General features: G+C 72.4%; 107 protein-coding genes, 5 tRNA genes, 1 other RNA gene and 2 pseudogenes (1 of these 115 running past the window's edge). 64 read left to right on the top strand and 51 right to left on the bottom strand.

Annotation, left to right across the window (positions count from 1 at the left end; all coding sequences use genetic code 11):
• Nucleotides 1-442: 442 nt before the first annotated feature.
• The 7 genes from AB0K80_RS14835 to AB0K80_RS14805 all read left to right on the top strand — a co-directional run bounded on the left by AB0K80_RS14835 (nt 443) and on the right by AB0K80_RS14805 (nt 8,161).
• The gene (locus AB0K80_RS14835; RefSeq protein ID WP_365669424.1) at nt 443-1,591 is read left to right on the top strand and encodes a transposase; all 1,149 of its coding nucleotides are present in this window, start codon (nt 443-445) and stop codon (nt 1,589-1,591) included.
• A gap of 122 nt (nt 1,592-1,713) precedes the next feature.
• Complete coding sequence (locus tag AB0K80_RS14830; RefSeq protein ID WP_365669422.1) at nt 1,714-3,435, top strand: acyl-CoA dehydrogenase family protein; 1,722 nt, start codon at nt 1,714-1,716, stop codon at nt 3,433-3,435.
• A 2-nt stretch (nt 3,436-3,437) separates the two neighbouring features.
• Entirely contained in the window at nt 3,438-4,364 is a 927-nt protein-coding gene (locus tag AB0K80_RS14825) for a 4'-phosphopantetheinyl transferase superfamily protein (protein WP_365669420.1), read from the top strand.
• Entirely contained in the window at nt 4,361-5,278 is a 918-nt protein-coding gene (locus AB0K80_RS14820) for an MBL fold metallo-hydrolase (protein ID WP_365669418.1), read from the top strand. Before AB0K80_RS14825 ends, AB0K80_RS14820 begins: the two co-directional genes overlap by 4 nt.
• A gap of 19 nt (nt 5,279-5,297) precedes the next feature.
• Nucleotides 5,298-6,893: an acyl-CoA carboxylase subunit beta gene (locus AB0K80_RS14815; RefSeq protein WP_365669416.1), complete on the top strand. Its 1,596-nt coding sequence runs from the start codon at nt 5,298-5,300 to the stop codon at nt 6,891-6,893.
• Between the two features lie 29 nt (nt 6,894-6,922).
• A complete protein-coding gene (locus AB0K80_RS14810; RefSeq protein ID WP_365669414.1) occupies nt 6,923-7,150 on the top strand; it encodes an acyl-CoA carboxylase epsilon subunit in 228 nt (75 codons plus the stop codon).
• A gap of 171 nt (nt 7,151-7,321) precedes the next feature.
• Nucleotides 7,322-8,161, top strand: coding sequence for an AfsR/SARP family transcriptional regulator (locus tag AB0K80_RS14805; protein ID WP_365669412.1), 840 nt, complete (start codon nt 7,322-7,324; stop codon nt 8,159-8,161).
• Nucleotides 8,162-8,222: 61 nt separating this feature from the next.
• On the opposite strand, the gene rfbH is transcribed toward AB0K80_RS14805, so the two are convergent.
• The 8 genes from rfbH to AB0K80_RS14765 form a co-directional block, all read right to left on the bottom strand.
• On the bottom strand, nt 8,223-9,584 hold the full coding sequence (gene rfbH, locus AB0K80_RS14800; protein WP_365669410.1) for a lipopolysaccharide biosynthesis protein RfbH: 1,362 nt from the start codon (nt 9,582-9,584) through the stop codon (nt 8,223-8,225).
• Entirely contained in the window at nt 9,581-10,591 is a 1,011-nt protein-coding gene (locus tag AB0K80_RS14795; RefSeq protein WP_365669408.1) for a Gfo/Idh/MocA family oxidoreductase, read from the bottom strand. Before AB0K80_RS14795 ends, rfbH begins: the two co-directional genes overlap by 4 nt.
• Nucleotides 10,588-11,934 carry an NDP-hexose 2,3-dehydratase family protein gene (locus tag AB0K80_RS14790; protein ID WP_365669407.1) on the bottom strand — a complete coding sequence of 449 codons (1,347 nt, stop codon included), beginning with the start codon at nt 11,932-11,934 and terminating at the stop codon, nt 10,588-10,590. Before AB0K80_RS14790 ends, AB0K80_RS14795 begins: the two co-directional genes overlap by 4 nt.
• A gap of 859 nt (nt 11,935-12,793) precedes the next feature.
• The gene (locus tag AB0K80_RS14785) at nt 12,794-13,741 is read right to left on the bottom strand and encodes a 3-hydroxyacyl-CoA dehydrogenase NAD-binding domain-containing protein (RefSeq protein WP_365669405.1); all 948 of its coding nucleotides are present in this window, start codon (nt 13,739-13,741) and stop codon (nt 12,794-12,796) included.
• A 37-nt stretch (nt 13,742-13,778) separates the two neighbouring features.
• Nucleotides 13,779-14,846, bottom strand: coding sequence for an LLM class flavin-dependent oxidoreductase (locus AB0K80_RS14780; RefSeq protein ID WP_365669403.1), 1,068 nt, complete (start codon nt 14,844-14,846; stop codon nt 13,779-13,781).
• A gap of 10 nt (nt 14,847-14,856) precedes the next feature.
• A complete protein-coding gene (locus AB0K80_RS14775; protein WP_365669401.1) occupies nt 14,857-15,324 on the bottom strand; it encodes a nuclear transport factor 2 family protein in 468 nt (155 codons plus the stop codon).
• A 64-nt stretch (nt 15,325-15,388) separates the two neighbouring features.
• Entirely contained in the window at nt 15,389-16,510 is a 1,122-nt protein-coding gene (locus AB0K80_RS14770; RefSeq protein ID WP_365669399.1) for an acyl-CoA dehydrogenase family protein, read from the bottom strand.
• 499 nt (nt 16,511-17,009) lie between these two features.
• Nucleotides 17,010-17,468, bottom strand: coding sequence for a nuclear transport factor 2 family protein (locus tag AB0K80_RS14765; RefSeq protein ID WP_365669398.1), 459 nt, complete (start codon nt 17,466-17,468; stop codon nt 17,010-17,012).
• A gap of 137 nt (nt 17,469-17,605) precedes the next feature.
• On the opposite strand from AB0K80_RS14765, the gene AB0K80_RS14760 reads away from it, so the two are divergent.
• The 5 genes from AB0K80_RS14760 (at nt 17,606) to rfbA (ending at nt 22,980) form a co-directional block, all read left to right on the top strand.
• Nucleotides 17,606-18,763, top strand: coding sequence for a nucleotide disphospho-sugar-binding domain-containing protein (locus tag AB0K80_RS14760; protein ID WP_365669396.1), 1,158 nt, complete (start codon nt 17,606-17,608; stop codon nt 18,761-18,763).
• A gap of 104 nt (nt 18,764-18,867) precedes the next feature.
• On the top strand, nt 18,868-19,923 hold the full coding sequence (locus tag AB0K80_RS14755) for a hypothetical protein (protein ID WP_365669394.1): 1,056 nt from the start codon (nt 18,868-18,870) through the stop codon (nt 19,921-19,923).
• A 25-nt stretch (nt 19,924-19,948) separates the two neighbouring features.
• The gene (locus AB0K80_RS14750; RefSeq protein WP_365669393.1) at nt 19,949-20,950 is read left to right on the top strand and encodes an SRPBCC family protein; all 1,002 of its coding nucleotides are present in this window, start codon (nt 19,949-19,951) and stop codon (nt 20,948-20,950) included.
• A complete protein-coding gene (locus tag AB0K80_RS14745) occupies nt 20,947-21,864 on the top strand; it encodes an NADP-dependent oxidoreductase (RefSeq protein WP_365669391.1) in 918 nt (305 codons plus the stop codon). The genes AB0K80_RS14750 and AB0K80_RS14745 overlap by 4 nt, the downstream gene beginning before the upstream one ends.
• A 180-nt stretch (nt 21,865-22,044) precedes the next feature.
• Nucleotides 22,045-22,980, top strand: coding sequence for a glucose-1-phosphate thymidylyltransferase RfbA (gene rfbA, locus AB0K80_RS14740; protein WP_365669389.1), 936 nt, complete (start codon nt 22,045-22,047; stop codon nt 22,978-22,980).
• A gap of 88 nt (nt 22,981-23,068) precedes the next feature.
• Here rfbA and AB0K80_RS14735 read toward each other — a convergent pair whose 3' ends face one another.
• The 6 genes from AB0K80_RS14735 to AB0K80_RS14710 all read right to left on the bottom strand — a co-directional run bounded on the left by AB0K80_RS14735 (nt 23,069) and on the right by AB0K80_RS14710 (nt 29,446).
• Complete coding sequence (locus AB0K80_RS14735; RefSeq protein ID WP_365669387.1) at nt 23,069-24,544, bottom strand: MDR family MFS transporter; 1,476 nt, start codon at nt 24,542-24,544, stop codon at nt 23,069-23,071.
• 147 nt (nt 24,545-24,691) lie between these two features.
• The gene (locus tag AB0K80_RS14730) at nt 24,692-26,131 is read right to left on the bottom strand and encodes a multicopper oxidase domain-containing protein (protein ID WP_365669385.1); all 1,440 of its coding nucleotides are present in this window, start codon (nt 26,129-26,131) and stop codon (nt 24,692-24,694) included.
• Between the two features lie 2 nt (nt 26,132-26,133).
• Entirely contained in the window at nt 26,134-26,829 is a 696-nt protein-coding gene (locus AB0K80_RS14725) for a hypothetical protein (RefSeq protein ID WP_365669383.1), read from the bottom strand.
• Nucleotides 26,826-27,686, bottom strand: coding sequence for an oxidoreductase (locus AB0K80_RS14720; RefSeq protein WP_365669382.1), 861 nt, complete (start codon nt 27,684-27,686; stop codon nt 26,826-26,828). The genes AB0K80_RS14725 and AB0K80_RS14720 overlap by 4 nt, the downstream gene beginning before the upstream one ends.
• Nucleotides 27,683-28,633, bottom strand: coding sequence for an aromatase/cyclase (locus tag AB0K80_RS14715; protein WP_365669380.1), 951 nt, complete (start codon nt 28,631-28,633; stop codon nt 27,683-27,685). Before AB0K80_RS14715 ends, AB0K80_RS14720 begins: the two co-directional genes overlap by 4 nt.
• A 27-nt stretch (nt 28,634-28,660) precedes the next feature.
• Nucleotides 28,661-29,446, bottom strand: a complete 786-nt coding sequence (locus AB0K80_RS14710; RefSeq protein ID WP_365669378.1) for a 3-oxoacyl-ACP reductase — start codon at nt 29,444-29,446, stop codon at nt 28,661-28,663.
• Nucleotides 29,447-29,727: 281 nt separating this feature from the next.
• Between AB0K80_RS14710 and AB0K80_RS14705 the strand changes: the two genes are divergently transcribed.
• The 14 genes from AB0K80_RS14705 to AB0K80_RS14640 all read left to right on the top strand — a co-directional run bounded on the left by AB0K80_RS14705 (nt 29,728) and on the right by AB0K80_RS14640 (nt 44,113).
• Nucleotides 29,728-30,900 (top strand): DegT/DnrJ/EryC1/StrS family aminotransferase, encoded by a 1,173-nt coding sequence (locus AB0K80_RS14705; RefSeq protein WP_365669376.1) that lies wholly within the window; start codon nt 29,728-29,730, stop codon nt 30,898-30,900.
• Nucleotides 30,897-31,886, top strand: a complete 990-nt coding sequence (gene rfbB, locus AB0K80_RS14700; RefSeq protein WP_365669374.1) for a dTDP-glucose 4,6-dehydratase — start codon at nt 30,897-30,899, stop codon at nt 31,884-31,886. Before AB0K80_RS14705 ends, rfbB begins: the two co-directional genes overlap by 4 nt.
• Nucleotides 31,883-32,680, top strand: a complete 798-nt coding sequence (locus tag AB0K80_RS14695; protein ID WP_365669372.1) for a thioesterase domain-containing protein — start codon at nt 31,883-31,885, stop codon at nt 32,678-32,680. The genes rfbB and AB0K80_RS14695 overlap by 4 nt, the downstream gene beginning before the upstream one ends.
• Nucleotides 32,677-33,948, top strand: a complete 1,272-nt coding sequence (locus AB0K80_RS14690; protein ID WP_365669370.1) for a beta-ketoacyl-[acyl-carrier-protein] synthase family protein — start codon at nt 32,677-32,679, stop codon at nt 33,946-33,948. The genes AB0K80_RS14695 and AB0K80_RS14690 overlap by 4 nt, the downstream gene beginning before the upstream one ends.
• A complete protein-coding gene (locus AB0K80_RS14685) occupies nt 33,945-35,207 on the top strand; it encodes a ketosynthase chain-length factor (protein ID WP_365669368.1) in 1,263 nt (420 codons plus the stop codon). Before AB0K80_RS14690 ends, AB0K80_RS14685 begins: the two co-directional genes overlap by 4 nt.
• Nucleotides 35,208-35,277: 70 nt before the next feature.
• A complete protein-coding gene (locus AB0K80_RS14680; protein WP_365669366.1) occupies nt 35,278-35,541 on the top strand; it encodes an acyl carrier protein in 264 nt (87 codons plus the stop codon).
• A 753-nt stretch (nt 35,542-36,294) separates the two neighbouring features.
• A complete protein-coding gene (locus AB0K80_RS14675) occupies nt 36,295-37,089 on the top strand; it encodes a cupin domain-containing protein (RefSeq protein ID WP_365669364.1) in 795 nt (264 codons plus the stop codon).
• A gap of 9 nt (nt 37,090-37,098) precedes the next feature.
• Nucleotides 37,099-38,913 carry an asparagine synthase (glutamine-hydrolyzing) gene (asnB, locus tag AB0K80_RS14670; RefSeq protein WP_365669362.1) on the top strand — a complete coding sequence of 605 codons (1,815 nt, stop codon included), beginning with the start codon at nt 37,099-37,101 and terminating at the stop codon, nt 38,911-38,913.
• A complete protein-coding gene (locus AB0K80_RS14665; RefSeq protein WP_365669360.1) occupies nt 38,910-39,959 on the top strand; it encodes a PrpF domain-containing protein in 1,050 nt (349 codons plus the stop codon). Before asnB ends, AB0K80_RS14665 begins: the two co-directional genes overlap by 4 nt.
• Entirely contained in the window at nt 39,938-41,104 is a 1,167-nt protein-coding gene (locus tag AB0K80_RS14660) for an acyl-CoA dehydrogenase family protein (protein ID WP_365669358.1), read from the top strand. The genes AB0K80_RS14665 and AB0K80_RS14660 overlap by 22 nt, the downstream gene beginning before the upstream one ends.
• Before the next feature lie 36 nt (nt 41,105-41,140).
• Nucleotides 41,141-42,559, top strand: coding sequence for a dihydroorotase family protein (locus AB0K80_RS14655; RefSeq protein WP_365669356.1), 1,419 nt, complete (start codon nt 41,141-41,143; stop codon nt 42,557-42,559).
• Nucleotides 42,560-42,660: 101 nt separating this feature from the next.
• Nucleotides 42,661-43,167, top strand: coding sequence for a flavin reductase family protein (locus AB0K80_RS14650; RefSeq protein WP_365669354.1), 507 nt, complete (start codon nt 42,661-42,663; stop codon nt 43,165-43,167).
• 11 nt (nt 43,168-43,178) lie between these two features.
• Entirely contained in the window at nt 43,179-43,892 is a 714-nt protein-coding gene (locus AB0K80_RS14645) for a dithiol-disulfide isomerase (protein ID WP_365669352.1), read from the top strand.
• A gap of 26 nt (nt 43,893-43,918) precedes the next feature.
• Entirely contained in the window at nt 43,919-44,113 is a 195-nt protein-coding gene (locus AB0K80_RS14640) for a hypothetical protein (protein WP_365669350.1), read from the top strand.
• 206 nt (nt 44,114-44,319) lie between these two features.
• On the opposite strand, the gene AB0K80_RS14635 is transcribed toward AB0K80_RS14640, so the two are convergent.
• The 4 genes from AB0K80_RS14635 to AB0K80_RS14620 all read right to left on the bottom strand — a co-directional run bounded on the left by AB0K80_RS14635 (nt 44,320) and on the right by AB0K80_RS14620 (nt 47,039).
• Entirely contained in the window at nt 44,320-45,246 is a 927-nt protein-coding gene (locus AB0K80_RS14635; RefSeq protein WP_365669348.1) for an RNA polymerase sigma factor SigF, read from the bottom strand.
• A 268-nt stretch (nt 45,247-45,514) separates the two neighbouring features.
• Nucleotides 45,515-46,399 (bottom strand): RNA polymerase sigma factor SigF, encoded by an 885-nt coding sequence (locus tag AB0K80_RS14630; RefSeq protein ID WP_365669347.1) that lies wholly within the window; start codon nt 46,397-46,399, stop codon nt 45,515-45,517.
• Nucleotides 46,400-46,569: 170 nt separating this feature from the next.
• Nucleotides 46,570-46,863, bottom strand: coding sequence for a Dabb family protein (locus AB0K80_RS14625; protein WP_365669345.1), 294 nt, complete (start codon nt 46,861-46,863; stop codon nt 46,570-46,572).
• Nucleotides 46,860-47,039 carry a hypothetical protein gene (locus AB0K80_RS14620; RefSeq protein ID WP_365669344.1) on the bottom strand — a complete coding sequence of 60 codons (180 nt, stop codon included), beginning with the start codon at nt 47,037-47,039 and terminating at the stop codon, nt 46,860-46,862. The genes AB0K80_RS14625 and AB0K80_RS14620 overlap by 4 nt, the downstream gene beginning before the upstream one ends.
• A gap of 341 nt (nt 47,040-47,380) precedes the next feature.
• Between AB0K80_RS14620 and AB0K80_RS14615 the strand changes: the two genes are divergently transcribed.
• From AB0K80_RS14615 to AB0K80_RS14605, 3 genes are all read left to right on the top strand, one after another.
• A complete protein-coding gene (locus AB0K80_RS14615; RefSeq protein WP_365669342.1) occupies nt 47,381-47,770 on the top strand; it encodes a hypothetical protein in 390 nt (129 codons plus the stop codon).
• 83 nt (nt 47,771-47,853) lie between these two features.
• Nucleotides 47,854-48,315, top strand: coding sequence for a GntR family transcriptional regulator (locus AB0K80_RS14610; RefSeq protein ID WP_365669340.1), 462 nt, complete (start codon nt 47,854-47,856; stop codon nt 48,313-48,315).
• A 1-nt stretch (nt 48,316) separates the two neighbouring features.
• On the top strand, nt 48,317-48,883 hold the full coding sequence (locus tag AB0K80_RS14605; RefSeq protein ID WP_365669338.1) for an HD domain-containing protein: 567 nt from the start codon (nt 48,317-48,319) through the stop codon (nt 48,881-48,883).
• On the opposite strand, the gene AB0K80_RS14600 is transcribed toward AB0K80_RS14605, so the two are convergent.
• Both AB0K80_RS14600 and AB0K80_RS14595 read right to left on the bottom strand, forming a co-directional pair.
• Nucleotides 48,871-49,344 carry an NUDIX domain-containing protein gene (locus AB0K80_RS14600; RefSeq protein ID WP_365669336.1) on the bottom strand — a complete coding sequence of 158 codons (474 nt, stop codon included), beginning with the start codon at nt 49,342-49,344 and terminating at the stop codon, nt 48,871-48,873. The genes AB0K80_RS14605 and AB0K80_RS14600 overlap by 13 nt on opposite strands.
• Before the next feature lie 2 nt (nt 49,345-49,346).
• Nucleotides 49,347-50,105, bottom strand: a complete 759-nt coding sequence (locus tag AB0K80_RS14595; RefSeq protein ID WP_365669335.1) for a helix-turn-helix transcriptional regulator — start codon at nt 50,103-50,105, stop codon at nt 49,347-49,349.
• 672 nt (nt 50,106-50,777) lie between these two features.
• Here AB0K80_RS14595 and AB0K80_RS14590 point away from each other — a divergent pair.
• The 14 genes from AB0K80_RS14590 to AB0K80_RS14525 all read left to right on the top strand — a co-directional run bounded on the left by AB0K80_RS14590 (nt 50,778) and on the right by AB0K80_RS14525 (nt 62,700).
• A complete protein-coding gene (locus AB0K80_RS14590; RefSeq protein WP_365669333.1) occupies nt 50,778-51,044 on the top strand; it encodes a DUF6284 family protein in 267 nt (88 codons plus the stop codon).
• The gene (locus AB0K80_RS14585) at nt 51,041-51,370 is read left to right on the top strand and encodes a hypothetical protein (RefSeq protein ID WP_365669332.1); all 330 of its coding nucleotides are present in this window, start codon (nt 51,041-51,043) and stop codon (nt 51,368-51,370) included. The genes AB0K80_RS14590 and AB0K80_RS14585 overlap by 4 nt, the downstream gene beginning before the upstream one ends.
• Nucleotides 51,367-51,960 carry a hypothetical protein gene (locus AB0K80_RS14580; protein WP_365669330.1) on the top strand — a complete coding sequence of 198 codons (594 nt, stop codon included), beginning with the start codon at nt 51,367-51,369 and terminating at the stop codon, nt 51,958-51,960. The genes AB0K80_RS14585 and AB0K80_RS14580 overlap by 4 nt, the downstream gene beginning before the upstream one ends.
• Entirely contained in the window at nt 51,957-52,964 is a 1,008-nt protein-coding gene (locus tag AB0K80_RS14575; protein WP_365669328.1) for a DUF2637 domain-containing protein, read from the top strand. Before AB0K80_RS14580 ends, AB0K80_RS14575 begins: the two co-directional genes overlap by 4 nt.
• Nucleotides 52,964-53,302 carry an RRQRL motif-containing zinc-binding protein gene (locus AB0K80_RS14570; RefSeq protein WP_365669327.1) on the top strand — a complete coding sequence of 113 codons (339 nt, stop codon included), beginning with the start codon at nt 52,964-52,966 and terminating at the stop codon, nt 53,300-53,302. The genes AB0K80_RS14575 and AB0K80_RS14570 overlap by 1 nt, the downstream gene beginning before the upstream one ends.
• 76 nt (nt 53,303-53,378) lie before the next feature.
• The gene (locus AB0K80_RS14565; protein WP_365669325.1) at nt 53,379-54,974 is read left to right on the top strand and encodes a hypothetical protein; all 1,596 of its coding nucleotides are present in this window, start codon (nt 53,379-53,381) and stop codon (nt 54,972-54,974) included.
• A 2-nt stretch (nt 54,975-54,976) separates the two neighbouring features.
• Entirely contained in the window at nt 54,977-57,100 is a 2,124-nt protein-coding gene (locus tag AB0K80_RS14560; RefSeq protein WP_365669323.1) for a hypothetical protein, read from the top strand.
• Between the two features lie 221 nt (nt 57,101-57,321).
• A complete protein-coding gene (locus AB0K80_RS14555) occupies nt 57,322-57,627 on the top strand; it encodes a hypothetical protein (RefSeq protein WP_365669321.1) in 306 nt (101 codons plus the stop codon).
• A gap of 15 nt (nt 57,628-57,642) precedes the next feature.
• Complete coding sequence (locus tag AB0K80_RS14550; RefSeq protein WP_365669319.1) at nt 57,643-57,897, top strand: hypothetical protein; 255 nt, start codon at nt 57,643-57,645, stop codon at nt 57,895-57,897.
• A gap of 24 nt (nt 57,898-57,921) precedes the next feature.
• Nucleotides 57,922-58,377, top strand: a complete 456-nt coding sequence (gene ssb / locus AB0K80_RS14545; RefSeq protein ID WP_365669316.1) for a single-stranded DNA-binding protein — start codon at nt 57,922-57,924, stop codon at nt 58,375-58,377.
• A gap of 88 nt (nt 58,378-58,465) precedes the next feature.
• Nucleotides 58,466-59,377 carry a bifunctional DNA primase/polymerase gene (locus AB0K80_RS14540; RefSeq protein WP_365669314.1) on the top strand — a complete coding sequence of 304 codons (912 nt, stop codon included), beginning with the start codon at nt 58,466-58,468 and terminating at the stop codon, nt 59,375-59,377.
• A gap of 366 nt (nt 59,378-59,743) precedes the next feature.
• The gene (locus tag AB0K80_RS14535; protein ID WP_365669313.1) at nt 59,744-61,000 is read left to right on the top strand and encodes a DUF3631 domain-containing protein; all 1,257 of its coding nucleotides are present in this window, start codon (nt 59,744-59,746) and stop codon (nt 60,998-61,000) included.
• A gap of 178 nt (nt 61,001-61,178) precedes the next feature.
• The gene (locus tag AB0K80_RS14530) at nt 61,179-61,427 is read left to right on the top strand and encodes an excisionase family DNA-binding protein (protein WP_365669311.1); all 249 of its coding nucleotides are present in this window, start codon (nt 61,179-61,181) and stop codon (nt 61,425-61,427) included.
• Nucleotides 61,428-61,437: 10 nt separating this feature from the next.
• The gene (locus AB0K80_RS14525; protein WP_365669309.1) at nt 61,438-62,700 is read left to right on the top strand and encodes a site-specific integrase; all 1,263 of its coding nucleotides are present in this window, start codon (nt 61,438-61,440) and stop codon (nt 62,698-62,700) included.
• Between the two features lie 31 nt (nt 62,701-62,731).
• Here AB0K80_RS14525 and AB0K80_RS14520 read toward each other — a convergent pair whose 3' ends face one another.
• From AB0K80_RS14520 to AB0K80_RS14500, 5 genes are all read right to left on the bottom strand, one after another.
• Nucleotides 62,732-63,478, bottom strand: a complete 747-nt coding sequence (locus tag AB0K80_RS14520; RefSeq protein WP_365669307.1) for a TIGR02391 family protein — start codon at nt 63,476-63,478, stop codon at nt 62,732-62,734.
• Between the two features lie 131 nt (nt 63,479-63,609).
• A tRNA-Ser gene (locus tag AB0K80_RS14515) sits at nt 63,610-63,694 on the bottom strand.
• Between the two features lie 72 nt (nt 63,695-63,766).
• Complete coding sequence (gene tadA / locus AB0K80_RS14510; RefSeq protein ID WP_365669305.1) at nt 63,767-64,255, bottom strand: tRNA adenosine(34) deaminase TadA; 489 nt, start codon at nt 64,253-64,255, stop codon at nt 63,767-63,769.
• Nucleotides 64,256-64,266: 11 nt separating this feature from the next.
• The gene (locus AB0K80_RS14505) at nt 64,267-64,803 is read right to left on the bottom strand and encodes a hypothetical protein (RefSeq protein WP_365669715.1); all 537 of its coding nucleotides are present in this window, start codon (nt 64,801-64,803) and stop codon (nt 64,267-64,269) included.
• Between the two features lie 509 nt (nt 64,804-65,312).
• Nucleotides 65,313-65,516 (bottom strand): hypothetical protein, encoded by a 204-nt coding sequence (locus tag AB0K80_RS14500; protein ID WP_365669303.1) that lies wholly within the window; start codon nt 65,514-65,516, stop codon nt 65,313-65,315.
• Nucleotides 65,517-65,670: 154 nt separating this feature from the next.
• Here AB0K80_RS14500 and upp point away from each other — a divergent pair, with 154 nt between their 5' ends.
• Entirely contained in the window at nt 65,671-66,306 is a 636-nt protein-coding gene (upp, locus tag AB0K80_RS14495) for a uracil phosphoribosyltransferase (protein WP_365669302.1), read from the top strand.
• Between the two features lie 27 nt (nt 66,307-66,333).
• Here upp and AB0K80_RS14490 read toward each other — a convergent pair whose 3' ends face one another.
• The 4 genes from AB0K80_RS14490 to AB0K80_RS14475 form a co-directional block, all read right to left on the bottom strand.
• Nucleotides 66,334-66,948: a LytR C-terminal domain-containing protein gene (locus tag AB0K80_RS14490; RefSeq protein ID WP_365669714.1), complete on the bottom strand. Its 615-nt coding sequence runs from the start codon at nt 66,946-66,948 to the stop codon at nt 66,334-66,336.
• A gap of 124 nt (nt 66,949-67,072) precedes the next feature.
• Complete coding sequence (locus AB0K80_RS14485) at nt 67,073-67,369, bottom strand: type II toxin-antitoxin system VapB family antitoxin (protein ID WP_004943146.1); 297 nt, start codon at nt 67,367-67,369, stop codon at nt 67,073-67,075.
• A 530-nt stretch (nt 67,370-67,899) separates the two neighbouring features.
• Nucleotides 67,900-68,496: an HhH-GPD-type base excision DNA repair protein gene (locus AB0K80_RS14480; protein ID WP_365669301.1), complete on the bottom strand. Its 597-nt coding sequence runs from the start codon at nt 68,494-68,496 to the stop codon at nt 67,900-67,902.
• Nucleotides 68,497-68,533: 37 nt separating this feature from the next.
• On the bottom strand, nt 68,534-69,247 hold the full coding sequence (locus tag AB0K80_RS14475) for a siderophore-interacting protein (protein WP_365669300.1): 714 nt from the start codon (nt 69,245-69,247) through the stop codon (nt 68,534-68,536).
• 76 nt (nt 69,248-69,323) lie between these two features.
• On the opposite strand from AB0K80_RS14475, the gene AB0K80_RS14470 reads away from it, so the two are divergent.
• The 5 genes from AB0K80_RS14470 to AB0K80_RS14450 all read left to right on the top strand — a co-directional run bounded on the left by AB0K80_RS14470 (nt 69,324) and on the right by AB0K80_RS14450 (nt 75,184).
• Entirely contained in the window at nt 69,324-71,408 is a 2,085-nt protein-coding gene (locus tag AB0K80_RS14470; protein WP_365669298.1) for a penicillin acylase family protein, read from the top strand.
• Nucleotides 71,401-72,027 (top strand): GNAT family N-acetyltransferase, encoded by a 627-nt coding sequence (locus tag AB0K80_RS14465; RefSeq protein WP_365669296.1) that lies wholly within the window; start codon nt 71,401-71,403, stop codon nt 72,025-72,027. Before AB0K80_RS14470 ends, AB0K80_RS14465 begins: the two co-directional genes overlap by 8 nt.
• The gene (locus AB0K80_RS14460; RefSeq protein WP_365669294.1) at nt 72,024-72,497 is read left to right on the top strand and encodes a cupin domain-containing protein; all 474 of its coding nucleotides are present in this window, start codon (nt 72,024-72,026) and stop codon (nt 72,495-72,497) included. The genes AB0K80_RS14465 and AB0K80_RS14460 overlap by 4 nt, the downstream gene beginning before the upstream one ends.
• A complete protein-coding gene (locus AB0K80_RS14455) occupies nt 72,494-73,267 on the top strand; it encodes an SDR family oxidoreductase (RefSeq protein WP_365669292.1) in 774 nt (257 codons plus the stop codon). The genes AB0K80_RS14460 and AB0K80_RS14455 overlap by 4 nt, the downstream gene beginning before the upstream one ends.
• 117 nt (nt 73,268-73,384) lie before the next feature.
• Complete coding sequence (locus AB0K80_RS14450) at nt 73,385-75,184, top strand: copper resistance protein CopC (protein WP_365669713.1); 1,800 nt, start codon at nt 73,385-73,387, stop codon at nt 75,182-75,184.
• On the opposite strand, the gene AB0K80_RS14445 is transcribed toward AB0K80_RS14450, so the two are convergent.
• Nucleotides 75,126-76,037 carry a DUF72 domain-containing protein gene (locus AB0K80_RS14445; RefSeq protein WP_365669290.1) on the bottom strand — a complete coding sequence of 304 codons (912 nt, stop codon included), beginning with the start codon at nt 76,035-76,037 and terminating at the stop codon, nt 75,126-75,128. The two genes, AB0K80_RS14450 and AB0K80_RS14445, sit on opposite strands and share 59 nt — an antisense overlap.
• Nucleotides 76,038-76,193: 156 nt before the next feature.
• Nucleotides 76,194-76,616, bottom strand: a complete 423-nt coding sequence (locus AB0K80_RS14440) for a hypothetical protein (protein WP_365669289.1) — start codon at nt 76,614-76,616, stop codon at nt 76,194-76,196.
• 166 nt (nt 76,617-76,782) lie between these two features.
• Here AB0K80_RS14440 and AB0K80_RS14435 point away from each other — a divergent pair, with 166 nt between their 5' ends.
• The 6 genes and pseudogenes from AB0K80_RS14435 (at nt 76,783) to AB0K80_RS14410 (ending at nt 85,088) form a co-directional block, all read left to right on the top strand.
• A complete protein-coding gene (locus tag AB0K80_RS14435) occupies nt 76,783-77,967 on the top strand; it encodes a sensor histidine kinase (protein ID WP_365669287.1) in 1,185 nt (394 codons plus the stop codon).
• A complete protein-coding gene (locus tag AB0K80_RS14430) occupies nt 77,964-78,632 on the top strand; it encodes a response regulator transcription factor (RefSeq protein ID WP_365669285.1) in 669 nt (222 codons plus the stop codon). Before AB0K80_RS14435 ends, AB0K80_RS14430 begins: the two co-directional genes overlap by 4 nt.
• Nucleotides 78,633-78,901: 269 nt before the next feature.
• Nucleotides 78,902-81,061 carry an MMPL family transporter gene (locus AB0K80_RS14425; RefSeq protein ID WP_365669283.1) on the top strand — a complete coding sequence of 720 codons (2,160 nt, stop codon included), beginning with the start codon at nt 78,902-78,904 and terminating at the stop codon, nt 81,059-81,061.
• A 1,255-nt stretch (nt 81,062-82,316) separates the two neighbouring features.
• Nucleotides 82,317-82,451, top strand: a pseudogene (locus AB0K80_RS14420) (replication initiation protein); the annotation flags it as partial.
• Nucleotides 82,449-83,055 (top strand): annotated as a pseudogene (locus tag AB0K80_RS14415) (site-specific integrase); the annotation flags it as partial. The pseudogenes AB0K80_RS14420 and AB0K80_RS14415, both read left to right, overlap by 3 nt.
• A 530-nt stretch (nt 83,056-83,585) precedes the next feature.
• On the top strand, nt 83,586-85,088 hold the full coding sequence (locus tag AB0K80_RS14410; RefSeq protein WP_365669282.1) for a hypothetical protein: 1,503 nt from the start codon (nt 83,586-83,588) through the stop codon (nt 85,086-85,088).
• A gap of 73 nt (nt 85,089-85,161) precedes the next feature.
• On the opposite strand, the gene AB0K80_RS14405 is transcribed toward AB0K80_RS14410, so the two are convergent.
• The 12 genes from AB0K80_RS14405 to AB0K80_RS14350 form a co-directional block, all read right to left on the bottom strand.
• The gene (locus AB0K80_RS14405; protein WP_365669280.1) at nt 85,162-85,590 is read right to left on the bottom strand and encodes a hypothetical protein; all 429 of its coding nucleotides are present in this window, start codon (nt 85,588-85,590) and stop codon (nt 85,162-85,164) included.
• A 317-nt stretch (nt 85,591-85,907) separates the two neighbouring features.
• Nucleotides 85,908-86,798 (bottom strand): HEXXH motif-containing putative peptide modification protein, encoded by an 891-nt coding sequence (locus AB0K80_RS14400; RefSeq protein WP_365669278.1) that lies wholly within the window; start codon nt 86,796-86,798, stop codon nt 85,908-85,910.
• 57 nt (nt 86,799-86,855) lie between these two features.
• Entirely contained in the window at nt 86,856-87,017 is a 162-nt protein-coding gene (locus tag AB0K80_RS14395; protein ID WP_365669277.1) for a hypothetical protein, read from the bottom strand.
• A 98-nt stretch (nt 87,018-87,115) separates the two neighbouring features.
• Nucleotides 87,116-87,463: a hypothetical protein gene (locus AB0K80_RS14390; RefSeq protein ID WP_365669711.1), complete on the bottom strand. Its 348-nt coding sequence runs from the start codon at nt 87,461-87,463 to the stop codon at nt 87,116-87,118.
• Nucleotides 87,464-87,838: 375 nt separating this feature from the next.
• A complete protein-coding gene (locus tag AB0K80_RS14385; protein ID WP_365669275.1) occupies nt 87,839-89,689 on the bottom strand; it encodes a radical SAM protein in 1,851 nt (616 codons plus the stop codon).
• A gap of 30 nt (nt 89,690-89,719) precedes the next feature.
• The gene (locus AB0K80_RS14380; protein ID WP_365669273.1) at nt 89,720-90,586 is read right to left on the bottom strand and encodes a hypothetical protein; all 867 of its coding nucleotides are present in this window, start codon (nt 90,584-90,586) and stop codon (nt 89,720-89,722) included.
• Nucleotides 90,583-90,801, bottom strand: a complete 219-nt coding sequence (locus AB0K80_RS14375) for a hypothetical protein (RefSeq protein ID WP_365669271.1) — start codon at nt 90,799-90,801, stop codon at nt 90,583-90,585. Before AB0K80_RS14375 ends, AB0K80_RS14380 begins: the two co-directional genes overlap by 4 nt.
• A 50-nt stretch (nt 90,802-90,851) precedes the next feature.
• Nucleotides 90,852-91,496, bottom strand: a complete 645-nt coding sequence (locus AB0K80_RS14370; protein ID WP_365669270.1) for an NAD(P)-dependent oxidoreductase — start codon at nt 91,494-91,496, stop codon at nt 90,852-90,854.
• Nucleotides 91,497-91,557: 61 nt separating this feature from the next.
• On the bottom strand, nt 91,558-92,007 hold the full coding sequence (locus AB0K80_RS14365; protein ID WP_365669269.1) for an NUDIX domain-containing protein: 450 nt from the start codon (nt 92,005-92,007) through the stop codon (nt 91,558-91,560).
• Nucleotides 92,008-92,264: 257 nt separating this feature from the next.
• A complete protein-coding gene (locus tag AB0K80_RS14360) occupies nt 92,265-93,617 on the bottom strand; it encodes a hypothetical protein (RefSeq protein WP_365669268.1) in 1,353 nt (450 codons plus the stop codon).
• Nucleotides 93,614-95,614: an N-6 DNA methylase gene (locus tag AB0K80_RS14355; RefSeq protein ID WP_365669267.1), complete on the bottom strand. Its 2,001-nt coding sequence runs from the start codon at nt 95,612-95,614 to the stop codon at nt 93,614-93,616. Before AB0K80_RS14355 ends, AB0K80_RS14360 begins: the two co-directional genes overlap by 4 nt.
• Nucleotides 95,615-96,105: 491 nt before the next feature.
• Nucleotides 96,106-96,193: transfer RNA gene (locus AB0K80_RS14350), tRNA-Ser, on the bottom strand.
• A 72-nt stretch (nt 96,194-96,265) separates the two neighbouring features.
• Between AB0K80_RS14350 and ffs the strand changes: the two genes are divergently transcribed.
• The 6 genes from ffs (at nt 96,266) to AB0K80_RS14320 (ending at nt 105,417) form a co-directional block, all read left to right on the top strand.
• An RNA gene (gene ffs, locus AB0K80_RS14345) (signal recognition particle sRNA small type) lies at nt 96,266-96,364 on the top strand.
• 81 nt (nt 96,365-96,445) lie between these two features.
• Nucleotides 96,446-98,869, top strand: a complete 2,424-nt coding sequence (locus AB0K80_RS14340) for a DNA polymerase III subunit gamma and tau (protein ID WP_365669265.1) — start codon at nt 96,446-96,448, stop codon at nt 98,867-98,869.
• Between the two features lie 134 nt (nt 98,870-99,003).
• Nucleotides 99,004-100,278, top strand: coding sequence for a phosphoribosylamine--glycine ligase (purD, locus tag AB0K80_RS14335; RefSeq protein WP_365669263.1), 1,275 nt, complete (start codon nt 99,004-99,006; stop codon nt 100,276-100,278).
• A 352-nt stretch (nt 100,279-100,630) separates the two neighbouring features.
• A complete protein-coding gene (locus tag AB0K80_RS14330; protein ID WP_365669710.1) occupies nt 100,631-102,715 on the top strand; it encodes a hypothetical protein in 2,085 nt (694 codons plus the stop codon).
• 213 nt (nt 102,716-102,928) lie between these two features.
• Nucleotides 102,929-104,449, top strand: coding sequence for a N,N-dimethylformamidase beta subunit family domain-containing protein (locus AB0K80_RS14325; RefSeq protein ID WP_365669261.1), 1,521 nt, complete (start codon nt 102,929-102,931; stop codon nt 104,447-104,449).
• Between the two features lie 68 nt (nt 104,450-104,517).
• Complete coding sequence (locus AB0K80_RS14320; protein WP_365669259.1) at nt 104,518-105,417, top strand: phosphoribosylaminoimidazolesuccinocarboxamide synthase; 900 nt, start codon at nt 104,518-104,520, stop codon at nt 105,415-105,417.
• Between the two features lie 71 nt (nt 105,418-105,488).
• On the opposite strand, the gene AB0K80_RS14315 is transcribed toward AB0K80_RS14320, so the two are convergent.
• The 8 genes from AB0K80_RS14315 to AB0K80_RS14280 all read right to left on the bottom strand — a co-directional run bounded on the left by AB0K80_RS14315 (nt 105,489) and on the right by AB0K80_RS14280 (nt 110,177).
• Nucleotides 105,489-105,564: transfer RNA gene (locus tag AB0K80_RS14315), tRNA-Gly, on the bottom strand.
• A 23-nt stretch (nt 105,565-105,587) separates the two neighbouring features.
• Nucleotides 105,588-106,208 carry a response regulator transcription factor gene (locus AB0K80_RS14310; RefSeq protein ID WP_365669257.1) on the bottom strand — a complete coding sequence of 207 codons (621 nt, stop codon included), beginning with the start codon at nt 106,206-106,208 and terminating at the stop codon, nt 105,588-105,590.
• Complete coding sequence (locus AB0K80_RS14305) at nt 106,205-107,614, bottom strand: histidine kinase (protein ID WP_365669255.1); 1,410 nt, start codon at nt 107,612-107,614, stop codon at nt 106,205-106,207. Before AB0K80_RS14305 ends, AB0K80_RS14310 begins: the two co-directional genes overlap by 4 nt.
• Before the next feature lie 21 nt (nt 107,615-107,635).
• The gene (locus AB0K80_RS14300; RefSeq protein ID WP_365669253.1) at nt 107,636-108,412 is read right to left on the bottom strand and encodes an ABC transporter permease; all 777 of its coding nucleotides are present in this window, start codon (nt 108,410-108,412) and stop codon (nt 107,636-107,638) included.
• Nucleotides 108,409-109,362 carry an ABC transporter ATP-binding protein gene (locus AB0K80_RS14295; RefSeq protein ID WP_365669251.1) on the bottom strand — a complete coding sequence of 318 codons (954 nt, stop codon included), beginning with the start codon at nt 109,360-109,362 and terminating at the stop codon, nt 108,409-108,411. The genes AB0K80_RS14300 and AB0K80_RS14295 overlap by 4 nt, the downstream gene beginning before the upstream one ends.
• Before the next feature lie 139 nt (nt 109,363-109,501).
• Nucleotides 109,502-109,574, bottom strand: a tRNA-Gly gene (locus AB0K80_RS14290).
• Between the two features lie 81 nt (nt 109,575-109,655).
• Nucleotides 109,656-109,727 (bottom strand) — tRNA-Gly (locus AB0K80_RS14285).
• A 132-nt stretch (nt 109,728-109,859) separates the two neighbouring features.
• Complete coding sequence (locus tag AB0K80_RS14280) at nt 109,860-110,177, bottom strand: Lsr2 family protein (RefSeq protein WP_365669250.1); 318 nt, start codon at nt 110,175-110,177, stop codon at nt 109,860-109,862.
• 311 nt (nt 110,178-110,488) lie between these two features.
• Here AB0K80_RS14280 and purS point away from each other — a divergent pair, with 311 nt between their 5' ends.
• The 3 genes in view from purS to purL are tightly spaced (each overlapping or abutting the next) and all read left to right on the top strand, a layout consistent with a single transcriptional unit that may run on beyond the window.
• Complete coding sequence (purS, locus tag AB0K80_RS14275) at nt 110,489-110,752, top strand: phosphoribosylformylglycinamidine synthase subunit PurS (RefSeq protein WP_010045045.1); 264 nt, start codon at nt 110,489-110,491, stop codon at nt 110,750-110,752.
• The gene (gene purQ, locus AB0K80_RS14270; RefSeq protein ID WP_365669248.1) at nt 110,749-111,429 is read left to right on the top strand and encodes a phosphoribosylformylglycinamidine synthase subunit PurQ; all 681 of its coding nucleotides are present in this window, start codon (nt 110,749-110,751) and stop codon (nt 111,427-111,429) included. The genes purS and purQ overlap by 4 nt, the downstream gene beginning before the upstream one ends.
• Nucleotides 111,426-112,627, top strand: partial view of a phosphoribosylformylglycinamidine synthase subunit PurL gene (gene purL / locus AB0K80_RS14265; protein ID WP_365669246.1) — the 5' portion only. The gene runs 1,057 nt beyond the window's last position; 1,202 of the gene's 2,259 nt are visible here — the first part of the coding sequence; it begins with the start codon at nt 111,426-111,428; its stop codon lies beyond the right edge, outside the window. Before purQ ends, purL begins: the two co-directional genes overlap by 4 nt.

Genomic DNA, 112,627 nt, shown 5'->3' with positions numbered 1-112,627 from the left:
ACCAGGGTGCGGGCCCGCAGTGTTCCGCCCAGTTTCAGGGGCGTGTCCCCGTACCAGCCTTCGAGTGCGCCAAGGATGCGAAATCTCGGGCCCCGAATGATTGCGGCACCATGTGCCATCCTCGTACAGCCCCCCGTCGACGATCATTTCAGGCCTGATCGAAACTGCCCGATTCTATGCGGGCCGGTCCGATCGCATCAATTGAAACCTGTACGTTCCGTGACCGCGTTCTCACGGTTCCAAGCCCTCTTCATAACGGCTCTCCACGTCACGTGGTGGGCCGTTTTCGGCCTTCCCGCGCTGATGACACGCCGTGCCCGCGCCCTGCCGCCGTGCGGGACCGAAGCGGAATCGAGCCGGGAAAGGCACGGGAGCGATCCCGGCCATGGTGCGCAGGGCCGGGCGTAGCCGCTCCGGCAGACCGTCCGGAGGGGGAAGGACGATGCGCGACGACCATGACGAGGTCTCAGCGTTCTGCGCGGACCTGTTCGCCTCACTGCCACGCCGCGGCCAGCGGCACAAGGCCGAGCAGTACGTACGCGCCCTGCTGGCCGTGCCCGGGCGCAAGACACTGCGGAACATCGCCGACTGGATGGGCGGCGGGCCCGGTGGGCGGGAGCCCGCGCGGACGGGGTCCGCCCAGCAGAGCGTCCACCACTTCATCAGCGACTCCTCGTGGGACTGGGCCCGGGTGCGGCGTGCGCTCGCGCGGCATGTCGAGGACGCCGTCGCCCCCCGCGCGTGGGTGGTCAGGCCGCTGGTCATCCCGAAGGCCGGACCGCACTCGGTGGGGGTCGACCAGCAGTTCGTACCGCACCTGGGCATGACCGTCCACGGTCAGCACGCCTACGGGGCCTGGCTCGCCTCCCCGCACACCGCCGTTCCCTGCGACTGGGCCCTGCTGCTGAGCCGTGCCTGGCTCGACGACCCCGGGCGGCGCAGCCGCGCGCAGATACCGCCCGGCGAGGTGCCCGCCGGGCCCGAGGAGGTCGCGGGCCGGCTGGCCCTCGGAGTGTGCCGGGAGACGATGTCCAGGCGGCCCGTGGTCATCGACGCCGAAGGCCTCGATCCGGCGCGTACGCTGCGGATTCTCGCCCCGGCGGGCGTCGCGGTCCTGGTGCGGGTGCCCGCGGCCACGCCGCTGCGGGCCGATCCCTCCGTGCTGCACGGCTACAGCGAACGGCCCGTCACCGCGGAGCAACTCCTCGCCGGGATGCGGCGCTTGCGCCGGCCGGCCGAAGGGCGCAGGGTGCGGGCGGCGGTGCCCGTGGTGCTGCCCGCCGACCCGCGACGGCCGCTGCTGCTCCTCGCCGAGTGGTCCGCCGGAACCAGGGGCCCCGACCGCTTCTGGCTGGCCGCCGCGCCCGCCCCGGCCGGGTCCTCGGCCACCGGCGAGGACCTGTTCGCACTCGCCGCGCTCGCCGACACCGTGGAGGTGACGTTCCGTCAGGTCTCCGAGCGGACGGGGCTACGGGACTTCGTCGGGCGCTCCTTCCAGGGCTGGCACCGCCACATGACCCTCGCCTCGGCGGCGCACGCGGTGGCGGTGCTCCACGACCGCCGTGCGGAGCGCGGGGTGCGCGCGGCCTAGCCGGTGGCACACCGGCCCCTTGATGCCGGAGGGCGGCGCCGCCCGTTCGAGCCCTGCGCGAGCAGCGCTCCAGCACCGTCCGCGACGGTTCGGTACGAACCGGACGCGAGGAGACCAGGACGATGAGGGCACCGGCACCGGCACCGGCATCGCGGAACGCGGCGGCCCGCCGGGCCGCGCTGGAGGCGGTGCTCGGTGACCCGCGCGAGGCGGGCAACCCGCTGGGGGACGCCGCCGTGCTCGCGGCGGACCACCGCGGGGAGCTCCCGCTCGGCGGCGAGCCGCTGCTGGCGTCGTTCGCCCTGCACGAGGACTTCGTGCCGCGGGAGTACGGCGGGCGGCTGGCGGGCCTGGACGAGGCCGCCGTCCTGCTGCGGGCGGTGTTCCGCAGGGACGCCGCGCTCGGACGCGGGTACGGCTCCGCCTCCCTGGCCGCCGCCCTGCACGTGTGGTGCTACGGCACCGAGGAGCAGCGCAAGCGGACGGCCCGGGCGCTGCTGGCCGGTGAGCGGATCGCCGGCGGCCGGGCGGCCGAGGACGGCCTGACCGCGACACCCGGCGGCCGGCTGGCCGCACTGCGCCTGACCGGCCGCACCGCGGCCCTGGTCAACGCCCCCCGCGCCACGGGTTTCGTCGTGGTGCCCCGGCACACCGGCCCGGACGGCGAGTCGGTGCTCCTGCTGCACCGCGACGACCTCCCGGCACGGGCGGTGGTGCAGCTGTCGCCGTACGACGTGACGGTCCCGCGCCGCATTCCCGCCGGGGAACTGGTGCTGCAGGACTGGCCGGTGCCCGCCGGAGCGGTGATCGGCGAGGCGGGCGACGGCCAGTGGGTGACCCGGCGGGTGTCCCAGGTCCGCCACGCCCTGGTTCCGTCGATGGCGGTCGGCTGCGCGGACAGCGCGCTGCGCACCGTGCTGACGGCGGTGCTGGCCGAGCGCGGCGGGGTGCGGGGGCTGCGCTCCCGCGTCACCCGCCGGCTGGTGGCGGGCGCGTTCGCGGACCTGCTGGCCGCGGACTGCCTGTCGCTGGTGGCGCTGCGTTCGCTGCACCTGATGCCGGAACGGTCGAGCATCTGGTCGGCCGCGGCCCGCTACCTGGGGCTGCGGCTGCTCCAGGAGGGCGTGGGCGACCTGCTGACGGTGCTGGGCACCGACTCGATGCGCGGCGACGACGGCCTGGGCGTCTTCCACAAACAGGTGCGGGACCTCGCGGCGCTGCCGCCGGGCCCCGCCGGGTCGGCCGCCGCCCTGGCCACCCTGCTGCCCCAGCTGCCGACCCTGGCCCGGCGGTCCTGGACCGCGCAGGGACGGGCGGCCGGGGAGGAGCTGTTCCTGCCGGACGGACCGGTGCCGCCCCTGAACAGCGCGCGGCTGAAGCTGGCGGCCGCCGACGACGGTGTGACCGTCCTGCTCGCGCAGGCCCGGGACGGCGTGCCGGGCCTCCCGGCGCAGGACTGGCCGGCCGCCCTGCCGGACGAGCTCGCCGTGCTGCGGGAGCAGTGCCGGCGACTGCCCGAACTGGACCCGGCCGCGCTCGCCAACCCGCGCGCGTTCGCCCTGGCCGAGCGGTACGCCCTGCTCGCCGCGGCCGCCGCCTGCCTCGGGGTGTTCCAAACGGCCCGGCACACCGGCCGGGGCGGATTCCTCGCCGAACCGGCCTGGCTGCTCACCGCCCTGGCACGGATCGGGGTGCGGCTCGGGCTGCCGGTGACGGCGCCCGGCGCCGCCGCGGGCGAGGACGTCCTGCTCGCCGAGGCGGTACGGCGCTGCCGTGCCGCCCGCACGTTCGACCTGTACGACACCGCGCTGGGCGCCCCGGCCCGGCCCCGCGAGAAGGGATGACCATGTCCGTACGCCGTGGTCTGGCAGGACCGCCTCCGTTGCGCCTCGCCTCCCCCGACGGCCCCTGGGAGGCGCTGCGCGGCGCACTCGGGGACGGCGGTTACGGGCTGGCGTACGGCACGGCGAGCACGTGGGCCGCCGCCGCGGACGACTCCGCGCTGTCCCGGATCCTCGGGCACGAGTACGGCCGCTACCAGGCGCTCAGCGGCACCGCCCGCGCCCGGTTCGCCGCCTCGCGGCTGCTGCTGAAGCACGCGGCCGCCGCCGTCCTCGGCGCGGAGCCCGCCGACCTGGAGCTGGCCCGCCGCCCGGGGGGCCGCCCCTATCTGCGCGGCTGCGGCCGGCTGGACGTGAGCCTCAGTCACACCGGGGACGTCGTCGCGGTGGGACTGAGCCGGCTCGGCCCCATCGGGGTGGACGTGGAGCCGGGGGACCGCACGGCCTACGGCACGGGCCTGGAGGAGGACGTCTGCACCGAGCACGAGCGGGCGGCGCTGGGCTGGCTGCCCCAGGAGGGCCGCAACGCGGCGGTGATCCGGCTGTGGACGCTGAAGGAGGCGTACACCAAGGCGCTGGGGCTGGGCACGCGGCTGTCCTTCCGCTCGTTCGGGTTCACCGTCCCGGCGACCGCGACGGCCGCGCCCCGGCTGCTGGGCACGGACGGGCTGCCGGCCGACGACGGAGGCTGGCACTTCGAGACCCACGCGCTGGACGACGGCTGCACGCTGAGCGCGGCCGTGGGCCCGGCCCCGCACGCCACGGACGGCACCCCGGACACGGCCGGGATGGTGGACCGGGGCCTGATGGGCGCGGTGGTCGGCTGCTTCCGCAAGGACGCCGCGGCAGCCCAGGGGGAGGACTTCGCCGAGGACTCGCGTGAGGAGTCCCGCCGCGCCTTCGGCGCCGGCCGCGTGGGGAGGGCCGTATGAGCCGGGGCTCGGTGCGGGACGCCCGTCTGGTCGAGGTCGATGACGGGGTGCACGCGTACGTGCAGCCGGACGGCGGCTGGTGCCTGAACAACGCGGGGCTGATCACCGCGGGCGGACGGCCCGCGCTGATCGACACGGCGGCGACCCAGGCGCGGGCGCTGGCGCTGAAGGAGGCCGTCAAGGCCGTCACCCCGCGTCCGCCGCGCTATGTGATCAACACGCACCCGCACGGGGACCACACGTTCGGCAACCGGTTCTTCGCGGACGAGGCGGTGGTGATCGCCCACGAGGGCACCCGCGCCGAGATGGACCTGGCCCAGCTGCACCTGACCGGGCTGTGGCCCGACGTGTGCTGGGGCGACCTGACCGTGGAACTGCCGACCCTGACGTTCCGTGAGCCGGTGACGCTGCATCTGGGCGACGTCCGCGCCGAGTTGTTCCATCCGGGCGTGGCGCACACCACCAACGACACCGTGGTGTGGCTGCCGGAGCAGCGCGTGCTGTTCGCCGGCGACCTGGTGATGAACGGGGCCACGCCCTTCTGCCTCACCGGGTCGGTCGCGGGCACGCTGGACGTCGTCGGAAAGCTGCGGGCGCTCGGCCCGCGCGTCATCGTGCCGGGGCACGGGCCCGTCGGCGGCCCGGAGCTGCTGGACACGGTCGAGCGGTACCTGCGCTGGGTACAGGAGCTGGCCGCGCAGGGCCTGGCGGCGGGGCTGAGCCCGCTGCAGACCGCACGGGAGGCCGACCTCGGCCCGTACGCGGAACTGCTCGACAGCGAACGGCTGGTGCCCAACCTGCACCGGGCGTTCGCGGAGGCCCGCGGCGCGGAGCGGGGCCATCCGCTCGACGTCGGGCTGCTGTTCTCGGACATGGTCGAGTTCCACGGCCGGCTCCCCGAATGCCACGCGTGAGAGAGCGAAAGGGGCAGAAGTGAGCGTCATCCAGGAGACCGACGGGCCGGCGCCGAGCGGCGGCTCGTCGACCCGCGCCCGGGTGGAGGAACTGGCCGCGCTGCGGGCGGCCGTGGTCGCCGGGCCGGGCGAGAAGGCCACCCGCGCCCAGAAGGCGAAGGGCAAGCTGACGGTACGGGAACGGCTGGACATCCTCTTCGACGAGGGCTCGTTCACCGAGATCGAGGCGCTGCGCCGGCACCGCGCCACCGGGTTCGGGCTGGAGGACCGCCGCCCGCACACGGACGGTGTCGTCACCGGCTGGGGCACGGTGGACGGCCGGCCGGTCTTCGCCTACGCCCATGACTTCCGCATCTTCGGCGGGGCGCTCGGCGAAGCGCACGCCCAGAAGATCCACAAGCTGATGGACCTGGCGGAGCGGGCCGGCGCACCCGTGGTGGGGCTGTGCGACGGAGCGGGCGCCCGGATCCAGGAGGGGGTGACGGCGCTCGCCGGATACGGCGGCATCTTCGTGCGCAACGTCCGCAACTCGGGCGTCATCCCGCAGATCAGCGTCATCATGGGGCCGTGTGCGGGCGGTGCCGCCTACTCCCCGGCGCTGACCGACTTCGTGTTCATGGTGCGCGGCACCTCGCAGATGTTCATCACGGGCCCCGACGTGGTGCAGGCCGTGACCGGCGAGCGGATCACCCACGAGGAGCTGGGCGGCGCCGACGTGCACGCCGAGCGGTCGGGGGTGGCCGGATTCGTGTACGACAACGAGGAGTGCTGCCTGAAGGACGTACGCCACCTGCTGTCGTACCTGCCCTCCAACAACCGGGAGATGCCGCCCGGCGCGCCCACCTGCGACCCCTCCGACCGCCGCACGGAGTCGCTGGTGGACCTGGTGCCGGCCGACCCGAACCAGGCCTACGACATGGCGAAGGTGATCGAGGAGATCGCCGACCACGGGGACTTCTTCGAGGTGCACGAGCGCTGGGCGCCGAACGTGATCTGCGCGCTGACCCGGCTGGGCGGCGAGGTGGTGGGCATCGTGGCCAACCAGCCGCAGCGGATGGCCGGGGTGCTGGACATCGAGGCCAGCGAGAAGGCGGCCCGCTTCGTGCAGATGTGCGACGCCTTCAACATCCCGCTGGTGACCCTGGTGGACGTGCCCGGGTTCCTGCCGGGCGTGGACCAGGAACACGGCGGCGTGATCCGGCACGGCGCGAAGCTGCTGTACGCCTACTGCAACGCCACCGTGCCGCGGGTGCAGCTCATCCTGCGCAAGGCCTACGGCGGGGCCTACATCGTCATGGACTCACGGTCCATCGGCACGGACGTGTCGCTGGCCTGGCCGATCAACGAGATCGCGGTGATGGGCGCCGAGGGCGCCGCGGGCGTCGTCTTCCGCCGGCAGATCGCGCAGGCCGACGACCCCGAGGCCATGCGCGCGCACCTGGTCAAGGAGTACAAGGAGGAGCTGATGCACCCCTACTACGCCGCTGAGCGCGGCCTGGTCGACGACGTCATCGACCCGGCCGAGACCCGCTCCGCGCTGATCCGCACGCTGGCGATGCTGCGCTCCAAGCACGCGGCGCTGCCCAGCCGCAAGCACGGGAACCAGCCCCAGTGAGCGCCGGGCAGCGGCCCACCGGGCCCGAGATGACGACTCTGCTCGGCGGCGTCTCCTGGCGCGTCACACGCGGCAACCCGACCCCGGAGGAACTGGCCGCGCTGGCCGTGGTCCTGGCGGCCCGGATGCGCGCGGCGGACCCCGGGGAGCAGGCCACGGCCCGGCTGCGCGCCGCGCACTGGGACGGCCCTGCGGCCCGCCGCCCGGCCCGCGCCTGGACGGCCCGCTCCCTGCCGGGCTGGCGCTCCGCGGCGTAGCTCCCGGGGCCGGGAAACGGCGCCGGGCGGGGCACTGCCCGGGGACGGGGCGAGAGTGACACTCTCGCCCCGTCGGCGTAGGGAGAGGCGGGGCGGGCGGCCTACCGTTTCGGTCAGCACCGCGGCAACGCGGCAGCGAGCAGTCTTCGCCCCCTACGACGAGGAGCTAGCGTGGTGCGGTTCAACCTCATCGGCCCGTTCGAGATCGTCGCGGAGGACGGCCGGTCCTACCTGCCGAGCACGCCGAAGGTGTGTCAGACCCTGGCACTCCTGCTGACCCGGGCGAACGAGATCGTCACGGCCGACGCTCTGGTCCATGAGCTGTGGGGGGAGAGCCCGCCCCGCAGCGCGATGACGACCCTGCAGACGTACGTCTACCACGCCCGGCGCATGTTCGTGGCCGAGCAACTGTTACCGGACGACCGGCCGCTGCTGGTCACCAGAGCGCCCGGCTACGCCGTCCAGGTCGAGGACGACGAGGTCGACATCAAGGTCTTCGAGCGGCTGGTCGCCGAGGCCCACGCCGACCTCGGCGCGGACCGCTGCGAGTCGGCCGTGCACAAGGTCGGCCGGGCGCTGGAACTGTGGCGCGGGCCCGCGCTGTCCAACGTGCCCGCGGGGGACCTGCTCACCGGGCACATCGTGCATCTGGAGGAGCTGCGCATCCGGGCGCTGGAGATCCGGATCGAGGCGGAGGGCCGGCTCAACCGGCACCGGGAGTCCATTCCGCAGCTGCGCAAGCTGGTCAACGACTACCCGCTCAACGAGTGGTTCCACAGCCGGCTCATCATGGCGCTCGGCTCCGCGGGCCGCCGCGCGGAGGCCCTGCAGGCCTACCAGAACCTGCGGCGCATCCTCGCCGAGGAACTGGGCCTGGAGCCCTCCCCGGACCTGCAGCGGCTCCAGCTGGAGCTGCTCGGCTCCCGCCCGCAGCGGACCACCCAGGGGCCCGGGCCCGCCGGTTCCGGCCCTGCCGCGCAGGGCCCCGCGCGGTTGCCCGTGTTCTCCTGACCCATGCGAGGGCCCCCGCCGGCCGCACGGCCGGCGGGGGCCCTCGCATGCCCCAGGCGCGTCAGGAGTGCTTGGCCGCGAAGTCCCGGACGGACTCGGCGATCCAGTCGACCCGCTGCTCGTCGAGCCCGGGGTAGACGCCCACCCAGAAGGTGTGCTCGGCGACCAGGTCGCTGTTCTCCAGGGAGCCCACGATGCGGTGCGGGCGGTCCTGGTAGGCCGGGTGCCGGGTGAGGTTGCCGGCGAAGAAGCGGCGGGTGCCGATCCTGCGGGACTCCAGGAAGTCCACCAGGCCCTTGCGGGTGAACCCGGCGTCGGGACGCACGGTGAGGGCGAAACCGAACCAGCTCGGGTCGCTGCCCGGCGTCGCCTCGGGCAGGATCAGCCCGGGCACGCCGTCCAGTCCCTCCCGCAGACGGCGCCAGTTGGCGCGCCGCGCGTCACCGAAGGCCGCCAGCCGGCGCAGCTGGCTCAGGCCCAGCGCGGCCTGCAGGTCGGTGGCCTTCAGGTTGTAACCGACGTGGGAGAAGATGTACTTGTGGTCGTAGCCGTGCGGCAGCGTGCCCATCTGGTAGTCGAACCGCTTGAAGCAGCGGTTGCTCTCCCCCGGCTCGCACCAGCAGTCCCGGCCCCAGTCCCGCAGCGACTCCACGATCCGGGCCAGCGCCAGGTTGTCGGTCAGGACGCAGCCGCCCTCGCCCATGGCGATGTGGTGCGCCGGGTAGAAGCTGGTGGTGGCGATGTCGCCGAAGGTGCCGGTGAGCCTGCCGCGGTAGGTCGAGCCGACCGCGTCGCAGTTGTCCTCGATCAGGAACAGGTCGTGCTCCTCGGCGAGCGCGGCGACCTCCTCGGCGGCGAAGGGGTTGCCGAGGGCGTGAGCGATCATGATGGCCCTGGTGCGCGGGCCGATGGCCTCGGCGATCCGCTCCGGGGTCGTGTTGTACGTCGGCACGTCCACGTCGACGAAGACCGGCACCAGACCGTTCTGGATGATCGGGTTGACGGTGGTCGGGAAGCCCGCCGCCACCGTGATGACCTCGTCGCCGGGCCGCAGCCGCCGGTCCTCCAGCAGGTGCGAGGTGAACGCGGACAGCGCCAGGAGGTTCGCGGAGGAGCCGGAGTTGGCCAGATGCGCCTTGCGCAGTTTGAAGAACCGGGCGAACTCCCGCTCGAAGCGCCGGGAACTGACACCCGAGGCGATCCGCATCTCCAGCGCCGCCTCCACCAGCGCCACCCGGTCCTCGGCGTCGAAGACCGCGCCGGAGGGCCAGACCTCGGTCTCGCCGGGGACGAACTCGCCCCCGCCGCCGCCGTGCTGGTCCCCGTGGGCGTGGTAGGCGCGTACCTGGTCCAGGATCGCGGCCTTGGCCGCCGCCCGCTCCTGCCCCGTCGCGGCGGTGTCCGTCTGCGGGCTGTCGGTCATGGTGCATCGCCTCCCACGGCGTACTGAGCCTGTCGATGGATGTCGGCGGTGAGCTCCGCCTGTCGTGTGCTGATCGGGCCGTACGGGTCGTCCCCGCCGCCGGCGCTCTCGCCGGTCCTGACCGCCCGGGCGAACGCCTGGAGGGCGCCGGCGCACTGGTCGTACGGCTCCAGCTCGTGCCGCCGGGTGCCGTCCGGGCCCTCCACCAGCAGCACCGGGCGGTGGTCGGCCGGTGGGGTGAAGGCGTGGTCGAGGCGGAGCCTGCCGGTGCTGCCGAGCACCTCGTAACGGGACGTGTAGCGGTGCTCCATGCCGAAGGTCAGCTGGGCGGTGACACCGTCCTCGTCCCGGCACAGCAGGGCGGCCCCCGCCACGTCCACGCCCCGGGCCGGATCGGTGCGCAACACCGCCCCCGCCACCCGCAGCGCCGGGCCGAGCAGCAGCAGCGCGGCGCGCAGCGGATAGCCGCCGACGTCGAGCAGGGCGCCTCCGCCGAGGTCGGCGCGGTAGCGGATGTCGGCCGGGGGCCGCGGGGGGATGGTGAACGCGGCCGACACCGCGCGGATCTCGCCCAGGGCGCCCCGGGCGATCAGGCCGGCCACCGCCCGGTGCTGCGGGTGGTGGACGAACAGGTAGTTCTCCCTGAGCACCAGCTTCGACTTGTGCGCCAGGGCGAGCAGTTCGGCGGTCGTGCGGGGGTCGGTGGTCAGCGGCTTCTCGGCCAGCACGTGCTTGCCGGCCTCCAGGGCGGCACGCACCCAGGGCGCGTGCAGGGCCGCCGGCAGGGGGACGTACACGGCGTCCACCCGCGGGTCGTCCAGCACGGCCCGGTAGTCGGGCAGCGCCTCGGCCCCGTACGCGGCGGCCACGGACCGGGCGCGCGCGGGGTCGCGGCTCGCCACGGCGGTGAGCGTGACACCGGGGGTGCGGGACACGGCGGGCAGGATCCGGCGGGTGGCGATGTCGGCGGTGCCCAGCAGGCCGAGCCGCACGGTGCCCGTGGTCATCGGGCCCTCTGCCGCAGGAAGCGCAGGCAGGTGAGCAGGTTGCGGGCCTCGACGTTGACGTGGTTGGAGTAGCGCAGCAGGGTGCCGAGCTGACCGGGCGTCATCCACATGTGGTCCTCGCCCGCGTCGAGCGGCACGCTGTCGCCGACCTCGACGACGAGGTAGCGGTTCTCGGCGTGGTGGAAGCGGCCGCCCTCCTCCGAGTGCACCACGTCGAAGAGGATCTGCGACGGCGACGCCGACAGCACGAGGTCGAGGAAGGCGGGCCGCTGCTCCTCGGGGCGGCCCGCGTAGTTGGCCGGGCAGCACTGCACGGTCGGCGCCATCTCGGCGATGTCCAGGGAGCCGGCCTCGGTGCGGGCGTTGACCAGGACATGGCGCCGGCCGTCGATCTCCCGGGTGAGGAAGGCGACCACGCCGCGGTCCGTCGGGGCCAGCATCGGCTGCGACCAGCGGGTCACCTCGCGGCCGTCGGCCTCGACGTCCACGCCGATCACCGAGAAGTAGCGGCCCTCCTCGTGGACGATGCGCTCCCCGGTGTGCGTCCAGCCCTTCACCTGCGCGAGCGGGATGCGGCGCCGGTGCAGGTCCTGCGGGGCCTTGATGTCGGTGAACCAGCTCAGCAGCTCGGTCATCGAGTGGCGGCCGCGGTTCTCGGCGCCGGGCCCCCCGCAGTCTCCGGGCCAGGGGTCCGGCAGGCCCGACAGGACGGTCCGGGTGTCCATGTTGACGACGTTGTCCAGGGCCAGCAGGTCCCCGATCTGCTCCATGGTCAGCCAGCAGAACCCGTCGCGCAGCGGCACGTCCTCGTCGGCGGGCAGCTCCACGATCATGTTGCGGTTGCGCTTGTGGTGGAACCAGGAGCCCTGCTCGGACTGGAGCGCGTCGAACAGGACCCGCCCCCGGGGCGGCGCCAGGAAGTACTCCAGGTACGGCACGGCGGCGCCCTGGTGGACCCGGGTGAAGTTGGACCGGGTGGCCTGCACGGTCGGGGACATCTGCAGCACGTTGATGTTCCCCGGCTCCATCTTGGCCTGCAGCAGGAAGTGCCGTACGCCGTCGAACTCCTTGACGAGGATGCCGAGGATGCCCGCCTCGGGCTGGACGATGATCGGCTGCATCCAGGACCGGGTCTCCCGGCGGCCGGTGGTGATCTCGACGCCCTCGACGGTGAAGAACTTCCCCGTGCGGTGCCGCAGGTTCCCGGTCTCCGGGTCGGTCGCCCAGCCGTCCAGGGCATCGAGGGGCACAGGCGTCACGCGGTGCCGGTGGGTGGCGTTGCGTTCGGCGAACCAGTCGAGGAACTCGGATGTCTGACGGAAGCGGAACACGGTGGAAATCACGGTGGGGCCCTCCCGGTCGGCTGATGTGCCGCCAGCATTCGGCACGGCGGTAGAAGGCAGCTCGAACTCTGGGCGCGCCCCCACGCCGGCCCGGCGGCCCACCGGCTCCGGCCGGCCGGCTCCGGCCGGCCGGTGTCCCGTGCGACCGGTGTCCCGTGCGACCGGTGTGGTGTGGGGCGGTGGCGGTTGCGGGGTGGGTCGGGTGGTGGGGCGCGGTGGCGGTGACGGGCTCGCTGGTTCGGTGCGGTGGTGGTCGGTTGTGCTTGCGTGGTTCGGTGCGGTGGCCTGGCGGTCAGGGGGTGCTCGGGTGCGGTGGTTACGGGGTGCTCGAGATGTTGCCGGCGCGGTGCGGGGTGCTGGGGTGGGGCGGGGACCGCGACGGTCCCGGGGGCCTGCGGTTCGGCCCCGCGCCCTCCCAGCTCCGCCCTACCGCCTGGGCCGGCCGAGCCGCGGGGGGCGCGCGGCCGGCGGGACCGCCGCCCGGCTGCGCGGCGGCCTCCTCGGCGGCCTGCTGCCGGCGCCGGTAGCGATCACGAGGGGGCAGACCCGTGGCGCAAGCCCGGTTGTGGTGTGGGGGCCGGTCCTGTGGCGCGGGCATCGTGGCGGTGACGGGGGCCGGATCCGTGCTGCGGGCACCGCGACGGGCACGGGCGTGTACCCGTGGTGCGGGCACGGTGGTGGTTACGGGGTGCTGGGGTGGTGCGGCACGGTCACGAGGCCCGTGGTTCGGACTCGGTGGCGGTCACGGGGGGCAGACCCGTGCTGTGGGCACGGGGGCGGACCCGCCGGTGCAGGGCGGGCGGGAGACGGGACCGGCGGGTGCCGTACGGGCACCCGCCGGTCGAGGTGGGGCCGGCGTTCAGGACGGGTGGGCGTCGGCCTGAGCCAGGGCGCGCAGGACGGCGGTCTGCCGGGTGTCCCGCGCGCGCACCAGCTCCTCGTAGGAGGAGCCGTACACCTGCTCCGCCTGCTCGATGAGCGACTGGATCGTCTCCTCGTCCAGGGTGGGGCGGCCGAGCTGCTCCCAGCCCTTCTCCAGGCCGGCTCCCAGCGTGCCCAGCCACTTGCGCAGGCCGCCGGTGCCGCCGCCCAGGTGGAAGGCGAGGAAGGGGCCCACGGTGGCCCAGCGCAGGCCGATGGAGTGGGTGACGACCCGGTCGAGCTCCTCCAGCGAGACCACGCCCTCCTTCACCAGGTGGATCGACTCGCGCAGCAGCGCGGACTGCAACCGGTTCGCCGCGAACGCCAGGATCGGCTTGCGCAGCACCACCGGGACACGGCTGACCGACTCGTAGAACTCGACGGCCTCGCGCACGGCCTGCGGGGAGGTGCGCTCACCGGCGACGACCTCCACCAGCGGGACGACGTGCGGCGGGTTGAAGGGGTGCCCCACCACGAGACGGCTGGAGTCCGCCATCCGCGCGCCCATGTCGTCCGGGTTCAGGGTGGAGGTGGAGGACAGGATCAGCGCGTCGGACCGCGCGGCCTTGCCGACGCGGGCGAAGAGCTCCTGCTTGAGCTCCAGGTTCTCCGGCGCGTTCTCGACGATCACGTCGGCGTCCGCGACGGCCCGCTCCAGGTCGGGCTCGAACTCCAGGCGCTCGCCGAACGTGGCCGGGTCCTCGGTCCCCTCGGGCAGGAACGGCGCGAACAGGCCGAGGGCGTCCTCGACGATGCGCGGCGCGTCGGGCCTGCGGCTGTTGACCCGGACCCGCAGTCCGTGGCCGAGGAACAGCGCGATCCAGCCGAGGCCGATGGTGCCGGCGCCGATGACGGTGACCGTCCGCCGCTGTGCTGGGGTCGTCATGGGTGCGTGCCTCGCTTCGTGGTCGACGGTGCGGTGCTCATCGGGCGGTGGGCAGCTTGGGGATGACCTGGTCGGCCATCAGCCGCAGGGTGGTGGCGGCGTCCTCGTAGGACAGGTGGCCGGAGTGGACGCCGAGGCTGATGGTGATGTCGTCGCCGAACCACTCGGCGATCTGCTCCAGTTGGGCACGGACCTGGTCGGGGGCGCCGATGAGCAGCTTCTGCTGGGCGAGCTTCCCCTCGAAGTGCGAGGTGCTGGTGGCCTCGACGAGCTTCTCGTAGCCGGGGTAGGCGGCGCTGCGGGTGTTCGCCCAGGAGGCGACCGCGGCGCGGATCGCGGCGGTGTTGCGGTCGTCGTCGTGACGGCCCTTGGCGCGGGCCTCGTCGCCGTTGTCGGACACCACGCACGGGTAGCTGAAGTGGATCCGCTCGGTGCCCGCGGCGCGGCCGGAGGCGGCCCACTCCTGCCGGTAGACGGCGAGCCGGCTCTGCAGCTCCTTGGTCGACATCACGTTGGGAACGGTCTGCAGGTGGTGGCCGGCCCGGCCCGCCTCGGCACAGGACTCGGCGCTGCGCGCGGTGGTGACGAACACCGGCGGGTGCGGGTCCTGCACCGGACGGGGCAGCAGCGTCACCGGGCCGAAGCGGTGGAAGCGGCCCTCGAAGACCACGTCCTGCTCGCTCCACAGCCGCTTGATCGCCTCGACGCCCTCGGTGAAGCGGTCCTTGGACTCGTCGATGGGGATGCCGAACGCCTTGAACTCGTCGGGCAGGAAGGCCCGTCCGAACGCGGCGTCCACCCGGCCGCCCGAGATGCTGTCGAGCATGGCGAGCTTGCCGGCCAGCTTCACCGGGTGCTGGAAGGCGGGGATGGTGGCGCTGGTGCCCAGCCGCACCCGCCGGGTGCGCCCCGCGGCGGCCGCCAGGAACGTCACGGGGTCGGGGCTGTAGCCGCCGTAGGCGAAGAAGTAGTGCTCGACCATCTTCACGTGGTCGAAGCCGAGTTCCTCGGCGAGGTCGACCAGGCGCAGCGCCTCGTCGAAGTACTGCGGGGCCGGCTTGTCGGCCGGGCCCACGGTGGGGAAGAAGACGATGCCGAACTTCATCGTGTGCTCCTCAGTCCAGGCCCGAGCCGTCGTGGGTCAGATCGCGCTGCCGCACCTTCCAGGAGCCGTCCACCCGGACCAGGTGGTCGCGGCACACGACACTGGCGAAGATCTCCAGCCGGCCGCCGCGCGGGGTGCGCATGGCCAGCGCGTACGCCCGGGTGCGCACCGAGCCGTCGTCCTGCGGACGGACGTCGAGCATGCCGAGCCAGTGCCGGAAGTCGATCTTCTCGGCGTCGAGCCGCTCCTGGCGCGCCCGGGACGAGGCCCGGATCGCCTCCCGGCCGCGCAGCGGCTCGTTCAGGCGGCTGGCCTCGGCGAAGACCGCGTCGGTGGTGAAGGTGTCGGCCCAGTCGTCGGGCCTGCCGTCGTCGAGCAGGCCCATCTGGCGGGCGTAGAACTGCTGGATCTGGGTGTACAGGTCGGCGGAGACGAAGCCGTCCGCCGTGCTCTGGCCGGTGGGGGTCGGGTGGCTCATGGCAACTGCCTTCCGTAAGTCGTGTCACCTGTGGTGCGGAGGTGGGTCCGGGGCGGCCGCCGGATCAGACGGCCGCGGGCTCCAGCAGCCGTGCGCCGTAGGCCCCGCCCGCGGTGTCGAAGCGCAGGGCGACATGGCTGGCCAGGCAGTGCACGTCACGCCAGATCCGCTGGAGGGGGTGGGCCGCGAGCTGGCCGGTGCTGCCGACCGTGCGGAACAGCCGCTCGACGACGTCGACGAGCTGGTCCACGGCGTGTGCGCAGTCGGCGGGATTGCGCACCTGCTCCAGCGGGGTCGCCGCGGGGGCGTCGGCGACCCGGGCCGCGCGTTCCAGCAGCAGGCCGGCCGCGTCCAGCGTGCTGGCGGCGCGGGCGGCGGTGAGCCGGGGGCCGGGGTTGTGCTCGTCGGCGTCCATCGCGGTGTGCTCGGACCAGACCCGCAGCGCGGCGCGGGCCGCGCCCAGCGCGGGGGCGGCGAACAGCAGCCCGCTGATCAGCCGCAGCGGCGCGGTGTGGCAGCGGGCGGTGGAGCCGACGGCCCGCCCGGCCAGCATGGCGTCCCGGGGGAACCCCCGGTGCCGCGGCACGAACACGTTGTCGACGGACAGGGTGTGGCTGCCCGTGCCGCGCATGCCGACCGCCGACCAGGTGTCCGCCACCTGGTAGTCGGCGCGGGGCAGCGCGAAGAACCAGGGCTCGTGCCGTTCGCCCTGGGGCACCAGGGCGCACACCAGCGCCCAGTGGGAGAAGCCGACCGCGCTGGTGAACTCCCACTCGCCGGTCACCCGCCAGCCGCCCGCGACCTCGGTGACCGCGCCCCGCGGCATCAGCGCGCCGACGACCACGGTGTCGGCGCCCCGCTGCCACAGCTCCCGCTGGCCCGCCTCGGGCAGGAAGGCGCACATCCGGGCGGCCCCCGCCGTCACCGACGCGCACCAGGCGGCCGAGGCGCAGCCCTCCGCCAGGGCCGCGACCGCCTCCAAGAGCTCCGTGGTGGTGCCCTGCGACCCGCCGAACCGCGCCGGCACGAAGTGCCGGGCGAAGCCGGCCTTGACGAGGCCGTCCACCACCGCCGGCGCCAGCTCACGGCTGGTGTCGGCGTCGGCGGCGTACTGGGCCGCGGTCCCGGCGACCTGGCGGGCCCGGTCAAGCAGACCGGTACGGCTGGTTGTCGACTGGCTCGGCATAGGACCCACTTCCCTCGCCCGGTGGTCTGGTCGCGCCACGCGGCCGGCGGTGCCGCGCGCCGACCACCGTGGCGGCCGGGGATCGAGGCGGTCTGGAGCCCAACTCGACGGGGACCACGCGGGCACCCGGCCCGCCGGTCAGACCCGCCGGCTCACGCTCCGGCACGGCGGTCGGGCCACGTTGCGGCGCGGCCGCCGGGTCGGGCTGCCCCGCGGCCGGCGCAGGAGGCGTACGGCTGGGAGCGGCGGGCGGGTCGGGCTGCGGTGCGGCGGTCGGGTCACGCGGCGGTGCGGCCGAGGACCACCCTGCGGCGCGGCCCTCGGGTCACGTTGCGGCGCGGCCCTTGGGCCACGTTCCGGCGCGGCCGCCGGGTCGGGCTGCCCCGCGGCCGGCGCAGGAGGCGTACGGCTGGGAGCGGCGGGCCGGGTCGGGCTGCGGTGCGGCGGTCGGGTCACGCGGCGGTGCGGCCGAGGACCACCCTGCGGCGCGGCCCTCGGGTCACGCTCCGGTGTGGCCGTCGGGGACGAGGGCGCGGTGGCGGACGAGCCAGCCCCGGCCGCCGGGGCCGCGGACCAGTTCGTCACGGCACAGCAGGGAGCCGCGGATCTCCAGCGCGCCGCCCCGCTCGGTGGCCATGGCGAGGGCGTAGTAGCGGGTGCGCAGCGACCCGTCGTGCTGCGGGCGGACGTCGAGCATGCCGAACCAGTGCCGGAAGTCCCAGCCCTGCGCGGCGATGTGGGCGACTCCGGCGCGCACCGAGGCGCGGATGGCCTCGCGGCCGACGTCGGGGCCCTCGTCCGCGGCGGACTCGACGACCGCGTCCTCGGTGAAGGTGTCCGCCCAGGCGTCCGGGTCGGCCCCCCGCCCCTCGATCAGGCTCATCTGCCGGGCGTAGAACTGCTGGACCTCGGTGTACAGCGAGGCGGGGGCGTACTCCTCGGCGGGTGTGCCGGGCATCGAAGGCTCCTTCCGTACGGCGGGCAGCTGCGCGGGAAGTGTCGAAGCCGTCTCTCGAGCACGGGTTGAGCCGCCCCCGGCATGGTCGCGGCAGGTGTCACGCAGGACCCGATGTCCACGGAAACGAGGTAATCGCCATGCGCGTGCTGTTCAACGTCTCTCCCGGCCTCGACCACCTCTACCCGGCACTGGGCCTGGCCTGGGCCTTCCGTACGGCCGGTCACGAGGTGGCCGTGGCGACCGCGGGCGTCTGTGTCGAGGCCGCGGTCCGGGCGGGCCTGACCGTGCGGGACGTCGCACCGGGGGCCGACTTCGCCTCGGTGTTCCCGAAGAAGGGCACGCCCGAGGAGCGGATCCGGGCGATGCGCGAACGCGGCGAGGAGATCACCAAGTCGCAGCGGACGCCCGAGATCATCCTCGAGAAGTTCGGCCTGATCAACGACATGATGGCCGACGGCACGCTGGAGTTCGCCCGCACCTGGCGGCCGGACCTGATCGTGTACTCGCGCCTGCAGGGCACCGCGCTGCTCGCCGCCCGCGACCTCGGCGTGCCGGCGGTGGAGAACGGCTACAGCTTCCTGCGCGAGGGCGACCTGCCGGCGCGGATGCTGCCCCACCTCGCGCCCACCTTCGAACGGCTCGGTGTGCCGGTGGAGCTGCCTTTCGTGCAGCCCGTGTACTTCGCGCCGCAGAAGCTGATGCGCGGCGAGGGCGAGGGCTGGTCGATGCGGTCCCTGCCGTACCAGGGCGGCGGGGTGCTGCCGGACTGGCTGGTGGCGCCGAAGGAGCGGGCGCGGATCGTGGTGACGCTCGGCACCGTGGTGCCGGGCGTGGCCGGTTCGGGCAGCCTGCGCAGTGTGCTGGACGCGGCGGCCGGCGCGGACCTGGAACTGATCCTCGCGCTGGGCGACAACGTCGACCTGGAGCCGCTGGGCACGCTCCCGGACAATGTGCGGCCGGTCGGCTGGACCCCGCTCAGCTCGCTGCTGCCGACCCTCGACGGAGTCGTCCACCACGGCGGCTGCGGCACGATGCTGGCCGCCGCGCAGGCCGGTGTGCCGCAGCTGGCCATGCCCTACGGGGCCGACAACTGGATCAACGCCTCGATCATCGAGAGCGAGGGCATCGGCTTCGACCGGCAGCCGGAGCAGGTCGACGGCGACCTGCTGCGCGCCCTGGTGGGCGACGAGACGCTGCGCAAGAACGCCGCCGTGCTGGCCGCGGAACTGGCCGCGGAGCCGGGTCCCGACCAGATGGTGACGCGCCTGGCCGAGCTGGCAGGCGCCCGGTCCTGACCCGGCGGGCGGGCGGTCGAGCCGGTCACGATCCGGGCTCGACCGGCCGTGGAGCGGGCGCCGAGAGCATCGGCCGCATCACGACAGAAAGGCAGGCAAGCACAGTGAGAACCCATCAGCCGTCCACGGCCGCGCGCGGCCTCGGTGTCGCCCTGGGCACGGCCGCCCTGACGGCCGTGGCCGCCTTCCCGGCCGGGGCGCAGACGGCCGTCACGGACCTGGGCACGCTGCCCGGGGGCACCACCAGCCTGGCGTACGCCGTCAACAACGGGGGAGCGGTCGTCGGTTCCTCCACCGACGCGGCCGGGGCCACCCGCCCGGTCCGCTGGAGCGCCGAGGGGCGGATATCCGACCTGGGGACGCTGCCCGGGGACGTGTCCGGCACGGCGTACAACATCAACGGCGATGGCGTGGTCGTCGGCCGCTCGGTCGGCCCCGACAAGGCCGAGCACGCGGTGCGCTGGACGCCCGACGGCCGGATCACCCAGCTGCAGGGGCTGCCCGGCTCCTCCCGCAGCAGGGCCTACGGCGTGAACACCCACGGGGTCGCGGTGGGCTTCTCGGCCACGCCGGAGCTGGTGTACAAGGCGCAGCGCTGGGACGTGGACGGCAAGGCCACCCACCTGCCGCCGCTGCCGGGCGACGTCGCCAGCGCCGCCGCGAAGATCAACGACAGCGGGGCGGCGGTCGGCTTCTCGGGCACCTCCGACGGCAAGCAGCGCGCGGTGCGCTGGAACGCCGACGGCACGACGGTGCCGCTCGGCGGCGTCCTGCCGGGCGACGACTCCAGCCAGGCCAGCTGGATCAACAACCGCGGAGCCATGGTCGGCAACTCCTACCGGGCGGGCAAGGGGTACGACGGTCCCTTCCACGCGGTCAGGTGGTCCCGGTCGGGCAAGGCCGTGCCGCTGTCCCCGCTGCCCGGCGACACGGGATCGGCGGTGTACGGCATCAACGACGCGGGGGTCGCGGTCGGCTTCTCGTACACCCCGGGCGGGGTGTTCCACGCGGTGCGCTGGTCCCCGGACGGGCAGGTCACCGACCTGGGCACGGCGGTGAACGGAGCGAGCGAGGCCTACCTGCTCAACAACCAGGGCGTCACGGTCGGCTATCTGACGACCGACCAGGGCGCCGTCCACGCGGCCCGCTGGAGCGGCTGAGCGGCCCCGACGCGAGGAGTGACAGATGGCATCGCCACAGGCGGTGAGCGACAGGCACGAGGTCACGGTGCGGGCGGCGGCCGGGGAGGTCTACCGGCTGCTGGCCGATCTGGACGCCTGGCCGTGGATGTTCCCGCCCTTCGTGCACCTGGAGCGGCTCGGCCGCGCCGGCGAGGACGAGCGCGTCGGCATGTGGGCACTGACCGGGGCGGGGGAGCCGGCCGGCAAGCGGATCGAGCACTGGGTGGCGCTGCGCCGCACCGACGACGCCGCCCTGCGCGTCGAGTTCCGGCCGGAAGCCGTCCAGCCACCGCTTCAGTCGCTGCGCCGCACCTGGTCCGTGACGGCGGCCGGGGACGACACGTGCGTGGTGCGGCTGCAGCACGACTACCGGCTGCAGGACGACGACCCGCAGGCCGCGGAGGCGGTGCGGCGCACCACCGGGGAGGTCGCCCGCAGCGAGCTGGCCGCGCTGCAGACGGCCGCCGAGATCGTCTCCCGCTTCCCCGAACTGCTGATGACGGTCGAGGACGCGGTGGACATCGACGGCCCGGCCGAGGAGGTGTACGACCTGCTCTTCGACGCGGCCCGCTGGCCGTCGGTGATGGCCCATGTGGTCCGGGCGGAGGTGCGCGAGAGCGGCCCCGGGGCGCATCTGCTGGAGCTGGAGACACTGGAGCGGCACGGCGGGCGGTTCACCACCCGCACCGCGCGGGTGGGCCTGCCTCATCACGGCATCGCGTACAAGCAGCTGCTGCTGCCGCCCCTGGGCAGCGCCCACCACGTGCGGTGGCGGATCACCCCCGGCCCGCACGGCGGTACGACGGTGACCTCCCGGCAGACCGTGGTGATCCGCGAGTCGGGCATCCCGGCCGTGCTCGGCGAGGGCACCGGCCTCGCGGAGGGCCGCGCGTTCGTGCGGTCCGAGCTCAGCGGCAAGGTCCGGCTGATTCTCGACGCCGTGAAGGAGCGCGTCGAGTACAAACGGCAGCACCAGCCAGGCGACCGCAGTGGAAAGGACGCATGATGCGAGCGGCGACGCTGTCCTCCTTCGGGCCTCCCGAGGTACTGGAAGAGACGACGCTGAAGGATCCGCAGGCGGCGCCCGGCGAGGTCCGGGTGCGGGTGAGGGCGGCCGGAGTGCTGCCGTTCGACGTGCGGGTGCGCGGCGGGTGGACCCCGCCGTTCATCAAGCGCGAGTTCCCGATGGTGCTCGGCAACGAGTTCGCCGGGGTGGTCGACCAGGTCGGCGAGGGCGTGAGCGCGTTCGCGCCCGGCGACGAGGTGCTCGGCTACTGCGTGCTCGGCGCCTACGCCGAGTACCTGACGGTGCCCGCCGACCAGATCGTGCGCAAGCCGCAGGACATGCCGTGGGAGGTCGCCGCCGGGTTCTCGGGCAACGGGCAGGGCGCGCACATGGCCCTGTCGACGGTGGGGGTGGAGCCGGGCGACACCGTGCTCATCAACGCCGCCGCCGGCGGCTTCGGCACGTTCGCCGTGCAGCTCGCCCTCGCCTGGGGCGCGGGCACGGTCATCGGGACCGCGAGCGAACGCAACCACGACCATCTGCGCGCCCTGGGCGCCGTTCCGGTGACCTACGGCGAGGGCCTGGAGGAGCGGGTGCGGGCCATCGCGCCCGACGGGGTGGACGCGGCCGTCGACGCCGCCGGGCCTGAGGCGCTGCGGGCGTCGGTGGCGGTGGCGAAGAACCGCGACCGGGTGGTCACCATGATCGCCACGGAGGAGGCCGAGCGCCTCGGCCTGCGCGATGTGACCGGTGCCCGGTCGGCGCAGCGGCTCGCCGAGCTGGTCGACCTCTCCACCCAGGGCAAGGTGACGATCCATCTGCGCGCCACCTACCCGCTGGCCCGGGCGGCGGACGCGCACCGGGACGTCGAGAGCGGGCACGGCCGCGGCAAGGTCGTGCTGACGCTCGACTGATCCGGACGCGGCGGTCATCGGCCGCGCCGGTCGCGGATCCAGCAGGGGGCGAGCCCGGACGGGGCTCGCCCTCTCGGCTTCGAGGCACCCGCGACCGGGCCTTGCGGCCGCTGGGCGCACGCTCGTCCCGACGACGGCACGAGCCGACGACGACAAGCCGACATCAGAGGTGAGCAGGACATGAAGGGAATCATCCTGGCCGGCGGGAACGGCACCCGGCTCCACCCGATCACCCTCGGGGTCTCCAAGCAACTGCTCCCGGTCTACGACAAGCCCATGGTCTACTACCCGCTCTCGGTGCTGATGCTGGCCGGCATCCGGGACATCCTCGTCATCTCCTCGCCGAGGGACCTGCCGCAGTTCCGCCGGGTGCTGGGCGACGGCAGCCGCCTGGGCCTGCGCCTGTCGTACGCCGAGCAGCCCGAACCGCGGGGACTGGCCGAGGCGTTCCTGATCGGCGCCGACCACATCGGCGACGATCCGGTGGCGCTGGTCCTCGGCGACAACGTCTTCCACGGCCCCGGCTTCGCCCGCCTGCTGTCCCGTCAGCTGCCGCACACCGAGGGCGCGTTGCTGTTCGGCTACCCGGTGCGCGACCCGGAGCGGTACGGCGTGGGGGAGGCCGACGCCGAGGGCCGGCTGCTGTCCATCGAGGAGAAGCCACGGCGGCCGCGGTCCAACCGGGCCATCACGGGCCTGTACTTCTACGACAACGACGTGGTCCGCATCGCCCGCGGGCTGAAGCCGTCGGCGCGCGGCGAGCTGGAGATCACGGACGTCAACAAGGAGTACCTGGCCCGGGGGCAGGCCCGCCTGGTGGACCTGGGGCGCGGTTTCGCGTGGCTGGACACCGGCACCCACGACTCGCTGCTCGACGCGTCCCTGTACGTGCAGATGCTGGAGCGGCGCCAGGGGCTGCGCATCGCGTGCGTGGAGGAGGTGGCGCTGCGGATGGGGTTCATCGACGCCGAGCAGTGCTACCGGCTGGGCGAGCAGCTCGGCAAGTCCGGGTACGGGGAGTACGTGATGGCGGTCGCCGAGTCCCTGCGCGCGGGCGACGCGGCCGCGCCGCAGGGCGGCACGGACGCCGGGGGCGGCATCCGGCGGGTGGCGTGAGGCAGCGGCTCGTATGACAGCACCGCCCGGCGCGTCCCCGCGGACGCGCCGGGCGGTCTGCTCGTGGCTGTCGTGCCCGGCGGCGAGATCACCGCCGGTCGGCCTCCCTGTCCTGCTTCTGGTCCTGCTCCTGGTCCTGGTCCTGCTCCTGGTCCTGAGGCTCCTCCGGTGGCCTGGGGGGCATCAGGAGCGCGGGCAGCAGCATCAGGGCGACCAGGGCGAGGATCCACCAGAACGTCTCCCCGTACGCCGTGGCCTCCCCCGCCGGCGCCGGACCGGCGGACGCGGCGGACAGTCCCACGGACAGCAGCAGCGCGACCACGGCCGTGCCGAAGGACGCGCCGAGGCGCTGCCCGACGGCGATGAGCACGGTGCCGCGGGCGATGCGGTCGGCGGGGATGTCCCGGTAGGCCGTGGTGATGACGGCCACGCCGATGATCCCCAGGCCGAGGCCCCGTACGCCCAGGGACAGACCGAGCAGCAGGTCGTCCGGCCGCTCGGCGAGCCGGGTGAAGGCGACGGTGCCCAGGGCGGCGACCACGGTGCTGCCCAGGACGAGGGTGCGCGGGTCGTACCGGTCGGTGAGCGCCCCGGCCAGCGAGATGCCGATGAGCATGCCGAGACCCTGCGGTGCCAGCAGCCAGCCCGTGGTGGAGCTGTCGTGCCCGAGGACGCGCGTGTAGTACAGCGGCAGCACGAACAGGGTGCCGTAGATGGCCACGCCGTGCAGGAGGATCAGCGCCGAGGAGGTGGAGAACACCCGGGACCGGAACAGCCGGACGTCCAGCAGGGGGTCGGCCGAGCGCGCCGAGTGCACGCAGAACCCGGCCACGAGACCCAGCCCGGCCGCCAGGACGCCGAGGGTGAACGGGTCGGTCAGCTGGGACACGTCGCGCACCCGGGAGAAGCCGTACACCAGGGCGACCATGCCGGGCGGCAACAGCAGCATGCCCACGCGGTCCACCCGGGTGTCGCGGCGCTCGCCCGAGGGCGGCAGCACCCTGAAGGCGAGGGCCAGCGCGACCAGGATGACGGGCACGTTGACGAAGAAGACCCAGCGCCAGCCCGCCGTGTCGATGATCAGGCCGCCGGCCACCGGCCCCATGATCGGGGCGAGCTGGCCCGGGATGCCCACCAGGCTCATCACCCGGCCGAAGCGCTTGGGCCCGGCCGCCTGCGCGAGGATCGCCTGCACCATCGGCAGCACCATGCCGCCGCCGACGCCCTTGAGCACCCGGAAGGCGATCAGGCTCTCCACCGACCAGGCGAGGCCGCACAGCACCGAGCCCGCCAGGAAGACCACCAGGGCGAACATCCACATGCGCTTGTCACCGAAGCGGTCCACCGCCCAGCCGACCAGCGGCGTGACCAGGGCCAGCGTCAGCAGGTAGGAGGTGTTGACCCAGGACAACGCGGTCTCGGAGGCGTGCAGTTCGCGGCCGATGTCGTTCAGGGCGACGCTGACGATGGTCGAGTCGAGCAGGGACGCGATGGCTCCGATGAGCAGGGTGCCCGCAAGGACGAGGAGCTTGCGGTCCAGCCGTTCGGGGGGCGATTTCTGCATGACGGCAACCTAAGAGTCCCCCGTCATGCCCTCCTCGAGCCCGGCTCGAGATCCGGCCACGCGCCGGGGCGTTGCGCGGCGGGTGCGGACAGCCCGAATGCCGGACCGCCCGGGGGGACGGTCCGGCAGGGGCCGGCGATGCCGCGCTCAGGCGGCCCGGACGTCGATGCGGCCCATCTGGCCGCCGGAGGAGTGGCCGAGCTGGTGGCAGTGGTACAGGTACTGACCGGCGTACGGGCCCCAGGTCATGGCGATCTTCACGGTCTCGCCGGGACCGAGGCACACGGTGTCCTTCAGACCCTGGTCCCGCGCGCCGGCGGGCCGGCCGTTGCGCTCCAGGACCCGGAAGTACACCAGATGGGTGTGGAAGCTGTGGTAGACGTGGAAGTCCGGCGGTGCGGCCAGCGGGGCCTCCACGTTGCGGATCGTCCAGATCTCGCTGGTCCCGACGGTGGTCTCGACGTCGACCCGGTCCGGGTCGTAGGTGAGGCCGTTGATGGTCATCGCGGGGAAGGTGCGCAGCTCGAACTCCCGCTCGACGGTGCCCTGGGGCACCGGCGGCAGGGTGGTCAGCCGCGCCGGCACCTGGCTGGGGTCGGCGCCGGCCCGGGTGATGTCGAAGCGGAGCACCTCGGGGCGCTCGGTGGGCAGGGCGCCGGCGTTCTCCAGCACCACCGACCGGCCCTCGCCCCACCGGGAGAAGTCCACGACGACCTCGATGCGCTCACCGCCCAGCATGAGCAACTCGTCGCGCTCCAGCGGCTGTTCCAGCAGACCGCCGTCCGAGGCGATCTGGGTGAACGGCGTGCCGTCGGCGAACCGCAGCCTGAGGTAGCGGTTGGCGCAGGCGTTGTACAGGCGCAGCCGGTACTTGCGCGCCGCGACCTTGGCGTACGGCCGCTCCTTGCCGTTGACCAGCATGTGCGGGCAGTCGGAGGGCCGGGTGTAGCGCAGCGTGCCGTCCGCCTCGATCCGCGCGTCCCGGATCACCAGCGGCACGTCGTAGGCGCCGCGGGGCAGCGGCAGCTTCCGCTCCTCGGGGTCGCTGATCAGGTACAGCCCGTGCAGGCCCATGTAGACGTTCTCGGCCTCCAGGTGGTGGGCGTGGTCGTGGTACCAGAGGGAGGCCGCGCGCTGCGCGTTCGGGTAGTGGTACGTACGGCTGGATCCGGGGGCGATGACGTCCATGGGCAGGCCGTCGTGCTCGGACAGCACATGGGCGCCGTGCAGGTGGACGGCGGTGTCCACGGTGAGGTCGTTGTACTGCCGCACCACCACCTCACGACCGCTGGACGCCTTGATGGTGGGGCCGGGGAACGCGCCGCCGTAGGTGCGGACCCGGGAGGTCAGCCCCTTGACGATCTCGACGTCGGCCTCCCGCATCCGCAGGTCGTACAGGTCGGCGGTGGCGGTGGTGGACGCCGGCGCGAGTGTCCTGGGCACCGGCATGGCGTGCGCGAACGGGGTGCTCTGCGCGAGTTCACCGCCGGCCGCCGCCACCCCGGTGCCGGACAGCCCCTCCCACGGGAAGAGGGCGGCGGCACCGCCCGCGACCGCGGCCTTGAGCAGATGGCGTCGGTTCAGCATGGTCAGGGTCTCTTCTCCACGAGTTCCAGTGAGTCGATCTTCCGTCGGTCCGCACGCGACGGCACGCCGCCCGCGACCGCGAGCACGAGGCCGACCAGGGCGCACAGGCGCAGCGTGGTCAGGGCGGCGGCGCCCGCCCCGGACCACAGCGGAGCTGTCCCGCCCGGCGTCAGGGCGGTCGCCAGCGCGGTCACGGGCACCGCGACGACCGCGCTCGCCACGCCGCTGAGCACGGCGAACGTCCAGGCCCCGCCGCCGTGGCGCCGCACGGCGTGCGCGGTGAGCGCCAGCAGGGGCATCAGCAGGTACACGGCGGCCGTGGCGAGCGCCAGGTACAGCACGGGCCCGTCCGCCGCCTCGGCGTGGGCGCCGCCGTGCCCGGCGTGCCCGCCACCGTGCCACCAGGCGTGGTCGCCGGGCTGGGGGGCGGGAGGCAGCGCCCGCCGGTAGGCCACCCAGGCGACGGCGGCGGCCTGGGCGAAGGCGAACATCCCCAGCGTCAGGGGACGCAGCGAGCAGACCCCGCTCCAGGCGGCGCGCCGGGCCCGCGACGCGGCCCCGCGGGCGGTGCGGCCCGGCCGCCGGGGCCGGTGCGCGCCGGGCGTGCCCGGGGCGCCGGGGGCCAGGGGAGAGGCGCCCCGGACTCCCCGGCCCTCCACCGGACTCCCGGCGGGCACACGGTGGGTGGTGACGCTCACGGCTGCGGGTCCGTCGCGTCGAAGTCCGTCGTGCGGGCCAGCGCGTCCCACTCCTGCCACCCGGCGAGACGGTCGCGCAGCACCCGCGGCGCGAGGTCGGCGGCGCCGTTGCCGAGCAGGACCCGCAGGGGTGGTTCGTCCGCGTCGAGCAGCTTCAGCAGGGCCTCGCCGGCCTTGCGCGGGTCGCCGGGCTGCAGATGGGCGTACGCCCCGGACAGCCCGTGCCGGCGCTTGGCGAGCACGTCGTCGTACTCGGGCATGGGCGTTGCGCGGACCAGGCTGCCGGCGCTCCACTCGGTGCGGAACTCGCCGGGCTCGACGATCGTGACCCGCACCCCGAATCCCGCGACCTCCTGCGCCAGCGTCTCGCTCATGGCCTCCAGGGCCCACTTGCCCGCGCAGTACAGACCGAGGTTCGGGTACGTGGTGACGCCCGCGATGCTGGACATCTGCAGGATGTGGCCGCCGCCCTGACGGCGCATCACCGGCAGCACGGCCTGGGTGACCCACAGCGCCCCGAAGAAGTTGACGTCGAACTGGTCCCGGACCTGACGCTCGTCGACCTCCTCGACGGCCCCGGCGAGGCCGTAGCCCGCGTTGTTGAGCAGGATGTCGATGCGGCCCGCGCGTTCGGCGGCCTCGGCGACGGTGGCGAGGACGGCGGCGCGGTCGGTGACGTCGAGCGCGAGCGGCAGGACCCGGTCGCCGTACCGCGCGGCCAGGTCGTCCAGGGTCTGCGGCCTGCGGGCCGTGGCGACGACGCTGTCGCCGGCCTCCAGGGCGACCTCGGTGATGGCCCGGCCCAGCCCACGGGAGGCACCCGTGACCAGCCAGGTGCGGGACGGCCGGCCGCTCACCGCGCCGCCGCCCTGCGCCGCTCGGCGTAGTCCTTGGCGTGCGCCAGCGTGGCGCGGCTGTTGGAGCCGAGGGCGCCCCGGATGAACTCGCGGGCCTCGGGCACCCCCGCGTCCGGGCCCAGGACCTTCGTGATGTTCTCGGTGTTGAGGACCACGGTGTGCTGGGAGGTGGCCGTGGTGACGCCGTTGTCGTCCTCGTCCAGCTGCCAGTAGCCGGTGTGCAGGGTCATCAGGGCCGGCAGGGTGGTCTGCTTGTAGGCGATGCGGTGGTGCGGGAAGCACACGCGGATCGACTCCGTGGTGTGCCGCGAGCCGTCCTTGGTCAGGGTGTCCATGCGCAGCACCTGCAGGCCCGGGGTGTCCTCGCGCAGCGACACCTCGGCGACGTGCGGGAGGCGCTCCTTCCACAGGTCGGCCTCGTTGATGAAGTCGTACACGTCCTTCGCGGAGCCGGCGATCTCGACGCTGTCCTCGAAGGAGAGGGTCAGCCCCACGGCGCCGACGGCGAGTTCGGCGTTGGTCTTCAGGGCGGCGAGCTCGGCGCGGCTGTTGCGGTCGACGGCCGCGTCGATCCACGCGAGCCGCTCCGGGTCGTCGCCGATCGCGCGGTAGTCGTGCAGCAGCCGCACCCGGGACTCCTCGTCGCCGAGCGGCTCGATGATCCAGCTGCCGCCCATGTCGGCCACCGGCGCGGCCGGGACCTCCTGGCGGAAGTCGATGCGCAGCTGCTCGGGGTGCAGCACGCGCCGCGACGTCCAGTTCTTCGGCTCGCCGTTGGCGGTGGCCCAGATGCGGATGCGCTCCTCGCGCTCGCCCTTTTCGACGTGGTCGACGTAGACGGACGGCGGGAAGATCCGCGGCCAGTTCTCGACCTCGGCGATCAGCCGGTACAGCTCCGCGGCCGGGGCGGCGACGGTGATCTCGTGCTCGACCTCGCGGGTGGTCATGTCCGTTGTCCCTTCGTCGCTCGGGGGTCAGAAGTTGCCGAGGCCGCCGCAGACGTTCAGGGCCTGCGAGGTGATGGAGGCGGCGGTGTCGGAGGCCAGGTAGCCGACGAGGCCGGCGACCTCCTCGGGGGTGGAGTAGCGGCCGAGCGGGATCTTCGCCTGGAACTTCTGGAGGATCTGCTCCTCGGTGGTGCCGTACGCGGCGGCGTAGCCCTGCCGGACGCGCTGCGCCATGGGCGTCTCGACGTAGCCGGGGCAGACGGCGTTGACGGTGATGCCGGTCGGGGCGAGTTCGTTGCCGAGGGCCTTGGTGAAGCCGACGACGCCGTGCTTGGAGGCGGAGTAGGGGGCGCCGAGGACCACGCCCTGCTTGCCGGCGGTGGAGGCGATGTTGATGATCCGGCCGCGGTCCTTGTGGCGCATGCCGCCGGTGTTGAGGACCTCGCGGGTCATCCGGAAGACGCTGTTGAGGTTGGTGTCGATGACGTCGAACCACAGCTCGTCGGCGAGGTCGGCGGTGACGCCGCCGCCGCTGCGGCCGGCGTTGTTCACCAGCACGTCCACGGTGCCGAAGCGGTCCACCGCGGCCTGCACGAACGCCTTGATGTCGTCGGCGGAGCGCACGTCGCAGGCGGCGCCGTCCACCTCCAGGCCCTCCTCGCGGAGTTCCTTGACCGTGCTGCGCACGGACTCCTCGCTGCGCGCGCAGATGAACACCCGGTGGCCCTGCTGCGCCAGCAGCCGGGTCACCGCGAGGCCGATTCCACTGGTCGCACCCGTGACCACGGCGACCCGTCGCTCCTGTTCCGACATGAGCACTCCTGGATAGTCCGGTCCTGTCGCCCCCGCAGGCTCCAGCCCACCCCTGGAGCGCCACTCGAACCCCCCTCGGGCCACCCCGGGCGGCCCCGCGGACGGCACCCGCTAGGACGACCTCCCGCGACGCCCCCCGACACCCCTGCGGACGGGCGTCTTCCCACACCCCCGACGCACCCCCGCCCATCCCCCACCCGGCAGCCCACCATCGCGGCTCGATCCCGTGTCGAGCGGATCCGGCCAGGGTCGGCCGTGACACGAGGACCTGAGAGGCGGCTATGATCAATCTCTTTCAGCCCCAGGTGGGCGCTGAGGAACTGAACGCGATCGCCGATGTGTTCGAGGACAGGTGGCTCGGGCACGGCCCGCGCACCAAGGCCTTCGAGGCGGCCTTCGCCGCCCACCTCGGGGTCGGCGCCGAGCACGTCGTCTTCCTCAACTCCGGCACGGCCGGACTGTTCCTGGCGCTGGAGTCGCTCGACCTCGCGCAGGGGGACGAGGTCGTCCTGCCCTCGCTCAGCTTCGTCGCCGCGGCCAACGCCGTCCTGACCACCGGCGCCACCCCGGTCTTCTGCGACGTGGACGGCCGTACGCTCAACCCCACCGCCGAGGACGTCGAACGCGCCCTGACGCCGCGCACCCGCGCGGTGGTCGTGCTGCACTACGGCGGCTACCCGGGCGAGGTGGCGCGGATCGCGCGGATGTGCCGCGAACGGGGCATCGCCCTGGTCGAGGACGCCGCCTGCTCGGTCGCCTCCCGGGTGGACGGCCGTGCCGTGGGCACCTTCGGGGACCTCGCCATGTGGAGCTTCGACGCCATGAAGGTGCTGGTCACCGGCGACGGCGGAATGATCTACGTCAAGGACGCCGAACGCGCCGCCCGGGTCCGGCGTCTGGCCTACCACGGCCTGGTCCAGCCCAGCGGCTTCGGCTACGCCAAGGTGTCGTCCCGCTGGTGGGAGCTCGACGTCCCCGAGCCGGGCCGGCGCGTCATCGGCAACGACCTGACCGCCGCCATCGGCGCCGTACAGCTGCGCCGGCTGCCCGAACTGGTCGGCCGCCGCCGTGAGATCGTCGGGCTGTACGACCGTGAACTGGCCGGTGTGGAGGGCCTGCTGCTGCCGCCGCCGCTGCCGGATGGCCACGAGTCGACGTACTACTTCTACTGGGTGCAGATGGACCCGCAGATCCGGGACACCGTGGCGAGCGACCTGCTGGCCGCGGGCATCTACACCACCTTCCGCTACGCCCCGCTGCACAAGGTCCCGGCGTACGCGCACCGGGCCAGGACCGCGCCCGCCCTGCCGGGCTCGGACTGGGCGGCCGGCCGCACCCTGTGCCTGCCGCTGCACCCCGGCCTGTCCGACGCCGACGTGCTCACCGTCGCCGCCGCGCTGCGCAAGGCCGTCGCCGACCGGTCGGGCCGTACGCAGGAGGGCAGGACGGCATGAGGATCCTCGTCACCGGCGGCGCCGGCTTCATCGGCTCCCACTACGTGCGCACCCTGCTGGCCGGCGGCTACCCCGGCTACGAGGACGCCCGCGTCACGGTCCTCGACAAGCTGTCCTACGCCGGGAACACCGCCAACCTGCCGATGGGCCACCCGCGCCTGGACTTCGTACGCGGCGACATCGGCAACTCCGAGCTGCTGCACCACCTGCTGCCCGGGCACGACGCGGTGGTGCACTTCGCCGCCGAGTCGCACGTCGACCGGTCGGTGGCCGGGGCCGCCGCCTTCGTCACCACCAACGTGCTCGGCACCCAGAGCCTGCTGGACGCCTGCCTGCGGCTCGGCGTCTCACCCGTGGTGCACGTGTCCACCGACGAGGTGTACGGCTCGATCGACAGCGGCGCCTGGACCGAGCAGGAGCCGCTGCTGCCCAACTCGCCGTACTCGGCCTCCAAGGCCGCCGCCGACCTGCTGGCCCGCGCCTACCACCGCACGCACGGCCTGGACGTGCGCGTCACCCGCTGCACCAACAACTACGGCACCCACCAGCACGTGGAGAAGCTGATCCCGAACTTCGTCACCCGGCTGCTGCGCGGCCTGACCGTCCCGCTGTACGGCGACGGCTCGAACGTCCGCGAGTGGCTGCACGTGGACGACCACTGCCGGGCGGTGCAGCTGGTCCTCACCGGCGGACGGCCCGGGGAGATCTACAACATCGGCGGGGCGACCGCTCTGACCAACCTGGAGATGACCCGGCGGCTGCTCGACCTGTGCGGGGCCGACTTCTCGTCCGTCGCCTACGTCGAGGACCGCAAGGGCCACGACCTGCGGTACGCCATCGACGACAGCAAGATCCGCGCCGAGCTCGGCTACGCGCCCCGCCGGACGCTGGACGAGGGCCTGCGCGAGGTCGTCGCCTGGTACCGGGACCACCCCGACTGGTGGAAGCCGCTGCTCGACGAGGCGTCCGCGGGCGGTGCGGCATGAGGCTGTACTGCTTCCCGCACGCCGGCGCCGGCGTCTCGGCGTTCGCCCGCTGGCCCGAGCTGCTGGGCCCCAAGACGGAGGTCGTCCCGGTGCTGCTGCCCGGCCGGGACGCCCGGCGCCGCGAGACCCGGATCACCGGCCGCCGCGCCCTCTTCGCCGACCTGCTGCGCCACCACGGCCCGGTGCCCGCGACCCCGTACGTGCTGTACGGCCACAGCCTCGGCGGCATGGTCGCCTACACGGTGGCCCGTGCCCTGGAGCAGGCCGGGCGCCCGGCCCCCTCGCTCGTCGTGGTGGGCGCCTGCCCGCCGCCGGACGCCCGGGTCCCGCTGGTCCAGGCCGCCGACCTGCCGGACTGCCGGCTGATGGAGATGCTGCGGGAGTTCGGCGCGGTGCCGCCGGAAACCCCGCGGGGCGGTGTCTGGCAGCGCGCGGCCCTGAAGGTCATCCGTGACGACCTGCGGCTCGCCCACGCCCTGCGGGAGGCCGCCGACGGTCCGCTGTCGGTGCCGCTGCTCGCCGTCTCCGGCGACCTCGACCCGCTCGCCGGGCGCGAGGTGATGGCCGGCTGGCGGCGCTGGACCACCGGCCCGGTCGTCGAACGCACCCTCCCCGGCGACCACTTCTTCCTGCGCGGGCCGGCGCTTCCCCGGCTGCTGGCCCGGGCCTGCCGCATCGTGCAGCGCGGCGACGCCGTACCGGTCCCCGCCCCGTCCGACCCGTCCGCCCGTACCCGCCCGACCGCCTGGACCGCACCCCAGCAGGAGGACACTCCCGTGAAGGACAGCCAATGAACCGACGTGTCGTCATCACCGGTATCGGGGTGGTCGCCCCCGGCGGCGTGGGAACGAAGGAGTTCTGGTCGCTGCTGACCGCCGGCCGGACCGCCACCCGCGGCATCACCCTGTTCGACGCCTCGCCGTTCCGGTCCCGCATCGCCGCCGAGGCCGACTTCGACCCGCTGCTGCACGGCTTCACCCCCGAGGAGGCCGAACGCCTCGACCGCGCCGCCCAGTTCGCCCTCGTCAGCGCCGACGAGGCACTGCGCGACAGCGGCCTCGAGCCCGGCGGCCTCGACCCGCTGCGCACCGGAGTGACACTGGGCAGCGCCGTCGGCTGCACGATGGGCCTCGACCGCGAGTACAACACCGTCAGCCGGGGCGGCTCCACCTGGCAGGTGGACCACACCCTCGCCGTGCCGCACCTGTTCGACTACTTCGTGCCCAGCTCCATGGCGGCCGAGGTGGCCTGGCGCACCGGCGCCCAGGGCCCGGTCTCCATGGTCTCCACCGGCTGCACCTCGGGCCTGGACTCCATCGGGTACGCCGTCGAACTGATCCGCGAGGGCAGCGCCGACGTCATGATCGCCGGGGCCACGGAGGCGCCCATCTCCCCGATCACGGTGGCCTGCTTCGACGCCATCAAGGCCACCTCGCCCCGCAACGACGAGCCGGAGACCGCCTCCCGCCCGTTCGACGCCTCCCGCAACGGCTTCGTGCTGGGCGAGGGCTCGGCGGTGCTGATCCTGGAGGAGTTCGAGGCCGCCCGCCGCCGCGGCGCCCACGTCTACGCCGAGATCGCGGGCTTCGCCACCCGCTGCAACGCGTACCACATGACCGGCCTGACGAAGGACGGCACCGAGATGGCCGAGGCGATCCGGGTCGCCCTCGACGAGGCCCGTCTCGACCCGACGGCCGTCGACTACATCAACGCGCACGGCTCCGGCACCAAGCAGAACGACCGCCACGAGACCGCGGCGTTCAAGCGCAGCCTCGGCAGCCACGCCTACGAGGTGCCGGTCAGCTCCATCAAGTCGATGATCGGGCACTCCCTGGGCGCCATCGGCTCCCTGGAGGTCGCCGCCAGCGCGCTGGCGATCGAGCACAACACCGTGCCGCCCACCGCCAACCTGCACCACCCCGACCCCGCCTGCGACCTGGACTACACCCCGCTGACCGCCCGCGAGCAGCGCACCGACACCGTGCTCAGCGTGGGCAGCGGCTTCGGCGGTTTCCAGAGCGCGATGATCCTGACCCGCCCGCGCACGGGAGACGCAGCATGACCACCCAGACCCTCGACCGCTCCCCCTCCGCCGCGGAGGACTCCGCCCCGGGCACGCCCCTGGTCACCGGCCTCGGCGTGGCCGCGCCCAACGGCCTGGGCACCGAGAGGTGGTGGGCGGCGACCCTGCGCGGCGAGAGCGGCATCCGGCCCGTTCAGCGGTTCGACGCCGCCCAGTACCCGGCGAAGCTGGCCGGCGAGGTGCCCGGCTTCGACCCGGCGGAGCACGTCTCCAGCCGGCTGCTGCCGCAGACCGACCACATGACCCGGCTGGCGCTCGCCGCCGCCGCGGAGGCGCTCACCGACGCGGGCATCGACGCCCGGGAGCTGCCCGACTTCTCCGCCGGTGTCGTCACCGCCGCCTCGGCGGGGGGCTTCGAGTTCGGCCAGCGGGAGCTGCAGGCCCTGTGGAGCAAGGGCGGCCAGCACGTCAGCGCGTACCAGTCGTTCGCCTGGTTCTACGCCGTCAACACCGGCCAGATCTCCATCCGGCACGGGCTGCGCGGTCCCAGCGGCGTGCTGGTCACCGAGCAGGCGGGCGGCCTCGACGCGGTCGCCCAGGCCCGCAGGCAGCTGCGCAAGGGCGTCCCGGTGCTGCTCGCCGGCGGCGTGGACTCCGCGCTGTGCCCGTGGGGCTGGGCGGCCCACCTGGCGGGCGGCGAGCTGAGCACCGTGGCGGACCCGGACCGCGCCTACCTGCCGTTCTCCGCCGACGCCGACGGCCATGTCGTCGGTGAGGGCGGCGCGCTGCTGGTGCTGGAGGACGCGGCCGGGGCCCGCGCGCGGGGCGCGAGCGGGTACGGCACGGTCGCCGGGTACGCGGCGACCTTCGACCCGCCGCCCGGCACCGGCGCCCCGCGGCTGCGCGCCGCCGCCGAACTGGCCCTGGCCGACGCCGGGCTGAGCGCCGCCGACGTGGACGTGGTGTTCGCGGACGCGGCGGGCCGCCGGGACGCCGACCGCGCCGAGGCCGAAGCGCTGGCCGGCCTGTTCGGCCCGCGCGGGGTGCCCGTCACCGCCCCGAAGACGATGACCGGCCGGCTCGCCGCGGGCGGCGCCTCCCTCGACCTGGCCGCGGCCCTCCTGGCGCTGCGCGACCAGGTGATCCCGCCCACGATCAACGTGACGCGGCCCGCGGACGACTGCCCGGTGGACCTGGTCACCGGTCAGGCGCGCCCCGCGTCCCTGCGCACCGCCCTGGTGCTGGCCCGCGGCCGCGGCGGCTTCAACGCGGCGATAGTGGTGCGCGCCGCCGGCTGACCCCGGGCGGCGGGTCCCCCTCGCCTTCCCACCGAATGTCCCGAACCCGTACGAGATTGAGAGGTCTTCCATGCCCGCACTCACCATCACCGAGCTGACCGCCCTGCTGCGCGAGTGCGCCGGTGAGGCGGAGTCGGTGAACCTGGACGGCGACGTGCTGGACGTCCCGTTCGAGGTCCTCGGGTACGACTCGCTGGCCGTCCTGCAGACCACGGGGCGCATCGAGCGCGACTACGACGTGACCCTGGACGAGGACGCCGTCACCGACGCCGAGACGCCCCGTCAGTACCTGGAGCTGGTCAACGAGGCCATCTCCGCCAAGGCAGCCGCCTGATCCCGCACCCCCTTCGGGCCCGTGTCCCGGCCGAGCGCCGGGGCACGGGCCTGCGTGCGTTTTGCCGCAAAACACCGGGAACTGGAAGGAATCGCACCGGGACGGACTCGGGACCGCGATCGGAGAACCTCGGTAGCGACCTCCCGCCTGCTGTTCGAGCAACTCCCCGAGCGGACCACGAGCACGCGTCGAAGGGCCTGGGGCTTGCTGAACTGGCAGGCGCTGGGGCCCCAGCCGGCTGGGCACCGCCCCACACGGCCCGGCCACCGACCCACAACCGCCCAACCCGCCGCCCACCGCGGCACCGGCAACACCCACCGCACCCGGCGGCGGACCTGCCGCACCAGCGAGACCCGCGGCGTCAGCCGCACCCGTGGCACCTGCCGCACCCGGCGGTGGACCTGCCGCACCAGCGAGACCCGCGGCAGTCGCCGCACTCCGCGGCGTCAGCCGCACCCGTGGCACCTGCCGCACCCGGCGGTGGACCTGCCGCACCAGCGAGACCCGCGGCGTCAGCCGCACCCGTGGCGCCCGCCGCACCCGGCGGCGGACCTGCCGCACCAGCGAAACCCGCGGCCTCCACCGCACTCCGCGGCGTCCGCACCCGCGGCACCCACCGCACCCGGCGGCGGACCTGCCGCACCCCGCGGTGGCCCCCGCACCCCGCCCCGGCCGGGATCCCCCCACCCGGCTCCTCCCCTCCGCACCGACCCCACCCCTCCAGCCCCAGCCCAGCCCAGCGAAAGGAAAGGCATGAGCACCGCAACCGCCCAGGGCGCCGTCATCAAGGCGGGCGACCTGGAGTTCCGTCAGCTCGACGGCTGCAGGGTCGCGACGGCGGTCGGCCCGCACCTCGGCGCGCGCATCGTGCGGCTCGACGTGGTCCGGCTGCCCGCCGGCGCCGTGTGGCGGCCGCAGTCCTCGGCGCACGAGGAGAACGTCGTGGTCGTCTTCGCGGGCTCCGGCTCCGCCGCCTCGGGGGCCGCCCGCAGGCGGGTCAGCCGGGCCGACACGGTGTACGCGCCGACCGGCGACCTGTACGAGCTGAGCGCCGACGCCGGCATGGACCTCACGGCCTACGTGTGGAACACCACGCTGCGTCCCGACCGCGCCCCCGGCACCGACCCCCGCCGTTTCTCCCGGCTGTGGAACGAGGAGACGCAGCTGAAGGGCTTCACCGGCACCGGCCAGGCCGAGCCCTCCGCCAAGACCGCCACCATGAACTTCCTCTTCTGGCCCGGCACCGGCTCCCCCCAGCTGTGCCTGCACTGCGGCTTCATGCAGCCCGGCGAGTACTTCAACGTCCACGTCCACCCCGAGAGCGAGGAGGCCTTCATCGCCTTCGAGGGCAAGGGCCAGCTCCACCTGGACGGCCAGTGGTACGACGCCGAGCCCGGCGACGTGCTCTACGCCCCGCCCGGTGTGCCGCACGGCACCCGGCACCCCGACGAAGACCCCGCCGCCCCCCGCTTCGCCACCTGCGGTGGCCCCACCCCGTTCGATCCGGTGCTCTACGAGCGTGCCGGTGTCTCCACAAAGGTCCGGTGATCTTCAGTCATGTGCAGAATATTCGGTCACTTCGACGCCCTGGCCACGCCGCACGAGCTGCGGTCCGTGGCGGCGGCCCAGCGGCACGGCGGCCCCGACGCGCAGACGCACACCTGCGGCGCGGGCTGGGCGCTGGGCAACAACCGGCTCGCCATCATGGACCTCGACGGCGGCGACCAGCCGTACACGCTGGGCGAGCACATCGTCGTCGTCTTCAACGGCGAGATCTACAACCACGAGGAGCTGCGGCAGAAGCTCTCCGCCCGCGGGTATACCTTCCGCGACACCTGTGACGGCTCGGTGCTCCCGGCGCTGTACGCGGAGTACGGCGCCGCCTTCCCCGAGCACCTCGACGGCATGTACTCGGTGGCCGTCGTCGACCTGCGCGGCGAGCCCACGCTCTACCTCGCCACCGACGAGGTCGGCATGAAGCCGCTGTACTACCACTGGGACGCCGCCCGGCGGCACCTGTACTTCGCCTCCGAGCTGCCCGCCCTGCTCTCCTTCCGCAACGTGCCCGTCAGGCCGACCGAGGCGGGCCTGGACGCCTACCTGACGACGAAGACGCCGTTCGGCGAGCAGACCATGTTCGAGGGCGTCCAGGTGCTCCCGCCCGCCGCGACCGTCCGCGTCACCCGCTCCGGCGGCATGCACGTCACCATCCGCCCCACCACCGGTGCCCGCGCCCCGCACTGCGACGAGGCGGAAGCCGCCGAGCACGTACGGTCGCTGCTGCGCACCGAGGTGCACCGGCTGACCGAGGCCGACGTCCCGGTCTCCGCGATCACGTCCGGCGGCCTGGACTCCAGCCTGGTCACCGTGCTGGCCGCCGAGAAGGTGCGCGACCTGCACTCCTTCAACATCGCCTACACCGGCACCTGGCCGTCCGACGAGCGGGCCTTCGCCCGTGAGGTCGCCGAGCGGGCGGGCACCACGCACCACCAGGTGGAGATCGACCCGGCCCGCTTCCCCGCGCTGCTGGCCGACGTCGTCTGGCACCTCGGGCAGCCCAACGCCGACCCCATCACCCTGTCCACGTACGCCCTGTTCGCCGCCGTGCGGGACGCCGGCTTCAAGGTGGCCCTCACCGGCGATGCCGCCGACGAGCTGTTCGGCGGCTACGACCGGCTGAAGAAGGCCATGGACGCCCCGTTCGGCACGGACTGGGTGCCGGACTACGTGGAGGCCCTCGCCGCCGTCCCCCGGCGCCTGCGCGAAAGCCTGTACTCCCCGGAGTACCTCGCGTTCGTCACCGACCACGGCTCGGCCGCCGAGGAGATCACGGAGCTGCTGCGGGCGTCCACCGCCGACCGTATGACCACGCTCACCGAGTTCGAGATCGGCAAGCGGCTCCCGGCGTACCACCTGCGCCGCGTCGACCACCTGTCGATGTCGGCCTCGGTGGAGGTGCGGCTGCCGTTCTGCCAGCCGAGCGTCGTGCGCTACGCCCGCTCCCTCAAGGCCGACCTGAAGATCGACGGCACGCGCCGCAAGAAGGTCCTGTACACCGCCGCCGGCGGTCTGCTGCCCGACTCGGTCCTCAACCGCCCGAAGCAGCCGTTCACCCTGCCCATCACCGCCATGATCCAGCCCGGCCAGGCCCTGTACGCCTACGCCCGCGACCTGCTGTCCGCCGACCGGCTGCGCCGGCACGGCCGGCTGAACCCGCAGCAGGTGGAGGAGCTGTTCCGCGTCCAGGCGGAGCGGCCCGACGACCGCGCCTCGCTGGCCATCTGGTCGCTGCTGGTGCACGAGCTGTGGCTGGACCAGTTCTGCGCGCGCGAGGACCGGCCCGCGCTCGGTGTCCCGGAGGTGGCGGTGTGATCGGATACATCGCCCGGGCCGTGGGCGCGCCGACCCCCACCCTGGTCCTGGACCAGCGGCAGCTGCCCCGCGACGAGGAGCGGCTGACGCCCGTGCTCACCCGCATCCGTGAGTGGCTGGAGGCCAACGGCCGCAGCGACATCCTGAAGTTCGCGCTGGTCGAGCCCTCCGCGCATCCCATGTTCGACCTGGACTACCGGTTCGTGCAGGGGCTGACGGGCGGTGTCGGCCGGTTCGACTTCAAGGGCAGTTGCGGGCACTCCATCCTCGCCGCGGTGGTGGCCGCCGACGGCCAGGCCTGGCTGCCCCGGCTCGCGCCCGGCGGCCGGGTGCGGGTCCGGGTCCTCAACAACGGCGACCACGTGGTGTGCGAGGTGGACGAGGCCCGCCGCCGCAGCGGCAGCTTCACCGTGCACTTCCTCCAGGACGCCGGGGCCCGGCTCGACGAACTGCTGCTCACCGGCAACCCCGTGGACCAGCTGATCACCGGCAGCGGGGTGCAGGAGGCGTCCCTGGTCTCCATGGGCAACCCGTACGTGTTCGTGGACGCCCAGGAACTGGGCCTGCGCGACGAGGCCGAGCTGTTCGAGGCCGGGGAGGACGTCTACGAGCGGATGCTGGACATCCGTACCGCCGCCTGCGAGCTGCTCAAGTGGCCCGCCGACGGCGTCTTCCCGAAGATCGCGGCCGTCGGCCAGTACACGGAGGGACGGCTCGCGGTGCGCGCCATCTCGGTCCCCAAGTGGCACCCCAGCATCGCGCTGACGGGCACCACCTGCCTGGCCGCGGCCTCCAGCATCCCCGGCACCGTCCCCGAGCGGCTGGCCCGCCGGGCCGGTCTGCAGCGCGGCGTCATCGAGATCGACACCCCCGGCGGCAGCACCGCCGCGGCGGCCTCCGTGGCCGGGCGCGGCGACGGCGCCGACACCCTGCACTGGGTCAGCGTCAGCCGCAAGCTCGCCCAGCTCGACGAGCCGGCCTGCATCGCCACGCTCAAGAACTACGACTACAAGGAGGAACCCGCATGGCTCCCGCTGGCGGTCTGACCCTCACCGAGGCGGGCACCCAGGTGCCCACCCGCGCCGAACTCGCCGAGCGGTACGCGGACCTGACCGAGGTGCTGCGCCGGCACGCGCAGGAGGCGGACGCCGCCGCGCGGCTGCCGGAGGAGGTCTTCACGGCCCTGCGCGCCTCCGGCATCCTCGGCGCGGCCGTCGCGGTGGAGTACGGCGGCCAGGGCGGCGACGCCCTGCTCACCAACCGGCTGATCGAACTGACCGCCGCCGCCGACCCGTCGGTCGCGATCATCCTGTTCCAGCACTACGCGGTGAGCTCCCGGATCAGCGAGTGGGGCAGCGAGGAGCAGCGCGGGCGCTACCTGCCGCGGCTGGCGAGCGGCGAGTGGATCGCCGCCTCCGCGTGGAGCGAGTCCGGTGCGGGCGCCGACAAGCGCAACCTCGCCACCACGGCGCGGCGCACCGCCGACGGCACCTGGCTGCTTCAGGGCGCCAAGGCGTTCACCACCGGGGCCGGCCTGGCGGACGTGTACCTGGTGCTCGCCCAGACCTCCGCGCCGGCCGACGGCCACGCCAGCACCTACGGCAGTGACGGCCAGACGTTCTTCCTCATCGAGGCCGGCAACCCGGGCCTGTTCGCCAACACCGGCATGGACCTGGTCGGCATGCGCTCCTCCGCGACCGGCTTCGTCGAGCTGACCGCCTGCACGGTGGACGACTCGGCGATGCTCGGCCCCGAGGGCGCCGCCGTCCGCATCATCGCCGGGGTCCGCGAGTCGGGCGCCACCCTGGGCGCCGTCTCGGCCGGCATCGCCGCCACCGCGTACCGCACGGTGCTCGCGCACGCCCGGCGCCGCGGCCTGAAGGACCAGCAGGCCGTCCGCCACCGGCTGGTGGACCTCGCGGCCAAGGTGGAGGCCGCCCGCGCCCTGGTCGACGCCTCCGCCCGCCGCGACTCGGCGGAGCCGGGCAGCACCACCCTCTACAGCAAGATCTTCTGCTCCCAGATCTCGGAGGAGGTCGTCCAGGAGTCGCTGCGGCTGCTGGGCAGCGCCGGCTACCTGCACGACCACCCGCTGAACAAGCTGGCCCGCGACGCCCGGGCGGTCGGCCTGATGGGCCCGACGAACGACCTGGCGCGGGAGCTGGCCGGCGCCTCGTGGGTCACCCCCTGACACCTCGCCCCCACCCATCCACCACTCGGAGGACCTGTGACGCAGACGTACGACCTCGTCGTCACCAACGCGCGCGTAGTCACCCCTGACGGAGTGCAGGACGGCGGCCTCGCCGTGTCCGGTGAGCGAATAACGGCCGTGCTGGCGCCCGGTGAGACGCCGCCGGCCAAGGAGACGATCGACGCGCGGGGCCGCTACCTGCTGCCCGGCGCCATCGATCCCCACGTCCACTTCCGCACGCCCGGCCTCACCCACAAGGAGGACTGGGCGCACGGCAGCCGGGCGGCGGCCGCGGGCGGTGTCACCACCGTCATCGACATGCCCAACACCCAGCCGCCTCTGACGGAACCGGAGCTGGCCGCCGAGAAGGCCGCCCTCGTCTCGGGCGACTCCCTGGTCGACTTCCGCTTCCACATGGGCGTCACCGTGGACAGCGTGGAGAACCTGCACCGCCTGCAGCCCCGCCAGGCGACGTCCGTCAAGGTGTTCATGACGGGCCATCACACGGCACCGAACATCATCCGCGACCCGGTCGTCCTCGACCGGATCTTCGAGATCGCCGCCGAGCGCGGCATCCGGCTGGTGCTGCACGCCGAGGACGACAGCGTCTTCTCGCTCCTGGACGAGACCCAGGCCCCGCCGGAGGGCTACGACGCCTACGAGTCCGCCCACCCGCGCACCGGCGGCATCGTCGCCTGCTCGCGGGTGATCGAACTGGTCCGCAAGCACGGCACCGCCGCGCACGTCCTGCACGTCTCCTCCTCGGAGGAGTCGGACCTGCTCAAGGCGGCCGCGAAGGCGGGCCTGCCGGTCACCTACGAGGTGACCTCGCACCACCTGTCCTTCACCGCCCCCGACACCCAGCGGCTCGGCGCCCGTATCCGGCTGCGCCCCGCGATCCGCTGCGAGAAGGACAAGGGCAGGCTGTGGGACGCGGTGATGGAGGGCAGCGTCGCGAGCCTCGGCAGCGACCACGCCCCGCACACCGTGGAGGAGAAACTCCTCGACGTCGCGGACGCCCCGCCCGGGCTGCCCGGTGTGCAGGAGCTCGTCATCGCCCTGTACACGGGCATGCGCCGGCGCTACCCGGAGATGTCCACCGACGAGGCCATGCGGCACGTGGCCCGGCTCACCTGTGAGGGCCCGGCCGACCTGTTCGGGCTGGGCGGGCGCAAGGGCCGGATCGCGGTCGGGCTGGACGCCGACTTCGTCCTGTTCGACCCGGACGTCAAGTGGATCATGGCGGCCAAGCACACCTACGCCAAGGTCGGCTGGTCGGCGTACGAGGGGTGGACCTTCACCGGCCGTCCCGACGTCACGGTCCGCCGCGGCGAGATCATCTGGGACGCGCGCGACCCCGAGCAGCCGCGCTTCGGCACCCCGTCCGGTATCTGGCTGGACGCCGAACCGGCGGTCCCGGGCGGCTTCGCCGCCCCGAGCACGGCCAGCGCCTGATGGTCCACGGGAGGGGCGAGGAGGCACCCGCCCCTCCCGCCCGCACCGCACATCCCTGTCCCGGCACCGCACTATCCGCTTCCGGCGCCCCTGGAGGACCGATGTCCGCCGTCGCTCCCTCGGACTTCACCCGAGCCATGGCCCAAGTGCCCAGCCCCGTCACCGTCGTGACCACCACCGACGCAACCGGCCGCCGCTGGGGGTTCACGGCGAGCTCGTTCAGCTCGCTGTCCCTGGACCCGCCCCTGGTGCTGGTCTGCCCGGCCAAGTCGGCCGGCTCCCACGACACGTTCGTCACCGCCGAACACTTCATGGTCAACGTCCTGTCCGCCGACCAGGCCGAGATCGCCAAGCGCTTCGCGCGCCCCGGTCACGACAAGTTCGCCTCCGGCGACATGGTCCCCTGCGAGCTGGACCTGCCCGGCCTGCCCAGCGCCGCGGCACGGCTGGCCTGCACCCTGCACGCGGTGCTGGACGGCGGTGACCACAGCATCCTGGTGGGCCGGGTCGCGGCCGTGTACGTCGGTGACCAGGAGCCGCTCGTCTACCACAACCGCACCTTCACCCGACCCGAAACGGCCAGTCCCGCCCTGGCCGCGGCCGGCTGAGGACGGGCACCATGACGAGCACCATGACGAACAACACCCTGATCGTGTACTCCGACATCGGCTGCCCGTGGGCCTCGCTGGCCCTGTTCAACCTGCGCCGGGCAGCCGCGCGCGAGGGCGTGGACCTCGCCGTCGACCACCGGGCGTTCCCGCTGGAACTGTTCAACTCCCGGCCCACACCGAAGTGGATCCTCGACCCCGAGGTCGCCGCGGTGGCCGACTGCGAGCCCGCGCTCGGCTGGACCGGCTGGCAGGGCCCGGAGTCCGGCTACCCGGTGACCATGCTGCCCGCCATGGAGGCCGTGCAGGCGGTCAAGACCCAGCCGGGGCCGCCCCGCGCGGCCCTGGCCGCCTCCGACCAGCTCGACGCGGCACTGCGGCACGCCTTCTACGCCGAGTCCCGCTGCATCAGCGTCCACACCGAGATCATGGCCGTCGCCGAGGACTGTCCCCTGGTGGACACCGCCCACCTCGACGGGGCGCTGCGCCGCGGCACCAGCCGCCAGGCGCTCTTCGACCAGTGGGAGGAGGCCAAGGCCCCCGAGGTGCGCGGCAGCCCGCACTTCTTCCTCCCCGACAGCACCGGCCTGCACAACCCGGGCATCACCTTCACCTGGCCGAAGGGCACGCCGCAGCCGTCGATCACCGACTACGCCCCCACCTTCTGGACGTCCCTGGTCCGCACCCTGAACGACCCCGCCCCGGGCCCCCGCTTGGGCCCCTGACCCGGGATTCGCTAGTGTCTCGGGCCATGGCTAACACGCAGGGCCCCCAGGGCAACCACGACCCCGCTGGCAGCACCCAGATGTTCCGCGCGTTCGTCGACGAGGGCGCCCCGCGGTCCCGCCAGGCCCCGGCCTCGTCGGGGCCCCGGATCGGTCTGATCGTGGGCATCGTCGCGGCGGTGGCGATCGTGGCGGCGGTGGCCTGGCTCGCGCTGGGCTGAGCGGAGAACCGGCCGGGGGCTGAACGGCACGCCGGCCGCTGCGGCTTCGGTCGCCCGCACGGAAGGGGACGTGCCGGGATGTCCGCCCGCAGCGGCTGCCGGAGCCGTAGGACACCGTCCGGCAGACCGAGGACGGACACCCCCCCCGGCCCCGGCCGGCGACGGACGTGCCACGCAACACTGCGGACGGTCCGCGGACGGGACGGTCAGTCCGAGATCAGACCGTCCCGCAGCTGCGCCAGCGTCCGCGTCAGGAGGCGTGAGACGTGCATCTGCGAGATGCCGACCTCCTCACCGATCTGCGACTGCGTCATGTTCGCGAAGAACCGCAGCATGATGATCCGCCGCTCGCGGGGCGGCAGCTTCGCCAGCAGCGGCTTCAGCGACTCCCGGTACTCCACGCCCTCCAGCGCCGAGTCCTCGTAGCCCAGCCGGTCCGCCAGCGACCCCTCGCCGCCGTCGTCCTCGGGAGCCGGCGAGTCCAGCGAGGACGCCGTGTACGCGTTGCCGACGGCCAGCCCGTCGACCACGTCCTCCTCGGACACCCCCAGCACCGCGGCGAGTTCGGCCACCGTCGGCGACCGGTCCAGCTTCTGGGACAGCTCGTCGCTGGCCTTGGTCAGCGCCAGCCGCAGCTCCTGCAGCCGCCGCGGCACCCGCACCGACCAGGACGTGTCGCGGAAGAACCGCTTGATCTCGCCGACGACGGTTGGCATCGCGAAGGTGGGGAACTCGACCCCCCGTTCGCAGTCGAACCGGTCGATCGCCTTGATCAGACCGATCGTGCCGACCTGGACGATGTCCTCCATCGGCTCGTTGCGGGAACGGAACCGGGCGGCGGCGTACCGCACGAGCGGAAGGTTGAGCTCGATCAGGGTGTCCCGGACGTAGGCACGCTCGGGGCTGTTCTCGTCGAGTGCGGCCAGCCGCAGGAACAGGGAGCGGGACAGGGTGCGGGTGTCGATGTCCTCCGTGGCCGGCATGACCGGCGCGGGGGCGGCGGCGAGGGCCGGGCCCGGCACGGCCTCGAGGTCCGTGACCTCGTCGATGGGGCCGAGTGCGTCGAGCGCATGCGGCGCTGTGTCGCTCTCCGCGAGCGTGAGCACCTTCGAGCTGCCCTGTTCTGCGGACATGCCACCCCCTTTGGGTCGCGGGACGGTCGCGGCGGACGCTCCCACATCAGGAACGCAGCCTTCACCTGAATACCGGAGCCGGAGCTCCGGCAAACGCACTTCCCGCAGAATGTCACATGTCGGCAACACGCTGTAGTGACATGTCGACATGCGAGACGCGAAACGGCCCTGGAAACAGGGGGTCTGACGGCTTTTCGGCACAGAACCCACCACAACCGCCCTGGTGAGCGATTCAGTCGCGCCGGTTACTCCTCGCTCGCTCTTTCGATTACGCGTCGATCCGGTTCGCCGACCGCAGCCGCTGGAAGCTCCGTGCGAGCAGCCGCGAGACATGCATCTGGGAGACGCCGAGTTCCGCGCTGATCTGCGACTGGGTGAGATTGCTGTAGTAGCGCAGGAGCAGAATCCGCTGTTCGCGTTCGGGGAGCTGGACGAGCAGGTGCCGGACGAGGTCCCGGTGCTCCACGCCTTCCAGGGCGGGGTCCTCGTAGCCGAGCCGGTCCAGCAGCCCCGGCAGCCCGTCGCCCTCCTGGGCGGCCTCCAGCGAGGTGGCGTGGTACGACCGCCCCGCCTCGATGCAGGACAGCACCTCCTCCTCGGTGATGCGCAGCCGTTCGGCGACCTCGGCGGTGGAGGGGGTGCGCCCGAGGGCGGTCGTCAGGTCCCCGGTCGCGCTGTTGACCTGCACCCACAGCTCGTGCAGCCGGCGCGGGACGTGGACCGTACGGACGTTGTCGCGGAAGTAGCGCTTGATCTCGCCGATCACCGTGGGCATCGCGAAGGTCGGGAACTGCACGCCCCGCTCCGGGTCGAAGCGGTCGATGGCGTTGATCAGCCCGATGGTGCCGACCTGGACGACGTCCTCCATGGGTTCGTTGCGGGAGCGGAAGCGGGCGGCCGCGTAGCGCACGAGGGGGAGGTTGGCCTCGATGAGCGCCCCGCGCACGCGGTCGTGCTCCGGCGTACCCGGCTGGAGCTCCTTGAGTTGCGCGAAGAGCACCTGGGTCAGCGCCCGGGTGTCGGCGCCGCGCCGGTTGGCGGGGGGCGTGGTCTCGGCCGGAGCCGGGGCCTGGGCGGGAACCTCGTCCTGGGGCGGCGCAGTACTGGCCGACACGGTCAACGCCACCTCTTCATCCGTCAACTCATCCGTCAATCCGTCCGTGAAAAGCGGTCATAGCATCACAAGACAGTCCACTGTGTTCAAGCACCGCATAACCCCGTGTTGAGGGATGAATCATCCAAAACGTACGAAAGCCCCCGCTGATCGGCGGAGGCTCGGGGAGCGGTGTGCGGTGAGGCGGTGGGCCGGGCGGCCGGGAAGATTCAGAACTCGTAGTCGGCGATCACCCAGGTGGCGAACTCGCGCCACAGCGCGACGCCCGCCTGGTGCGCGGGATGTTCCACGTAGCGGCGCAGCGCGTCGGCGTCGTCGAAGGCGGAGTTGATGGCGAAGTCGTGGGCGATGGGCCGGTCGCTGATGTTCCAGCCGAGCTCCCAGAAGCGGATCTCGGGGATCGTGCCCTGAAGCGCGCGGAACGCCTCGACGCCCTTGACCACCCGCGGGTCGTCGCGCTCGACGCCCTCGTTCAGCCGGAAGAGCACCAGGTGACGGATCATGACTTACCTCCGTTGGCGATCCACGTCATGAAGTCGCCGACCGCCTTGGCGGCGTCGGATATGCCCTCGAACCCTATCTGGACGTAGTCGGCGGCCTTGGCCGGGTCCGTGATGATCACGTAGAGCACGAAGACCACGAGGACGTAGACGGCGATCTTCTTGGCGTTCACCGCCATCGCGGCCTCCCCTGTCACACCTGTCACTGACGCGCGTCGAGCGGGGCCATGATCGCACGAAGGGCCCCGTCTTTCGACGGGGCCCTTCTCCAGCGGTAGCGGAGGGATTTGAACCCTCGGTGACTTGCGCCACACTCGCTTTCGAGGTCTGTTCCTGCTGGTCGGAGCATGATCCGACGCTGTTCGTGGCCGTTCACGGCCGTACGCCGGGCGGGGGAGGGGACGCCCGTGAACGGTGCCGGACGGGGGTGAATGAGACGGAAACTGAGACGGGCCGCCGTGCTGTGAGCAGGGGCATCGCTAGTCTTCGCGGCATTCAGTGCCGACATCGAGGGGGGCACGTGGGACACGTGGTGACGATCGTTGCGGCTCTCATAGGTGGGTTGAGTGGTGGGCTGCTGGCTCCCTGGGCCAAGGCGTACTTTGACCGCAACGCCACCAGGCATCAGGCGTTCGATCGAACGATCACTGCCGTCAAGGCCGTCCTGTACGCATCCACCGCACCTGTGCACGTGGATCCTGCGATGCTTGGGGGAGGGGAACAAGCTCGCGAGTTCAACGAACGGCTCCCTGTCCAGCGTGTCGAGCGGTTCCTCGACGCCACGCACGAGATGCGGAAGGCGATCGCGGAACTGGAGCCCCACTACAAAGTGCAATGGGACCCGGACCGCTATCAGCTCACCGAGGACGAGCTGACGCGTCTTGTCGATCAGCTTGAAAGGGCCCGCTGAGCTGCCCTGCGTCCCCTCTCCTCGGTGGTTGCCAGGCATGGGAGTCTTGAGGGAGACGACGGGCGAGCGGAGAGGGAGAGCGAGTGTCGCAGCAGGCCAACCCTCGGGGGACCTTCCTGAAGATCGCCGACACGCTCAAGACGTGGATCGAGACGGACCCGGACATGACGGAGCTTCCGTCGCTGGCTGAGGTCATGAGAGATCACAAGGTCTCGCGTGGGGTCGCGCTCCGCGCATTCGCTGCGCTGAGGCAGGAAGGTGTGGCCGAACCGGTGCCGGGCGGACGGTGGCGCGTCGTGCGCCCGGGCGCGCAAGTCGACCGGCGACCGCTCGAACAGCGGATCGCGGACATCATCACGGCTGACGGGCTCGAAGTGGGGCAGCCATTCCCCAGTGCTTCCGCGCTGGCCGAACGGTTCGGGGTCTCCCGTCCCACGGTGACCAAGGCGCTGGAGAAGTTGGAGACCGCCGGCGTGCTGGCGGGGGGCGGACAGGGCAGGGTGCGGACGGTCCGTGCCGTGCCGACGCGAGAGGAGCGTTCGTAGCTTGCCGAAGTTGACGGAGTGGGCTTATCCCCTGGCTGAGTCCCTGCTCGCCGAGCCGCTGCCGCGTCGGTGGAAGCACTGCCTAGGGGTCGCCGAGAGGGCGCGCACGATCGCGCTTATCCTTGACCAGGACGCGGATCTGCTGGAGGCCGCGGCGGTCCTGCATGACATCGGCTATGCGCCGGACCTGGCCAAGACGGGCTTTCACCCGCTGGACGGCGCACGCTATCTCCGGGACGTGGCCGACGCCGACGCACGGGTCATCAACCTGGTCGCACACCACTCCTGTGCCTGGATGGAGGCGGAAGCGCGCGGCTTGCGCGAGGAGCTGGAGGGCGAGTTCCCCCGCGAGAGCGCGCACCTCAATGACGCGCTGTGCTTCTGCGATATGAACACAACGCCGGACGGCACGCCCACGAACCCGATCGACCGGATCAATGAGATCGCGGGGCGGTACGGGCCCGAGAGCCTGATCGGGACGTTCATCCGTCGCGCGGAACCCGAGATTCTGGGCTGCACGTCCCGCGTACTCGAACGGGTCGCTGCGGCCAAGCGTCAGCCGATGTAGGGGGTCGTGCGCGTCCGGTCCATGGCGTGCTCGATCCGGAGCCGCATCGTGGGGTGCACGTCCAGCGCCGTCAGGTCCGCGGGGTCGATCCAGCGGACCTGAGTCGTCTCGTTGCTCGTACGGAGTTCACCGCCGACCGGCCGGGCACGGAAGCAGATGCTGAACTGCTGGCGCACCTCGCCGTCGTCGTACTGCATCACGTGCCCGGGGTCGGTGTAGAGCCCGGACACGTCGACGACTTCCACCTTGATCCCGGTCTCTTCCCAGACCTCACGCACGACGGTGTCACTGATCGACTCGCCCACGTCGTGGCCGCCCCCGGGCAGGGCCCAGCGCCCGTTGTCGGACCGCTGGATCACCAGCACCTGACCCGCGTCGTTCTGTACGAACGCGACGACGGACGGTACGACCGAGTTGGCCGGCGGGGCGTCGGGGTCATGCAGGTAGTCAATGCGTCCCATGCTCAGGCTCCTGTGATGTCGCGGTCCGTCACCTGGCGGGCGCCGCCCCAGGTCTGTTCGATGCTATTCACGTACGTGTCGAACAGACCGCCGCCCGGCATGCGCCGCAGGTGGAAGACGGGCGCCATGTAGGCGCCGATGCCGTAGACGTGGGGGTTGACGAGCATCTCGTCATCGGACCGGTAGATGGAGTTGTAGAGCGTCGTCGCGTGGAGCCGGAAGCCGATCTCAGGATGGCTCTTCATGAGGGGCCGATAGTTCACCAACGCGTTCCGGATCTTGCCATCCATGATCCGGTGCCCCTCATCTACGCCGCGCTGCCGGACAGCTTCACAGTCTGGGTCCCCGAGCAGGATCCGGACCTGCGTGGACCCCGTCACCTTCTTCTTCAGGAGCTCGTGGAACAACGGATCTTCAGACAGGAAGAGCCCGGAGTAGACGAGAACATCTAGGTTGCTCTCCGCGCGCTCGTAAAGGTCACGCCAGAGACCGGGCGGCACCGTGTGCCGATGTGGGTAGACGGCGACGATCTCAGCTTTGGTCAGCTCCGTTGCGCTCTCGACAGTGCGGCTGTCGTCCCACAGCGTCGTCACATCGACGTTCAGCGCCGCTGCCGTCGCGTACTGGTGACGCCGGTAAGGGACTTTGCCCTGCGTGATCCACCGTTCGACGGTCTTCGGGATGACACCGATCTCTTCGGCGAGGCTCTGCACGGTCATGCCGCGGGCGAGGAGGGCCGACCGTAAACGCTCGTTCGACATCTGCACCCCCGTAGGGACTTCTAGGGACTTCTTGACCGTAGCCAGAAGACCCTGAGCTGTCTACGCGCGGGGTGACCAACACCCCTGACGTGCAGCGATTCTGAATGTGCGCCAAGAAATTCCGGCGCAAGCGCCAGGAGGTTCCCCCGACGTACTTGACGGACCCTCATGCAGTACCTGTAAAACAGGTACTGCAACGACCGAGCGCGCCATCTCGGTCGGAAGGCGGCTTCATGCCGCATGCGCAGAAGGCGGGGACGCTGCAATCCCGCTGAAGGCCAGGGGACAGGGCTTCGGCCCGACTGGCGAGGTGGCCCGGTGACCGCGAGCAACGGCCGGAGGGTGGGGACATGGTCCCCCTTGCAGTGCTTCATCCCTGTTGATCTCGACTAAGAGGTGTTCCAGTGCACCGACGAAGACCTTGGGCGCCGCCGCGATGGACCGGCCGGCGGGCGCCAGCGCAGCATCCCGGTCCGCTCTCTTCCTGCCATCGCAGCGGCTAGCGCTGCGGCCGGTTGCCTCCCCTGCCCGTCCGGTCCCGCACTCGGTGTGGCGGTCGTACGGGCGGGGCGTGGGGAGCCGGGACGTTTCCGGCTTCAACGGCAAGCGGCTCCCGGGGTGCCACCCGGGAGCCGCGTTCGGGCCGTCCACCCTTCGAGAGGAACACGACCCATGAAGATTCTCCCCCTTCACCTGCTGTCCGGCATCGACACGGCCGAGCAGGACCGCGAGCCGACGGATGCGGAGCTGAACGCCATCGACGCGGAGATGCCGCTGATCCGCGCGGAGGTCGAGGAGCTGGACGTGCGGATCAGCCTCATGGACCGGCCGGTGACCGAGCTGGACGCGCGGCGGCTGCGCCGGGCCCGGCGCAAGGTGCTGGCCGCGCGCCGTGAGCTGACGAACCGGGCCTGCCCGGTGACGGAGGTGGGGGCGTGAGCGAGGACCTGATGCTGAACGGCCTGGCCGTGCCGCTGCGGGCGCTGCGTCTGCTGGCCGTGGACTTCGGTCACCTGCCCGCGCCGGACGTGCAGGTGAGTCCCCTCTGCCCGCACCGGTTGGAGCTCCGTTTCCACAGCGGCCTGCCGGACTTCGAGGTCTGGCGCGAGGCCCTGGGCATCTGCCCGGACGCGGTGGTCTACCGAGAGCAGAGCGAGGGCCGGACGCGCGTGCTGAAGGCGTCCGCCGACTTCGCGGGGGCCGTGCTGGAGCTGACCGGCTACAGCGACGTGTGGACCCCCGAGCCCGTGGGGGGTGCGGCGTGATCCGCTTCGTGACCGCCGGCCGTTTGCGCCGACTGGAGCAGGAGGCCGAGCAGGCGCGGGCCTGTGCACGGGAGGTTCAGGGGCAGGCGGGTGCCGCCTGGGGTCGACACGTGCGCGAGGTGTGGGACCTGACGGCGCGTGCTGAGACGGCCGAGAGCGACGCCGGGATCCTGCGGGATCACGTCTTGGAGTTCGAGGCTGCGCTGAAGAAGGCGGAGGCGCGGGCTGAGATGCTCCGGGAGTACGCCGACCGGCAGGAGGCGGTCCTGGAGCGGACGGACGCGGACGCCACGGTGCTTCGTGAGCGTGTGCGGCTGCTGGAGGCGGAGCTGGCGGAGGCCAGGCAGGTGGGGCGGTCGCTGGTGCTGCTGCTCCACTGGGGACAGCCGCACAGTATCCACCGCAGCCACGAGGACGCCTACGCCTACGTCGCCACCCGGGGCGTGCCTGTTCACGCGTGGGCGCCGAGCGATGAACGCCCCGCCGCGCAGGTGCTCTGGCGGCTGGTGACGTTCACGCGGGATGAGGCCGTGAAGGGCTTCCGCGACGCTTCGGCGCCTTCCCCGGGCGGTCGGGAGGGGGCGGCGTGAACGGTGTTCAGATCCGTTCAGCGGAGCGCGCTCTGTCGGTGGGCACGTGGCTGATCGTGTGCGGCGCGATGCTGTACTCGATCCTCACGGTCACGCCGCTGATGTCCGCGCACACCCCGGATGAGTGGGACTGGACGGCGCCCATCCTGCCGCTCGTGGTTGATGCCGCGGTGGTCATTGTGGTCAAGCTCGATGACGTGCTGGCCCGTCTCGGTGGGGACGGTGGGCGGTGGCCGGTCACGCTGCGGTGGATGACCGGCGCCATGACCCTGGCGCTCAACACCGCCGACTCCGCGCTGAAGAAAGACCTGGTAGGCGTGGCCGTGCATGCGGTGGCGCCGTTGCTGCTGATCGTCACCGCGGAGACCGGGCTGGCCTACCGCCGGGCGATCGCTGCCGCCGTGAAGGCGCTGGAGGAGCAGCAGCGTGCGGAGCGGGAGCGGGCCGAGCAGGCCGCCCGTGAGCGCGAGGAGGCTGCCCGCCAGCAGGCGCGCGAGGAGCGCGAGCACGCCGCGCAGTTGGCGCGTGAACAGCGCGAGCATGAGGCTCGGTTGGCCCGCGAGGCTGCGGAGCGGGAGGAGCGGCGTTGGCGCGAGGAGCAGGAGCGGCAGGCCGCCCGCGAGGCTGCGGAACGCCAGGAGCGTGAACGCCGTGAACGCGAGCGTGAACAGCGTGAGCGGGAGCGTGAACGGGCTGAGCGTGAGGCCGCTGAACGCCGTGAGCGGGAGCGCCGTGAGCGCGAGGAGCGTGAACGCTGTGAACAGCGTGAGCGGCAGGAGCGGGCGGAGCGTGAACGCGCCGCTCTGCTGGCCGCCGGGCCCGCGGTCGAGAAGTTCCCTGAGGACCGGGCGCGTGAGACCGTGCGGGCTGCGTTCGAGGCTGGCCTGTCGGTGCGGGCCGCCGCCGAGCTGTGCGGCTGGTCGGTCGGGTGGGTGTCCGCCCGCTACGCCGAGCACCGCGGCGCGGACGCCGGCGGCGCCGAGTTGGCCATCGTGAGCCGCTGATGGCGGCCCTCCCGGTCTACCCGTGGCGGCTGGCGCCGGAGGGGTTGGCCACCCGCCGTCAGCTCCGCGCGAAGGGGCTGCGGCCGGGCGGTCAGGACGTGGTGGCGCAGTTGGAGCGCCCGCGTCGTCGCCGTGGCCCGCTGGTCGCCTACCTCTACCGCGTCGACGCTGCGAAGCCGGTACGGCCGATGACCCCGGCCAGGTGGGCGGCGCTGGCCAAGGCGAACGCCGCGCGCCGCACCTGCCCGCAGTGCCGCCGGGATGCCGGATACGTCATCCCGCCCTCGCTCGGCATGTGCGCCACCTGCGCCTACCCCGAAGAACAGCGCGCCGCATAAGCCCTGTTGGCAGGCCCGACCGGCAACTTTCCACGGCCCCGGTCGGGCCCTACTCCACTGAAGGAGTGCTCTCAGCATGACGGAACTCAGCACTGAGCCGGTAGCCGTCGAGGCTGCCCCGACCGCACCGCCCCCGCCGCCCGAACCGCCTACCGCCGCGGTGAAGGACGTGCAGGAGGTGGAGCACACGCCCGGTGGCTGGCCTGTCGTCCCGCTCGCCCTGTCGGGTGCGAACACGACGGTGGGCCTGGTCGCCGCCGCGTCCCTGGCCGGTGGCCCGATCGCCGCCATGGTCGCCGCGGCCGGTGCGGTTGTGCTCGGCACGGTCGCCGCCACCCGTTCCCGCAAGCCCGACCCGCGCCGCGACGCCCGCCGGGCCGCGGCCCGCGCCGCTGGCCGCAACGCTGCCCGCAGCACGGGACTGTGCCGCAGCGCAGCGGGCGCGGCAGCGGGCGGCATCCGCCCCGGAAGCCGATCGACTGGCTCTCGGGCCGGTCGGGGTGGTGGCCGGTCGGGCAATGTGCCGGGTCAGCACCCCCGCGGCACCAGTACGCAAGCCCGGCACGGCAGCACCGCCATCGGTGGAAAGAGCCCTGGTAAGGGCGGCCCGGGTGTATCCAAAGGCGCGGTCGGCGCCGTGGGCAGGGCCGCTGGCCGCGTGGGGCAGATCAAGGCGCTGCGGGCATCGCAGCAGGCCGCCGCCGGGTCCCGTGCGGGCAAGCGGGCGCAGACGACTGCGGCTCGCCGGGCGGTCGCCGACGCCCGCCGCAACACCAAGGCCGCAGCTGGCAACAGCCGGTTGGGCAAGCGCCAGAGCTCCGGCCGCGGTCTGCTGGGCGGCGCCGCCCGCAAGGCCCGCGCCGCGCGGGATGCGGCGATCGCTAAGCATCGCGCCAAGCGGGATGCCAAGACCGGCGGCACCGTGGCGGCGCAGCGCGCAGCGGTCCGTAAGGCCCCGGTCCGTAAGGCTGCCCGGCAGGCGCTGCGCAGGTCCGCGGCCCGCTTCCACGGGCGGCGCCTGCTGGCGGCCCTGCTCGCCCTGCCCCTGGGCCTGCTCGGGCTGGTCACCAGCCCGATCGGCCGGAAGTTCAACATCCCGTGGCTGATCCACCCCGGGCGCCGCCTGTTCCGGCGTCTGGCCGGTGTGGCGGCCGAGCAGCGCGCCGCCCGCGATGCGGCGATCCGCGAAGAGCTGGCCGAGCAGGAGGCCGCCGCCGACACGGAGGCCGCCAAGGACGGCACGGACGGCATCGCCGACAGCGTCCAGCGGCCCCCGGCCACGGTCCCCACCAACACCACCACACCCGACTCGACCGAGGGAGAGCACGTGTCCGGTTTCCGGTTCGAAGAGGTCGCGGCCGAGATGGAGCAGGCCGCCACCCAGTACGACCCCGAGAACGCCATGGAGATCCTGGCCATGGTCGAGGGCCTGCCCGCCGCCCTCACGTCGGTGGCGAACGTGATGAAGATCCTCGCCGAGCGCTCCGACAGCGAGTTTCCGCTGGAGAAGGAGGTCGCGGACGGCTTCAACGACATCTTCGGCGCCCTGATGAGCGCCGTCGCGGTCGCGGAGGACATGGGGCCGCTGTTTAGGCAGGCCCACGAGCAGGACATCGCCCGGCACGAGGACCCCCGCAACGGCCACGAGGCCGAGAAGGGCTGGAACGTCTGATCATGAGCAGCACCGCCACCGCCAAACACCACAGCAGTGGCCCGGTGCTGGACTGGGCGGCCGGTCACGGACCCGTGACCGGCGCCCTGTCCGCCACCACCGGAGCCTTCGCCGTCGCCACCACCGGCGCCGCAACCTCCATGCCGCCCGGCTGGGCCCTCGCGATCGGCGCCGCCGGCGCCCTCGGACACACCGTCGTCGGGCTGCGGGTGCGCAACGCGGGGCGCACCCTGGCCACCCGGGCCGCGTCCTGGCTGGTCGGAGCCGGGTGGACCACGTGGGCCATGACCCACGGCCCCCTCACATGGGCCGCGCTCGGCTCGCTTGCCACGATCGGTGTCGGCATCGGCGCCGCCGCCCGCTCCACCGCCCTGTACGAAGAGGCCCGCGAGGAGGAGGCCATCGCCGCCGAGCAGCGGCAGATCGCCGCCGAGCTGTCCGCGGAACGCCGGGCGATCGCCGCGGAATGGGTCGACCGCATCCAGCGCGTCTGCAACATCACCGTGCGCGTACTGGGGGTCGAGCAGTGGCCCACCGGGGCCGGGTACTCCATCGACGCCGAGCTCCCGCCGGGCGGCGCGACCTGGAACAAGATTGCCGCCGAGTCGGCGCGTCTGTCCGCGGATGCCCGGTTGCCGCACGGCTGCACCGCCACCGCCTCGCCCGGCATCCACCAGGGCCGGGTCATCATCGACGTGACCACGGTCAATGTGCTGGAGGAGGAGCGGACCTACCCCGCCGAGTACGGGCCGCTGTCCCTGCACACGGGCATCCCGTGGGGGTATCGCACCAACGCGGAGGAGATCCGGGCCTATCTGCGCGAGCAGTGCGCGCTGATCGTCGGCCCCACCGGCTCCGGTAAGACGAACCTGGTCCACTCGATCCTGGCCGGGTTCGCCCGCGCCGAGGACATGCTGACCTGGGTCATCGACCTCAACGCCGGATCGGCCGGCCTGCCCTGGGTCCTGCCCGCCCTCAACGGAGAGATCAAGGCCGGGGACGGCAAGCCCGTCCGCCCTGGGATCGACTGGCTCGCGGGGACGTTCGACGAGGCCATGACCATGCTGGACACCGCCGTCAAGGTGGCCAAGCAACGCAAGATGGGCTACCAGGACCTGCTCGCCCGGGCCAACACGGACCTGCTGCCCATCAGCCCGAAGATTCCGCAGATCATGCTGGTCATCGATGAGGGCGCGGAGATCCTGGCCAGCCCCGACCGGCAGATCCGCAAGCTCGGAGAGAAGATCCTGGAGGTCATCCGGATCGCCCGCGCCATGGGCATCCGCACCGTCCTCACCGCGCTGGGCGCGACGGGGAGTGTGCTGAGCAACCTGATGATCCGGCGGGAAGCCAAGGTGCGCGTCGCCCTGACCGGTGGTGAGACCGAGGGCATGGACCTGTCCAAGATGTTCCCCGGCTCCCGCGGGCTGCGCGTCGAGCAAGCCCCCTACAAGGGCGCCGGGTTCATGGGCACTCCGGAGTCGCCGGCCGCGCTGTTCAAGGCCTGGCGGATCCTGCCGAACCAGATCCGGGACATCATCGCCGCCACCTCCGACCGGCACCCCGTGCTCGACGAGATCTCCGCCAAGGCGGCCGGGCCCGCCTACGCCCGGCGTTGGGACGCCGAGCGCACCGCGTGGATGCTCGACCGCGCCCCCGACCACAGCACCGCGGACACTTCCGCGCCGTCCGGGTCGGGGCTGAACCTGTCCGCGCTGCGGCAGGAACAGCAGGCCGAGCAGGTCTCGCCGGAAGACGAGATGCTGCGACGCTTCCGCGAGCAGATCGACGCGCAGTTCGGCACCGCACCCGACCCCCACACCCCCACCCCACCCGACACGGCGCCGCCCGCACGGGGTGGGCTGAACCTGTCGGCGCTGCGGGGCGAGCAGGAGAGCCCCGCGCAGCAGAAGGCGCTCGCGCTGCTGCTCGCCGCCGGCCCGGAGGGAACCGGAGCGTCCGCGATCGCTCGCGCGCTCGCAGACGAGCACGGCACGACCCGTCAGACGGTCGTCGGCTGGCTCAAGGCATGGGTCAAGGACGGCACCGCCGTCCGCATCGGAGAGGGCACCAAAGCCCGCTACGTCCACCGCCGCTACGCCCCCGAACAGCCGCCCGAGGGTTGATCACTTGTCGCTTGTCACCCCGCGAAAACAGAGGCCGCTGCGCCGGGTCTTAGGGGCCCGGAAACGGCTTGTGACCTGCAAGGCGACAAGCGACAAGACAAGACAAGCGACAAGCCGCACGACAAGGAAGACGACAAGCAACGCGACAAGCACACCCACCCACCCGAGCGGGCCCGCACCACCACATGGTGCGGGCCCGCGGCTCACCCGAGGAGCCCCAAATGACCGACCACACGCCGCCGGGGATCATCGCCCCGCACATACCCGCCGACGCCTGGCGCCGCGCCGAGGCCACCGGCCAGCCCGTCGTCATCGTCGTCCACGACACCCCGACCACCGGCACGTGGCGGCGCTGCCTGATCCCGTTCGCCATCGCCGGCGCGGTCGTGGCCGGCGGCTGGGGACTGGTCGCCGCCCTGTGCGTCCTGCTCGACTTCGCCGCCCACACCGCCACCGTCATCGCCGGTGCCGCCGGACCCATCGGCATCGGCGGCATCACCCTCAAACTCGCCCGCACCAAGGGCTGACCCGGAGGACTCCGCATGCTCCGACTGCGTATCCAGCTCACCAACTGGCCCCGCCGCGCGCTGGTCCTCACCGACACGCCCCGCCCCGACTGCCCGCTGTGCGGCGGGGAGGGCGGCACCAACCGCGACTACGGCGACCCGTTCACCGGCGAGTACGCCGGAACCGAGTGGGAGCCCTGCCTCTGCTGGAACGAGAACCGCCGCTGGGTCCTGCTGCCCCTGCCACGCCGCACCCCGCCCGGCCCCTACAGCGACGAACCGCCCTTCTAACCCACCAGATCAGGAGACATCACCATGTCGTTCGGAGAAACCCCGATCACCATCATCGGCAACCTGACCGCCGACCCGGAACTGAAGTTCACCAACTCCGGCCAGGCCCTCGCGCGCTTCACCGTCGCTTCCACCCCGCGCGTCTTCGACCGCGAGACGAACCAGTGGAAGGACGGCACCTCAACGTTCTTCCGCTGCGCCGCCTGGCGCACCCTGGCCGAACACGTCGCCGACTCCCTGGCCAAGGGCTCGCGGGTGGTGCTCTCAGGCCGGATCCGTCAGCACGACTGGCAGACCCCCGAGGGCGAGAACCGCTCCATGCTCGCCGTCGAGGTCGACGAGATCGGCGCCTCGCTGCGCTTCACCACCGTCACGATCAACGGCAAGCGCACAAGCGGCAGCAGCGGCGCCGCTCCGTCCGCCGACCCGTGGAACACCGGCGACAACCGCCCCGAACAGGGCGACGAGCCGCCGTTCTAGCAACGCCCGGGGCGACCGCCTCTCTCGCCAAAGATCCGCGGTCGCCCCGGCCAACCGGCCCGAATCAGACCCGTTGGAGGTCTCCAGCATGACTCATGACGCACGACCCGCGCTGCTGGACGCAGCGTTGGACGCGGCCGGCCGCGGCTGGCGCGTCCACCCGCTGCGCCCCGGCGGCAAGGGCTCCGCACTCCACGGCGAACGAGCCTGCCCCCGTACCGGCGTGTGCGCCAGTGGGCACGTGAAGTGGGAGCAGCGGGCCACCACCGACCCCGACCGCATCCACGCCGCGTGGGGCGCGGGCCCGTTCAACGTCGGCATCGCCACCGGCCCCTCGCACCTGCTGGTGGTCGACCTGGACGTGCCCAAGGACGACAAGGGCAGTTCGGACGCGCCTGGCGGCGCGGAATCCTTCCTGGCGCTCTGCGAGCGCGCCGGACAGCCCTGGCCCACCACCTACACGGTGCGGACGCCCAGCGGCGGCATGCACCTGTACTTCACCGTTCCGCCGGAGATCCGGTTGCACTGCACCGCCAGGACCGTGGCCCCGAACGTCGATACCCGCGCGTGGGGCGGCAACATCGTCGCCGCGGGCAGCACCACCCCCCAGGGTGTCTACGAGGCCGTCAACCGCGGCCCGGTCCTCGAACTGCCCACGTGGCTGCTGCTGCAACTCCAGCAGGCCCCCGCTACCCGTGCGGCGCTGGCCCCGCTCATCGTCTCCGGGCCCGTCACCCCGCGCGCCAAGGCGGCGCTGGAGCGCGAGACGGCCGCGGTGGCGGCCACCGAACAGGGCGGGCGCAACAACCGGCTGCTGGTCGGCGCCCGCGCCCTTGGCCGGTTCGTCGCATGGGGCGAGATCCCCCGAGACCAGGTCGAGGCGGCTTTTCAGGCGGCCGGCGAGGCGGCCGGACTGTCCCCGGGCGAGTGCCGGGCCACCATCCGCAGCGCGCTGGACTGGTCGATCCACAACGCGCGCCCCCGGGAGGCAGCGGCATGACCACCACCCCCGCCAGCCCGGGCCTGAAAGCCCTCCTGACACCCCGGTCCTGCCCGGCTCCGCCGCCTTGGCGGTGGCTCCGGCTCCGGGGTGCGGCCGAGGAAAGGCCGCCCGTCAGGGCGCCCTTTCATCCCTTCCCGCCGAACCGGACCCGAGCACCCCACCGGCCGGTGACGGCCGCTTCCCCCTGGCCTGGCTCCACATCCGCGCGCCCAAAGGCGCCACCCCGACCGCCACCTCGACGTGCCTGTGCGGCCGGGACCGCAGCGCCATCGGCCACCGCAAGGTGCTCGCCCTGATCGCCGACCACGAAGCCCACCGCGACCACTGCCCGCTCCGCACCCCCCAGGAAGGGAGGAACGCCGCATGACCGACACCACCAGGCCCGCGCCGTCCATCGACGGAGCCGCCCTGCTCGACGAGGTGGAAGCGTTCCACCGCCGCTTCAACGTCTTCCCCACCGAGGCGGCCTACGTCGCCGTCACCCTGTGGGACGCGCACGCGCACCTGATCGACGCATTCGACGGCACCGCCCGCCTCGCCTTCCTGTCCCCGGAGCCGGGGTCGGGCAAGTCCCGCGCGCTGGAGATCGTGGAGACCCTCACCCCGCGCGCGGCCACCACCGTCAACGCCTCCGCCAACGCGCTCTTCCGGCTCGTGGAAGCCGAGGAAGGCACGCCCACACTGCTCTTCGACGAGATCGACACCGTGTTCGGGCCCAAAGCCGGGGGCAACGAAGAGGTCCGCGGGTTCCTCAACTCCGGCTACCGGCGCGGAGCCAAGTCCCTGCGCTGCGTCGGGGACGGCTCGAACCAGTCCACCGAGTGGTTCTCCTCGTTCTGCGCCGTGGCCATGGCCGGGCTCGGCTCCCTGCCGGACACGATCCTGACCCGCTCGGTCATCATCCGGATGCGCAAGAAGGCCCCCAACGAGAAGGCCGAACCGTACCGCCGGCGCGTCCACGAGAAGCAGGGCCACGCCTTGCGCGACCGGCTCGCCGAGTGGGCCACCACCGTACGCGACCAGGTCGCCGAAGCCTGGCCCGAGATGCCCGAGGGCGTCTCCGACCGCCCCGCAGACGTGTGGGAACCGCTCCTCGCGGTCGCCGACGCGGCCGGCGGCCACTGGCCCGAGCGCGCCCGCGCCGCCTGCGTCGAACTCATCAAGGCCGCCCAGGAAGGCGACGAAGCCTCCCTCGGGGTCCGCCTGCTGACCGACCTGCGCGACCGCGTGTTCTGCGGAGCCGACCGCATGCCCACCGCCGCCATCCTCGAAATCCTCCACGGACTCGACGACGCCCCGTGGGCCGACCTGAACGACGACGGCAAACCCCTCACTGCCCGCGGCCTGTCCAAGCTCCTGAGCCAGTACGTCCGCCCCGACAACACCCCCATCCGCCCCCGCGGTATCCGAGTCGGCAGCGGCACCCCGAAGGGCTACTACGCCGAGGACCTGGCCGACGCATGGGCCCGCTACTGCCCCCCGCCCCCCGAGAAGTCCGCAACATCCGCAACAGCCGCAACACCGCAGGTCAACGGGGGTGAATACGTGGCGGAAGACCCCGACGAGAGCCGCCACATGCCCGCGGAAACCGGCACACGCCAACTGCGTATCGCGGGCTGACCAGCCGCCATCTCACGGTGCCGCCGCATGCCCGCGCGGCGGCACCTATCCGCAACACAACCGGCATCCGCAACAGATCCGAGCCGCTGACCTGCAACGTTGCGGCGTGGCGGATGTTGCGGATTCCCAGCAAGGGTCTCGCCGGCCCTGCCGTCATGAGACGAAGGAGATCCGCCATATGGACACGGCACACGTCGCCGACTCCATCGACCCGACCCTCGTACTGCTGACCGTCGAAGAGGCCGCCCGCCGACTCCGCATCGGTCGCACCCTGTGCTACCGGCTCATCGGCTCCGGAGAACTCGAGTCCGTCCCCGTCGGCCGACTCCGCCGCGTTCCCGCCGACGCCGTGAACGACTACGTCGCCCGACTCCGCGCGGCCAACCGCGCCACCCTCGCCGCCGCCCCCATGGCCGATGCCGCTTGAGAGGACACCCGTGGAAGAGAAGAAGAAGCGCACTCGACAGCCGAACGGCCGTTCGTCCATCTACCTGGGCAAGGACGGCAAGTGGCACGGCCGCGTCACCGTCGGCGTACGCGACGACGGCAAGCCGGACCGGCGGCACGTCGAGCGGAAGACCAAGGCGGAAGTCGTCGAGGCCGTGAAGGAGCTGGAACGGATGCGCGACGCCGGTACGGTGCGCAAGCCGGGCAAGCCCTGGACGGTCAAGGCGTGGCTGACGCATTGGATCGACAACATCGCGCCTCTCGCCGTCAACGAGAACACCATGGTCGGCTACGGCGTCGCCGTACGAAAGCACCTGATCCCCGGTCTTGGCGCTCACCGGCTCGACCGGCTCAAGCCGGAGCACATCGAGACCTTCTACGCCAAGATGCAGGCGAACGGCAGCAGGCCCGCGACCGCCCACCAGGCGCACCGCACCTTCCGGACCGCGCTCAACGAGGCGGTACGGCGCGGCCACCTCGCCAAGAACCCCGTACTGCTCGCCAAGGCGCCGCGCGTGAGCGAAGAGGAGATCGAGCCGTACACCGTCGAAGAGGTGCAGCGCCTGCTGCGTGCTGCCGCCCGCCGGCGGAACTCCGCGCGCTGGGCCGTGGCGCTCGCGCTGGGGCTCCGGCAGGGCGAGGCGCTGGGCCTCAAGTGGTCGGATGTCGACCTGGACAACGGCGTGCTGTTGGTCCGCCGGAGTCGTCGGCGCCCGCGCTACGCGCACGGGTGCGGTGACACCTGCGGCCGCAAAGCCGGGTACTGCCCGCAGCGTCAGCGGACGAACCCGGAGACTGCCGACACGAAGTCCCGTGCGGGCCGCCGCGCCGTCGGGCTCCCTCCACAGCTTGTGGACATGCTGCGCGCTCATGAGCGTCAGCAGCAGGCCGAGCGCGCGGCGGCCGGGGACAAGTGGACGGATGAGGGCTGGCTCTTCGCCACGGAGAACGGGCGCGGAACTTCCCCCCGAACGGACTACGACGACTGGAAGGAGTTGCTGAACTCCGCGAAGGTGCGGGACGGCCGTTTGCACGACGCTCGGCACACGGCGGCCACGGTCCTGCTGATCCTCGGAGTATCCGAGCGGGCAGTAATGGGCCTCATGGGTTGGTCGACGACGGCGATGGCCGCCCGGTATCAGCACATGGTCGACACCGTCCGGCGGGATATTGCGCGACAGGTTGACGGGCTCATCTGGAAGTCGGACGGAGACGACGACGGGGCCGCCGGCGCCCTCGTAGCGGCCAGGTGACTGTGAGGGGGCAGGTCTCCACTCTGCCCCCTCAGACGTGCTTCACGACCTGGCAGCTATCGATGAGCCGCGCGAGCACGCTGAACGTGGCCAATTGCTCAAGCGCCTCCTGCTCAGGCAAGTCCGTCACCCCGTGCGCGGCAGGATTCCGCAGCGCCGAGTAAGCCCCCTGACCGAGCAGGAGCGCGCCACGCTGACGGGTTTTGACGTCAGGATTCGTCGGATCGCCGGGGAATCGGAGACGCGGCTTCCCCGGCTCTGGAGCGTTGCTGCTCAGTGCCTCCTGCACCAAGGTGGCGTCAGTGACGTCCCGGCGGCCGAGTTTGCTCTGAAGATGAGCGCTGATCGAACTGGCAGCAGCATGAACTGCCGCTCGGAAGTGCTTCGACTCCCAGAACGTACGGGCGGCATCCCACACCCATGGATGGAACTGATCAGCCGGAAGGGAGGGCGCGTCCGGCTTAAGCCGGGTTGCCCATTCGTCCATGTCGGCGAGGACGCCGAGGCCACGCTGGGCTTGTCTCCTGGCGTAAGCCACCCCGTTCGCCGTATCAAGAGCCCAGTCCGTCGCTAGCTCGGGATCGAGGCACTTCAGGATCTTCTTAAGAGTCGCATCGGCTGCGTACACCTGATCAAGGAGGGCTCCAGCCTTGGGGTGGACTCCGGTCGTCCCGCTCGACAGCAGGGTTCGCCCAACCGTCGTCCCCTTGAGGCTGAGGTACTCGGTCGCAAGGGCATCGAATGCTTCGAGCCGCTGCCGCATCCAGTCACGATCCACGCATACCAGCGTAGGGATGGACTGATCGTCATGTAGTTGAATTTCCCGGCCACGCATACCGACTGAGACGGAAACTGAGACGGAGACGCGCGAAGGGTCCGGCTCGATGAGCCGGACCCTTCGTCTACCAGCGGTAGCGGAGGGATTTGAACCCTCGGTGACTTGCGCCACACTCGCTTTCGAGGCGAGCTCCTTCGGCCGCTCGGACACGCTACCGAGGGAGACCTTACAGCACGGCGGGCGCTGGTTCGAAATCGGTATGCGGCGGTCCCGGCCGCGCGGGCGGAGTCAGCGAGCGCGGAAGAAGTCGGTGAGGAGCCGGGCGCACTCCTCGGCGAGCACGCCCTCGATCACCTCGGGGCGGTGGTTGAGTCGGCGGTCGCGCACGACGTCCCACAGGGAGCCGACGGCGCCCGCCTTGTCGTCGCGGGCGCCGTAGACGACCCGGTCCACGCGGGACTGGACGAGCGCGCCCGCGCACATCGTGCAGGGCTCCAGCGTGACGACCAGGGTGCAGCCGGTCAGCCGCCACTGCCCGAGCCGTTCCGCCGCCCGCCGCAGCGCGAGCACCTCCGCGTGGGCCGTGGGGTCGCCGCCGGCCTCGCGTTCGTTGTGGCCGGTGGCGAGCACGGTGCTGCCGTCCGGGGCCAGGACGACCGCGCCGACCGGGACGTCGCCGTCCCGGGCGGCCCGGGCGGCCTGGTCCAGGGCGAGCCGCATCGCGGCCCGCCAGCGGTCGCGTACGGGGTCCGGGAGCCCTGCCACGCCGGTGTCCATGGGGGTGTCGGTCAGCGGACGGTCTCCAGGGTCTCGGAGGCGCCCAGGGCCTCGGCGATCTCGGTGAGGGCGTCCTGCGACAGCGAGCGCAGCTCCTTCTCGCTCACGCCGAGGTCCTCCAGGATCTGGGCGTCGCCGACCGGGCCGTGCGGCACATCGGAGGCGCCGGCGGCCGCGTCGCCGTCGTCGTCGGCGGCGTCCTCGTCCTCACCGTCCTCCGTGCCGTCGAGGTCGAGGGCGTCCAGGTCGGGGCCGTCGTCCCCGGGCTCCCGGCCGAGCAGCTCGTCGGTGAGCAGGATCTCGCCGTAGCTGCTGCGGGCAGCGGCGGCGGCGTCCGAGACGTAGATACGAGGGTCGTCCTCGCCGTCCACGCGGACGACGCCGAACCAGGCGTCCTCCTGCTCGATCAGCACGAGCACCGTGTCCTCGTCGGGAGAGGCTTCCCGGGCCAGGTCGGCCAGATCCGACAGGGTCTCCACATCGTCGAGCTCTGTGTCGCTCGCTTCCCACCCGTCTTCGGTGCGCGCGAGCAGTGCGGCGAAGTACACCGTGACTCTCCCACTGGTCATAGGCGTGCCGGTTGGGGGTCCCCCCGGCGGAGGTTACGGGCGGGGAGTGCTCCGGAAGAGCCCCACCCACTCGGAATCGTGGCAGAAACAAGGCGTTCAGGGGACGTCTTCGGCTCCCTGTGTCCGGCTGTTTTGACCGCGCGTTCCGAGGGGGAACGCGAGCTCCTCGGCAAAGGACTCACCAGCGCACTCGTTGCCGCCACGTGCGGATCGTACGCGGCTTTTCCCACGGCCCACGCACGCCCACCTCGGCAACGCCGGAAAGGCCTGCGATCTTCCGACCGCCGGCGCACGCTGTTCACCCCGATTCCCCACTCGGGAGCCCCGGGAACCACGGGGTCCCTGGCGGCCTCCCCGGGGCTGCAGCCGGGGAAACCGGGGGCGTGGCGCAGCGCGCCGATCACCGACGTCACGCCCAGCGGCGGCCGGGGCCGGCCGGGCGGGACAACGGGGAAAAGCCCAGGTCCTGTGGGCAGGGTCTCGGTGGGTCACCAGCGGAACGTGCGCATGCGCATGGCGTGCCTGAGGCGGGCCGTCTTGGCGCGGCGGGGCTGGACCCGGGCGCGCAGGGCCCGGGCCTCGGCCAGGTCGCGCAGGAACTCGGCACGGCGCCGTCGGCGTTCGGCGTCCGTCTCCACCGCGCCGGGCCGCTCGCGCGGCGACGGATCGTGTCGGGAATTCCGCTCGGACATCGGCTCACCACCCCAGTTCCGTCCCTCCCACCTTCCCCCGGACGGCCCGTTTGACGCCAGTGAGCAGGCGATGACCGGCTCACCTGCCTGCCTGCCTGCCTGCCTGCCGGGCGGGGGGACACCGGGCCCACCGGGCCCGGTTACTGTGGGGGACATGCGTCTCCACGTCGTCGACCACCCCCTGGTCGCCCACAAGCTCACCACGCTGCGCGACCAGCGCACCGACTCCGCGACCTTCCGCCGTCTCGCCGACGAGCTGGTCACCCTGCTCGCCTACGAGGCCACGCGCGACGTGCGCACCGAACAGGTCGACATCACCACCCCGGTCGCGAAGACCACCGGCGTCAAGCTCTCCCACCCCCGCCCGCTGGTCGTGCCGATCCTGCGCGCCGGGCTCGGCATGCTGGACGGCATGGTCCGGCTGCTGCCGACCGCCGAGGTGGGCTTCCTCGGCATGATCCGCAACGAGGAGACGCTGCAGGCCTCGACGTACGCCACGCGCATGCCGGAGGACCTGTCCGGGCGGCAGGTGTACGTCCTGGACCCGATGCTCGCCACCGGCGGCACGCTGGTCGCGGCGATCCAGGAGCTGATCAAGCGCGGCGCGGACGACGTGACCGCCGTGGTGCTGCTGGCCGCGCCGGAGGGCGTCGAGGTCATGGAGCGCGACCTGGCGGGCACACCGGTGACGGTCGTCACGGCGTCGGTCGACGAGCGCCTCAACGAGCACGGCTACATCGTCCCGGGCCTCGGCGACGCGGGCGACCGCATGTACGGGGCGGCGGAGTAGGCCCCGCTCCCTCGTGCGTACGGCTGCTCAGCAGCCCTTCTTCGCGGTGGGCGCCGGCTCGGGCCTGGTCAGTGCGGCCAGGGCCTTGTCGGCGTCCGGCTTCTTCGCCAGCTCCTTGAAGGCGTTGCCGATGACCAGGTCGACGGCGGCGCCCTTGCGGGCCGGGTCGGTGCGGCGCTCGGCGCCGGGGAGCTGGGTGCCGAGCACCGACAGCGCGGTGTCCCGGGCGGCGGTGGGGCCGAGCAGGACGCCGGTGCCCTTGACCTTCTTGTCGTACTCCTTGGGCGCGTTGCCGACGTCGCCGATCCTGAAGCCGCGCTTCTTCAGTTCGTCGGCGGTCTTCTTGGCCAGGCCGCTGCGGGTCGTGGCGTTGAACACGTTGACGGTGATGCCGCGCGGCTCGGGCAGCGGCCGGGCGCTGGGCGAGGGGCTCGCCTTGCTGCCGCAGTCCGCCTTGGTGCCGACCGCTGAGGCCTTTCTGCCGCCGTCGCCCGTGAAGACGTCGATGAGCTGCGTCGTTCCCCAGCCGATCAGGCCGAGTACGGCGGCGGAGGCGACGACGAGGACCACGATCCTGCCGGGCCGCCGGCGACGCCGCATCCGCGGGTACTTGTCCCCCGTGATCCGGTACTGGCCACCCATGCCGGGGGGAGTCAGCATGCTCATGAGCGCAGCGTAGTGCGCCCGAGCGACGATGCCTACTAGATGATCATTGCACGTCGCTCAGTCCGACCCGAAAGGGGCAACCGCGCGGTAGGCGGCCCGGTCAGTCGAGTTCGAGGACCCGTGCGTGCAGCACCTGACGCTGCTGGAGCGCGGCCCGGACCGCGCGGTGGAGGCCGTCCTCCAGGTACAGGTCGCCCTGCCACTTCACGACGTGCGCGAAGAGGTCGCCGTAGAACGTGGAGTCCTCGGCGAGGAGGGTCTCCAGGTCGAGCTGCTGCTTGGTCGTCACGAGCTGATCGAGGCGGACCGGGCGCGGCGCGACGTCCGCCCACTGCCGGGTGCTTTCCCGGCCGTGGTCGGGGTACGGCCGGCCGTTTCCGATGCGCTTGAAGATCACACGGAAAGCCTACCGGTCAAGACCTTCCGGGCGCAGCCATGGCGACGTAGTGCGACGCCGAAAAAGACACCGGATTGCGGGGCAAAGCAGGAGCAGCCTCCTGAATATGCACGCCCCCCGGTGGCCCTGCCGGTCAGCCGCGGCTCTGCTCCTTCGGGGGCCGCGGCCGCTGCCCGTCGGGCTCGGGGTCGGACTTGGGGGCCCTGCGCCGGTCCTCCGCGCGCGCCTCGGCGGAGGCCCGCACACGACACACAGCCTGCTCGGCCCGCTACGGCTTCCGGCCCGGGCACGGCACACGGCCTGCTCGGGCTGCCACGGCTCCGGGGACGCCGGGGCCAGCCCGGGATGTGCGGCCTGCTCGGGCCGCTACGGCTCCCGGGGGGCGCCCGGGCCCGCCCGGGATGTCCGGCCTGCTCGGCTCGCTGCGGCTCCCGGCCCGCCCCGGCCAGCTCGGCACACCGGGCTGCTCAGGCCGCTCCACCCCGGTCGGCGACTCGGGCCGCCGTGACCGTACGAGCCGGTCCCCGGCCCTACGGCTTCTTCGCGGCCTTCGCCGCCTTCGCCGCCGCCTTCATCTCCTGCTTGTGGGCACGGACCTTCGCCAGGGACTCCGGTCCGGTGATGTCGGCGACGGAGCGGAAGGACCTCGGTTCGCCGTAGGCGCCCGCGGCCTCGCGCCAGCCCGTGGGGCGCACGCCGAGCTGTTTGCCGAGCAGGGCGAGGAAGATCTGCGCCTTCTGCTTGCCGAAGCCGGGCAGGTCCTCAAGGCGCCTCAGCAGCTCCCGGCCGTCGGTGACGTCGCGCCAGACGGCCTCGGCGTCCCCGTCGTAGTGCTCGGCCAGGTACCGGCACAGCTGCTGGATCCGGCCCGCCATCGACCCCGGGTAGCGGTGCACGGCCGGCTTGCGCGCGAGCAGCTCGGCGAAGGCGTCCGGGTCGTACGCGGCGATCTCGTGCGCGTCCAGGTCGTCGGTGCCCAGCCGCGCCGCGATGGTCGCCGGGCCCTTGAACGCCCACTCCATCGGGATCTGCTGGTCCAGCAGCATGCCGACCAGCGCGGCGAGGGCACTGCGGCCGAGCAGCGCGTCGGCCTGGGGGTCCTGGGCGAGGTGCAGGGTGACGTCCATGTCCCGATGGTCGCGCGTGGCCGCCCGGCCCGCGCGCTCAGTCCGCCCGCCAGTACCCCAGCGCGTGCGTCCGCTGCTTGGGCACGCCCAGCTCCCGGACGTACGACGACAGGGCCCGGGTCGTGGCCGTGTCGCAGGCGATCCAGACGTACGGGTCCGGGGTGCCGGCCAGCAGGCCGGGCAGGGCCGCCCGGACCTCGGTGAGCAGCCGGGAGTCCTGCCGCGGTACCGCCCGGACCTCGTGGCGGTCCGGGTCGGTGGCGAAGGGGAGGCCGTCGGGGTCGCCCTCGAACCAGACGGTCGCCGGCGCCGGGGCCAGGGCGCCGAGCAGGGAGTTGATCGCGGGCAGCGAGGCCGGGTCGCCGACGACGAAGACGTGGGAGGGGGCCGGGCTCGGGTGGGCGAAGCCGGTGCCCTGGACGGTCGCCTCGATGGTGTCGCCGGGCTTGGCCGCCCGGGCCCAGTCGCTGGCGCACCCCTCGTGCAGGGCGAACTCCAGGGCGAAGGTGCCCGTGGCCGGGTCCGGGTCGACCAGGGTGTAGGCGCGCTGGTGGGGCCTGCCCGCGTTGTCGAACCACAGCCGGACCCACATCGTGGGGTGGACGCCGGTCGCCGCCAGCATGCCGCCGTCGGTCAGGCGCAGCCGCCGGTAGTGCGGGGTGACGTCCTCGGCGTCCGTCACCGTGCACGTGAAGTCCTTCGCCCGCAGCAGTCTGAGGACCGCGCCCTCCCAGCCCCGCCCCTGCGCCATCCCTGTTCACCCTTCACGTACGATTCCGCCACGACCGACTTAGGCGAGCCTAACCTAAAGGGAAGCGGGGTCACAGGTGGCCATCGAGATCTACCGCGACGCCTGGGGCATCCCGCACCTGCGCGCGGACAGCCCGGCCGAACTGGCCCGGGCGCAGGGCCGCGTGACCGCCCTGGACCGCGCCTGGCAGCTGGAGGTCGAGCGGCACCGGGCGCAGGGCACCTCCGCCGCCTTCCTGGGCCCCGAGGCCCTGCCCTGGGACCGGTTCGCCCGGCGCGCCCGGCTCGCCGACACGGCCCGGCGGTGCTTCGAGAGCCTTCGACGGCAGGACCCGGAGACGGCCGCGTGGGTACGGGCGTACGTCGACGGCGTGAACGAGGGGCTGCCCGAGGCGACCGCCCCCGAGTTCGGCCGCACCGGGCTCGCGCCCGGCCGCTGGGAGCCCTGGACCCCGTTCGCCGTCTGGCTCGGCACGCACATCCTCTTCGCGGGCTTCCCGGCCAAGCTCTGGCGTGACCACCTCGCCGCCCGCCTCGGCCCGGACGCCGTCGCCCTGTTCGCCACCGACGGGCCCGGCACCTCCGGCAGCAACGGCTGGCTGGTGAGCGGGGAGCGGACCGTGACCGGGCAGGCCGTCATCGCCGGTGACCCGCACCGCTTCATCGAGGACCCGGGCGTCTACCAGCAGATCCACCTGGCCTGCCCCGAGTTCGACGTGGTCGGGCTCGCCGTGCCCGGCGTCCCCGGCATCGCCCACTTCGGCCACACCGGCACGGTCGCCTGGGCCATCACCAACGCCATGGCCGACTACCAGGACCTGTACCGCGAGCGGCTGCGGCGCACCGGCGCCGACGTCGAGGCGCTCGGCCCGGACGGGGTGTGGCGGCGGGCCGCCCGGCACACCGAGACCATCGCCGTGGCGGGGGAGGAGCCCGTCGAGGTCGAGGTGATCGAGACCGAGCGGGGGCCGGTGGTGATCGGCGGCCCGGAGGGGCTGGACGGCGGTGTGCCCGAGCCGGACGGGCCGCCGGCCGCCCTCAGCCTGCGCTACCCGCCCCGCGTCACCGGGGACCTCGGCTTCGAGGCGCTGCTTCCGCTGCTGCGGGCCCGCCGGGTCGCCGACATCGACCGGGCCTTCGACCGCTGGGCCGAGCCGGTCAACGTCGTCCAGGCCGCCGACACCGAGGGCGGCCTGCTGCACCGTGTCGCGGGCCGCGTGCCGGTGCGCGCCGAGGCCAACCGGCTCCGCCCGGTACCCGCCTGGCAGCCCGGCCACGAGTGGCGCGGCTGGCACGAGACGCCCCGGGCCGGGCTGAGCGACGGCGTCGCCGTGATGGCCAACCAGCGCGGCCCGGCCGCGCCCCTCGGCGTCGAGTTCGCCCCGCCGCACCGCGCCCACCGCATCGCCGCCCTGCTCGGGCGCAAGCGCCGCTGGTCCGCCGCGGACATGCCCGCCCTCCACATGGACACCCACCTCGGCTCGGCCGCAGCCCTGCTGGAGTACCTGAGCGCCCTGGAAGACCTCAGCCCCGAGGCCGCCGCCCTCCGGGACCGCCTGCTGCGCTGGGACCGCCGTATGGACGCCGGCAGCACGGACGCGGCGGCGTACGCGGCGTTGCGCGGCGCGGTCGTACGGCACCTGGCGGCGCACCCCGTGTTCGCCGCGCTGGCAACCCCGCCCGCCTACCCGGAGGTCTTCCTGCCCTGGCTGGCCCCGCTGCCGCGGATCGGCTTCGCCCTCGAGCACCTGCTGACCGCGCCCGACCTGTACGGCATCGACCGCCCGGCGGCCGTCCGCGCCGCGCTGGAGGAGGTGGCCGCAGGCCCACCGGCCCCGGCCTGGGGCGACACCCACCGCCTGGCCCCCTGGCGAGCCCTCCCGGACCCGTCGTACGAGGCACCGGGCCTGTCCGGCGACCACGACTGCGTGCTGTGCACCTCCGCCGTGCCCGGGCTGACCGACCTGGCCGCGCGCGGCCCGGCCGCCCGGTACGTGTGGGACCTGGCGCGCCGCGAGGACAGCCGGTGGGTCGTGCCGTTCGGCGCCTGCGGGGTCCCCGGCTCACCCCACCACCGTGACCAGCTCCCCCTGTGGCTCGGGGGAGACCTCGTCCCGGTCGTCACCGACTGGGCCCAGCTGACCAAGGAGACCGATGTCTGACACCCCGGCGTCCCAGGACCCGTACGCCTCCCGCACGGCCGTCCACGAGCAGGCGGTGGACGGCTTCGGCACCGTCCGCGTGCTGCCGCTGGACGCCCGCGCCGACGCCGGGACGATCCACCGCTGGGTCAGCGAGGAACGCGCCGCCTTCTGGGGCATGACCGGCCTCACGGAGGAGCAGGTCGCCGGCATCTACGCCCACCTGGCCACGCTCGACACCCACCACGCCTACCTCCTGGTCAAGGACGGCGAGCCCGCCGCGCTGCTGCAGACCTACGAGCCGGAGGCCGACCGGGTCGGCGCCTGCTACCCGGTGCGCCCCGGCGACATCGGCGTCCACCTGCTGCTCGCCCCCGCCGGCCCGGGCGGCGCACGGTCCGGCTGGACCTCGGCCCTGGTGACCGTCATCGCTTCCTACGTGCTGCTCGGCCTGGGCCGCGAGCGGGTCGTGGTCGACCCGGACGTGCGCAACGAGAAGGCCCTCGCCCGTTTCCTGCGGCAGGGCTTCACCACGGGCCCGGTCGTCGTCCTGCCGGAGGTCGACCTGCCCGACGTGTACCTGCCGGAGAAGAAGGCGCAGCTCGCCTTCCTGGACCGGGCGGTAGCCTTCGGCGGGTGACCCCTGAGGACCTCATCGCCCACTACGGGCTGGAGCCGATCCCGCAAGAGGGCGGCCTGTTCCGGCAGACCTGGGCCGGGCCGGCCAGGCCGGACGGCAGGCCGGAGGGCACGGCCATCGTCGCGCTGCTCACCGCCGGCGACTTCTCGGCGCTGCACCGCCTGCCCAGCGACGAGATCTGGCACTTCCACCTCGGCGACCCGCTTCAGCTGCTGCTCCTCGCCCCGGACGGCACGTCGAGGACGGCCGTGCTCGGGCCGGACGTCCTGGCCGGCCAGGACGTGCAGATCGTCGTCCCCGCCGGCACCTGGATGGGCGCCCGGGTGGTGGCGGGCGGCGCGTGGACGCTGTTCGGCTGCACGATGGCGCCCGGTTTCACCTACGAGGGCTACGAGCACGGGGGCGCCGCCGAGCTGACGGCCCGTTACCCGCAGTGTGCCGACCGGATCAGGGAGCTGAGCCGCCCATGAGCCGGGAGGGTCTGCTGGCCGGCCAGGTCGCCCTGGTGACGGGCGCGGGCGGCGGCGTCGGACAGGGCATCGCGCTGCGGTTCGCCGAGGAGGGCGCGGCCGTGGCGCTGCACTGCCGTACCTCCGTGTCCGGCGCGCAGGAGGCGGCCGGCCGGATCCGGGCGGCGGGCGGCGCGGCCGTCGTGCTGCGGGCCGAGCTGACCGACGAGGACGCCTGCCGGGACCTGGTCCGCCAGGCCGCCGAGTGGGGCGGCGGACGGCTCACCGCGCTCGTCAACAACGCGGGCGTGCAGCCCGTCCAGGATCTCGCCGGGATGACGGCGGCCGACTGGCGGGCGGTCGTCGACACCAACCTGACCAGCGTCTTCGCCTGCACCCAGGCCGCGGCGGAGCTGATGCGGGACCAGGACGGCGGCGGCTCGGTCACCCACATCGCCTCCGTGGAGGCCCGCAGCCCCGCCCCGGGCCACGCCCACTACTGCGCCTCCAAGGCGGCCGTCGTGATGCACGCCCGCTCGGCGGCCCAGGAGTACGGCCCGTGGGGCGTGCGCGTCAACACCGTCTCCCCCGGCCTGATCGACCGGGAGGGCCTGGCCGAGGCCTGGCCGGAGGGCGTACGGCGCTGGCGGCAGGCCGCGGCGGCCGGCCGGCTCGGCCGCCCGGAGGACGTGGGCGACGCCTGCGTGTTCCTGGCCTCCCGCATGGCGTCCTGGATCACCGGCCACGACCTGGTGGTGGACGGCGGGGCGTCGGCCCGGCCGACGTGGTGAGCACATCGCGGCCCGCGTCCGTACGTACGCACGACACGGCGAGTCCAGCGACGGAGCGACGACGTGAGGTGTGAGCGTGCCTACGACCGAACCGGACGACGGCGGCTTCAAGGCCTGGTGCTGCTCGCTGCCGTGCTGGTCCTGCTCCTCCTCGGCGGCGCCGGACCCGCGACGGCCCACGCCGCCCTCAAAGGCACCGACCCCAAGGACGGAACCGTCCTGAAGGCGGCCCCCCGCCACGTCACCCTGACGTTCACCGAGTCCGTCGGCCTGCTCGACGACTCCTTCCGCGTCTACGACCCCGACGGCCACCGCGTGCGCACGGGCGAACCGCGGCACGCCGACGGCCGTTCCGACACCGCCCGCGTCACCCTGCCCGGCAAGGCGGGCGAGGGCACCTACACGGTGGCCTGGCGGGTGGTGTCGGCCGACAGCCACCCGGTCTCCGGCGCCTTCACCTTCTCGGTCGGCACGCCCTCACCCACCCCGGCCGCCCTGCCCACCGGCCCGGTCGAACACCCCCTGACCGGCAGCCTGTACGACACCGCGCGCCTGCTGGCCTACCTCGCCGCCGCCCTGCTCGTCGGAGCGGCGGCCTTCGCGGCGCTGTGCCGCCCGCCGGATCCGGCCCCGCTGGGCCGGCCGCTGCGGGCCGCCTGGTGGGCCCTGCTGGGCAGCACCCTGGTCCTGCTGGTCCTGCGCGCCCCGTACGAGGCGGGCACCAGCCCCGCCGGCGCCCTGGACGCCTCGGCGCTCACCCGCACCCTGAGCAGCCGCCCGGGCATCGCCCTGCTGGCCCGGCTCGCCCTGCTGCCGGTGACGGCGGTGTTCCTGGTACGGCTCTCCCGGCGCGAGCCGGCCGGCCGGACCCGGCCCGCCGCCCTCGCCGCGGGCGGCATCCTCGCCGTGGCCCTGGCGCTGACCTGGGCCACCGCCGAGCACGCCTCCGCCGGGATCCAGGTGCCGCTCGCGATGACCTCCTCCGTGCTGCACCTGCTGGCGACGGCGGTGTGGCTCGGCGGCCTGGCCGCCCTGCTCATCCTGCTGCGCCGCCCGGCCCCTGTCCTGCCCGTGACCACGGTCGCCCGCTTCTCGCGGACCGCCTTCACCTCGGTCATCGTCCTGGCCGTCACCGGCGTCTACCAGTCCTGGCGCGGCCTCGGCTCCTGGCAGGCGCTCACGGGGACGTCGTACGGCCGGATCCTGCTGCTGAAACTGGCGGCGGTGGTGGCGCTGCTCATGGCGGCGGGTGCCTCGCGCCGCTGGACGGCACGGCTGGTGACGGCGTCGGCCGGGACGGGCACGGAGACGGCCGTACGGGAACGGGAGCGGGTGCTGGAGCCGGTGGGCGGTTCGCCGGCCGCCCCGCAGCGGCCCGACACGCGACCGGAGGACCCGGGCGGGCGGGACACCGGACCCACGCAGACCCACCGTCGCGCGCTGCGCCGTTCCGTACTGGCCGAAGTGGTGGTCGCCGCGCTGGTGCTGACGGTCACGACCGTGCTGACCGGCACCCTGCCCGGCCGCGCGGAGGCGGAGGCGGCCCGGACACCCGCGACGACCCCCGGACTGCCCGGGGCCACGGTCGTCACGGTCCCCTTCGACACCGGCACCCCGGGCGGCAGCGGCACCGTGCAGATCACCCTCGACCCGGGCCGGACCGGCGACAACGGTGTGCAGGCCGTGGTGCTCGGCGCCGACGGCGGCCTGACCACCATCCCCGAACTGCGGCTGTCCTTCACGCTCCCCGACCGGAAGATCGGCCCGATCGACGCCAGGGTGACCGACCGGGGCGGCTACTGGGCCACGAACGACCTCACCCTGCCGCTGCCGGGCACCTGGACGATGAAGGCGACGATCAGGGTGTCCGAGCTCGACCAGGTGAGTGTGACGAGGCCGGTGCGGATCGCGCGGTAGCGGACGGCTCGCCGAGCAGCCGGGTCATGGCCTCGGCGGCCCGGACGGCGGCGTCGCCGCAGCAGTTGTTGAACAGCACGTGCACCTGGCCGGTGCGTTCGGCCAGGTACCGCACCCGGGGCAGCCACTCGGCGAGTTCCTCGTCGCGGTAGCCGTACCGGAACCGGTCCTCCTTGCTGCCGGTGCCCCAGGCGGGGCTGCGCCCGTGGAACCGCACGACGGACAGCCGGGGCGAGGTGACGGGCGTGACGGGCGGGATCGAACCCGGCAGCGTCTGCACCATGTCGACGGCGACGGCGGCCATGCCGTACCGCGCGAGCAGCGCGCAGGTGGCCTCCGTCTGCTGCGGCGTGTCCCACCAGGAGGGATGCCGGAACTCCACGGCGAGGGGCCAGCCCCGGGTCCGCCGGGCGGTCTCGGCCAGCAGCCGCTCGGCCCGCTTCCCGGGCCGGAACCACGGCGGGAACTGGAACAGCACACTCCCCAGCCGCCCGGCCCGCCGCAACGGCTCGACGCCCGCCGCGAACCGCACCCACACCTCGTCCAGCACCCCCGCGTCCCGCGCGTCGCCCCGCAGGTCCGGCGGCAGCGCCGAGCTCCGGGTCGGATGCCCCGTCAGCAACGAGAACGCCTTCACATCGAAGACGAACCCGTCCGGCGTCCGCTCGGCCCACAGCCGGCTGTTCCGCTCGCTCGGCAGGGCGTAGTACGTGGCGTCCACCTCGACCACCGGAAACCGCTCGGCGTAGTACCGCAACCGCCCCTCGGCGTCCCGCCGCCCGGCCGGATACCAGCCACTGCCGACCAGCGCCCGATCGGTCCAGGAACATGTGCCCACCAGGATGTCGCCCATGGGGGGCGGTTACCCGCGGGGGGCGGCGGCAGACTGACGAACCGTCACCTCACGCTCCGTCACCCGCCTCCGTAACGCCAGGCCCGGTCGCCCCACTCCCGGTCACCCACGCCCGGTGGTTCCACCCTCCGTCACTCCACCCCTGTCACACTCGCGTCACACCGAGGAGCGCAACCGCCGCACCCCCAGCGCGCACACCCCGCAGAACGCGCCCCACAGCGCGTTGACGAGGAACAGCGGGACGATGGCCTGCGGATGGGCCAGCGGTCCCCGTAGCTCTCCGTCGAGGAGGGGGGAGAGGACCGCGCTCAGGACCAGGGCCGCCAGGGCATATCCCAGTCCTGCGGCCACCGTGGTGAGGACCGGCTCGGGCACACGGGTCAGGCCGACCGCAAGGACCCAGGCCAGCGTGATGAGGACGGTCAGCAGGAGCGGGGTGGCCGGCTTGCCGAGGGACTCGCTCAGACCGGTGATCGAGAACAGCGGCCGGACCAGCGCGGTTGCGGTCAGCGCGGCCACCATCGGACGGTTCAGGCGGCGCAGCCGTGCGGCGAGCGGGGGCGTGGTGTCGGTGCTCATGGCCCCAGGGTCGGCCCACGACGGGGCCGGGGGCATCGGCCCCGGGCGGACACTCGCCGTACCCCACCGGTTGCGGGTGACGGCGCCCGCGTACCTCCCGGGTTGCGGGTCCGGTCCGCCCGGAGGGGGACGCCACGGCGGGCCGGCCCCGCCTACGCTGACTCGCATGGTTCTGCACGCGGTCACCCGGGTGCGCCCGCCGCGCGGCCGGGCGGCGGACGCCGCGCTGGCCTCGGGAGTCTTCGCGCTCGTGGCGGTGGGCAGCCTGCAGTCGCTGGTCGGCCCGCGGGAGGAGCCCTGGCCGGTCACGGCCCTTACCTGGGCGCTGATGGCCGCGGCCTGCGGGGCGCTGTACCCGCGCCGCCGCCACCCGGTGTCCGCCGCCGTGCTCACCCTGGCCGTCACGATGGTCTACTACCTGGTCAGCCGCTACGACGGCCCACTCATGGTGGTCCCGGTCCTCGCGCTCTACACGGTCGCCGCAGACGGCCGGCCGCGCGCGGCGGTCGCCCTGGCTGCGCTCGCCCTGCTGCTCACCGGCGCGGGCACGCTGCTGGGCAACCACGACGTCAACGGTGTCGCCCTGTTCATGATGACCGGCTGGCTGGTCGGCGTGGTCGCCCTCGGCTGGGTGCGGCACACCGGGCTGGCCCTGGCCCGGGAGGCCGAGCGGCGGGCGGTCAGCGAAGAGCGGCTGCGCATCGCGCGGGAGCTGCACGATGTGGTCGGCCATCACCTCTCCCTCATCAACGTGCAGTCGGCGGCCGCCCTGCGGCGGCTGCGCAAGGACCCGGCCGGTGGCCCGGAGCGGGCCGAACAGGCACTCGGCGCGGTCAAGGAGGCCAGCCGGGAGGCGCTGCGCGAGCTGCGCGCGACCCTCGGCGTGCTGCGGCAGGCCGGCGAGGCCGCCCCCACGGCACCCGTACCCGGCCTGGACCGGCTCGGCGACCTGGTGGAGTCCGCGCGGCTGGCCGGTCTCGACGTCCGCGTGCACACCGACGGACCGCCCGGGCCGCCGCTGCCTCCCGAGGTGGACCTGGCCGCCTACCGCATCGTGCAGGAGTCCCTCACCAACGTCGCCCGCCACTCCGGAGCCACCAGGGTGACCGTCCGCACCGGCCGCGGCCCGGACGCGCTGACGCTGGAGATCACCGACGACGGCCGCGGCCCCTCCAGCCCTGTCCCCGGCACCGCTCCCGGCAGCGGCATCACCGGCATGCGCGAGCGGGCCAGGGCCCTGGGCGGCGCCCTGACGGCGGGCCCGGCCCCGGACGGTGGCTTCACGGTCCGGGCCGTCCTGCCGTACCACCGACGCCGTCCGCTCCTGAACGGAGTACTCCCCCCACCATGATCACTGTCGTACTGGCGGACGATCAGCGCCTGGTGAGGGCCGGGTTCCGCTCGATCCTGGAGGACGAGGACGACCTGGAGGTGGTCGGCGAGGCGGCCGACGGCGCCGAGGCACTGGCCGCCTGCCGCGCGCTCCACCCGGACGTCCTCCTCCTCGACATCCGCATGCCGGGCGTCGACGGCCTCGAGACGGCCCGGGAGATCGCCGCCGACCCGGACCTGGACGCCGTACGCGTGGTGATCCTGACCACCTTCGACCTGGACGACTACGTCTACGGCGCCCTGCGCGCCGGCGCCTGCGGCTTCCTGGTGAAGGACACCGAGCCGGAGGAACTGGTGCACGCCGTCCGGGTCGCGGCCCGCGGCGACGCCCTGATCAGCCCTTCCGTCACCCGCCGCCTGATCGCCGAGTTCGCCGGCCGTGCCCGGCCCCCGCAGCCGGGCCCGCGCCTGAACGCCCTCACCGACCGGGAGCGCGAGGTCATGTGCCTGGTCGCCGCGGGCCTGACCAACGACGAGATCGCCGCCCGCCTCGTCCTCAGCCCCGCCACGGCCAAGACCCACGTCAGCCGCATCATGACGAAACTGGCCGTCCGCGACCGCTCCCAACTGGTGATCCTCGCCTACGAGTCGGGCATGGTCCGACCGGGGTGGCTGACGGAGTAGCGCGCGGGCGTACGGCATGGGCAGGAAGGCCGGGTGCGGGCCGGCCACCATGGACGTACGCAGGAAGTCGGCGATGGCGGCGTGCGACGAGAGTGTGCGTACGAGGGGCGGCGAGGACGGGCGTGCGATGAGGCTGCGCGCCGGGGGCGTGCGACAAGCCTCGCAACCACGGGTGTACGACGGCCCGGCCACCCCCGACTCGTGCGGTACGCCAGGTGTCAGCCCGGGGCCGACGCGCCGTGCGGTGCCGTCGCCCGACCCTGCCGTGCATGAGTATCCGCACCTCCGCCACCCCGTCCTCCGGGACGGCGACCGCCCCCCTCCCGGGCGTCTTCGGCCGCCTGGCAAGCTGGTCCCGGCGGCACCGCTGGACCGCCCTCGTCCTCTGGCTCGTCCTGGTCGGCGCCGTCACAGCCGGCGCGCAGAGCGCGGGCAGCGCCTACCGCAACGACTTCACACTGCCGGGCACCGACTCCCAGACCGCCGCCGATCTGCTCGCAGAGCATGGCTCGGCGCAGGCCGGCGACACTGTGCAGATCGTCTTCCAGGACCGTGACGGCGTGGCCGGTGACCGCACGGCCGTGGAACGGCTGCTGACCCGGGTCCGCGACCTGCCGAGCGTGGCCGAGGTCCGCAGCCCGTACGCCGACGCCTCCGCCGTCTCCCGGGACGGCACGATCGCCTACGCCACCGTCGTCCTGGACGGCCGGGCCGAACAGGTGCCCCGGCAGGACGTCACCCGGATCATCGACACCGCCCGTTCCGCCGCCGGGGACGGCCTGACCGTGGAGCTCGGCGGCGAGGCGGTGCGCGGCGCCGAGGAGGAGGGCGGCGGAGCCGCCGAGGGCGCGGGCCTGCTGGCCGCCCTGGTCATCCTCGTCCTGCTCTTCGGCTCTCTGGTGGCAGCAGCGCTGCCCCTGGTCACCGCCCTGTTCGCGGTCGGCGGCGCGGTGGGCCTGATCGCCCTGGCCTCCCACGTCTTCACGGTCGCCGACTTCACCCCGCCGATCATGATGCTGGTCGGCCTCGGCGTCGGCGTCGACTACGCCCTGCTGATCTTCTACCGCTACCGTCACGAGCTGACCCACGGACACGACCGGGACACGGCCGTCCGCATCGCCCTCGACGCGGCGGGCCGTACGGTCTTCTTCGCGGGCTGCACGGTCATCATCGCCCTGCTCGGCCTGGTCGCCCTGGGGCTGGGCTCCCTGCAGGGTGTGGCCCTGGCCGTGGCGCTGACCGTCCTGGTCACCATGGCCGCGTCCCTGACCCTGCTCCCGGCGCTGCTGGCCCTGCTCGGCGCCCGCGTCGAACGCCGGGTCCGCCGGCGCGCGGCCCGGACCCAGGCCGACGGCAGGCGGGAAGGCCGGCGCTGGCACCGCCTCGCCTCGGCGGTCCAGCGCCGCCCGCTGTCCGCCCTGCTCGCCGCGACCGCGGCCCTGCTCGCCCTCTCGGCCCCGGCCCTCGGCCTGCGCCTGGGCTTCGCCGACGCGGGCAACGACCCGGCCACCTCCACCAGCCGCCGCGCCTATGACCTTTTGGCCGAGGGTTTCGGCCCCGGCTTCAACGGCCCGCTGGTCGTGGTCACCCAGGGCGGCCCGGCAGCGGCGCAGGACTTGCGGACGACGCTGTCCGGCACCCCCGGCATAGCGGCCACGACATCCCCCTTCCCCACGCCCGACGGCGCCCTGTCCACCCTCCTCGCCTTCCCCGCCACCGCCCCCCAGGACGAGCGCACGGCGACCCTCGTCCACACCCTGCGCGACGACGTCCTGCCCGGCCTGGCCGACCGCACCGGCGCCACGTACCTGGTCGGCGGCCCCACGGCGGCCGCCCAGGACTTCGCGGACTCGGTGGCGGCCCGCATGCCGCTGTTCGTCACGATCGTCGTAGGCCTGTCCGCCCTCCTGCTCCTGCTGCTCTTCCGCTCCCTCCTCATCCCGCTGAAGGCGGCGCTGCTGAACCTGCTGTCCATCGCTGCGGCGCTGGGCGTGATCACCCTGGTCTTCCAGCACGGCTGGTTCGGGGTACCGGCGGGCCCGGTGGAGGCCTTCATCCCTGTGATGATCTTCGCGATCGTCTTCGGCCTCTCCATGGACTACGAGGTCTTCCTCGTCTCCCGCATCCACGAGGAGTGGGAGCACACCGGCGACCACTCCCACGCGGTGCGCGAGGGCCTGGCCGCCACGGGCAGGGTCATCACGGCCGCCGCAGCCATCATGATCGTCGTCTTCGCCGCGTTCGTCCTGAGCCCCAGCCGCATGCTCCAGCAGTTCGGCCTCGGCCTCGCGACCGCGATCCTGCTAGACGCGCTGGTGATCCGCTGCCTGATCGTCCCGGCGGTCATGCAGGTGCTGGGGGCCCGGGCGTGGTGGCTGCCGCGGGCGCTGTCCCGATGGCTGCCCGGGAGGGCGCGCGGACCGGAGTAGCTGACATCGCAGGCCGGAGAAGCGGTTCGGGTCGGTGTCCTCACCCTGAGGGTGAGGTGGCTTGGGCCACGCCAGTTCCGGCCTGTCCACACAGTCGGCTCAAGTCGCGAAGGAGCGCGGCTGCGCCGACATGTCGCACACGGACCTGTGAGGGAGGGCTTCGATCTTGGCAGGGCGCGGACGTGGTACGGCTGCCCGCAGGCGGCGGGCGACGCGGCTGAAGGCGGTGGCGTACGGACCGGCAGCTGCGGGGCAGGATCGTCTGTGGCGGCAGGAAGAGGCGGTGGGGGCTGGGCCTCGGACACGCGCCGAGGTGGATGCGATGACGGGGCGAACGACAACGGTGCCGACGTCGTCGGGCGTCTCTCGGACGGGCGGACGATGGTGATCCAGCGCAAGCGCTCCGCGCGGGGCGGCAGTGGGGCGTCGGGCTGCGTACCGGGTTGTTCACCTGCGTTCATGGGCGGCTGGCTCATGCGGCGAGTCGGAGTGGTGGGCCCCTCTGAACGCCTGACCCGGGCTGAATGAGACGGAAGACGGACGTCGATCACAAGTCGTCCTGGTCAAGGTCCCATGGCATTGAGTGCGGACCTATTCGAAGCTAGGGCCCAGTGAGTCCCGCATGGCGGCGCGGAGATGCCGCAAGGCTGTGTCGTACGGGGTGTGGAGCGCCCTCCACTCGGAGGAGTCATCACCTACCTCGACGTTAGTGGTCGCGATCGCGACTCGCAGCGCTCTCAGGAGGTCGTAAGACTCGCGTGCGGCGTCGTAGACGGTAGGTGGTGCTACAAGAAACAGTTCATACCTGGCCGCTATCACGCCGGTCGAGCGAAAAGCTTCCACCACTTCGCTACTCGGTATCGGCGTGGGGCGACTCAACGCGAGTGTTTGTAATGCGGTTTCAGCCTCAGTCAATGCAGTGAGGTACCTGACGTACGCAGTCCGCCGCAGCTCTGCGTGCCGGAGCCGTTGATCTCGTTTCGTGCGCACCGCTTCGACGACCAGTGTTGAGCCAACGCCAAGCACGCCGCCGCTCAACGTGCTGATCAGGGTCAACCATCCCATGACCCCAAGCTATGAGGCCGAGACATCGCGCGGTAGGGCGCACCCGGCGGGCTACTCACTTGCTGATCCGTCTCGTGCGCCGGCAGCCAAGGGGACAGCCTGCTGATCACTGCTTTAGGAGAAAGGTTGAGTATGGAAAGCCCACGCCGGTCCGCTCTTGCGGCGCTTCTCGAGTTACCTGCGCCGGGAAGTCGCCAAGTACGCCACCAAGGGAGCCGAGACCGCGACCGGCGCCCTGGACCGGCCGCTGAAGTAGGCCGCTGAATTCGCCCAGGTCGACAACAGCGACCACGCCCGCCGACTGATCCGCACCGCCTGGACTGTCGAGAACATCGCCTAGCCGTACGTCTCCGAGACCACGTACGGCGGCTACGAGGTCGAGGTACGCGTTCACCTCGTCCCCGGCTTGGGCGCTCACAAGCTCGACCGCCTTGAGCCCGGCACCTGGAGCGCTTCTACCGGGTGAGACGCGGGCACGTCGCCACCGAAGTGACGGAGGTCGCCGATGCCCGCGCCTTGAAGAGGAGGACATCGAGCCGTACACGATCGAGGAGGTGCAGAGCCTCCTGTCGAGGCAGCCAAGCTCCGCAACAGGGCGCGCTGGATACGTCCGCATCCGCAGGAGCCGTCTACGGCCCAAGTACGCCCACGGCTGTAAGGACGATCCATGCGGCCGGAAGGCTGGCTACTGCCCGCGACGGGAGCAGACCCGTCGCGAGAACAAGGCCACCAAGTCCTGCGCCGGGCGGCGCACCATCGGTCTGCCCGATCGCTGATCAAGATTCTCCGGCAGCATCCGGAGGCCCAGGAGCGGGAGCGGATCGCGGACGGTGCCGACTGGGAGGGCAACGGGTGCGTGTTCACCTCGCCGACCGGCGGGCCGCTGAGCCCCCAACACCGACTTCCACACTTGGAAGCGGCTCCTGCGGTCTACATGACGCTCGCCACACCGCAGTCGACTCGATCACGGGTTGGGAGCACCCGGCAACGACCTGCGACAGACAACGTCGAAGGGCCCCACCGCGAACGGTGGGGCCCTTCGACATCGTGCCCGGTGAGGCACTGGCGGAGGATACGAGATTCGAACTCGTGAGGGGTTGCCCCCAACACGCTTTCCAAATGTTCGCCTGGGGGTTCGGGGAGGGCCAGGTGCGTTCTGACCTGCGGCGGAGAGTTCAGGACGGCCCCGCCCGGACAGGGCCGAACGAGGCCGAATGAGACCAGAACTGAGACCAGGACCGCTGGTTGGCTCTGGGGTTCGAGCTCGCCGAGCCGTCTCGTTGGCTCGCCTCTCGGCGCGCTGAGGTGGAAGCCGTCTGCTACTCCACAGTCGCTTCGAGCGGCCTTGCATTGTTGCCAGGCCGGCACGCTGCGGGTCGCCTCGAACCCCCTTTGCGCGTAAGGCAGATGGTGTTTACTGCCTGTCAGACGGGCTGGTCGCGGGCGTGAGGATGAGCGGATGGCAGCAGCGGAGCAAGTCGGGGGCGGAGAGGCCACCTTTCCGAAACCGTCCGATGTCAAAAACGAACTCTCCGGGCAGGTGGCTGGCCCGGCCATCCAAGCCGGGGCGATCCATGGCGGTGTGAACATCACCATGACTGGCATACCTTCGGTGGCCGATACTCCCGACGAGGCCCTTGCCGAGGACCTGCGCAAGTCCTCACAGATCTGGCGAGCCCGATTCTCCAGTGTCGACTTGGTCAACTTGCCCCGTATGGCGATGCTCGCGCAGAGCAACGCCGTGGCAGCCGCGGCAAGGAAAGCCGGACTCGACGGTACGAGGCCGTTTCGCGGCCAGGGGATGGCACCAGGGGAGTTCGTCCGGATCGTTCGCCCCTTGTTCGAGACATGGGACGCGGAGGCGGTAGCGCTCTGCGAACGCACGGCAGACAAGGTGCATCGGGGTCTTCTGGTCTCCTTCGAAAGCGCCATGCGCTGCAGCAATCCGCCCGAGGTTCCTCTGAGAGAGCCGACTGGTGTCCTGACCAAAGATCCCTATCTCGTCTTCACCGTCGGGACAAGGAAGGTGGTCATCACCTTTGATCCGCGTTGGCTGACGACGTCGACCGCGACTACAACGCTCCATGACGCTGCTCAGGAGCCGCTGGTCTTCTCCGGTATCGGAACTATCGCGTCGGTATCGGAAGGGGGTCAGATTCGAATCTCCGCGCTTGTTTTCGGGCAGCCGGAAACCATGCTTCAAGCTCAGTTTGAGTATGTAAAGAAATCTGTCATTCCGACGCCGTCCGGTTTGACGGCGGCGGACTTTCGTAACGAACTGTCCACTTTGGAACCATCGGAGCCCTCCAGGGGGCAATCTCGGGAAAGAGGCGCTGTGAGCCGAAAGAGCATCGCTCTGCTGTTTGATGAAGACAAGGCGCTGCCCGGGCAGATCGACCGGGATGTGCTGACCCAGGTGTCTCGGGTTGTCCCTGAGTATCGACGTGATCTGGGCGTGGCCATCGCGAGCCTGCTCTTCGACGATAGAGGCGTTGCGGTTGTTGATCTCGCTGCTCATTTCCTTGCTCGGGAACCCGCCCTCTGGAAGTCCCTGACGGTGCCTGGGCTTACTGCTCTCATCAAGTCTTGCAACCTCGCGGTGGCTACCGTTTCTGGAGTCAGTGACGAGCAGGCGGCGGATCTGCATGCAGCGATGCGTGAAACAGTTGACAGTTATCTCGGATGCGTCGAGGTAGACAGGAGCTTGCCCCTGCATGAGCGGCTTCTTCCGGCACGCGATGACTACCATGTCGTCGGTGTTGAATTGCGGCTCGTCTATAGCGCTGCAAGGCGGGCTCTCGACGAGGCGAATGGCGAAGACCTCGAAGCGCCGTTGGATGAATGGCGGCGGAGAGGGCTGTTTCGCATTGTGAAATGGGAAAAAGACTTGGAGCAGTCTGCGGTCGAGGAAAAGGAAGCGGAGATGATTATCGAAGCCTGGCTGAAATCGCAGGCTGAATGATCTCCCTGAGCTGATCGAGCAAAAACACCCTGCTGTGGAGGCGGCGGCGTGCCGCTGCGACCTTGGTGAAACCCTAACGATCAGTCCTGGCACGCGTCATGTTGAAGGTGAGGCTTGAGAAATCCCGACCTTGGAGCACGGGGCCGTTCTGGGTGCCGCCGCTGATGCTGTTTTGCACGTCGCCCTTCAATGAGATGGCCTGTGCCTGTTGCCACCACTCATTGAGTAGCTCACGGAACTCTCCATCCAGGGCCGCTCGCACGCCGAGGCACGTGGCCAGCGCCTGCGCGTGCATGGGGTTGGCAGGATCTCTCTCCAGCGCGGCGGCTTCCAGTTCGCCGGAGCTGACCTGGAGTGTCCCGTCGCCTTGTGTTCCCTGTGCCGAGGCTCCCCCGAACGGGCGTCGCACCAGCGCGGTGAGTCCTTGCCACACCTGGCGCCCGGCTTCGCTGCCGAGACTGCCGGCGAGCGCGGCGAGGGCCGCGGCGGTGATCGGGTCCATCCTGGGGCTCCCTTCGGTGATGGATCCCACCTTAGGCGGGGCTTACAGCCTCCCGAAGGTGTTCTCAGCGAATCGCTGATCGTGGAGATCACGCCGCCGACGATGAGCCGGCCCCGCTCCCATACCTCGACGACGTTCCGCTGCTCACGTTCGGCTGACCGGCAGGAGCCGACGGAGCCAGGGGTGGGCGAATGCGATCGCTATGGTCGCGTCCGCCAGCCAGACGAGTGCCGTAGCGTCGAGGACCAAGAGTCCTACCGTGAGCGCTTTGGCTGTGCCAAGGCCACCCAACCGAGCTTGCCCCCCGTGCCGGATGCTCACGGAGGACCTACGACCTTGCCGACTGCCCGGCCGATGCGCTCACGGATTTCGTTTGCCGGCACGTATGCGAGGGCCTGATCCAAGCACTCGGCAGCGGCAGCGAACTGGACCGCCTGCTGGCGCAGGTGGGCGTCGAGGAAGGGTGTGACGGCGCCTGTGGCGCTGCGCCGTGCTTTCCGTACATACATCACGGTGAGAGAGAAAGCCCAGCAGGCGTGAAGGAAGCCGTATATGGGACGGGGAGTTCCCCGCCAGGGGGAGAAGAAGTTGACGTCGGCGGGGAGGCTCACGTCGTACGCGGCCAGTGCGTCGTTGAGCCAGTTGTGGGCGGCCTCGTGGATCAGGTCGCGGGCCAGGACCTCGGGGTGGGCGGTGTAGTCGGTGAAGACGGTGCCTGGGAGGCAGGTGAGGGCCCAACTGTGGAGAGTCTCGTCGAGTCGGCGACGGTTGAGCAGGCAGACGACGGGGGCGTGCTGGGTGAGCAGGGTCCTGAAGCCGTGCTCGGTCGCGGAGGCGATCGCGGCACGAACGAGGCCAAAGGCCTCGGGTGGGGCAGGGTTGGTGTCGGGGCCGATGAGGTAGTACGCGGTTTCGGAGATCTCCGAGCGGAGCAGGTCGGCGGGACACGGGCTGAGCACGATGTGCGGGCCGGCCGACAGGTGGGTCAGGTCTCGCACGGTCGTATGGCGGTACCAGGCGAGGCGGTCCGCGTCCCGGGCGCGCGCCGCCTGTTCGGCGCCTTCGAGCAGGTGGTGGGCCACAGCGTAGTCGAGAGCGGACGAGCCGAGGCGGTTGCCGAGTACGGAGGCGATACGGCTGGTCCGTAGGCGCTGGTGGTCGGTGATGCCGCCGAAGGCGACCGCGGCTTCCGGAAAGGGAGCGCTCACTTGGGGCTCCGGGGGTGGAACGGGGCCGGACCGGACGGGCCCGGCCTCGTGGCGTTGTCAGGACTTGGTGGTGGGCTCAGCGGTGTCGGGCTGCACCGTGGTGGCCAGCCAGGTCTCGGTGGCCGCGTTGGAGGTGTGCGCTGTGGTGCGCACGGAGTCGCTGTCGCGCAGGGAGGCGACTGCCTCCAGGAACTCGTCGAACGTCTTGTCTTCTGCCACTGCTCGCTCTCTCCTCTGGTCGGGGCCGTGGGTTGGGTGGAGGGGTGGCTGCAGGGCGGGCCGCGGGGGGGGGGGGGCGGTCATGGCGGCGAAGCCTCCTACTCGGAGACGAGGAGCGTGAGGAACTTGCGAACGCGGCCGGCGCGGACAGGTTCGGTGCCGTGGACGAGCTGGCTGCCGAAGACCACGAGCGTGCCGGGAGCGGGTGCGACGCTCCATCGAGTGCGGGCCATGGTGCGGAACCAAGGGGAGGACATGTCCGTCCCGTCATGTGCGAAGCGCATCCCCGGGGCGTAACCCGATCCGGTCGGTGCCTCGTCGGCGGACCAGACAGCGTCGCTGCCAGTGGTCTCCACGTAGAACGCCCCGCCGGTGTCCTGGATGTCCGAGAGAGTGACCGTCGCGGCGGCGATCTGGCGGGGACAGGCGAGGGGATTGGGGGCGATACCGTCGGCATGTGGGGTGATGTACTGGTCGGCGCCGTATTCCAGGTAGATCCACGGCCGGTGGCCGGTGGCCGGTGACCGACGGCAGCGTGCGCGTGATCGCGGCCATGTGGAGCTTCAGGGCCTGGTCCAGGAGGACGGTCGCCTCGTGCGGGACGTCGGTCATCTCGATCCGGCCGGCCGGCTCGTAGACGTCCTGCGCCTCGGCAGGGGAGTGACCGGGAATCTCGTGGATGGTGGTGCGGCGGGCCGTGCCGTACCGGTTGCGCCCGAGGGAGCCGAGTGTGTTGTCCATGACGAGGCTGAGTCGCTCGATCTCGTCCGGCTTGAGGAAGCCCTCCAAAGTACGGATGGACAGAGTCTCGGCGATGTGGATCATTGCCCGCTTCCGCACGCGCAGAAGGTGGAGGGCGGCGCAGAGGCGGCTTCGGCCAGGGCCACCGTGAGTACGTGCACCGCTTGGGCGAGGTCCTCGAAGTACTCGGCCGACGTGGTGCCGGCAGCGGGCACGAGAGAGAGGTCGAGCGTCGGATACACCCTGCCGGTGGTGCGGCACGTGAGTTCGCTGCGACCGAGGACCAGCGAACACGTCCCGGGCAGGGAGGACTCGGCTCGGCTGGCGGCATGGCACAGGCGCGCCGCTGTACGCGCGTACTCGGCGCGGTCGCGCGGCAGGATGCCGACCGAGAGGAACCGGGGCTCGGCTCCGTGGAGGTCGGCGTAGGCGTGGCCCTGGCAGCTGTCATAGGTGACGGTGTTCCAGCCTGAGGTGACCACTTCGACGACCGGGCGGATGCCGGGCTCGATGCCCTCGTACCACTGGGGATGGTGGGGGTCAAGATCGTCTGCCTCGTGCACGCCGGGGAGTCCGACCGTGTTGATGTTCCCGTTGGCGCTGACCTGGAGGCGCGCGGGCGAGCGGGGAGCGGTGGGGTCGTCCCAGCGAGCCAGGAAGGCGGAGACGTGGTGCATGGTGTTGGGGCGGACGGGACGCCAGCGCAGCCGGGAGCATGCGGCACCGGGCGGAAGGTCTGGCTGGGCGAGGAGGGCGGCGACGCCGTCGATCAGGCGCATGTGGTGGTCGCAGTACGCGTCTTCGTCGCCCGCGGCGGCGAAGCGGAGGCGGACCGCCGGGCAGCCTGCGCCGCAGGTGTCGCGGTAGTCGCAGGTCGTGCACTTCGTGACCAGGGAGCGTGCCTGCTGAAGCAAGGGAGAGCTGCCCTGGGCGCTGGCCATGTCCGCCTCGGCGTGTATGTCGCCGAGCGCGGCGAGGCCGGCCTGCGGCCAGGGCAGCTCGTCACAGCTTCCCAGGCGGTCATCGGGATAGAGGGTGAGGACGTGGTCGCACTTCAAGTCGGAGAAGTGACAGGAACGGGTCTGCAGACCTTTCAGACGGCGGATGACGGAGACGACGGGCTCCAGCTTGACGCGGCGGAACACGCCGTCGGCGACCCAGTGGTGGGCGGCCTCCAACACGAAGTCGGCGTATCGACGAGGCGTGACGGCCCAGGCTGGGCCGGTGGGGCCGATGGCCCTTCGCTGGAGTGCCCGACTGGTCGGCGCACGGGATCCGACCACTGTGGTCGACCGGGTGACCGCCGCGTCGAAGCCCGGCACAAGGCTGACCGTCGTCACGGCGGGAAAGGATGCGAGGTGCTCCATGACCTCGGAGGCCCGGCCGAGGACGTGCGGGGTGACGGCGCAGATGACGCCGACGCGGCGTTCCCGACGGCCGAGGAGCTGCAGGGCTCGCGGGTAGGTGGGGCGGCCGTTGTAGCCCACTCGCCACGAGTTCCCCAGCGCGTCCCCGTCGAGGGAGATGCCGATCTCCAGTTCCGGGTAGTGCCGCTCGAACAGATCCAGCCAGGAGTCGTCGAGTTGGAGGCCGTTGGTCTGGAGGCTTACGCGGATGACGTTCGGCTGTGTGGCGAGCGCGTCCAGGATCTCCGCGAGCCGTTCCCGGCCGGCGGTCAGAGGCTCCCCGCCGTGGAGTTCCACGCTGAGCGGACGCCCGGAGAAGATCGCACCGAAACGGTGGACCTGTGCCGCGCTGATCCGGGCGCCGCCCGGTGACTCCTTGCGCTTCTCGAAGCAGTACAGGCAGTCGATGTCGCAGGTCTCTCCGCGGAGCTTGAGGATGACGGAGACGGCCGTGTCCGGCCCGGTGCTCGACAGCGGGGCGTAAAGACTCTCCAGGTCGATGGGGGCGGTGCGGGTGACGGGCATCAGAGGACTCCTGAGGAGGAGAGGCGCGGTCTACGCGCCATCGGTGGAGACCGTGGACAGCCACCCGAGAAGCTGTCCGCCGGTGATGGGGATATGGACGTCGCCGCGGCGAAGGAACCACCCGTCGGCGTACCGCTGCGGTAGCCAGCCGGAGTCAGGGGCAACCAGGTTGGGAGGCTTCTGCAGCGGGTCGTCGACGGGCCAGGCGCCCAGGAGCGCTCTGGCCACTCGTCGCTGAACGGGGCGGAACCACTCCCACGTCTCCGTGTGGGCCGGCTCGATCGGCGGACCGAACGGAGCGCCAGCAAGCAGCGGCAGCCACTTGTCGCCCAGGACCGGATGTCCTGCCGCCGCGCATTCGAGCGCGGTGAGGCAGGTCTCCAGCTTCCGGCACACGACGCGGGCGGGTTCGGCCAGGCCGTCCTCGACGAGGCCGGTCAGCTCCTCGGCGAGACTCGCCGCGACCTCCGCCTGGTCGGCGACCGCCCAGCGTCGGTAGCCCTGGCGCTCCCCGGGATCGAGCACCGGGACCCAGCGTCCGGAGTCGTACGAGAGAGCGGTGCGCAGACACATGAGGTCGTGCATTGAGGCGCGTACTCGGCGGAACGATCCGAGGTCGTCGCGGCGGACGTCGAAGGAGTGGAGCAGGTGACGGAGTTCCTCCGTCTGCTGCGGCGCCACCGCCTGGAGGTCGACACGGACGCTGTCCACGATGCGCGACTCCCACGCCGGAAGGTCGCCGTCCACAATGCCGCGCAGGTCGATGTCACTGGCTGCGTGGGCGAAGCCGCAGGCGAGCGCGCCCTCCAGCCAGACCTCACGAGCCACGCCGGAGACGAGCAGCTCCCGGGCGACTCCGTCAGCGATCTCCCTGCGCAGCTGTGCTGATGAGTTCACCAGCGGCCTCCTTCGATGAGGATTTCGTCGGCGGCGGTGATCTCCCTGAGGAGATCGACGGCCCATCGGTCGAGCGCGCCACGCACGTCGGACCGCTGGGCGCCGATGTGGGGCGAGGCCAAGAGGTTGAGCGGCACCGTGGAGCCGGTGAGGAGCGGCAGGTGCTCCCGCTCGACCGGGTCGAGTGCGAGGCCCGAGAGTCCACCGTCCGCCAACGCCCGCAGACAGGCCGCGACATCGAGGGTCTCCAGCCGCCCGGCGCAGATCAGTAGGGGGCGACGCGTGCCAGGAATTCCTCGCCGATGAACTGCCGGGTCGTGGCACGTAGAGGCAGAGCGACCACGTGCACCTGCGACTGCTCCATGAGCGCCGCCTGCGACACCTCCCGCAGGCCGGGGGGATTCGACGGCCATGCGGCGTAGGCCGTGCGTGCTACATGTGAGGCGAGGGCCCGGCCGGCGGCCAGCCCCACCGGACCCGCGCCCCAGACTCCCGCGGCCAGGGTGCCGAGTGAGACACCCATGCACGCCTCTTTCTCGTGGCGGCCGAGCATGAGCGCGTGCTGCCCCAGGGGGATCCGTCGGGCCAGGGCGAGAGCAGCGGCGAGGACCCACTCGCCCACGGCGGCCGCCCCGGCCTCGGCGTTGCGGTGCAGCGTGATCCCACGGCGTTGGAGTGCGCTCACGTCGATGTGGTCGATGCCGGAGCCGGTCCGTACGACGTGCCGCAGGCCAGGAAGTGCGTCGAGCTCCTGCTCGCTGAGTCGGACACCGGAACGCAGGACTACCACGGCCGCGTCGGCTGGCAGAGGCCAGTTGAGGTCCAGCAAATCGTGCACGGGGACGGCTGGCAGCGCGCGGCGGATCGCACCCGCATCCGCCGCTCCGCGCACCACGAGGACTGCGCTCATCCGAGGGACCCCGGCTTCTCGTACCGGCCGAAGGCGCCAGCGAGTCGAGCACGCTACGGATTCAGAGGGCCATCGCACCTCTGTAGCAGCCGAGTTCCACCACGGCTCCCGGCACACCGCGGGCGGTCATGTCGGCGAGCTCGCCGGCGATCACGCTGAGTCGGTCGGCACAGACCGTCCCTGAGTGCTCCCGCAGTAGCCACTCCTGGAGATCCTTCAGCGTTGGATCCATGAGGGTCACCACCTGTCCACGAAGGGGTCGGCGAGCTTCCCGCTCAGCGCCGCCGACAGCGGACGATTGTCGCCGGGCCACGACCTGCAGGCCGGTCTCCTGGGCGACCTTGCGGTTTACGGCCTGGCGCAGGTCCTCGCCGACCTGGGCCTTGCCGCCGGGGAGGTTATAGTGGAACCCGGCCTCGTCGTCGTACGACAGGAGCAGGACGGCACCGTCGCGCACGATCGCCGCCTTCACGGAGACGCTGATCCGAGGCAGTTCGGGCGTCAGAGGCACGACAGCGCCTCCGGTTCGCGTGGCACGGACCAGGATGCTGTCACCGCTGCGTTCGGCGAGGCTTGTGCACAGGCTGTGGATCGGGCGAGGAATCCGGGGAAGTACGGAGATCTCGACACCGACTGACCCGTCACCAGACGTGATCTCAGGGGTGGCTCAGGGGCCGAGCGGCGCGACGAGGCCCGGCAACCGACTCCCGTTGCCGGGCCTCCGTGTTCAGAGAACGCTCCCGAACGCTGAACGGATGCTCGCGCGCGTCAGATCCCGAGACCCTTGAGCGTGTCCTCTACGAGCCTGACCGCCTCGGCGCTCTTCTTCGTGGAGGCTGACAGGTCGTCCCATGCGGCCTGCGCCGCCTCCGCGTCGACTGCGTTGAGCGGAGGGATCAGGATCCTCTCCAAGTCGGACTCGTATAGCGCGTCGACGACTGACCCGCAGGCCAGCGCCGCGATCTGCTGTTGGACGATGTCCGAGGCCATCGAGGCCCAGATCCAGCCAGTGTGACCGCTGTCCTTCGGGATCGCGCGGCCGACGTGGCCGGAGGCGAACCAGCCAGCGCGCTCCTCCAGCACTACGGAGGGGTATCCGAGGGATTCTTCGGCCCGCCCATCGGCCTGGAAGGTGATCCACCCCTTACCGAGGCCATACCCGGAGTCCTTGTCGACCGATCGAGCGGAGATGTTCTTCGCGCCGACGACGTCGAGCTGCAGGATTTGCCGGCCCGAGAGGAACGGCGTCCCTTCCTCGGGGCCGACGTAGTAGAGCTTCGGCCGCCCTCCCGGCTTGAGGATGTCGGCCGCTTGTCCGAGCTCGACCCCACCGTCCGCCGCGAGGCGGTCGCGGAGGTCGCCGATGTGCTCGGCGTGGTACGCCGCGTCGAGCCGGGACCCCAGGTCGCTGGCCTTCACCGTCCAGCCTTTCCGGAACGGCTTGGCCGGCTCGCTGGGGTACTTCTCGTTGATGCCCTCGACGACAGCGCGCAGGGCGATACGGGCGGCCCCACGGATCTCGACCGCCTCGCGCATCAGGCGAGCGACCTCGTCCCGGATCGAGTCGATGAACGGGATCCGGACGTTGGAGACCTGGTCGATGGTGATGTGGTCGATGACTGAGCCGTTGAGGTCGCCCCGGAGCAGCGCCTGGCCGGTCGGGGACTGGAGCACAGCCAGCGTGTAGTACCGATCCACCTCGTCGGCGATGGTCATCCGGATCATGTCGTGCGACAGGGCGAAGCGCGCGAGGTAGTCGTCGGCGATGGTGAGCGGCCCCAGGTTCCGGCCGGAGCATGTCTGGAGCAGATCGCCGGCCTGGATCCGGTAGTCATCCAGGTTCTCAGTGCGGGTAAGCGACAGCCGGTCGGCCTCGGGCGGGAGAAACTCGAAGACATCGTAGGGGCGCAGGTAGGACACATACTCCTCGCCCGGCGCGGCGTAGACCCGCTTGAACCGAGACGGAGCCCGCACGTCGGCGTAGTCGCCGACCGCGCGCAGGTCCACCTCGGACGCGTTCTGCAGCACGACCTTGATGCGCACGGCGGGCGCGGCGAAGTAACGGGCGTCGAGCCGGTTCCCCTCGCGGAGGGCGACGGAGCGGACGGGTGCGAGCTTCATCGCTGCTCCTCCAGCCACTTGCGGTAGGCTTCGGCGACCTCGGGCAGCTCGTCATCGACCTGGCGGTCGGTCAGCTCGACCTCACGGAGGACTTCTCTGCCGGTCTTCTGGTCGATCTCGGCGATAGTCTCGATCCGTTTGACCAGCGCGTCGGAGCCGTCTGCGGTCCGCCGCCAGATTACGTTGCCGCGCTTGTCGTGACCGACCTTCTCCGCGACGGCCATGAACAGTGGGTAGTCGAGGCCCCCGGCCTCCGCCGCGGCCTCCTCTTCGGCCGACAAGCGGCGCATGAGCACCATCGAGGTCTGCGTGTCGTTGCCCGGCTGGAACAGGTCGCGGTGCATGTCGACTACGGCCAGGATCTGGGCCTTCTTCAGGAGCCAGCTGCGGACGTAGGCGGTGCTCGGGTTGTTGAGGATGCCGTTCGGGATGACCATCGCCATCCGGCCGGTGCCGGGGGCGAGCAGCTGCAGCGCACGCTCGATGAACAGGATCTCCGGCGGCTGGGACTTCTGCAGCACCCGGTTGCCGTGCTTGTCGAGCCGGATCGACCAGTTGCCGTCGTCGTCCTGGTCCCACACGGCCGCGAGGTCGTACTGGGAGAGGATGTCCTCGTCGTCGATTGGGATCTTCGCGCCGAACGGAGGATTGGACACGATGACGTCAATCGAGCCCAGGGGCACGGCCTCGCGCAGGCTCCTGGACCACTTGTGGGGGTTCTCCAGGGTGTTGGCCTGGAACAGGCCGCCGGAGCCGTCGTTGTTCATGACCATGTTCATCTTCGCGGCACGGACGAGCGCGGGATTCAGGTCGATGCCGAGGACGCACTGGCGGAAGTACTCGTCCCTGCGGCGGTAGAGCTCGTCGCGCTCGAAGTCGGTGCCCTGCGCGGGGTCGTCCCATTGCTCGCGCTCCGTGCGTTCGATGTACTCGAGCGCGTGGTTCATCGCGGTGATCAGGAAGCCGCCGGTACCGCAGGACGGGTCGAGGAGCCGCTCCCCCGGCTGGGGGTCGAGCATGGTGACCGCCATGCGGCAGGCGTTGCGCGGCGTGAAGAATTCCCCTCGGTCGCCGCGCAGGTTCGACCCGACGATCTCCTCATAGGCGACGCCCTTGACATCGACCGGCGACCGCAGCAGGGAGTAGCCCTGCAGCTCGGTGACCACGTACGCCACGACCTCGGGCTTGAGGTCGATGTCGGTGTCCTTGGCATCGAATATCATCGGGTACTTCTTGACCACCCGCTGCTCGAAGAGCCCCTGGATGCGCTTCTTCGCCGCAGATGCGACGGTCGAGCTCCCGCGCTCGGAGGGCGTCGCGAAGAAGTTCAGCTTCGGTGCCCGCTCGTCCTCGATCTTCGTGAAGATCAGCTTGAGCAGCTCCCAGAACGCCTCCGTCTTCTGCTTGCCCTCGTGCGCCGCGATGTAGTTGTGGCAGCGCCGGAACGCGAAGAGCAGGTTGTCGGCCGTGGCGACCTTCAGGTCCTTGCGGCTGGGCCGCTGGGCGTCGGCCTCGGTCTGGCCGAATCCGGGGATGTCGATGATCTCCTCGAACGTCCAGCCGCCCTTCCCATCACCGCGCTTGGCGAAGCAGAACCGGTCGGTGCCGTTCGTCCACATCCCGTACTGGGCGTTGAGGCACGAGGCCATGTACGACTGGAGCTGACCGACGCCCTCCGTGCGGTGGGTCGGCTTGACGTCAGCTTTCTTGGTCTCGACCAGGATGTACGCGTTCGCCTGGGTGTGGTCAGCGCCCTTTCCGAAGACCACGATGTCGACGCGCTTGCGCGCCGACCCGACTCTGATGGTGAACTCCGGGGCGCAGTCGGCCGGGGCGTACTTGTACTGCCGGACGAGGGCCTTCTCGATGTTCTGCCGGACGTACTCCTCGGGCGTGTCGTTGACGAACTTCCCGGTCAGGAAGTCGGCAACCTTGCCGTCCGGGACGGACCCGACCGGGGTCACTGACGGGGTGGGCACGGGCGTCGCGACGGACACGTGGTTTCCTTCTCACAGTCACCGGATGTAAGCCCACATCTTGCCGCACGGAGACGGTCGTGCGCACGAGGACCTCTCAGCCGCCGACGAGAAGTCGTATGGCTTCACCTCGGGAACCGTCGAGCCGCTCAATCCGAGCACCGACTCCCACCACTGGAAGCGGCCCCTGCGCAAGGCTGGCACTTGCGACGGCCACCACACCGACTCGACTGTTCTGTTCCTGCTCGGTGTATCGGAGCGGATCGTGATGGTGATCACGGGCTGGTCGCCCTCGATGGCCCAGCGCTACCAGCGCGTGACCGCGTCGATGTCGAACGATGTCGGCAGGAAGATCGGCGGACTCTGTGGGCGACATCGGATCTCGCCCAGAGGAGCTCGGCGAAGACGCAGCCTGAGGCTCATAGCTCCAACTGAGACCAAAAATGAGACCAGGGAACAACGAAGGTCCCGGCCGCTGTGCGGTCGGGACCTTCGTTTCGGCTGGTCAGCCGTGGCGGAGGATACGAGATTCGAACTCGTGAGGGGTTGCCCCCAACACGCTTTCCAAGCGTGCGCCCTAGGCCTCTAGGCGAATCCTCCGCCGGAAACATTACATGACCGAGAGGAGTGCTCGCGAACTCGTTCCCCGCCCCCGGCATCGGGTACTCTTCGGGAAGCCCCTCACGCGGCGCTATCTGACTGAACTCCCCCAGGGCCGGAAGGCAGCAAGGGTAGGTTGGCTCTGGCGGGTGCGTGGGGGGCGCTTGCGTTCTCCGGCTGCGGTCGCAGGGCCCGCCTGCCCGGCATCCGCGGCCGGGCCCGTTGTCGGTGGGCGCCTATAACCTCGTAAGCGTGTCGTCTCTCGCGCTGTACCGCCGCTATCGCCCGGAGTCCTTTGCCGAGGTCATCGGGCAGGAGCATGTCACCGACCCGCTGCAGCAGGCGCTGCGGAACAACCGGGTCAATCACGCGTACCTGTTCAGCGGTCCGCGTGGCTGCGGGAAGACCACCAGCGCGCGCATCCTCGCGCGGTGCCTGAACTGCGAGCAGGGGCCCACGCCGACCCCGTGCGGGGAGTGCCAGTCCTGCCGGGACCTCGCGCGGAACGGGCCCGGCTCCATCGACGTCATCGAGATCGACGCCGCGTCGCACGGTGGCGTCGACGACGCCCGTGACCTGCGGGAAAAGGCCTTCTTCGGCCCGGCGCGGAGCCGGTACAAGATCTACATCATCGACGAGGCCCACATGGTCACGTCGGCCGGCTTCAACGCGCTGCTGAAGGTCGTCGAGGAACCGCCCGAGCACCTGAAGTTCATCTTCGCGACCACCGAGCCCGAGAAGGTCATCGGGACGATCCGGTCGCGGACCCATCACTATCCCTTCCGGCTCGTGCCGCCCGGGACGCTGCGCGACTACCTCGCCGAGGTCTGCCAGAAGGAGGACATCCCGGTCGAGGACGGGGTGCTTCCGCTGGTCGTGCGGGCCGGCGGCGGGTCCGTCCGTGACTCGATGTCCGTCATGGACCAGCTGCTGGCCGGCGCCGGCCCAGACGGTGTGACCTACGCCATGGCCACCGCGCTGCTCGGCTACACCGACGGCTCGCTGCTCGACTCCGTCGTCGAGGCCTTCGCGACCGGCGACGGCGCCGCCGCCTTCGAGGTCGTCGACCGGGTCATCGAGGGCGGCAACGACCCGCGGCGCTTCGTCGCCGACCTGCTGGAGCGGCTGCGGGACCTGGTGATCCTCGCCGCCGTGCCGGACGCCGCGGACAAGGGGCTCATCGACGCCCCGGCCGACGTCCTGGAGCGGATGCAGGCCCAGGCCGGCGCCTTCGGCGCCGCCGAGCTGAGCCGCGCCGCCGACCTCGTCAACGAGGGCCTGACCGAGATGCGCGGCGCCACCTCGCCCCGGCTCCAGCTCGAGCTGATCTGCGCCCGGGTGCTGCTGCCCGCCGCCTACGGCGACGAACGGTCGGTCATGGCCCGCCTCGACCGGCTGGAACGCGGCGTGCACTTCTCGGCGGGGGGCGGCATGCCCGCCATGGGGTACGTCCCCGGGCCCGACGCCCATGCCGCCCACGGCGGAGCGCCCGCTCCGGTGGCGCCGGGGGGCGGTCCCGCCGCGGCCCGGGCCGCCGTACGGGGTTCCGGTACGCCCGTGGCGGCCGGGACCTCCGGGACCTCCGGGACCTCCGGGACCTCCGGGGCTCCGCATGGCAGTGACGGTGGTACGACGCCCGGGGCCGGGGTTTCCGGCGTGACCCCGGCGGCCGGTGCCGCCGCCCCCGGCCCTGCTGCCGCCGCCTCCGCCCCCGCTGCCGGTGGGCAACCTCAGCCGGCTCAGACGCCGCCCGCAGCGCCCCCGGCCCAGCCACCGGCCCCGGCGCCCGTGCCCGCAGCCGCGCCCGCACCCGGGGCCTGGCCCACCGCCGCCCCCGCCGGCAGCGGCCGTCGCCCCGGCGGCTGGCCCACCGCAGCCCCCGCGGGCGGCGGGCAGCCCCCGGCCGCGTCCCCCGCCTCCGCACCAGCGCCCCCGGCCACCCGCGCCATGCCCGCCGCCCAGGCCACGCCCGCCGCCCAAGCCGCGCCCGCCCCCGCCGCGCCCTCCCCGGGCGGCCTCGACCCCCGCATGCTCTGGCCGAACATCCTGGAGGCCGTCAAGAACCGCCGGCGGTTCACCTGGATCCTGCTCAGCCAGAACGCCCAGGTGACCGGCTTCGACGGCACGACCCTCCAGCTCGGCTTCGTCAACGCGGGCGCCCGCGACAACTTCCTCAGCAGCGGCAGCGAGGAGGTGCTGCGGCAGGCGCTCGCCGAGCAGTTCACCGTCCAGTGGAAGATCGAGGCGATCGTCGACCCGTCCGGCGGCACCGCCGCTCCTGCCTCCGGAGGCCCCGGAGGGCCCGGCGGCCCGGGCCCCTCCGGCTTCGGCGCCCGCGGCGCAAACACGGGCGGCGGCTACGGCGGAGGCAGCACCGGCAGCGGCTACGGCGGAACCGGCGGCGCCCCCACCGCCCAGCGCCCCGCGGCCCCGGCACCGCAGACAGCCCCCTCCGCCCCCGCCCAGCCGACGGCCGCCCCGGCGTCGAGACCGGCACCCGCCCCGGCGGCCCCGGCCCCCCGCCCCTCCGCCGCCCCCGAGCCGCCCCCTGTCTCCCCCGAGGACGACATCCCCGAGGACGACGATCCCGACCTCGACGAGTCGGCCCTGTCCGGCCAGGAGCTCATCGTCCGGGAGCTGGGGGCGACGGTCGTGGAGGAGTACACGAACGAGTAGCCGGGCGGTACGGCACCCCCGTACGAGCGGGGCGCGTGACGCCCGGCCCTTGGAGGAACACACGAACCCGTCCCGCCCTCTCCTTGAGCGGCCCGCACAAACCCCCCGGCCCCCCTCCCGTTAGGCTGACCCCCGTGAAGGTCCTCGTCATCGGCAGCGGCGCCCGCGAACACGCCCTGTGCCACTCCCTGTCCCACGACCCCGACGTCACCGCGCTGCACTGCGCGCCCGGCAACGCCGGCATCGCCGAGGTCGCCGAGCTGCACCAGGTCGACGCCCTGGACGGCGCGGCCGTAGCCACGCTGGCCACGCGGCTCGGCGTGGACCTCGTGGTGGTCGGCCCGGAGGCGCCGCTCGTCGCCGGTGTCGCCGACGCCGTACGCGAGGCGGGCATCGCGGTCTTCGGCCCCTCCAAGGAGGCCGCCCAGCTCGAGGGGTCCAAGGCCTTCGCCAAGGACGTCATGGCGGCGGCCGGGGTGCCCACGGCGCGGTCGTACGTCTGTACGACGGCGGAAGAGGTCGACGCGGCGCTCGACGCCTTCGGCGCACCGTACGTCGTGAAGGACGACGGGCTCGCGGCCGGCAAGGGCGTCGTCGTCACCGGCGACATCGACCAGGCCAGGGCCCATGCCGCGGCCTGCGACCGGGTGGTCATCGAGGAGTACCTCGACGGGCCCGAGGTCTCCCTCTTCGCGGTCACCGACGGCGAGACGGTCGTGCCGCTCCAGCCCGCCCAGGACTTCAAGCGCGCCCTCGACGACGACGAGGGCCCGAACACCGGCGGCATGGGCGCCTACTCCCCGCTGCCCTGGGCCGACCCGAAGCTGGTCGACGAAGTGCTCCAGACCGTGCTCCAGCCCACGGTCGACGAGATGCGCCGCCGCGGCACCCCGTTCTCCGGGCTGCTGTACGCCGGTCTCGCGATCACCTCCCGGGGTGTCCGGGTCATCGAGTTCAACGCCCGTTTCGGAGACCCCGAGACCCAGGTCGTGCTGGCCCGCCTGAAGACCCCGCTGGCCGGTGTCCTGATGGCCGCCGCCACCGGCAACCTCGGCCACCTGGAGCCGCTGCGCTGGAGCGACGACGCCGCGGTCACCGTGGTCGTCGCCTCGCACAACTACCCGGGCACGCCCCGCACCGGCGACCCGATCACGGGCCTGGACGAGGTCGCCGCCCAGGACGCCCCCCACGCGTACGTGCTGCACGCCGGGACCCGCCGCGAGGGCGACGCCGTCGTCAGCGCGGGCGGCCGCGTGCTGTCGGTCACGGCCACCGGCCAGGACCTCGCCGAGGCCCGCGACCGCGCCTACCGGGCCGTCTCCCGCATCCGCCTCGACGGCTCCCAGCACCGTACGGACATCGCGGCGAAGGCGGCGGCCCAGGCGGCCCAGGGCCCCCAGGGAGCCTGAGTCCGGGCCGTCGGCCGCCCTCGATGAACCCCGATGAACCTCACAGGCCCCGGATTCGTCTCAGAATCCGGGGCCTGTTCTCGTGAGCGGGTCCACTCCCGGGGACCCGACCAGAACCCGGGGCCTGATCCTCGCCATACGTCATCACCTCTCCCCAAAGCCATTCCATCGAGTGACCGGTGCCGCATCCGGCTGACGGGGGCCGAGGCCCCAACTAGGGTGCCGCGCAAGCGTTCCGGCACTTGGCCCATCGGCATTGCGATGTCAGTCGCGGGTGCCACAGTGGGGGAGTGAGCAACACCAGGACAGCGTCAGGACAGCGCGGAGGGGGTGAGCTCGGACCGTGACCGGAATGGGTGTGGAGGCGGGGGCACAGGCCGCGCGCGCCCGGGCGCTCGCCGTGCTGCGCGTCCGCAGCCGGGCCCTGGCCGTCGCCCTGCTGCCCGCCGCCGTCGCCGTGGTGCTGATCGCCGGTGCCTTGACGGACCATCTCGTCGGCCCGGGCTGGGACGCCGCGCGCTGGGTGATGACGCCCCTGGCCGTCCTCGTCCTGCTCGCCGTCGGCGCGATCGCCCTGGTGGTGGCCCGGGCCCGTCCCGCCATGAGCCCGACGGTGCCGCTGGCCGAGGAGGCGGCCCCGGACCTGTACCGGATGGTGCGCGACCTCGCCGACCGGCTCGACGTGCCCGCCCCGTCCGCCATAGCGCTCACCCCGGACTGCGACAGCTGGCTGGAGGACCGCACCCACCCGGCACACGGCCCGCCGTCCCGCACACGCCCCCGGACGGCCCACGAGCCCGACGGCCGCGACCGAGCGGGCGACCGCGACGGGCTGACCGGCCGCGACCGGCCCGACGACCTCGACAGCCCGGCCCGCTCCGTCCACCCCCGCACCGCCGACGCCCCCGTCCTCGTCATAGGCTCCCCGTTCCTGTGGTGGATGCGGGTCGGCGAGCTCCGCGCGGTCCTCGCCCCGGTCGTCGCCGGTACGGGACCCGCCGCGCACCCGGACATAGCCGCCGCCCGGCGCTTCGTCCGGGGGCTGGACGCCGCCGTGGCGGTGGCCTCGAGCCGGCTGCGCTGCCCGCTGTCCCGGCTGGTGTGCGCGGGCCTCGGCTGGATCGCCCGGCTGCTCCTGCGCAGCTGCCGCGGCCATGCCGTCGAGATGGAGCGCGGGGTGGCCGCCGCGGCCGCCGAGCGCGCACAGGCTGTGGATTACGGGCTGCGGATCGTCGCCCAGGAACAGGTCGGTCTCGCCTACGCCGGCTGGGACCGCCTGCTCACCCGGGTCGCGCTGCCCGCCTGGCGGATGGGCCGCTGGCCCTCCCGGCTGGACGCCGGTGTGGTCGCCGCGCTCACCGAACTGTCCCGCCGGGACCGGCTCGCGGAGGGCTTCGCCTCCCGGCTGGGCGAGCGCCCGGCCTGCGACCTGCTGGAGGAGCCCGGAGCCGTGGACGAGGCGGCCTCCTTGCTCGCCGCCCGGCTCTTCCACGGCGGCCCCGCCGAACCCGGCCCGCACTGGGCGCCGGTGGACTGGAGCGAGTACCCGGAGGAGGTCGTGGACCGCAAGTGGCGCACCGACGCGGCCCGCCTGCACCGCGTCCTGGACGCCATGGGCGTACGCCCCGCCGCCGACGGCCCGGCGGCCGCCGGCGCCGGCGGCCCCACCCTCGCCCGCGTCATCGACCACCTCGCCGACCGCACCCCGGCCCCCGACCGGCCCCTGAGCGGCTCCGGGACAGCCATCCACCCAACCGCACCCGAGGCCCCAGCAGCACCCCGAACCCCATCCGCTCCCGCAGCCCCAGAAGCCCCCGGAGACGCCGCCCCCGCCCCGGCCCCCCGCCCAACCCCTGCCGACGGTGAAGACGACCGCGCCGCAGACGCCCGCGCCGCAAACGACCGCGCCCCCGACGACGACCTGTCCGGCACCACCGCCCGCAGCGCCGCCCTGGCCGCCCGCCTCAGCACCGAACTGGCCCGCGAACAGAACGCCACCGCCCGAACCCCCGCCCACACGGCCACTACCTCCGCCCCCGCCGCAGCCACCCCGCTCACCCAGGGCCTCCCGGACCTCCCGGACCTCCCGGACACGGCACCGGGCACCGCACCCCCCACCGCCCCGGCCACCGCCGCCGAGACCGCCCTCTGGGACGACCGCGCCCTGCCGCTCTTCCCCCTCCAGCCCCCGCGCACGGCCCGCGAACTGCTCGCCGACCACCTCACCGCCATGGTCTGCTGCGCGGCCATGGACACCGCCGGCGCGGCCCCGGGCCTCGACTGGCTCGACGGCCCCACCCTGCTCGTCGGCGGCGAACGGGCCGCCGACCTCAGCCCCGGAGTCCTGGCCCTGATCGAGGACGGCGACCCCACCCCCCTGCGGGCCTGGCTGTCCCGGCTCGGCATACGCCCCGAGAAGCCGGTACGGCTCGGCTGAAGCCGGAGCGACACCTTCCGCTTTCGGTCAATTCAAGACGAACGGTGACGGAGTGCGCGCGTTATGTGATGTGCTTGGACCGATCGCGCCCATGGCAAGGGCGCGCGGCACACGCCGGACACACAACCGGACACACATACCGGCCACACAGGCGGCATCAGCAGCGCAAGCGGCACGGCACGACCACGGGGGCGAGAGGGAGGGGAGCCATCCATGGGTTCGGAGCAGATCCGCCGCTGGGAGTCGGGGGCCCTCGCGCACGCCGTGACGGATCCCTTCGGGCAGGGGCCCGTCCCGTGGCTGCGCGGCAGGGAGACGTACGTCGCCGAGTCGGGCCAGGTCGTCCCCTGGTACGTCGACCAGGAAGCGGCTCCCGCGCAGACACGGGTGCCCGCCCCCCGCTCCGGCGGAGGCCGCCGTCCCGGCGGCGCCCCCCGCTCCGGCGGCGGCCCCCGCTCGGCGGACGACGTCCACCTCCAGATCAAGGGCTTCACCGCCACGGGCGCCGCGGCGCCCGGCGAGGCGATCGACTTCCACATCACGGTCGACCCGCCCCAGGAGTTCAGCGTCGACATCTACCGCATCGGCCACTACGACGGCCACGGCGCCGCCAAGATCACCACCAGCCCCCGCCTGTCCGGCATGGTCCAGCCCCCGCCGCTCACCGCCGACCGTACGGTCTCCTGCCACCACTGGTGGCTGTCCTGGCGGTTGCAGATCCCGTCGCACTGGCTGACCGGCGCGTACGTCGCCGTCCTGACCACCGCCGACGGCTACCGCTCCCACGTGCCGTTCACGGTCCGCGACGACCGCCCCGCGGACCTGCTCCTGGTGCTGCCCGACATCACCTGGCAGGCCTACAACCTCTACCCGGAGGACGGCCGCACGGGCGCCAGCCTCTACCACGCCTGGGACGAGACCGGCCGCCTGCTGGGCGAGGCCGACGCCGCCACGACCGTCTCCTTCGACCGCCCGTACGCCGGCTGGGGCCTGCCCCTGCACGTCGGCCACGCCTACGACGTGATCCGCTGGGCCGAGCGGTACGGCTACGACCTCGCCTACGCCGACGCCCGCGACCTGCACTCCGGCCGCGTCGACCCGACCCGCTACCGGGGCCTGGTCTTCCCCGGCCACGACGAGTACTGGTCCCTTCCCATGCGCCGCGCGGCGGAACAGGCCCGCGACCACGGCACCTCCCTCGTCTTCCTCTCCGCCAACACCATGTACTGGCAGGTCGAACTCGGCCCCTCCCCGTCCGGCGCCCCCGACCGTCTGCTGACCTGCCGCAAACGCAAGGGCCCGGGCAAGCCGGTGCTGTGGCGGGAGATCGACCGCGCGGAGCAGCTCCTCCTCGGCATCCAGTACGCGGGCCACGTACCGCGGCCGCACCCGCTGATCGTGCGCAACGCAGGCCACTGGCTGTGGGACGCGACCGGCGCGCGCGAGGGCGACGCGATCGAGGGCCTGGTGGCGGGCGAGGCCGACCGTTACTTCCCGCGCACCCCGCTGCCCGAGCACGAGGAGCGGGTGCTGCTCGCCCACTCCCCGTACACCGACAAGGAGGGCGTCGTCCGCCACCAGGAGACGTCCCTGTACCGCGCCCCGTCCGGCGCCTGGGTGTTCGCGTCCGGGACGTTCGCCTGGTCCCCGGCACTGGACCGCCCCGGCCACGTCGACGCCCGCATCCAGCGCGCCACCGCCAACCTTCTGGACCGCATCTGCAAACGCGACTGACCCACTGTCCGCGACGGCCGCCCCGTACGGGAGAATCGGACCATTGGACAGAACCACGGGGAGGAACCGTGTCCGGATTCGTCGAGAAGCCCGAGCCGATCCAGGTCCCGGGCCTGGTGCATCTGCACACCGGCAAGGTGCGCGACCTGTACCAGAACGAGGCGGGCGACCTCGTGATGGTCGCCAGCGACCGTATCTCCGCCTACGACTGGGTGCTGCCGACCGAGATCCCCGACAAGGGCCGCATCCTCACCCAGCTGTCCCTGTGGTGGTTCGACCAGCTCGCCGACCTGGTCCCCAGCCACGTCCTGAGCACCGAGCTGCCCCCGGGCGCCCCCGCCGACTGGCAGGGCCGCACCCTGGTCTGCAAGTCGCTGCAGATGGTGCCCGTGGAGTGCGTGGCCCGCGGCTACCTCACCGGCTCGGGCCTGGCCGAGTACAACGAGTCCCGTACGGTCTGCGGCCTCGCGCTCCCCGAGGGCCTGGTCGACGGCTCGGAGCTGCCCGCCCCGATCTTCACCCCGGCCACCAAGGCCGCCGTCGGCGAGCACGACGAGAACGTCTCCTACGAGGAGGTCGCCCGCCAGGTCGGCGCCGACACCGCCGCCCGCCTGCGCCAGGCGACCCTCGCCGCCTACTCCCGCGCCCGGGACATCGCCCGTGACCGGGGCATCATCCTGGCGGACACCAAGTTCGAGTTCGGCTTCGAGGGCGAGGAGCTGGTCATCGCGGACGAGGTGCTCACGCCCGACTCCTCCCGCTTCTGGCCGGCCGACCAGTGGCAGCCGGGCCGGGCGCAGCCGTCGTACGACAAGCAGTACGTCCGCGACTGGCTGACCTCCGCGGAGTCCGGCTGGGACCGCAGGAGCGAGCAGCCCCCGCCGCCGCTGCCGCAGCACGTCGTGGACGCCACCCGCGCCAAGTACGTCGAGGCGTACGAGCGGCTGACGGGTGTGAGCTGGAGCTGACCGGGTACCCGGGGCCCCCGCGGGTGTCCGGGGACGCCGAAGGCCCCGGTCGATGACCGGGGCCTTGATGCTGGAGCGGACGACGAGGCTCGAACTCGCGACCTCAACCTTGGCAAGGTTGCGCTCTACCAACTGAGCTACGTCCGCGTTGCGCCGTGGCGCGAGAGCAACTATACCCAACCTCGCTCGCGCGCGAGACGCACCGCCGCATGCCGGTTCTCCGCCCCGAGCTTCGCCATGGCCGACGACAGGTAGTTGCGTACGGTCCCCTGCGACAGCGCGGCCCGTTCCGCGATCTCCGCGACGGGCGCCCCGTCGGCGGCGAGCTCCAGCACCTCCGCCTCCCGGGCGGTCAGCGGCGAGTCCCCGGAGGCGATCGCGTCGGCGGCCAACTCGGGATCGACGTAACGGTTTCCGGCGTGCACGGTCCGGATGATCTCGGCGAGCCGCTGCGCGCTGACGGTCTTCGGCACGAAGCCGCGCACCCCGGCCGCGAGCGCCCGTTTCAGATGCCCGGGCCGCCCGTGACTGGTCACGATCAGCACCCGGCACCCGGGCAGCTCGGCCCGGAGCGATGTGGCGACCTTCACACCGTCCGCGCCGGGCATCTGCAGATCGAGCACGGCCACGTCGGGCCGGTGCGCCCGGGCCATCGCCAGCGCCTCGGGCCCGGTGGCGGCCTCGGCGACGACCAGCAGGTCGTCCTCCAACGCCAGGAGCGCGGCGAGCGCGCCCCGGATGAGGTGCTCGTCATCGGCGAGCAGCACGCGAACGGACACCCCGCCGGTCACGACCCCACCTCGCTCCCGGCACGCCGCGACTGCGGCCCGACCACAGCCCCCACCGCATCGGTGCCGCCTGCGGCCCCGCCCTGCTCACCGGACACCGTGCAGAGGCCGTCCCCGCAGTGCTCACCGGCAACCGCCGTACCGGCCCTCACCTCCCCCGCCCCCGGCCGCAGCGGTACCTCGGCGGTCAGGCGGAACAGCCCCCGCCCGGCCGGCCCGGCCCGCAGGGTGCCGCCGGTCTGTGCCAACCGCTCCCGCAGCCCGGCCAGCCCAGACCCCCCGCCGGCACCCCGGCCCGCCGTTCCCTGCTCCCCGCCGGCGCCCGGCACCGCCCCCTTCTGCGGCACTCCGTCGTTCTCCACCGAGAGGAGCACCGACCGGCCCGGCCGCACCTCCAGCCGTATCTCGCAGCGCCGCGCGTCCCCGTGGCGCAGGACGTTGGTCGTGGCCTCCCGGACGACCCAGCCCAGCGCGGACTGCACCGCCGGCGGCAGCCCGGCGGCCGACCCGGTGACCGTGCAGTCGATGCCCGCGGCCTCCAGGACACCCCGCGCGCCGACGAGTTCCGTGTCGAGGTTCGCCTCCCGGTAGCCGCGGACGACCTCGCGCACCTCCCGCTGCGCCTCCTGCGCCAGCCGCTGCACCTCGGTCATGTGGGCCACCGCCTCCGGCCGCCCCCGCTGGGCGAGCTGCGCGGCCAGTTCGCTCTTGAGGGCGAGGACCGCGAGGTTGCGCCCCATCACGTCGTGCAGGTCCCGGGCGAACCGCAGCCGTTCCTCGGCGACGGCGAGCCGGGCCCGGGTCTCGCGGGCCTCGTCGAGCTCGTAGACGGCGTTCAGCAGCCAGACGGAGAAGACGCAGATCGCGGCGAAGATCCCGCCGCCGATCAGCACCGCCGCCGCCGAGACCAGCGGGGCGAGGCCGGAGACGCCCGCCAGGTACGCCACGAGCGCGGTCCCGGCCGCGAAGGACGCGACGACCGCGCACGCCCGGCGCCGGTCGCGGGCCCCGAGGGCGACGATCCCGGACCCGAAACACATCGCACCGCCGAAGACCTGGACCGCCGAGGTCTCCAGGTCCTCGCCGCCGGGGCCGTGTTCGGCCAGGACGAGCGAGGCGATCCCGACGACCGCGGTGGCCGCGCTCATCGCCCACAGCGTCCGTACGGGCCGCTCACGGCTGCCCCGCGTCCAGTCGAGGATCCGCGACGTGGTCACCGACAAGGCCACGGCGTGCCCGGTGACGAGCAGTACCAGCAGGCTCGCGTACCGCGTCTGAACCTGGCCGAGGGCCGGGACCCCCAGTACGGCCACCTCCGTCACCCCGAAGGAGTGGAACGACCAACGCGTGTACGTCTCGACCTTGGCCGGCGTGCTCTTTCGCCGCCACCATCCCCCCGGTCTGCGCATCCGTCCGCTCCCCCAAGTTCCTCAGCGCCGCGGTTCCCACCGGAACCACCGCCGTACAGCAAACACCGCAACGACCGTCCAGGCCAGGCCCGTTGCCACGGCACTCAGCGCCTCGTACGCCGGCAGCTCGCCGGTCCAGCCGCCGCGCACCAGCGTGATGGCAGGGCTCAGCGGCAGCAGTTCGCACACGGAGGCCAGCCGGTCGGGCAGCACCTCCAGGGGCATGCCGATGCCCGAGCCGAGCAGCGACACCAGCAGGAAGGGCATCGGGGTGACCTGCGCGCTCTCCGAGGTCCGGGTGACACTCGCGGTCAGCGCCGCGAGCGCCGCGCACAGCACCAGCCCCGACAGCAGCCCCACGACAGCGAGATGGGGAGCCCGGGGTGCGGGAATCTCCAGCAGCACCGTGCAGCCCGCCGCCAGCAGCAGCGACTGGGCGAGGCCCGTGGCGGCGGCCGGCAGCGCGCAGCCCGCCAGGATCTCGGCGTCCCGCAGCTCGCCGGTGCGCAGCCGCTTCAGGACGAGTTCCTCGCGCCGGGTGACGTAGCTGCCGACGAGTGCGCTGTAGACGGCGAACAGCAGCGAGAAACCGACCGCGGCCGGCAGGACGACCGTGCCGACATCGAGCCCGGCCGCGGCCAGGTCCATCTCCTCCGCCGCCGACCGCACGGTCACCGGCAGCACCAGCGGCACGAACAGCGCGGCGACGAGCGTGCCCCTGCTGCGCCCCAGCAGCGTCACCTCGGCCCGGGCCAGCGTCGTCATCCGCCCCCAAGGCGTGGTCATCGCGTCACTCATGCCACGAACTCCCCGACCGTCTCCGACGCCTCGCGTGCGATCCCCAGGAACGCCTCCTCCAGTGAGGCGGACCGCACATCCAGCCGCCGCAGTTCGACCCCGGCCCGCTCGGCCCACCCCAGCAGCCCCGTCGCGGCCCGTTGCAACTCCCGCGTGCGCAGCCGTACGACCCGGCCCTCGACCTCGTGCCCGCACACGCCCAGTTCGCCGAGCGGCGGCAGGTCGCCGACGAAGTAGCCGTCGGGCAGTTCGAAGGAGATGCGGGAGGGCTGGGCGGCGGTCACCTCGGCCGGTGTTCCGGCGGCCGCGACGCGCCCCTCGTGCAGGATCGCCAGCCGGTCGGCCAGCGACTCGGCCTCCTCCAGGTAGTGCGTGGTCAGCAGTACGGTCGTACCGCCGTCGCGCAGCGCCCGCACCAACTCCCAGGTGGCGCGGCGCCCTTCGACGTCGAGCCCGGTCGTCGGCTCGTCGAGGAACAGCACCTCGGGCCTGCCCAGCAGCGCGAGCGCCAGATCCAGCCGCCGCCGCTCCCCGCCCGACAGCTGCTTCACCCGTACGCCGGCCCTGCCCTCCAGCCCGACCAGCGCGAGCGCCTCCGGCACCGGCCGCGCCCCGCTCACGCACCCCGCCCACATCCGGGCGGTCTCCGCGACGGTCAGCTCGGACGGGAAGCCGCCCTCCTGCAGCATCACCCCGGTCCGGGACCGTACGGCGTCCCGGTCGGTGTACGGGTCGTGGCCGAGGACCCGGACCCGTCCGCCGGCCGGCGGCGCGAGTCCTTCCAGCAGTTCGACCGTGGAGGTCTTGCCCGCGCCGTTGGTGCCCAGCAGCGCGAAGACCTCCGCGCGCGCCACGGAGAAACTGATCCCGCGCACCGCCTCGAACCCGCCCCCGTACACACGCCGCAGGTCAGTGACCTCAATCACGTGTTCGTATGCGTTCGCCCTCATGCCTTCAGCGTTCCGGCGGCTCGGGCCGGGCAGCAGTGCGCGCTGTCATCACTCGGCATGACAAATGTCAGATCACCGGGTGCGGAAACCCGGAACACGGCGAAGACCCCGGTCCATCAGGACCGGGGTCTCATTCCCGAGCGGACGACGAGGCTCGAACTCGCGACCTCAACCTTGGCAAGGTTGCGCTCTACCAACTGAGCTACGTCCGCATATGCTCCCGACCAGCTTTCACCGGTCGGTGCGAGCACCAGCCTACCTGATCCACTTTCGTGCTCGGTACGGCGGTGCAGAGCGGGTGACAGGAATCGCACACTGCGCCTTCCCCCTGGAAGGGGGATGTTCTACTACTGAACTACACCCGCGTGACCAGAGTGGCTGGGCCTTCGCGGCCTCGCCCCTCGGCGTGCTCCAGACTCTAGCTGATCAGCGGGGGTGCTGCGCAAGTCGGTTGTGCCGAGGGGTGGCTGACCGGCCACCAGGCGGGGCCTTCGCGGTCACTGCGCCGCGGCGAACGCCTCGTAGACCCTCTTGGGGATGCGTCCGCGCGCGGGGACCTCCAGCTTGTTGGCCTGCGCCCAGGCGCGCACGGCCGCCGGGTCGGGCGCGACCTCCGTCTGCTGGTAGGCCCGGCCGGAGCGGGCCCGCTTGCGGCCGGCCGCCACGTACGGCGCGAGCGCCTTGCGCAGGTTTCTGGCATTGGTTTCGTTCAGGTCGATCTCGTACGACTTGCCGTCGAGTCCGAAGGCGATCGTTTCCGCCGCTTCCGAGCCGTCCATGTCGTCGAAAAGAGTGACCACGACCTTCTGCGCCACGAATATCGGTCCCTTCGTGCGGCACGTCTATACAGCTCAGCTGCGGATGACGTGCCGATTATCGGCTATTGCCAATTCATTTGTACAGTGCCCGGCAAACCGAGGCGAAACCCGACTGAATCTGCCTGCGCGGCCCGGTGCTATAGGCGTGCGTGACAGCAGGGGAATCTTTCCCGGAACTTTTCCTTCCTGTCTGCCGGAGATGCCGAATCGTGACCGGGCTCACGTAGATTCCTCCAACTCTACTCGCGTAGAAATTTTGTGCGGGTAGTCTGAAGGAACCTGCTCAGCACCACACACCGGGAGTGCCAGTGGCACGCGTCGTAGTCGACGTCATGCTCAAGCCGGAGATCCTCGACCCCCAGGGCCAGGCGGTGCAGCGCGCACTGCCGCGGCTGGGTTTCGAAGGGATCTCGGACGTCCGCCAGGGAAAGCGTTTCGAACTGGAAGTGGACGGGCCGGTCGACGAGGCCGCCCTCGCCCGTATCCACGATCTTGCGGAATCCTTCCTCGCCAACACCGTGATCGAGGACTTCACCGTCCGGGTCGAGGAAGTCGCGGAGGCCGTGAAGTGACCGCTCGTATTGGCGTCGTCACTTTCCCGGGTTCGCTCGACGACCGGGACACACAGCGTGCGATCCGTGTCGCGGGTGCCGAACCGGTCGCCCTGTGGCACAAGGACAAGGACCTCAAGCAGGTCGACGCCGTGGTGCTGTGCGGCGGGTTCTCCTACGGCGACTACCTGCGCGCCGGGGCCATCGCCCGCTTCTCGCCGGTGATGGAGCCGCTGATCGAGCAGGCGAAGGCCGGTCTGCCGGTCCTCGGCATCTGCAACGGCTTCCAGATCCTCACCGAGGCGCACCTGCTGCCCGGCGCCATGCTCGGCAACGACCACCTGCACTTCATCTGCCGTGACCAGAAGCTGCGGGTGGAGAACGCGGACACCGCCTGGACCACCGACTACACGGCCGGCCAGGAGATCCACATCCCGCTGAAGAACATGGACGGCCGGTACGTCGCCGACGAGTACACGCTGGACAAGCTGGAGGCCGAGGGCCGGGTCGCGTTCCGCTACCTCGGCTTCAACCCCAACGGCTCGCTCAACGACATCGCCGGCATCACCAACGAGGCCGGCAACGTCGTCGGCCTGATGCCGCACCCCGAGCACGCCGTGGAGCCGCTGATCGGCACCGGCCGCACCGACGGTCTCCCCTTCTTCACCTCGATCCTCAAGAAGCTGGTCAACGTATGAGCCGGACGCCTCTGGACACGGTCGAGCACGCGGCCGCGACCCCCGACGTCGAGCTGCCCTGGGCCGAACTCGGCCTGAAGAAGGACGAGTACGAGCGCGTGGTCGAGATCCTCGGCCGCCGGCCCACCGGTGCCGAGCTCGCCATGTACTCGGTCATGTGGTCCGAGCACTGCTCGTACAAGTCCTCCAAGGTCCACCTGCGCCAGTTCGGCCAGAAGGCCCCCGAGAACGACGCCCTGCTGGTCGGCATCGGCGAGAACGCCGGTGTCGTCGACGTCGGCCAGGGCTACGCGGTCACCTTCAAGGTCGAGTCGCACAACCACCCCTCCTACGTCGAGCCGTACCAGGGCGCGGCCACCGGTGTCGGCGGCATCGTCCGCGACATCATCGCCATGGGCGCCCGGCCGGTGGCCGTGGTCGACCCGCTGCGCTTCGGCGCCGCCGACCACCCCGACACCAAGCGCGTGCTGCCGGGCGTGGTCGCGGGCATCGGCGGCTACGGCAACTGCCTGGGCCTGCCCAACATCGGCGGCGAGGTCGTCTTCGACGCCTGCTACCAGGGCAACCCGCTGGTCAACGCGGGCTGCATCGGTGTGATGCGGCACGAGGACATCCACCTGGCGAAGGCCTCCGGTGCGGGCAACAAGGTCATCCTGTACGGGGCCCGGACCGGCGGCGACGGCATCGGCGGCGCCTCGATCCTGGCCTCCGAGACCTTCGACGACGCCAAGCCCTCCAAGCGCCCGGCCGTCCAGGTCGGCGACCCCTTCCAGGAGAAGCTCCTCATCGAGTGCACCCTGGAGGCCTTCAGGGAGAATCTGGTCGTCGGCATCCAGGACCTCGGCGCGGCCGGTCTGTCCTGCGCCACGAGCGAGCTCGCCTCGAACGGCTCCGGCGGCATGCGCGTCACCCTGGACGACGTGCCCCTGCGCGACTCCACGCTCTCGCCCGAGGAGATCCTCATGAGCGAGTCGCAGGAGCGCATGTGCGCGGTCGTCGAGCCCGACAAGGTCGAGCGCTTCCTGCAGATCTGCGACAAGTGGGACGTCATCGCCACCGTCATCGGTGAGGTCACCGACGGCGACCGGCTGGAGATCTTCTGGCACGGCGAGAAGATCGTCGACGTCGACCCGCGCACGGTCGCCCACGAGGGCCCGGAGTACGAGCGTCCGTACGCCCGCCCCGAGTGGCAGGACGC

The organism is Streptomyces sp. NPDC052682 (genome assembly GCF_040678435.1).
In the GTDB taxonomy this organism is placed as follows: domain Bacteria; phylum Actinomycetota; class Actinomycetes; order Streptomycetales; family Streptomycetaceae; genus Streptomyces.
The sequence above is the reverse complement of the archived record's forward strand: the minus strand, read 5'-3'. Positions and strand labels throughout refer to the sequence as shown.

What these genes read in the sequence shown, in the direction of transcription:
- AB0K80_RS14835 (WP_365669424.1), top strand. Translation starts at nt 443, where the DNA reads ATGCGCGACGACCATGACGAGGTCTCAGCGTTCTGCGCGGACCTGTTC.
- AB0K80_RS14830 (WP_365669422.1), top strand. Translation starts at nt 1,714, where the DNA reads ATGAGGGCACCGGCACCGGCACCGGCATCGCGGAACGCGGCGGCCCGC.
- AB0K80_RS14825 (WP_365669420.1), top strand. Translation starts at nt 3,438, where the DNA reads ATGTCCGTACGCCGTGGTCTGGCAGGACCGCCTCCGTTGCGCCTCGCC.
- AB0K80_RS14820 (WP_365669418.1), top strand. Translation starts at nt 4,361, where the DNA reads ATGAGCCGGGGCTCGGTGCGGGACGCCCGTCTGGTCGAGGTCGATGAC.
- AB0K80_RS14810 (WP_365669414.1), top strand. Translation starts at nt 6,923, where the DNA reads ATGACGACTCTGCTCGGCGGCGTCTCCTGGCGCGTCACACGCGGCAAC.
- rfbH (WP_365669410.1), bottom strand. Translation starts at nt 9,584, where the DNA reads ATGACCGACAGCCCGCAGACGGACACCGCCGCGACGGGGCAGGAGCGG.
- AB0K80_RS14795 (WP_365669408.1), bottom strand. Translation starts at nt 10,591, where the DNA reads ATGACCACGGGCACCGTGCGGCTCGGCCTGCTGGGCACCGCCGACATC.
- AB0K80_RS14785 (WP_365669405.1), bottom strand. Translation starts at nt 13,741, where the DNA reads ATGACGACCCCAGCACAGCGGCGGACGGTCACCGTCATCGGCGCCGGC.
- AB0K80_RS14780 (WP_365669403.1), bottom strand. Translation starts at nt 14,846, where the DNA reads ATGAAGTTCGGCATCGTCTTCTTCCCCACCGTGGGCCCGGCCGACAAG.
- AB0K80_RS14775 (WP_365669401.1), bottom strand. Translation starts at nt 15,324, where the DNA reads ATGAGCCACCCGACCCCCACCGGCCAGAGCACGGCGGACGGCTTCGTC.
- AB0K80_RS14770 (WP_365669399.1), bottom strand. Translation starts at nt 16,510, where the DNA reads ATGCCGAGCCAGTCGACAACCAGCCGTACCGGTCTGCTTGACCGGGCC.
- AB0K80_RS14765 (WP_365669398.1), bottom strand. Translation starts at nt 17,468, where the DNA reads ATGCCCGGCACACCCGCCGAGGAGTACGCCCCCGCCTCGCTGTACACC.
- AB0K80_RS14760 (WP_365669396.1), top strand. Translation starts at nt 17,606, where the DNA reads ATGCGCGTGCTGTTCAACGTCTCTCCCGGCCTCGACCACCTCTACCCG.
- AB0K80_RS14750 (WP_365669393.1), top strand. Translation starts at nt 19,949, where the DNA reads ATGGCATCGCCACAGGCGGTGAGCGACAGGCACGAGGTCACGGTGCGG.
- AB0K80_RS14745 (WP_365669391.1), top strand. Translation starts at nt 20,947, where the DNA reads ATGATGCGAGCGGCGACGCTGTCCTCCTTCGGGCCTCCCGAGGTACTG.
- rfbA (WP_365669389.1), top strand. Translation starts at nt 22,045, where the DNA reads ATGAAGGGAATCATCCTGGCCGGCGGGAACGGCACCCGGCTCCACCCG.
- AB0K80_RS14735 (WP_365669387.1), bottom strand. Translation starts at nt 24,544, where the DNA reads ATGCAGAAATCGCCCCCCGAACGGCTGGACCGCAAGCTCCTCGTCCTT.
- AB0K80_RS14730 (WP_365669385.1), bottom strand. Translation starts at nt 26,131, where the DNA reads ATGCTGAACCGACGCCATCTGCTCAAGGCCGCGGTCGCGGGCGGTGCC.
- AB0K80_RS14715 (WP_365669380.1), bottom strand. Translation starts at nt 28,633, where the DNA reads ATGACCACCCGCGAGGTCGAGCACGAGATCACCGTCGCCGCCCCGGCC.
- AB0K80_RS14710 (WP_365669378.1), bottom strand. Translation starts at nt 29,446, where the DNA reads ATGTCGGAACAGGAGCGACGGGTCGCCGTGGTCACGGGTGCGACCAGT.
- AB0K80_RS14705 (WP_365669376.1), top strand. Translation starts at nt 29,728, where the DNA reads ATGATCAATCTCTTTCAGCCCCAGGTGGGCGCTGAGGAACTGAACGCG.
- rfbB (WP_365669374.1), top strand. Translation starts at nt 30,897, where the DNA reads ATGAGGATCCTCGTCACCGGCGGCGCCGGCTTCATCGGCTCCCACTAC.
- AB0K80_RS14695 (WP_365669372.1), top strand. Translation starts at nt 31,883, where the DNA reads ATGAGGCTGTACTGCTTCCCGCACGCCGGCGCCGGCGTCTCGGCGTTC.
- AB0K80_RS14690 (WP_365669370.1), top strand. Translation starts at nt 32,677, where the DNA reads ATGAACCGACGTGTCGTCATCACCGGTATCGGGGTGGTCGCCCCCGGC.
- AB0K80_RS14685 (WP_365669368.1), top strand. Translation starts at nt 33,945, where the DNA reads ATGACCACCCAGACCCTCGACCGCTCCCCCTCCGCCGCGGAGGACTCC.
- AB0K80_RS14680 (WP_365669366.1), top strand. Translation starts at nt 35,278, where the DNA reads ATGCCCGCACTCACCATCACCGAGCTGACCGCCCTGCTGCGCGAGTGC.
- AB0K80_RS14675 (WP_365669364.1), top strand. Translation starts at nt 36,295, where the DNA reads ATGAGCACCGCAACCGCCCAGGGCGCCGTCATCAAGGCGGGCGACCTG.
- asnB (WP_365669362.1), top strand. Translation starts at nt 37,099, where the DNA reads ATGTGCAGAATATTCGGTCACTTCGACGCCCTGGCCACGCCGCACGAG.
- AB0K80_RS14660 (WP_365669358.1), top strand. Translation starts at nt 39,938, where the DNA reads ATGGCTCCCGCTGGCGGTCTGACCCTCACCGAGGCGGGCACCCAGGTG.
- AB0K80_RS14650 (WP_365669354.1), top strand. Translation starts at nt 42,661, where the DNA reads ATGTCCGCCGTCGCTCCCTCGGACTTCACCCGAGCCATGGCCCAAGTG.
- AB0K80_RS14645 (WP_365669352.1), top strand. Translation starts at nt 43,179, where the DNA reads ATGACGAGCACCATGACGAACAACACCCTGATCGTGTACTCCGACATC.
- AB0K80_RS14640 (WP_365669350.1), top strand. Translation starts at nt 43,919, where the DNA reads ATGGCTAACACGCAGGGCCCCCAGGGCAACCACGACCCCGCTGGCAGC.
- AB0K80_RS14635 (WP_365669348.1), bottom strand. Translation starts at nt 45,246, where the DNA reads ATGTCCGCAGAACAGGGCAGCTCGAAGGTGCTCACGCTCGCGGAGAGC.
- AB0K80_RS14625 (WP_365669345.1), bottom strand. Translation starts at nt 46,863, where the DNA reads ATGATCCGTCACCTGGTGCTCTTCCGGCTGAACGAGGGCGTCGAGCGC.
- AB0K80_RS14620 (WP_365669344.1), bottom strand. Translation starts at nt 47,039, where the DNA reads ATGGCGGTGAACGCCAAGAAGATCGCCGTCTACGTCCTCGTGGTCTTC.
- AB0K80_RS14600 (WP_365669336.1), bottom strand. Translation starts at nt 49,344, where the DNA reads ATGGGACGCATTGACTACCTGCATGACCCCGACGCCCCGCCGGCCAAC.
- AB0K80_RS14595 (WP_365669335.1), bottom strand. Translation starts at nt 50,105, where the DNA reads ATGTCGAACGAGCGTTTACGGTCGGCCCTCCTCGCCCGCGGCATGACC.
- AB0K80_RS14590 (WP_365669333.1), top strand. Translation starts at nt 50,778, where the DNA reads ATGAAGATTCTCCCCCTTCACCTGCTGTCCGGCATCGACACGGCCGAG.
- AB0K80_RS14570 (WP_365669327.1), top strand. Translation starts at nt 52,964, where the DNA reads ATGGCGGCCCTCCCGGTCTACCCGTGGCGGCTGGCGCCGGAGGGGTTG.
- AB0K80_RS14565 (WP_365669325.1), top strand. Translation starts at nt 53,379, where the DNA reads ATGACGGAACTCAGCACTGAGCCGGTAGCCGTCGAGGCTGCCCCGACC.
- AB0K80_RS14560 (WP_365669323.1), top strand. Translation starts at nt 54,977, where the DNA reads ATGAGCAGCACCGCCACCGCCAAACACCACAGCAGTGGCCCGGTGCTG.
- AB0K80_RS14555 (WP_365669321.1), top strand. Translation starts at nt 57,322, where the DNA reads ATGACCGACCACACGCCGCCGGGGATCATCGCCCCGCACATACCCGCC.
- AB0K80_RS14550 (WP_365669319.1), top strand. Translation starts at nt 57,643, where the DNA reads ATGCTCCGACTGCGTATCCAGCTCACCAACTGGCCCCGCCGCGCGCTG.
- ssb (WP_365669316.1), top strand. Translation starts at nt 57,922, where the DNA reads ATGTCGTTCGGAGAAACCCCGATCACCATCATCGGCAACCTGACCGCC.
- AB0K80_RS14540 (WP_365669314.1), top strand. Translation starts at nt 58,466, where the DNA reads ATGACTCATGACGCACGACCCGCGCTGCTGGACGCAGCGTTGGACGCG.
- AB0K80_RS14535 (WP_365669313.1), top strand. Translation starts at nt 59,744, where the DNA reads ATGACCGACACCACCAGGCCCGCGCCGTCCATCGACGGAGCCGCCCTG.
- AB0K80_RS14530 (WP_365669311.1), top strand. Translation starts at nt 61,179, where the DNA reads ATGGACACGGCACACGTCGCCGACTCCATCGACCCGACCCTCGTACTG.
- tadA (WP_365669305.1), bottom strand. Translation starts at nt 64,255, where the DNA reads ATGGACACCGGCGTGGCAGGGCTCCCGGACCCCGTACGCGACCGCTGG.
- AB0K80_RS14500 (WP_365669303.1), bottom strand. Translation starts at nt 65,516, where the DNA reads ATGTCCGAGCGGAATTCCCGACACGATCCGTCGCCGCGCGAGCGGCCC.
- upp (WP_365669302.1), top strand. Translation starts at nt 65,671, where the DNA reads ATGCGTCTCCACGTCGTCGACCACCCCCTGGTCGCCCACAAGCTCACC.
- AB0K80_RS14490 (WP_365669714.1), bottom strand. Translation starts at nt 66,948, where the DNA reads ATGGGTGGCCAGTACCGGATCACGGGGGACAAGTACCCGCGGATGCGG.
- AB0K80_RS14480 (WP_365669301.1), bottom strand. Translation starts at nt 68,496, where the DNA reads ATGGACGTCACCCTGCACCTCGCCCAGGACCCCCAGGCCGACGCGCTG.
- AB0K80_RS14475 (WP_365669300.1), bottom strand. Translation starts at nt 69,247, where the DNA reads ATGGCGCAGGGGCGGGGCTGGGAGGGCGCGGTCCTCAGACTGCTGCGG.
- AB0K80_RS14465 (WP_365669296.1), top strand. Translation starts at nt 71,401, where the DNA reads ATGTCTGACACCCCGGCGTCCCAGGACCCGTACGCCTCCCGCACGGCC.
- AB0K80_RS14455 (WP_365669292.1), top strand. Translation starts at nt 72,494, where the DNA reads ATGAGCCGGGAGGGTCTGCTGGCCGGCCAGGTCGCCCTGGTGACGGGC.
- AB0K80_RS14445 (WP_365669290.1), bottom strand. Translation starts at nt 76,037, where the DNA reads ATGGGCGACATCCTGGTGGGCACATGTTCCTGGACCGATCGGGCGCTG.
- AB0K80_RS14440 (WP_365669289.1), bottom strand. Translation starts at nt 76,616, where the DNA reads ATGAGCACCGACACCACGCCCCCGCTCGCCGCACGGCTGCGCCGCCTG.
- AB0K80_RS14435 (WP_365669287.1), top strand. Translation starts at nt 76,783, where the DNA reads ATGGTTCTGCACGCGGTCACCCGGGTGCGCCCGCCGCGCGGCCGGGCG.
- AB0K80_RS14430 (WP_365669285.1), top strand. Translation starts at nt 77,964, where the DNA reads ATGATCACTGTCGTACTGGCGGACGATCAGCGCCTGGTGAGGGCCGGG.
- AB0K80_RS14425 (WP_365669283.1), top strand. Translation starts at nt 78,902, where the DNA reads ATGAGTATCCGCACCTCCGCCACCCCGTCCTCCGGGACGGCGACCGCC.
- AB0K80_RS14410 (WP_365669282.1), top strand. Translation starts at nt 83,586, where the DNA reads ATGGCAGCAGCGGAGCAAGTCGGGGGCGGAGAGGCCACCTTTCCGAAA.
- AB0K80_RS14405 (WP_365669280.1), bottom strand. Translation starts at nt 85,590, where the DNA reads ATGGACCCGATCACCGCCGCGGCCCTCGCCGCGCTCGCCGGCAGTCTC.
- AB0K80_RS14385 (WP_365669275.1), bottom strand. Translation starts at nt 89,689, where the DNA reads ATGCCCGTCACCCGCACCGCCCCCATCGACCTGGAGAGTCTTTACGCC.
- AB0K80_RS14370 (WP_365669270.1), bottom strand. Translation starts at nt 91,496, where the DNA reads ATGAGCGCAGTCCTCGTGGTGCGCGGAGCGGCGGATGCGGGTGCGATC.
- AB0K80_RS14360 (WP_365669268.1), bottom strand. Translation starts at nt 93,617, where the DNA reads ATGAAGCTCGCACCCGTCCGCTCCGTCGCCCTCCGCGAGGGGAACCGG.
- AB0K80_RS14330 (WP_365669710.1), top strand. Translation starts at nt 100,631, where the DNA reads ATGGGTGTGGAGGCGGGGGCACAGGCCGCGCGCGCCCGGGCGCTCGCC.
- AB0K80_RS14325 (WP_365669261.1), top strand. Translation starts at nt 102,929, where the DNA reads ATGGGTTCGGAGCAGATCCGCCGCTGGGAGTCGGGGGCCCTCGCGCAC.
- AB0K80_RS14305 (WP_365669255.1), bottom strand. Translation starts at nt 107,614, where the DNA reads ATGCGCAGACCGGGGGGATGGTGGCGGCGAAAGAGCACGCCGGCCAAG.
- AB0K80_RS14300 (WP_365669253.1), bottom strand. Translation starts at nt 108,412, where the DNA reads ATGAGTGACGCGATGACCACGCCTTGGGGGCGGATGACGACGCTGGCC.
- AB0K80_RS14295 (WP_365669251.1), bottom strand. Translation starts at nt 109,362, where the DNA reads ATGAGGGCGAACGCATACGAACACGTGATTGAGGTCACTGACCTGCGG.